Origin of the sequence: Streptomyces sp. NPDC048383, assembly GCF_040651775.1 — a bacterium.
Lineage (GTDB): Bacteria > Actinomycetota > Actinomycetes > Streptomycetales > Streptomycetaceae > Streptomyces.
The window spans coordinates 114,907-214,469 of record NZ_JBEZKS010000003.1; the positions used below are offsets into that span (position 1 = coordinate 114,907).

Genomic DNA, 99,563 nt, shown 5'->3' on the forward strand with positions numbered 1-99,563 from the left:
ATGCGCCTCGGCGATGCCAGCTCGCCGCAAGGCTCCGGCGCCAACCATGTAGGCATCGTCCTCGCGTGTAACGGCACCTGCACCGATCTCTTCAACAACCGACTTGAGCTTGGCCGTGGCTGCGATATTGAGCTGCTCAACCAGCTCCAGACCGCCGGCGGCCAGGATCCAGGGCTGCTTGTCGAAAAGACCTACCCGACCGAGATCATCGACTGACACCCATTTGCTAGAACTTCCTGGCGCGTCGACCTGCTCGACGATTGCCCGCCACACCAACCCCTCCTCCGCCTTCTCCGGCGCCGAAGGCTCTCCCTGTACGCTCCGCACCGTCCGGATCGTCGCCTGCCGCTTCGATCCGCTCCTCGGCCGTCCCACGAGGATCACCGTCGGTGTCCCGTGCCCCGGAATATATGCCCCCGACGTGTCGATGACCTCGGTGAGTTCGACCTTGTGGGCGAAGTACTCCTCGATGAGCTTGGTTCCGAACTCTCGCTTCATGAAGGAGTTCGCCGTGATCTGGCCGACCATGCCGTAGCCGTTCCCATCGGCTGCGCCCCGCTTGGCCAGTTCGAAAAACCTCTGGGCGAAGGGGACAGACAGCGCATAGGTCCCTGCGCAGGCGTCGTAGAGCTCCCGGTACAGCTGGTTGAGCTTCTTGTCCTTAACCGTGATGTATGGCGGGTTGCCCACCACCACGTGGTACCGCCCTTCCTCCAGGATCCCGGGGTACTCGTGCACGTCCTCGGTCGCATACGAGAAGTCGGCGAGCGGGTCTCCGGCCGTGCCGGCGTCGTCCTCGAGCCCGAGCCCCAACTGCAGCTCCAGCTGTCGGTCCTTGATAAGGGAGTCACCGACCGCGAGGTGGATCGGCCACTCGTACTGCCTCGCCTCTTCGAACGTCAGCATGCCGCTAGCAGCCATCGCCGCGACCAGGAGCCGGAAGCGAGCGACCGCGACCGCGAACGGGTTGAGGTCCACCCCGTGCACCGAGTCGAGGGCTGCCCGCACCCGCTCGTGCGAGCCAACCTCGGGCCGCTGCTCAGCCCACATACGCACAAGCCGCCAGAACGCGCCGAGGACGAAGTGTCCGGACCCGCACGTCGGGTCGATCATCTTCAGTTCTCCGAAGCCGAACTCCCGCACTGCCGGGGTCATCGTCCGGTCGAGGATGAACTCCTCCACAAACTCCGGCGTCTGCAGCAGCGCGTACGTCTTGCGGGCCGCCTCGCTCAGGTCCTGGTACAGGTCGCCCAGGAACCGGGTGTCCCAGCCCTCGGTGCCGTCCTCGCTCAGCGGGTCGCTGAAGTCGTGCACGAGAACCGGGCCGCTGACTCCACCAACGCCGTCCCCGTCGACCTCACCCTCCCCGGCCCGCTGCTCCCGCCAGAACGCGATCAGCGCGCCCGCCCCGTCGTGCGAGAGCGGGATCTGGTAGAGCGGGTTATGGTCGCGGTCGAAGAGCAGCCGCCCGGCCTGCCCAGCGCCCAGCTCGGCGAACGCGGTCTCCAACCATCCCCGGTACGTCGGGTCGGCGTCCTTCTCCAGGTGTTCTTCGTACCGTGCCTGCGCGGTTTCCCGCCCGGCCACGTCGGGGGCGGTGATGTACGGCTCGGCGATCAGCCGGTTGTCCTCGCTGAACCGCACGAAGACCGTGCCGAGCACCCAGGCCACCGCGACCTGGGTGATCCGCTCGCCGAGCCAAGCGTTCCACGTTGCAGCCGTACGGCCCAGCTTCCGGGCCTGCTCGTACTCGCCGCGCAGCCGCGCCCCGACCTCAGGGACGGCTTTGACCTGCTGCTCAAGGTCGGTCTCTGCCGCCTTGACCTGCTTCTGCAGGTCGGCGAGGAGGCTCTTGCGGTCGATCACGAATCGGCTCCTGTGGAGAAAAGTGGAGAGGACGGAAGGAGGTCAGGTCAGAAGGGTTAAGCGGGTCAGGCGTCCTGCGCGAGGTGTTTGCGCGCGACCCAAGCGTCGGGCACGACGATCCACTCGTCGAACCCCGCCTGGTACGGCACGCTCTGCCCGGCCAGCCGCGGCGCTCGTGCCGGATCGGACTGCGCGACGAGCAGCCACAGCGGGCTGCCGCCCTGTCGCGCCTCCTCCGCGAGCCGCCCGAGCAGGTCGAGCGCGTCGTACCGGGCGAGGACCGCGGTGTCGGTGAGGAGTAGTGGGCCGTGCCCCTGCACCAGCTGGTCTCGCAGCCTCGGTTCGATGCGTCCCCATGCCTTGTCGGTGCGGATGCGTAGCTGCTGGTGGGCCCGGCTGCCCGGTTCAGCGGCGTCCGCCTTGAGGACGGTCTCCCAGGTCGGACGGGCCGCTTCGCCGACCACGCCGCGCAGTTCGTCCACGAAGAGTCCGGTCAGCGACACCGGCCGAGCCCTGTACGGCTCGCCGGCCAGCCAGCGCACGGCGTCCTCAGCGCGCCGCTGGGGCACGGTCAGGACCCGGAAGCCGTCCTGCTGTGCTGAGTGCGCGAGCCGCTGGTCGGCCTTGACGGCAGCGGCGACGGCCGCGTCCGCGTCGTACTGAGTGGGGGCGGAGCGGCGCGCCGCCGAGGCACCCCAGCTCGCGGAGGTCAGCCCAGCGGTGGCGTCTCCGGACGGGCGGTCCGGGATGAGCCGGAGCACCCTGTCGTAGCGAGTGGCCAGCTTCAGCTCGAACCCGGCCTCCTTCAGATCACGGACCAGGGCGCTGCCCGTGGGCAGCTCACGCGGCGCCAGCGGATCGGAGCCCAGGTCGGGAAAGCGGGTGGCGACCCGCTTGTGCAGGGCGTCAACCGTCAGGCCCGGCTGCCGCTCCTCCTCTACGCCCGGCTGCACGGCGACCACACCGGCCTGGGTGATCCTCAGGGCGCGCACCAGGTCCAAGTCGCGGGGGTAGATCTCCAGGCGGGGGGTGAGGGCGGCTCGGGTGGAGGCGGCGACCGCGATCTCAGCGGTGCGCCGCTCGTCCCAGCCCAGGTTGCCCGGCGGCCGTCGCACCGCGTCCAGCCGACAGCAGGTCGCTGCTCGCGATCACGGGCAGGCCGGTCAGACGGCATCTCCTCCACGAACCGGGTAGAGCCGCAGATGCAGACAATCTCAGGCCGGTGTGACGACCCGAACCGCGCTCGTCCACGCTTGCTACAGACGGCGCGGGCGAGCAGGTAGTGGCTGGTGAGGTTGATCGAGACGTCGGACTCTCCAGCTCCACCAGGTGCCAGCCGACGCTTGGATGATGCGTTCGCGGCGGCTCTGGGGGCCGATGGACAGGCGCTCGACGATCCGTGCGGAGAACGGCAACGTGGCGGTTTCGGGCATGGCGAAGCTCCTTGAATGGGTCGTTGAAGGAAGAGAGGCGCTGGCTCTCAGGCGGCGGATACCTGGACGGCGTACCAGGCCAGCAGGTGATCAACGGCGGCACTGACGGCCTGCAGGGCGCCGTCCGTGCCACGATGCAGCCATTCGTCGACGACGCTGGCCAGGGTGGGCACCGCGAGCGGCGGGAGGCCGGGCAGCTGCGCGGCGGCGGTGAGGATCTCGTCGGGGCCGCTGGCCCAGACGCCCTGCTCACGCAGAAGCAGTCGGACGGCGAGCACGAGATGCCGGTACAGCGGACGGAGGTCGCCGGCTGTGGCCCCCGCGCGGAGGCGGCGCATCGTGAGGATGACCTGGGGGAGGTCCTGTGCACCGGCCAGGACCAGGTCGTGGCGTGTGATCACAGGCAGCTCGAGTCCGGGCGCCGCGTGGAGCACCGGCTGTCCGTCCTGAATCTGGTGGAGTACGAACGCGAGTCGTGGGGTGAGACGACGAGCGGTCAGCTCGTCCGGGGTCACCAGAGTGAGGCCGACGGTGGCCAGACCATCCAGTGCCGCCTGGTAGGTCTTCAGCGCCACGGACACCTGCTCGGAGCCCTGGTGTTCGGAAATCACGAAGAGGTCGATGTCCGACCAGCCGGCGACCCACGGACCCGTGCTCGGGCTTCCCGTCAGCGCGGCGAGCCGGACCGGGGCTCCGGCCGAACGCATGGCCTTCGCGAAGGTGGCGGTGGCCTCCGCTACTGCGGTCGGCAGTCCGAGCGCGGAAACGTCTCCTACCTGTACCCGCGCCGTGACCTGGGAAGTCTCGGCGATCCTCCGCAACCGCGCCCGCAGGTCGACCACGCTGCCGGAGTTGTCGATGACATGGTCGGCCATGGCCTCGACCTTGTCCGCGCCTCGTTGGATCTTCACCGCGTCCTTCGCGGCCACGGCGTGCGGAGGCGTCCCGGACCGGGCCACACGGACATCGAACGGGGCGGACAGGTAAACCACCTGGAGGCGATCGCCGAGCAGGGCCTTCAGTTCCGCGATCGACTCGTTGTCGTGCACCGACTCGATCGTGAACAGCCGTGCCTCGACGTGCGCTTCGGCGAAGCGGTTCAGTTCCTCCAGGAGCAGCTCCGCTTGCCGGCGGGCCTAGAGCCGGTACGGGTCGGCGAGCCCATGGTGGTGCGCGGCCTGTCGGAGCAGGTATCCGATCTTGAAGCGCTGGGCGCCGGCGAGCTGACGTACGTAGTCGGCGCCCGTGCTCTTACCGGACTCACTCAGCCCGCCGAACGCGATCACCCGCTGAAGGTGTCGGCTGGGAGTGACGGTCTCGTCCGTCTGAGCATTGCCGCCATACAGCTTGAAGCGCGCGGGGGTCGGCAGCAGGCGGGTTCCCGCGGCCACGTCGGCGGCAAGGCTGTCCAGCGCGTCCGACAGAGCCGCACGCTGCTTATGCAGCAGGGGTATTCGCTGAGCCACGGCCGGGTCGAACGTCGCGGCTTCCTCGCTGTGCCAGATGCGCAGGGTGAGCACGGAGAGGCGGTCCAACGCGGAGGAGAGCGTCTCGGTGTGGCGAACGGCGCCGAGCAAAGGAGGGCCGGCCAAGGCGGCCAGCACTTCGTCCGCCCGCTCGGCCAGGTTGTTGCGTTCGGCGTTGAGCTGGTCGATCTCGCGCTTGCAGTCGGCGACCTGGGATTCGCTCAGTCCGCCGCGCACGCGGTCCTCGGCGAGCCACAGATGGGAGTTGGTCGCGTGCAAGCGAGTGAGGGTGTCGTCCAGCCGCTGCTGGTCCTTGGGCGGAAGCGCTGCCGCGGCCAGCATCAGGCCCGGTGGAAGGGCGAGAGAAGGTATGTGCGTTGTCATCTGGAGTCCTCCGCGTACGTGGAAGGGGACAGGACCGGGCCCGCGATGGACATCACCTCGGCTTGGACCTGCTCGATGGACTTGCCCTCGCAGTCGACGACCCCGGCGTACGCCCCCCGCTCCACCTGGTGGAGTAAGACCCCGTGCAGCGCCCGCTGGTACGCCGGATAGACACCGGTCCAGGGCCGGCCCTCACGCGCGCTGGTGATCTCGTAACTGCGGTCGGCGTCGAGTGATGGGAGAAGGAGGACGGACATCTCCCGGGTCGGGGTGCGGGAGGCCGCGATCCGCTCCACCGCGCCGAGTGCCTCAGCTGGGGAGGAGGCTTCCTTGACCGAGGCCGTCGCCGCGCTGACGGCGATCAGCATCGGCATCCCGCGGTCGAGGAGGCCGAAGCGGCCGGGTTCGAGCGCGGCCGACCGCTTGTCGTAGCTGTCGAGGAGCAGCCCCGTCAGCTCGGCGGTGGTGGACCGCTCGAACCACCATGCGGCGTAATCCTCGCCGGCGACTCGTTCCCAGGCGGCAGCATTGTGCTCGTGAACTGAGCCGAGCAGCTGGATGTTGGAGAAGCGAGCGGCGAGCCGTCGTAGGTGCGTGGTCTTGCCGACGTTGTCCGGGCCGTTGACGCTGATGAACATGGCGGTGGTCAGGACGCGCGGATCTGGGTGTCGAGCACGGCCTTGATCGCCTCGACATTGCCGGCCGTGAAGTCGGCCAGCTCCGGCGGCATCAGATTGAGCTGCCGGACCGCCTCGGCCGTGAACGGCACGCGGACGACCTCGTAGTCGCCCCGCTCGGGCTTGTTGAACTCGGTGCCCGTGCGTGCAGCGAGGTCCATCTGCTCCAAGCGCGCGGCGAAGATGTGCTGGACACCCAGGCCGCCATCCAGCGAGTCGGTGATCAGGTGCACGAGCTCTGCCTTGCTCAGCTTGCCCCCGAGCTCCTCGAACACCTCGCGGTGCAGCGCGTCCTCGATGCTCGCGTCCTCGGCCTCGACACCGCCGCCCACCGTCACCCAGTACGGGTCCCGGCCCGGCTTGGTGCGCTTGATCAGCACGAGGTCGTCGCCGTCCAACAGGATGGCCCTGGCATTCCGCTTGATGATCGTCATCTCCCGTGCCTCTCTGGGATTCGTTCGTGGCGATGCCGACATGTCGGCTGATTCGCCCGTGAGTTGTCGTAATCGGTGCCCCGCTACCGACTGGACGTCGGGGATCTTCAGAGTCTGAGTTACAGGTGCTGTTCGCGCCTATCGCGGCGGTGATATCACGGCCGCGTGGAGGGGAGTTGACCCTGTCGAGCTGGGCCTCGCGAGCGGTGATCCCGGGGCTATCCGTCGTCCGCGGGCGAACTGAGCGTGAACCAGGTCTCCGTGCCGTCCTCGCTGACACCCCACTCGTCCGCGAGGGCCTCGACGATCAGCATGCCCCTGCCGCACTCCTCGTCGGTTTCCGGCTTCCGAACCTGAGGTCTCGCTGGGGACCCGTCAGCAACCCTGATGCCGACAGTCGCCAGCTGGCGCTCCATGGCAAACCTGAGGCTGCTTCCGCTTCCGTGGACCAGCGCATTGGTAACGACCTCGCTGGTCAAGAGGCACGCCGAATCGATAAGGCGGAGAAGCCCGCGGTGAGCCAGCCACCTGTGAACGACGCTTCGGATCTCTCCGACGAGGCGGGCGTCGGCGCTACTGACGTCGGCCGCGGCGCGACGGGGGTCGCAATGACGCTGAAGGTCAGAGTCACCTGATCGACTTCGGGGTCCGTCTGATCGTGAAGGCGGACCGTCTCGGTGTGGAGCACGCTGAGTGCGGTCTGGCGCATGGGCATCTCCTTCGACGAGTCGGTCCTGTCGCGGTCACATCGAGGAAACCCCTTGGGGCGCTGTTCCGGTACGCCGTCAACCTGTCCTGCGTGGTCAAAGTGGTCAAAGATCGTTTCTGCATGTGGCCGTGGAGGATCGAATCGTGCCAATTGCTGATGGGGGAGGGTTCATTGGGCCTTACCGTGTTGGTGGGTCAGCGGGCACCCCCGCGGATGACCCGATCAAAGTGATCAAAGATCGTCTTGCTCGCTGGAGTGCCTCGTGACTCACAAGCGGAATGAACGGCTCGCCGCCATCCTGGAGGAAGCTGGCTGGTCGCGGGCGCAAGCGGCCAGTGCGTTCAATCGCGTTGCCCAGGAGAACAACCTCGTCGGCTACACGGCGATTGGCCGCTCCCACATCAGCATGTGGGTCGGTGGGACGGAAGCGTCGGGTGCGTCGCCCGTAATCTTGAGCCAGGCGTTGACGCGTCGATTAGGGCGAGTCATCACGCCAGACGAACTTGGCTTCGCAGCCGCTTCGCCATCGGGGCAAGGGGCGCTGGACTGGACCGTCGATCCGATACTGACCCTCACCGACCTGGGGAGAAGCGATTTGGACGTCGAGCGGCGCAAGCTGCTAACCGGCGCGGTGTACTCGATCGCTGGCCTTGCCCTGCCGGGGGAGTCGTGGTGGGAGGAGATGGCCGGGGCGGCCCCGGCGGAATCGGCGTCGGGAGCGAGAAGAGCCGGGCAATCGGACGTAGCAGCCGTGAGGGAGATGACGGCGGCCTTCTCCCGCATGGACCAGAGCCGCGGTGGCGGCCACGGACGCCAAGCGCTGGTCCAGTACCTCCACTCGGACGTACGGGGCTTCCTGCATGCGGCCTTCCCCAACGATGAGATCCGCCGCGGGATGCTTGCCGCGGCAGGTGAACTGTCGTACCTGTCCAGCTGGATGGCTTTCGACAACGGGGAACACGCCCTCGCGCAGAACTACTTCCACCTCGGCCTCAAGCTCGCAGCCCGTGCGGACGATGCCCCGCTCACCGGCCACATTCTGCGGGCGATGGCCCACCAAGCCATCGATCTGGGCTTCGTCAACGAAGGTCTTCGGCTCTCGACCGCATCGATCCAAGGCCAGCGTTACGCGAGCGCTACGCCACGGGAGCGTGCTCTGCTCGGCGTGGTCCACGCCCGGGGCCTCGCAGCCACAGGGCAGCGACAGGCCGCAGCCAAGGCACTTCTTCGCGCGGAGGATGATCTCTCCGCGGCCAGTGAGGACATCCCGGAGCCGAACAGGACGTTCTTCTTCGCGGAAGCGTCCCTCGCGCATGAAACTGCATGCACACTGCGTGACTCCGGTGACAGGCAAGGCGCGATCCACCAGTTCAAGCGGAGCGTACGGACCAGGGGTTCGGCATTCCGTCGAACGCATGCCGTGACACTGGGATACCTCGGCTCCGTGCAGGTCGCCGACGGGCACGTCGAGGAGGCGTGCGCCACATGGAGCACAGTCCTTGACGCCATGGAAGAAGGGATCTACTCGGGACGGGCCCGCCAGGCCGTAGTGGACATGCGCCGCCTGCTCTCCCCGTACCGACGCCGAGGCATTCCAGCCGTTGCCAGCCTGGACGCCCGGGCCGCCGCATACCTCGTCCAAGTACATTGACCGGGTCACGACGAGGCACGAGGGGAAGCGCATGGCACAGTCGCTGGAAATCGAACCGATCGGCATTGTCGTTGGAGGCCGGACCGAGCCCACAGACGATCACTGGGGTGGTCCCGCGATCATTCGGCTGAACCCCGACTTCCCGGCGGACGTGGTCAAGGGCCTGGAGGAATTCTCGCATCTCGTGGTGGTGTGGCACTTTCACAAGGCATCCCCGACCGACGTCGCCCTCCACGCGCGAAGCCCCCGTAACAACCCGGACTGGCCGCCCACTGGAACCTTCGTCCACCGCAACCACCGTCGACCGAACCAGCTCGCGCAGTCCTTCCCGCGACTCGTGAAGGTCGAGGGCCTGGACCTTCACGTCGTAGACCTCGACGCGATTGACGGCACACCCATCTACGATGTCGCGCCCTACTTCCGAGCGATGGGACCGCGTGGGGAGGTACGGGAGCCGAGCTGGCCGGCCGAGATGCTCGTGGACTACTGGGAATGAGGTGACGGCAGTCTGCCCCGCGCGGTACTCGAACGGGGAGTCGCAGGCTGTGCCTACGAAGCTACGGCGTGGTGATCACCAGCCCCATCTCGACGAGGGAGTGAGTCTGCTGGGCCGCTGCCTCACGGTCCCCGGACAGGGACACCTCGCCCAGCGTGACCGGGAACGATGCGTGCACAGCGGCGAGCAGGGCCGTGGTGTCCGGGCTCGAGGCGAAGACGCCGCCAGCCGCGGCGAGCGCGACTTGCCCGTCGGGGGTGGAGCCGAGAAGCTCGACGCCTCCTGGTATCCGCGTGCGGAGTTGCGTGCTGTCGGCGAGGTACGGCGACTCCGTGGCGAGCGGCAGCCTTGAGCGGAGTAGCCGGCGGAAGGTGACCTCGCTCGGCGGAAACTCGGAAACGCCGAGATGGGTGGGCACCTGGTCCCGGGAGATCCAGTTGTGACGGCGGAGGAGGGCGATCGAGAGGAGCCCGCTGTCATCGCCGAGCGGGACTGCCTGGTGGGGGTGACCCTCAGGGAAGAGCAGGCAGTCCCCGGGCTTGAGCACCGCATCGAGGACGATGCTGGAAGCCGGGCCTCCTTCAGGGGTGTCCCAGCCGCCCAGCTGGAAGCGTTTGCTGCCCCAGAGCATCAGGGCGATGACGTCCTGGCGGTCCGAGTGCCAGCCGGTGACGCTGGTAGTGCCGGCAGAGATGAACAGCTTGGTGAACACGTCGGCTCCGGACACGGCGACGATGTCGTCCATCAGCGACGCCAGGGCTGGCGACCAGCGGTCGAACTGCCGAATCCCGAGGGTGACTCCTTCGTTCAGCGCGCGCCGCATCCGGTGAATGTCCATCTGAAAGGTGTCGGAGTCCGGCTCCAGCCGGTTGCCGAATCGTTCGCCGGGGAGCTTCCCGTCGGCATCACGGAGCTCCATGTCCGAGTTGGCTCCCGTACCGGGTCCGGCTACCAGGCGCGGCTCCGCCGTGAGCCAGCGTTCGAACTCCGTACGGCCGGGCAGCCGCCCGAAGTCATTGCCAGCGCTTCCGAGAGAAGGGGCCTCGCAAGGCCGCCCGAGCCCCGTCACCACGGTTTCTCCGAGAACAGGCCGGAGGCGTGCGGCGGCACGCTTGACGGCAGCGCTGTTGGCCGTGTCGATGAGGGATGCGAGGTCATCGGGCAGGCCGCCCTCGCGGATGGCCAGTCGGTCGACTTCGTCCAGTCGATGCACGGAGTGTGATGTCATGGGCAACGCTCCAACGTCTTGAGCACGCAGGACAGGCCGGACTCGAAGTCGGCGACGAGTCCGGGCCACGGGGATACGCCGAGGCGGTGTACCGGGATCCCGGAGACGAGCCCACGGCTACTCCGATGCAGGGCGGCCGGGCTTGCTCCCCCGTCACGGAGATGCTCCGCCAGCCAGGACATCGCCTCCTCCTCGCTATCGGCCGTCGCGACGGAGCCCGAGGGGCTCAGCGGTTCCGCCGGGACGAGGATCACCACAGCAGCGGGCAGGGCGGCGCCGCGGTACGTGGTCGGTCCCGGTGGGAGTGGCACCGCAGTCCGCTGGTAGCCGGACCGTACGGCGACTGCGAGCGGTACACCGAAGACCACGCCTGTCAGCGAGTCCAACAGCACGACCTCGTCGGTGGCGATGGAGGCGAGCCCGGCGTCCCGGGCCCAGAGCGCGGCGGTCGTCTTGCCGGCTTTCTGGTTGCCGCAGACGAGGAGGCCCTGGCCTGAGGGCAGTACGAGCAGTGCAGCGTGCAGCGCGATGAATCGGTCGCTGTATGGGGGAGTAGCGAGCGGGGGCAGGGCGGGCAGGTCGCCCGTCAGAGCATGCCACCGGGGATCGCCGGGCATGCGGTAATAGACACCGGGCCGGTCACCGGCGAACGAGCGGTGCAGCATGTCAGCCCGAGCCTCGGAGCCGAGCCGTACGAGTACATCTGCCGTCCGCCGGCGGTCAGGTACTGCGACCGCGAGACGGGTCCGGAGCTGGTTCAGTACAGCGGGGTCGGCCGCGTGGTAGCGGACGATGGCACCCGCGAGGGCAAGGTCGACGAACGGCGCCTCCTCCGTATCGCTGGAAGGGGCCTGGCCGGAGGCCGTGTCCAGGGCCTGGTGCAGCGGAATCGGCCACAGCTCGTCCTGCTGCCACAGTCGGGTGCCGAGGGCGCTGCTGACCTGGTAGATGGTGCTCGTCGCATTCTCGACAACGTCCCACGTACCGTCCGGTCGTTCGAGGGCAACCCACGAGGCAGGATCAGTGATCACCTGTGTCACCTCCACCCGCTCCGCCGCTCCGGATGGTTCCCACGCCCACCAGGTACGCACCGTCGTGGGCCGTACCGAGTCCCGTCAGCGGCTCCAGCAGATGCTCGACCAGGGCAGGGCTCTGAAAGACCCCGCATGACGGATCGGTGGCCAGGCCCAGGGCGATGCGCTGTGCATCGCGTCCGCACTGGATGAGCGCGGTCTGCCATGACACGGCACCCGGCTCCGCCGGGCGAGGCACGAGCCACGCGACCGCCGATATGCCGGCGGTCCAGGTCTGGCCGATGGCGGCGCGTTGAATCGCCTCGGGGGTTGGTGCCGGCCCGACCCGGATCCAGCCCTCGACGTCGAGCTTGTATGTGCCTGCGCCCAGGACGTGGTTCGGGTGCAGCAGGCTCAGCCGGACTTCGCTCCGTACGGTCGTCAGGATCTCGAGCAGAATGTCCACTGCTCCCCTGGACAGCGGACGCTCGGAGAAGGAGCGGTGGGTGCGACGCGCGGCAAGGGCAGCAGGCAGCTGGGACCATGGCAGCGGCGGCTTCGCGTCGGCCGTGGTGGTCGTCCGGTGCTTCTTCAGGCGCGCTTCGCCAGCTGCCTCGGCATGAACCAGCAACGACGGGAACCAGCTGGACTCGATCCAGGGTCGTACCTGCTCCCACAGCGCCAGGGCTTCCTCGGCAGGGAGAAGTGCCCGAGCAGAGATCAGCTTCTCCACCTCTGCCAGGGATACACCGCTGCTCTCGCAGATCTCGGCTGGCCTGGAAGGCCGGTCACCCCGCGTACTGGGTTTGGCATAGGCGAGGGCGGTGACGGCTTTGGGCGTGAGCGCCGTCAGGTCCTGCATTTCGGAGTGGACCCGGGCGTAGAGGCCGTCCACCCGGGGGACGAGGGACAGAAGCGGGTTGGTGCGGTACTCGGCGCTCGATACCGAGGGTCCGGACCGCGGAGCCGGTATGAACTCGCCTTCGACGAAGGCGGGTTCTGGAGTGGCGAGGAGCAGCCCAAGAACGGGGTCGGGGCCGGTGAACGCCGGCATCGGAAGCCAGGAGGTGGACCAGCCGGTGGAGTGAAGCGTCAGGTCCAGCGTTTCCAGAACGTGGCCGGCGTCGATGAGCACCGGACGGAAGGCCCGCACGTCCCGGTACCGCCACATGGCCCGCTCGACGTGGCTGGACAGGACGAACGCCACACCGAACGGTGGGAGGGACGCCGTCAGCGGCAACCCGGCCTCCGCACGTACCAGCGCGTGATGGTCGCCGTCGTACCACCAGGAGCCCCGTAAGGGCGCCGGCCATCCGTCACCCACGATTACGCCGAGATCCGTGGGGTGCCGGGCGCCGCCGGAGGGGCTTGTCTTGAGGACGATGGGGCCGTGTCGGCCCTGGCGTCGGCCGGTGATCCGGCCAGCCGAGGCCAGCCATGCGGCCAGAAGGTCAGCGCTCGGAAGACCTGCAGGACCGTCCGGGAGCGGCGCCTCGGGCAACACGGTGCTCGAACCGGGGCGTTGTGTCGTGACCGGTGGCGGTGCTCCGTGCACCGCGTAGCCGTCCATGAGTGCCTGGTCGGCTTCGTGGCTCGTCTCGACGCTGTAGTCCAGGAAGGGGTAGTCGAGGTTGAGGCGGCGGTAGTGGGCCAGGAAGTCGGGAGGCTCCGGACTCTCCCAAGAGCCGGATATGCCAAGGGCTGTCGCGGCCGCTTCGCATTCTTCATTCGCCTCGCGTCCCGCGCCTTGGGCGATCCAGGACAGCAGCGCGCACTCCCGATCCTTGCCGGAGAGGACGTACGCCTGGCGGGTTGCGGCGTCGATGGCGACCCATCGAGCGTCGGCTTGTATCTGAGGAGCCATGGCCCGTGCGGGAAATACTCGAACCCTGTCCATTGTCGAAGTCCCTCGTGAGGTGCCGGATCAAGGACGGAGGGGGCCCGCGGCAGCCGTGGCTGCCGCGGGCCCGTTGCCTCAGGAGCTGTTCTGTACGAGGGCGCGGCGGAACAGGGGAACCGCGGCGTAGATGCCGGCACTCGCGTCGGGCATCGAGAACCAGACCGCGTCCGTGGGCGGCTGGTCGCCGGCCGCGAAGCGCTCCAGGTCGGAGCGGGTCAGCAGCCACCGGCGGTCACCGTCGGGGTCGGAGATCAGGATGGAGGGGTCGGCCGAGCCGCTCCCCGAGACGACGGGGACCTGTTCGCACAGTGTCTTGGACGGCAGTACGAACACGACGTCGGCGCTTTCGCCGAGCTGCGCAGGTCCGACCGTGAACTCGCCCAGCAGTTCCGGGTCGAGTATGTACGTGGCGTTCTTTCCGGGGTCTTGCACCGCGATTTTCACAGGCACCTTCCCACAGGTCGACCGCAGGGACTGGTGGATCCAGACACGCTGCGGGGTGGTGCGTGACATGTCAGCCGTGGGCTGGAGTTTCGGTTGCACACGCAGGCCCCAGGGGCCCATCCGCGCGCCGCCCAGCCGTTGGGGCGCACAAATGTGGTGACTGACTGTCACAGAGCGGAGACTCTAGTATGAACACCTGTGTCTTGTGCAGTGCATTGGGCGCCCTTACCCGACATGGCCGAATCCCTCCACTGTGGATCGATCCGATGGGTCAACTCTCTTGGCCTACATAGCAAAACGGCGTTGCCGCCCCTCACACGAGTGTGTGAGAGGCGGCAACGCCGTCATTCGTTTGATGCGAGCTACATGGTGATCTCGTAGGTGAGGAGTTCACTCTCAGCCACTTCGAGTTCCACGTCGCCGATGTTTCCCGCGGACTGCACGTCCCCGCTCACCTGGCGAAGTGTCGCAACCAGCGGAGCCGGCCCGCGTGCCGTGACTCGGGCGACCTCAGCCCGCATGGAGACCTGAGCTGCGCTCTTGGCCTTCCGGATGGCGGCGATGGCGTCTGCGGCGACGTCCAGGAGCTGGGGGTCCCCCTTCAGGGACAGTTCCCGCAGCTCCGTTCCACTGGGCCACTGCGCCCGGTGCACCGAACCCTGCTGCCACCAGCTCCACGCCTCCTCGGTGGCGAACGGAACGAAGGGAGCGAGGAGCCGCAACAACACGGAGAGGGCAGTCGACAGCGTGGCCTGAGCAGATGCGGCAGCCTCCTCACCTCCGCCGCCGTAGGCACGCGTCTTCACCAGCTCGACGTAGTCGTCGCAGAACGCCCAGAAGCACCGCTCGATGGTCTCCAGTGCGCGGGCGTAGTCGTATCCCTCCAGCTGGGCCGTCGCCTCGTCCACGACGTCCGCGAGTCGCGCGAGGAGCGCCTGGTCGAGCGGGTTGGTCACGGCGGACCGCCGCTCGGCCGCACCCAGACCGAGCACGAACTTCGACACATTGAGGATCTTGATGGCGAGACGTCGGCCGATCTTCATCTGGCCGATTTCGAAGGCGGTGTCCGTTCCCGGCCGGGCTGATACGGCCCAGTACCGCACCGCGTCCGACCCGTGCTGGTCCAGAAGGTCCAGCGGGGTGACGACGTTGCCCTTCGACTTGGACATCTTCTTGCGGTCGGGGTCGAGGATCCAGCCACTGATTGCGGCATGGGCCCAGGGGAGCGCGTCGTGCTCCAGCTCGGCGCGGGCGACGGTGGAGAACAGCCAGGTACGGATGATCTCGTGGGCCTGCGGACGCAGGTCCATCGGGAAGACGCGCTGGAAGAGGTCGTCGTCGTGGCCCCAGCCGCCGGCGATCTGCGGTGTCAGCGAGGACGTCGCCCAGGTGTCCATCACGTCCGGGTCGCCGGTGAAGCCGCCCGGGACGTCCCGCTGGTCCGGGGTGAAGCCGGGCGGGGTGTCGCTGCTGGGGTCTACGGGCAGCGACTCCCGCGAGGGAACGATCAGTTCGTCGGTGGGGATGCCGTCGGCGTCCAGCTGGTACCACACCGGTACCGGTACGCCGAAGTAGCGCTGACGGCTGATCAGCCAGTCCCCGGCAAGTCCCTCCACCCAGGACTGGTACCGGTTGCGCATGTGGTCGGGGTGCCAGTTCAGCTCATGGCCGCGCTCCAGCAGCTTCTGCCGGAGCTCCACGTCTCGTCCGCCGTTGCGCAGGTACCACTGGCGGCTGGTGACGATCTCGAGCGGCTTGTCGCCCTTCTCGTAGAACTTGACCATGTGGTTGAAGGGCCGCGGATCACCGACCAGGCTGCCCTCCGCGCGCACCATCTCCACCAGGCGCTCCCGGGCGGTGTGCGGGGTCGCGCCGGCGAGCTGCGCGTACGCAGCCTTCGCGGCCTCGGACTCCAGCGCAGCCGGCGCTTCGCGCACGAAGCGGCCGTCGCGTCCGATCACCGAGCGGGTGGGAAGGTCGAGCTCGCGCCACCACACCACGTCGGTGGTGTCGCCGAACGTACAGATCATGGCAGCCCCGGTGCCCTTCTCGGGGTCGGCCAGGCGGTGAGCCACCACCGGCACGTCTACACCGAAGACCGGGGTGCGCACGGTGGTACCGAAGAGCTTCTGGTAGCGCTCGTCGTCCGGGTGCGCCACGACGGCCACGCATGCGGGCAGCAGCTCGGGCCGCGTGGTGGCGATCTCCAGCGCCGCCCCCGCATCCGACCGGAACAGCAGGTGGTGGTAGGCGCTGGGCCGCTCGCGGTCCTCCAGCTCGGCCTGGGCTACAGCGGTCTGGAACGTCACGTCCCACAGCGTCGGGGCCTCGGCCTGGTACGCCTCGCCCCGGGCGAGGTTGGCCAGGAAGGCTCGCTGCGAGATGGCGCGGGCCCGGCTGTCGATGGTCTGGTAGGTGTGGTTCCAGTCGACGGACAGCCCCAGCCGGCGCCACAGGCTCTCGAAGACCTTCTCGTCCTCCACCGTGAGCCGCTCGCACAGCTCGATGAAGTTGCGGCGGGACACGGGGATCTGCTGCTTGCCCGGGGACGAGGGGGGAGTGAAGTCCGGATCGTACGGCAGCGAGGGGTCACACCGGACGCCGAAGTAGTTCTGCACCCTACGTTCGGTAGGCAGGCCGTTGTCGTCCCAGCCCATCGGGTAGAAGACGGCCTTGCCGCGCATCCGGTGGAAGCGGGCGAGTGCATCCGTCTGGGTGTATGAGAACACGTGTCCGACATGGAGCGAGCCGCTCACGGTGGGCGGCGGCGTGTCGATCGAGTACACCCGCTCCCGTGGCGCGGTGCGGTCGAATACGTATACGCCCTGCTCGTCCCAGGTCGGAGCCCATTTGGCCTCAAGGCCGTCGAGTGTGGGCTTGTCGGGTACGCCCTGGCGAGGAGATGCGGTCGTCATGACGGTAGATGGTATCGGCCTTGGTGGTGTGGTAATTCCCCTACTGCGCAGTCGAGTTCAGGCCATGTGTGACTATCTGATGAGCGCGGGGTGGAATCCGTGCCCAGACCGTCAGGACGGGTCTGCGGCCTCCCCGGCCGCCAATCCGAACAGCGGCAGGCATGGGACCAGCCCCGTGATCTCGGTCCCTTTCGCGAGCGCTGGCCGCCATAGACCCCGGGGGAGGCGAAGCCGCTGCAAGATCACGACCTCTCCGCGCACCACCCGCCGTTCGATTCCGTCCGGTACATATCCCAGCTTGCGGGATACGGCCAAGGACTGCGCGTTGTCGGCGAACGCCCCTGTCGTTGCCTCCTCGGCGCCCAGCCCGGTAAATGCCAGGTGCAGCACGGCAGCCCGCATCTCTGTGCCTATGCCCTGACTCTGATACGACAGCCCGAGCCAAGAAGCTGTGTTGACCTCTCGCACCAGCGCGAAGCGCTTGGCAGCCAGGGCCTGCATGCCCACAGGCCGGCCACCGAGGAAGACGGCCAGATTGATGGACCAGTCCTCCGGCGTCCAGTTTCCGAGCCGCAGCCAGTGATGCTGGACCACGGAGCGAGCCCGTTCGGTCTCGGGCAGGTCGGTCCAGCCGCTGCTGAACGGCATCTGGGAGGGGTCGTGAACGCCGTCGCGTGCGAGATCGGCCAGTGCTGCCAGCTCATCCGATTGGGGCAGGCGCAGCTCCAGGCGGGGCGTCGTCAGCCGCAGACCGAGCAGTGGCCAGTAGTCGATCAGCACGATCTAGTTTGGTCACGGGAGCATGCGCCCGGCCACTCCGGTTAGACCCAATGGGGTGGAGCCTCTGCGCTCTTCTGCCCCTCGCGGTCCAGGCGGACCTGCAGTGGCGCCAGCGCCGGATATCCGGGTGACGGGCTGCTTCGCCCGGCCCTACTTTCGCCGGGTATGACGACCATTGACCCACGGATCGCGGGCTTCTACACGGAGTACGACGAGGCGTCCCGGCTGCATTCCACAGCCACGGGCCGTCTGGAGTACGAGCGGACCCAGGAGCTGTTACGTCGCTACCTGCCTCCAGCACCAGCTCGGGTGCTGGACGTGGGCGGTGGCCCGGGTACGCATGCCGGTTGGCTCACTGAAGAGGGATACGAGGTGCTCCTCCTGGACCCCGTGCCAAAACACGTGGAGCAGGCACGTGAGCGCGCGCCTCGGTGTGTTGCTCAGCTGGGGGATGCCCGCGACCTGGACGTGCAGGCCGGCACCTTCGACGCGGTGCTGCTGCTGGGCCCGCTGTACCACCTGGCGGAGCGCGAGGACCGGCTGACGGCACTGCGGGAGGCCCGGCGGGTTGCGGTTCGGGGTGGTGTCGTCGCAGTTGCGGGGATCTCCCGGTACTCCCTGATGCAGGACTACACCGTCAGTGCGGGCCTGTCCCCGGAGCTGCTGGCTGGCGAGGTCTCGCAGGTGGTTGGTACGGGTTCCTACGGCGGCAGCAGGGGGTTCACGGTTGTGCACTTCCACACCGCTGCCGAGCTGATGCAGGAGGCCGCTGAAGCGGGGCTGGGCGCTCCGCACGTGCATGGGATCGAGGGCCCGGGATGGGCGTACGTCGTCGCGGCCAGCCGATGTGCGGGCCAGGAAGAGGCAGGCGCGCTCGTCGCGGATGCGATTGCGACGGCCCGCCTCGCCGACGAGCACGGCGTGTTCCACGATGCCTCGGCGCACATCCTTGTCGTTGGCTCCGTCTGAGCAGGGGCAGGGGCGGTAGTACTGGCCGGATCTTGGGATCCGCGGCTGGAGAGGCCGGCGCTGCCGTAGCCGCACAGCTGGGCTCCGAAGGCTTAGGTGGCCGCACGCCAGGCGTTGACGAGTGAGTGCACAGAGCGGAAGCGGTGCTCCGGGGCGGCGGCTGTTGCCTTCTTGATGGCGGCCAGCTGGCTGGGGGTGCCGCGCCACTGCTTCTCCTCGTCGCCGGCGTCGAGGAGAAGGCGGAGGGCTCGGCCCAGGTTGAACACTGTTGTCCGGGTGTCGATGACCGAACCCCGCACGAACTCCTCCGGGGCCATGTAGCGCGAAGAGCCGGGCAGTCGGTCTGTCTGCAGCGTGAACGGGCCGGGCCGGTACTCGTCCAGGTCGCAGAGCGTCATCCGGTGATCATTGAAGTTGTAGAGCATACAGCCGTCGTAGAGGTCGACGGCGACGAGGCCGGCCTGCTCCACGGCAAGGTGGGCACCCAGGAGCAAGTCAAGGGCGGCGTGAACCTGGGGAAGAGGGAGCTGCCGGAACCGGGCCATGGGGCTGCCAGGCGCGGCCCTCCCCCCGTGGCGGGACCGAGTCGGGTGATAGAGGACCTCGCCGGCCATCCACGGGTACACGAGCGCCAAGCCGTCGTCAGTCCTGAAGGAGTGCGATAGGGGCACGATGGCCGGGTGGGTGACGGCCTCGTGCACTGAGATCGCCCGGCGCAGAGACGAGACACCGCCGGGTGTCGCGGCTCCCTTCACGAACCAGCGTTGCCCCGCGGCCATCAGCCCGTATGAGATGCAGCCGGAGTCCTGGTCGGCGAACGTGCGAAAGATGCTGCCCGTTCGTACGAGGTAGGGCTCGAGTGCTGGAACGTGGGTGACGTTGAAGATCGGGTGTGCCGTCATGTCCTGGATGCTGCCACTGTCGAATTGGTCTCCGCTGGCTGACGCGAGAAGGCGCAGCGTAATGGGCAATAGTTCGATTAAGGAACATATGTTCGTGACGGTCGGTGCATTGTCAGTCACGTCGTGTATATCCAGCGGTTATGAGTATCGCTCAGGAAGCCGCCGCGCTGCCCGCTGGCCGTGCGCACCCTCAGTCCGTCGGGGCGACGTCGCCGACCGGCTGTCCACACGCGGATGAGGTAGAGGAGTCAAGGGATGCCAATCCCGGCAGGGAAAGGGATCCGCAGAGCACAACCGACGACTACATGACGGTGGAACTGCTGTGTGCCGCCTTGGCGAGAGTCCGGCTCGACCGGCAGCAGGCCAACAGCGGCCAATGGCGCGCCGCTGAAGTATCGGGGCCGTTGCCGCGTGCCTGGCGTGACGCGCGGGGTCGGTTGTGGTGGAAGGCCCAGGCGCTGGGTTCGGAGTGGCCGGGCGACGATCTCGAGCTGTTCGACTGGTGCCGTCGCCCTCTGGGGTCCTGGCCCCTTCGGCTCTCCCTAGCTGACGGTGACCTTGAGGCAGTCCTGCTGGAAGGGGATGAGCTGTCGGAGTTCGCCGAGCAGGCAGCCGATCTGGTCCGGCATGCAGACGTCGAGGCGGAACTCGTTCAGAACCAGACCTTCGCGGCGCTGATGTCGTGCGCGCGGATGAATGGTGCTGACGAGGAGGCGGTCCAGCGAATCTACTGCCGGCTTCGGCGCTTGCTGATCGACCGTCCTGTGCTCAGCGACCGCGACGTCCAAGCGCTGGCCCGCGAGCTCCCGAACTCGGACGCCGACAGCGACTCGTTCCTCGCGAAGTTCGTGCGCACCGCGTACGTACTCCATCCGGTCCAGAGCCCGGGGAAGGTCAGACTGCGGCGTTGCCGCGAGTGTCGCAACCCGGTCGACGACGGCGCGTCCGACTGCGGGACCCCGGGATGCGAGGGAGGGCCCGAGCAGTACGAGGTGGCCTGTCTGGGCGGGTACTGGACCCAGCACAGGGCGACCCGCCAGTTCTTCCACGACCCAGGACTGCTGGAAGGGCGGCTGCTGGACCGGCTCGCCGAACTGCCGGCGGACCGAGTGCGGACCGAGCCGTGGCCGTGCCTGGATGCCTGGGACGGGGCCTTGACCTTCGAACCGGTGAACCCTGGTGGACAAAGGGAATGCTGGGCGATCGATGCGAAGGACTGCGCGAGCCCCACCCTCCTCGCCCGCGGGTTTCGCAGCGACCCCCGTGTGCCGGCGCGGCGCCGCATCATCGTCGTGCCCATGCACCGCCTCCAGACTCCCGGCTACATCGCGGATCTGGAACGCGAGCTGCAGGGCCGGGTCACCGGAGTCGAGGTCCTCGACGAGAAGACGTTCTTGCGGCAAGCCGCCGTCCGTGCGAGCAAGGTTGGAGCCACACGATGAGGGACACCCGCTCCTGGAGCACCGCGCTGGCTAAGGAACTGGACGACGAGTGCGTCCGGCCGATGCTCGGCCCGCTCAAGCCATGGGAACTGTGCGCCCTCGAACTGGGCCTGTCGTTCCTGGCCGACCACATGCAAGGCCGAGGCATCGGCGCTCTGTGGCCAGTGCTCGCCGGCTACATGCGACTGGACCCGGCACTCGATCCGCAGATCCGTACCCTGCGCGAGCTGATGGGCCCGGTCGCGAAGACCGGGACGATGCGGGAAAAGCTCAACCACTACGTGAAGCTCCCCGCCCAGGTGCGCGGGTTCGAGCCCGGCGACATGGCGGGCACAAGCCTGAACTGTCGACCGTATTCACCCGCCGGCCCTCCCCATACGCCGCGGCACGCCACGACGTCTACCGGCAGAGGCTTCAGGAAGTCGCCCCTTACAAGACGGGCAGCGGCTACCGGCCGGCGCCGTCTGGCTCGACGTGCTCCTTCGTCCGAGACGACGGCAGCTGGGAAAAGATCCGTATCCCCGACACCTTCATCCCAGCGCCGGCCCCGCCCGCACTGCTGGCGACGACCTCCCGAGCACGGGAGCCAATTCCTCTTACCCTGGAGGATTACCAGCGTGCTGCCGTCGAGATGGATAACCTCCTGGAGGCCCATCCGGAGATCGAGAACCGGGACTTCGTCAACCGGCTGGAACAGATCGAGGCCCTGCTCGCCGATCATGTCGCAGGGCGCCTCCTGGAGCGGCCACGGCAGATGGTCATCGACGGTCTGTGGCACGTGGCGGGCCTGATGAACAGCGGAAAGTCCACTCTGCTGGACATGATCGCCTACATCGTCGCCCGCCGCGGCGGCAAGGTTGGCTTCGTACTTGCCTCCGGTGGCGACATGTACGCCAAGGTGAGTTTTCTGCGGGCACTTGGCGTCGATGCTGTCCCCATTTTCGGACGGACCCGGGAGGGAGTGCACAAGGACCGCTACTGGCGCTCGCTCCTCCACGACGGCGATACCACCTTCCCCACCGGCCTCGACGCTGCTGCGGCGTTCGCAGACGACCAGTGCTATCTGGAGGAGCTGCGCCTGACCAGCAGGACCGACCGGGCACCGCTCCCGAGGGAGGAGCGGCCATGCAGAGGCAAACTCTTTGTGGAAGGTCAGAGCGGGCGCAGGGACTGCCCGATCCTCCCGCGGTGCCCCGCCCATACGGCACCGCGCAAAGTCGCCGAAGCCCAGGTGTGGGTGACCACCGCGGCCGGCTTGGCATCCACGATGATGCCGCAGTCTCAGGTCGACGTCCGCGTCGCCGAAGCGGCCCAGCATCACCTGGCTGTACTGCTGGTGGACGAAGCCGACACCGTTCAGCAGCAGTTCGATGACCAGTTCCTGCTGCACGAGATCCTCTCCCAGCCTGGCAGGGGCTGGAGCCACCGCGTGGGGGACCGGATCGGGCAACGCTTGGAGCAGTCGTGGTTCCTTGACCTCCTGGACCCCGAGGTAAAGGCCGGCGACAAGCACTTCCGCCGCCACGACCAGGCGATGACGGAGCTGTATCAGCTGATGATCGACCCCGGCGCGGATCAGCTGCGCGCCGTCATTGCCGAGGGACCATTCACCGGGTACAGCCTCCTTCGGCGCCTGGCCCGGAGCCTTCACGGCCTCCGTGAGCGCAACGACTTCGCCCGCAAGGCGGAACTGGAGGAAGCTGCTGACCGGTACTTCGAAGAGCACCTCGAGCCGCTGGTCACCACCCCCTTCCAGGCGCCCGCGGAGAACTGGGCCGAGCTGATCGAGGCAATGACCGCGACCCACGACACCCTGCTGTCCGCACAGGAGGCCGCCGAGGCGTGGATCGAGGCCCACCAACCGGTACTCGACGGCATCACGGCCCGGGGCACACCGTCAGAGCTGGCACAGCTGCTGCAGGCCGGCTTGTGGGCTGCACGCATTACGAATTCGTTCTTCGAGGTCGCCCAGCGCCTCCCGGCCATCAGCACGTCGCGGACCGGCGATGGTGAGGACTTCTGGAGCCGGCAGCCGCCCCGTGACCTGATGCCCTTCGTCCCCGAGCAGGCCGCAGGGAACCTGATGGCTCTCCAGTGGCAGCCCAACCCCGGTGGCGACAGCGGGTCTTTCAGCATTCTGTGGCTGCGCGGCGTAGGTCGCTGGCTGCTGTATCACCTCCATGACCTCCTGGAGACTGAAGGAATTCAGGGGCCCAATGTCGTCCTCGCCTCCGCCACCAGCTGGATGCCCGCCTCCCCCCGCTTCCACCTCGACGTCACCCCGAACCTGGTCCTGCGTGAACCGAAGAAGGCGAGGACAGCGTTGCTGGAGAGCAAGATGTTCTTCCGCCCCCCGCGCTACCGCGACGGCCGTCCGGTCTTCACCTCGGGCACCGGCGGCAACCCCACCCTGCACGCCCATGCCCTGTGCGCGTCCGCTGAATGGATCTGCAACCCCGCCCCCGGAGCGCGGGAGTCGCTACTGCAGCAGGCCCGCCAGCGACTGGCCACCGACCGCCAGCAGGTCCTGTTCACCGTGCAGAGCGCCCGGGACGCCCATACCGTCGCCGACTACATCAACCAGAAGACCCCCTACACGGCCCTCCACGTCATCCGCGACGACGACCCGCCCACCCGCAACAGCATCCCCCGGCGGCGCCTTGCCACCTTCGCGACCTCCGGGGCCGACGTCCTTGTTGCAGCCGAAGGCTCCGTCCAACGCGGCCACAACATCCTCAACGCCCGCCGCGTTGCGGCCCTCGGTGCAGTGTTCTACCTGGCCCGGATCCACCCGCCCGCCGACGACGCCACCTTCCCGCTCTCCCTCCTCAGCCGCGAGGCGATGCGTCGGCTTCGCCACCCCGTCGACCTCACCCTCGACCAGGCTGATCCGGTCGACCTCGCGCGCAAACTCCGCCACAGCGAGCGCCGCCGATGGCAGCGACGAGTAGGCGAGCCCGTCCTGTTCACCCGCCTCACAGACCCGATCGAACACGCCGCGTTCGTCGGCAACTTCCTTGTGCCCCTCTACCAGACCCTCGGACGTGGCATCCGGGGCAACGAGCCAGTCCTGGTCTACCTCTGCGACGCGGCCTTCGCCCCCCGCACCGCGAACCTCGACGAATCCGCCTCAGACACCCCTCGGACGAGTGTGATCGTCGCCGCGCAACAGCTCCTGCACGGCTGGCTCACCGATCCCGGCCCCACGGCCACGGCCACTGAACGGCTCGACCACGCTCTCGCGCAGGCCTGTTGGGGCCTGGCCTCCCATCTCCTCGACAACATCGACTGGGGTCACCGCTGATGCCCGCCTACCGCAGCACCCAAGCCACCGTCCTCACTTTCACGCCGGAAGCCACCTGGCCCGTCACTGGCTACCGCACGACCTGCCCGCTGGGAATGCTCGCCCTCCTGGAGAAGGCGTGGGATACGCGGCCCGGCCGTCGTCCCCGTGGCGCACCGGACTACCTGCCCACCAGCTCACTGAGGGACCTGCTCACCCTCATCGACCCCGACATCACCTCTGTACAGAGGAACCCGCGCGATCCGGCATGGCTCCGAGCCCGGACCGCGATCGACCTGGACCTCCTGCTGATTGCCCTGTCGGCATGGGCCTCCGCCCGGGTAGCGCCCCACATGCCCGAGACCGACTGGTACAGCGAACTCGAAGGCGCCGGCCAGCTGGAATGGATCCCCGAGGACCTCGATCTCACCCGCCACGACCTTCATCTCAACGCCACCGCCAACCCCCCGAACCACGTCTTCAACCTCCTGCCCAGCCTCGTCGCCGAGCACCTCACCACCACCGGGCTCCAACTCCTAGGCCACCACCGTGACCTGCGCCTCGGCCCCACCCGACCCGATGGCCGCCGCACCCTGCACCTCGGCACCCCCGAGACCCTCACCGACGAAGACGGCGCGGCCGGCGCCAGCGTGGATGTCCTGACCTTCCACCTCGAGACCGTGCCCGGCGTCCCTGAAGTCCACCTCCATGTCGACCTGAGCATGACCCGCTTTGCGACACACCCGGTCGAGTACATCCCCCGCCGCGGATTCAGCGACCCCACCGCCAGCGTCCTTCTCTCCGCCAAGGAAGGATTCGTCCACCGCCGAGAGAGGCCCATGCTCCTACAGAGCGCGGCCACCGTCCGCCGGCGCGGAGAAGGAAGCACCTGGACTTGGGAACCGGGCGTTGCCGAGATCCTCGCCCGCCTCACCAACCACCAGCCACCAAGCCTCGAACAACTACGCACCGCCCCCGGCGACGCGGCGGCCCAGCCCTTCGCAGCCCACCTCGTCCACAGCACCGGCATGACCTACCGCTACCCCGACAAGGACGGCACCCCGCCCCCGCGCTCGACCCACGACCACCCTGTCGGCCACGGCTATCAGCCCCGCGACCACATGGAGGTCCTCGCCCAGGTCGCCCAACAGCTGGAGGAGAAAGGGCTGGCTCCGCTTGTACCGGCTCCCAAGGCGCGGACCCGCGCCAAGACGCTCCTGCCACTGGAACTACCCGACACCCCCACCTACGGGATCGAGGTCTGGGCGTCATCCGACCGGACCTGGCAAGGCCTGCAGGTGGCGGCCTCCGCCAAACTCGGCCTGACCTCCAGCTGCTCCACAGCGACCTCCGCCGACTTCACTGGGCCGATCAACGTCACGCTCCATCGCTGCGACCCGCAAGACCTCACCGCCGGCCTGCCCCGCTCCACGAACGCAGACAAAGCCGCTCGACGAGCCGAATACGAAAGGAGTGAGACCGAGCGCGCGGCGAGGATTGCCGAAGCATTCCCCCGCCTTGGCCAACCCATGGCCTGCATCGTGGAGATGGAAGGGGCTGCCTACTTCTCACGCACACGCCAAGGCGATCCCAAGAAGCTCTTCAAGAAGACCCTCCCGTCTCTCCGCCGCAACGTTCAGTGCCTTCGCCCCATCGCCCCTGCCAACCCCAATCCCAGCAAAGCCGCCCTAGCCAAACGCTTCCCCGGAACCGACTTCACCACGACCGACATCGAGCGCGCCGCCGCCGCCCTCAACGACGCTCTTCGCCAGGCCGGTCACCTACCCAAGGTCGCCGTACCCCAGGGGATCGAGGGCTCCTTCGAACTGATCACGGTCTGGCTCGCCCCCGCAGGCGACCGGATGGTCGTGCCCATCCTCATCCGGCAGCACACACACGAAGAGCCCAGCGCGCAGCTCATGCCTACACCGGGCAGTCCGACCGAGTGCCCCATGCCGTTGACCGCACTGCCCGAGGCCCTGACCGCCGGCCGCGGACGCGTGGTCACCCGTACCTCGCGCGCGGCCCTCGCCGAGTTCATCACCGGGGCTTTGGCACTCGACTCGACGGCCGACCGGCTCCTGCTCGTGCGCCGTGCGCGGATGAGCGACAAGGAGATCTGGCCATGGCTCCAGGACAGCCGGATCACCTTCGACCAACTGGTGCTGCCGGGCATCGACATGACCGACCCCGCCGTGGCTCCTGTGATCCGAAAGCCCGGCGATCAGCCTGGCCTACGCATCATCCGGCTCCGAGAGCGCAGTGACCGTGACGCGGTCCCTCGGGCCTTCGGAGTCGCCGAGGAGATGATCAGGGCCAGCGAGGAAACAGAGGAGTTGATTCCCGTCACGAGGTACGGGCGGTTCTCTGGTCTCGTTCAAATCGGCGAACGCGCGTTCTGGGGCATCAACCCGCGCTCGGACCAGAACCAGACCGCGCTCAGCCTCACCAAGTTCGACCCTGCCGACCCGTCCAAGCGCACCAAGACTTGCTCCAACCCGACCTCCCTGGAGATCGTGCCCGCCTTCCTCCAAGAGGGAGACAACCCCGCTGACTGGGCCATGTACACCCATGCCCAGCGACGTCTCCACGCCCACACGACGATCGCGACCACCTGGCCTGCCATCGTCCATCTCGCCGAGTTGATGGAGGAGTACATCCGCTAATCGGTGAGGCGCGTTCGGTGGCTCCGGACAGCTGGCTGTTCCGCAACCGAGCGTGCAATACATCGATGTTCGCGGGCTCGCGACCATGCCGTGCCCCGCGAGCTCTCCTCGCGCCTTGCGAAGTGGCCCTACGACCTCCGGCACGCCGCGATCTCGTTCTGGCTCCACTCTGGCCTGGACCCGGCCGAGTGCGCGCGGCGGGCCGGGTAGAGCATGACGTTCTCTTCCGCCACTACGCCAGGCTCAAGCTTGGGGACCAGTCCTGGGGACCAGTGTAAAGGGCACCTATTTTGGATAGGGCCTGAGGGCACTGGCGTGGTATCAGTGCCTGGACCGGTTGGGGACCAGTGCCCATGCCCATGGGTGGCAACGACCTGACGGCCTGGAAGACGTGACCTCACCGAGTGGATCAGGAGAAGACCGACGAACCGCCGGGACGACGAGCTGGTAGCCATCCGCCTGCATCCGCGGTCACTGGCGACATGAGCCGTGGCCGGGGTACCGCCAGATGGAGCGCGGTCCTTCCCTGACGGAGGGGCCCCGCCCCTTCGTGTCCACTCTGGGCCCGAACCGGTGGTGTGGCTGGGAGGGCTGGCAACTGATCCCTTCGACGCCTGGGGGAGTGGCCGCGCCGTCACGGATGCCGGCACAGCGCCCTCGTGGACTCGGCGACTGGAAGGGGTGGAGTGTGCTTCGTCTGGCAGCGAGTGTCACTGCTCGGCCCTAAGCTCGCAAGGCAGGAGAAGGGGGAGTTCGTGCGCGACCGCATGCTGACATCTGACGTACCACTCGGGCCGTTCGAGGGCACAAAGATCACCGTCCACTCGGCGACGGGCAAGAACGCCAGACTGCACGTCCGCCGGGAATGCGGCCAGCTCCGCACGGCCAACGTGACGACGACCGAGGTTCCGTTGAACGCGGACGTGGTGGACAGGTTCTGCTCCGGTTGTGCGGACTGGGGCCCGAGGGTCCGGCCGTCATCCGGACTGGGCATCTTCATGAACGCGCTCGGCGGAGCGGGACTGCTCCACCAGCTGCAGGCCTATGCGGAGCCGGACGAGGACGTGTATTGGACCCAGGACGAGGTGCGAGCTGCAGCCGAGCTCTTGCACTCGGAACGGGGTGCTGCGGACGAGGGCGATGGCGATGAGGAGGACGACGGGCGGTGGGAAGCGCGTAGGGAGGCCGAAGAGCTGCAGGAGCGGGTCTTGTCTCGCTGGCGTCATGCCACGGGGAGCCTTCACCGAGCGCAGGCAGCCATCGCCCACTTTCCTTGGCTGACGGACTGGGCGAGGCCGAAAAAGTCGGCGAAGGAGAGCTACCTCGAGGTTCTGAGGGCGCAGGCGGCCCTCTTCGTGGAGCCGGCTGGTCTCGTCGTAGCGGCTGCGGCGGCGACTCTAGAGAAGCCTTCGCTGCCGACCGACGACCCTGCCTTTGCGGTGCTCGGTAACAGCAGCCGGATCTCCACAGGCCTGAACGCACTATGGCGCAGCTGGCAGTACTCGGCGGAGCGGGGCTGGGAAGGACCGGAATCACGGTCGATCAGCCGCTATGACCTCGTGCACGGCATCCGGCCCAACAAGAAGGGGCGCGCGGAAGCTCTGGAAGGAGCCGCCCGCCTGATCCAGTCCTGGGAGGACGAAGCCCGCGCCGCCGCTGCGGCGACGGATTCGACACCGACGGTGTGGGTCACGGCGCGCTTGCCGGAGGCCACGGAGGAGCCTTCGCGAGGAAGTGCGCCCGACGTCCTGGACGGCCTCGATCGGTGGACCCTTGGCGTGGTGGTGACGTGGACAGTGACCGCCGACTGGGGTCGGCGCACCCTGACGCTGAGAGTTCCGGCCCTCGTCGCCGACAGACTCCTGGGCCCCTCGGGCAGCCTCGCATGCGAGCCGAGCGGTTCCGAAGCTGTGGCTACTGAAGCGGGCCAAGGGCAGCCGGCCTCTGTCCGGCCCGGGGTTTTCGACGACACCGCTGTCTTCGACCGCCAGCCCGTTACCCCCGCTCACCTCCGTGCGCTGCGGAACTTCTCGTATACCGCCGACCAGCTCTACATCGTCTTCTCGACGAGCGGGGGAGCGGAGGTTCTGCCTCTCGAGGTCATTGAGAGGCGACTCGCCCAGGGCTGGCTTGGAGTCATCGTCGCCGGCGCGTCGGACCTCCCCGAGAGCGTGATCAGTCCGTGGACCAAGGAGGTCGTTCCCGCGCCACAGGCTGACGACGACCCGTCCTCGGGCCACGACTATGTACGGCAGGATGACCACTTTGGTGCTGCCCTGGGCCTTGCAGCCGGGGCTCAGGAAGTCGCCCGGCGGACGTATCGGGAGCATGACAAGGAACACAATCTGCGTCTGCTCGCCATGGCACGTGGTGTTTCCGACTTGCGGAGCCTCGACACCGGCCGCTCCGGCATGCTGCCCCTTGCGGTGTGGGAGGGCCTGCTGGCGCCTGCTCCCTTGGACCTCTCGCCGTTCCGGCCGCCCAGCGCCGACCGCTGGCGCAGCGGTAGCGACCTTCCACTGGGTGTCCTGGGTCAGGCGCAGATCTACGCCACGAACTCGGATCCCAAGTTCGAAGGCAAGGGGCACTCACCCCTGTGCCGGCATACACGGGATCGAGGCCTCGCGACGAGTGACGACCTCCTGGCCCTGGCCGACCTGCTGGCCCGTGACGACTGGGACTGGTGCAGCAAGTGTGGCGGCTACGCCGTACGCCGGCTGACCGACACCCAGCTGTCCTACTACCGCGCTGCTCACCGGCTGCACGACATTGCCGGGCAGCTCGACGACGAGCGTACGCACCGTGTACCTGTCGATCCGGATGCCCTGCTCAAGCGGCTGGACGAGCTTGCGGACTGGGAGCCCGGCGGGCACGAGGCCTGCGACTGGGACGGCTCCTGGCGTTGGTATGAGGTCATTCGCGACCTGCGACGTCGAGCCGAACGGAAGCGGGGCCTCGCCGCTTCCTGAGTCGCTTTCCCCCGGGTGGCCGTCTGTGACGGCGGGCGGGCCCGAGGGTCAGGTGGTGCCCCTTGGGGACCAGTTGGGGACCAGCGCCCACGTCGATGGGCGCACAGCATGTACGGATGTGCACGCTGTGCGCCCTGAGATTGTGCCGTATGTCATGACTGGGGGTCAAGGGGTCGCAGGTTCAAATCCTGTCGTCCCGACCATGCTTTAGGCAGGTCGGAGGCCGTTCTCTCATCCGTGAGAGGGCGGCCTTTCGTGCGTCCGGGGCCATGGTGGTCGCAATGTGGTCGCATGTCCAGTCTGCGGCCGGTCGGCCGTGGCGCTGAAGACCGGCGGCACGGGGGAGCGGAGCTGGCGGACGACGTCACCGAGCCGGTGGATGTGGTCGCGTGGTGGTCGCAGCCACGATGCACGCCCCGGTTCGCGGGGGACTTTCTCGGCACTGGTGAGGGTGCGGTCGATTGTGTCGACGGCTTCGCGGGCGGCCTGCCGGGTGAGGTGGCTGTAGATGTTCGCCGTGGTCGACAGGGTGGAGTGCCGCAGTGTCTTGGAGACCACGGTCAGCGGCACGCCAGCGGTGATGGTGATGGTGGCGGCCAGGTGCCGCAGGTCGTGAACCGTGATCCGAGGAACGCCTGCTTCTTCGGAGTTGATGGAGCCGGTCGAGGACGTGGTGTGGTCCAAGCGGTCGGCCGTCGGGTCGGCAGAAGACGAGTCCGGTAAACGGGTCGCCAGGATCACCCCTGGTACGGGGCGTCGTTCGAGCGTGATGCCGGAGGGCGGTGGCGACGCGGGGTGAGATGGCTACCCAGCCGCGGCTCGACCGGGTCTTCGGTGTGGTGATGACGAGGCGGTTGTTGTCGATCGCGGAGAGCGTGCAACGCACGTAGAAGACGCCCTGATCGAGGTGGACATCCTCCCAGTGGAGGCCGAGGGCTTCGCCCTTGCGCAGGCCGGTGCCGATGAGGAACTCGAACAGGTCTGCCATCTCTGGGTCGGCCTGGTGGCAGTAGCCGAGGAAGCGGGCGGCCTCCTCCGCCGTCCAGATCTGCCGCTCCGGCGACGGAGGGCGGCGCAGGACCGGGGGACTGGCCGAGTTGTGGGGCAGGCGGTGTTGCCGGACGGCGTCGCCGAGGGCGCTGGAGAGGGTGGCCAGGCACCGGTAGAGGGTGGTCTCGCCGCGGCCGGCGGCGAGCTCGCTGGTGATGAACGCGGCGATGTGCCGGTGTCCGAGCTCGTCGAGCTTCAGGGGGCCGAAGGCGGGGACGAGATCGTTGCGGACGTAGTCCCGGTATCGCGCCATGGTGGTCGGCTTGAGCACGAGCGTCTTGGCGGCCAGCCAGGTATTCAGGTAGGCGGCGACGGTCTGGTTCGGGTCCGCGTTGAATCCGCCGGCCTCGCCTTCCAGGAATCTGCGGAGTGCGGCCTTGGCCGCGTCGTGGCTGTCGAAGCCGCCCCTGCGTACGGTCGTCCGTTGGTGGCGTGGGTCCGGGACGTCGACGGCGAAGGTCCACGCCCCGTGGTCGCTGTCGGTGAGCAGGTGCGGGCAGCGCGCTCCGAGCTGGTGACGGTGGGTGTCGCGGCAGCCACACCTTCGGTAGATGCGGCCGCGGTCGGCGGTGGTACGCATGGGGATCGCCTCCGGGAGGCGGAGGGAAGTGGGTACCTCCAGCCTGCGACCACAGGCGACCACCACGCCCTCCCGAGCACCGTGACCAGCCCGTTTGGCCACCCGAGGCAGGAGCGGTTCCGGTCGTACTGCGTCCCCACAGAGCAGGGGCACCAGAGCCTGACCTGCACACTCCATTCCGGCACGGGCTGACTGCGAGCTTAGTGTTGATCGCGCCTCGAAGACCATCGACGATCTTCTTGGCACGCCGAGGCTGCGCGACGGCTGGCGGCCCTGCTGACTGACTCAGGGCGCGTGGAGGTCTTCCGCTCCCTGCCACTGCGGCAGCGCGGTCATGAACCCGTACTCCTCGGCGATCTTCGCGAGCTCCGCTGTCCATGGCTGGTCCGTCAGGACCTCGTTGAAGGCGAGCATGGCCGCGTGGAAGATCCAAAGGCAGTACGGCTCGCAGGCCACGACCTCATCGTGCATCGGTGCTTGGCTCACGTGGAACGCTTCGCCGTCGTCCTTGAAGAACATCTGGGCACCCGTGAGCGTTGGGTGCGTGAAGCGTGACTCCACTTGGTAGAACGTCCGCTCCCTGGCAAGACCGTAGCCCTGCATGAGGTGCTCGATCTTGGCAAGGCGCTCGTTGGGATCCGGCGCGACGGATTCCTTGACGGCCTTCACCGTCTCCGCCAAGACCGCGTACCCCTCCTTGTACCGATCCTTCGTGCCATCCACGCGAAGCGCGTTGGCGAGCTGGATCTGGTCGTTCCCCAGCTTCCGGTTGTAGATGTCACCTATGCGGTCGCCCTGGTCGACACACCAGCGCAGCGTGATGGCGTGTTCAAGCGCACTACGCCGGTTCGGCGAAGCAGCGCCGCACGCGCCGGCTTGGTGGAGGGTAAGGACCGCGCGGATCTGGTGCGCCACCGTGAAGAAGAGGCCCCAGCCGATCACGCTGGCACGGTTGCTCGGATCGATGTGGGTGTACAGGTCATTCGTGATCAAGTTTTCCAGACGGATCAGGCCGTCTCGGGGGCCCGGTTCAGTCACCGGACCATGCTCCCGAACCCGCCTCATCGGCGCTACGAGATTTGAGGGAGTAGGCGCGATGGACGGCGCTTCGCCCAGGGTTGGCCCTGAGGCTTTACCCGGACCACATCGGGCTCTTGCAGGCCTCTCCACCGATGCCCGATCCGCTGGCGAGCGTACGGCCTCCCCGCTCCCAGCACGATGCAGGCCACCGGCCAAAGCCTCAGCCGCAAGATGATTTGGGGGAACCGGCCGTTGCGAGGCTTACCGTGGGGATCAACTTTGCCCGAAGAGCAGATCATCCGCTTCCTCCGCGCTACGGTTGCAGGTCGGTGACCGTGGGTGGTGGTGCGCTCAGGAGGGGGCTGGATGCACGACAGCGACCGCAAGAAGACGATCAATCCGAGTGCGTACCTGGCTCTCGTCGAAGGCCTGACACTGATCTTCTGGAACAAGAAGACCTTTGCTGGGTACCTCCGAGGAATGCTGAAGGGCCACAGCGAATTGCTGGCGCGGCTCGACTTTGAGGCATCCAAGCGCGAGGTGTCCGGACAATTGGTTGATCTTCTGCGGGCCAACGAGGCACGCTATCTGGAAGCGACTGTTGCCCTCATGCTCGACATCGCCGACATGGAGACCTTCCCGAACCTCGCAAGCCAGACCGACGGCGACGCCATGGTGGCCAAGGCCAAGGCGGCCGTCGCGGAGCTGCGCCGTTGGACGGCCAAGCACCAAGAGGTGATCCGGGAGCACGAAGCGCACGCTCGTGCCATCGCTCAGCGCGCCAAGGAAGCCCGGGACGGACGAGCGTTCGCCCAGTCCCATGAGGAGTTGAAGCAACGCTTTCTCCAGATGCACGCGGCCGGAGACCCACACAAGCGAGGGACCGCGTTCGAGGGCTTCCTCAACGATCTGTTTGCCCTGTACGACCTGGAGCCGCGGGCGGCGTACAGCCTGGCCCACGAGCAGATCGACGGCGCCTTCGCATTCAACACCGACCACTACGTGCTCGAAGCCAAGTGGTGGAAGGACGCTATCGGCCGGCGGGAGCTCGACGTGTTCAAGGCCAACATTGAGCGCAAGGGCAAGAACACGCTCGGTCTCTACGTCAGCATGAGCGGGTACAGCTCGGACGCCCTGGCCGTATACAGCTACAGCACGCCCTTCATCACGATGGACGGCCTCGACTTCATGGCGGTCCTTGATCAGCGCATTCGGTTGGACGACCTGCTCGACCGCAAGAAGCGCCACGCCAGCCAGACGGGCCACTGCTACCTGCCAGTGGCCGAGGTGTTGGCTGGCTCGGAGTGATCGGGAGACACGCCTGGTAGTGGGTTCCCCGCGGATGATTCACACGAGCTATCCGGAGTAGTTATGGCCCCGACGGTAGTGCGTCCCCGCGGAGCGGAGCGCCAGGGTCCATCCCGCATGCCATATTCCGGTACGGGCTGTGGGCGACTCTAAGTTTGCGAACCAGCAGGGACGATTACTTGCCCCTAATTCGCACTCCCGGGCACGCATCGAGCAGACCAACATTTCATACGGCCGCACTCTTGGAGATTTCCAGTGCGCTCCGAGCTGGTGACGGTGGGTGTCACGGCAGCCACACCTTCGGTAGATGCGGCCGCGGTCGGCGGTGGTACGCATGGGGATCGCCTCCGGAAGGCGGAGGGAAGTGGGTACCTCCAGCCTGCGACCACAGGCGACCACCACGCCCTCCCGAGCACCGTGACCAGCCGGTTTCCCTTGATAGCGCGCCAAGGGCCGGCGCGTCACTTCTGAACGGCCTGGAGCGCGCTTGTTGCTCGTTGGTGGTAGCCACCCGGTGCCCCGCCAGCCCCGCCAGACGGTCAGGGGAACAACCAGAGCCTGTCGACCCAGGCGATCTGGATGAAGCGCCCCTTCTCCGCCAGCCAGGGGTAGGGGGTGCGGAACCGCGTTAGGTTCTCCATCGATACCACCGGTGCGTTGAGTTGCCCCGCGACGTTAAGTACCGCGTGTGAGGACGTCGAGGAAACGGCGATTACGTTCCCTTGGGCGATGGCCTGGTCCAGTAGGTCCCGTTCATGGTGCTCGACCGCCTCGGACACATCCGTGCCGATGACCGTGACAATGCGCCGGTCCGGGAAGCGCTGCCCGATCGCTGCGAGTGCGGAGGTGAGCAGCCTATAGCTTGGCGGTCGCCGTGATGCCGGGGTGCGCCCTGCCGTCATGACTCCTCTGCCGTCGACGACGAGAGCCGCAGCAGTCGGCCTGGGTTCTTCCACCTGCGGTTCGGCGTCCGCCCGGGAACTACCGGTCTTCCTCGCGTTGCTGTCGGGAGCCGGCTTGGTGATCCGTCGGAGCAGTCGTTCCAACTCACGGTCGAGGCCCTGCTCGATGGGCGTTCCGTCGGGTCCGAAGCAGTCGAGTTCCTCGTTGAGGATCTCGCGGCCCCCATGCCGCAGAACGGCTCGGACCTTGAGGATTCCATCGCGGTCGTACCGGTAGTCGACGTCGAAGAGATTGGCTGAGGGATCGGCCGCGGGCTGGGGTACGGGCAGCTCGAGCCGGGCGAGCGGGAACGTGCGCTCGTCATCGGCGGCACGGGCGCTGTCGCCCTCGACGATTTCAAGGACGACTCTTGATGCACCGCGAACGGCGGGCATTGCACTGCGGCTGCCGCGTGCGGGCAGGGTGGAGTAGCGCGGGATCAACGTGGCGAACCCGCGACGGCCGCCAGCCTGGAAGGCGAGCCCCAGATCATGGCTGGCGGCCACCGAGATGGTGGTCCCCGGGACCAGGCCGTCGATCTCGGCTGCTGTGATCGCGGCTCCGCGGGCGACTGCCGTCATGGGGTTGCATAGACGCGCGTCGACGACATCCCGGACCAGTGCCGCCTCGACCTCGCGCCGGACCATCGGGATCTGCGAAGTTCCACCGATCATCAGCACGGCGTCGAGCGCGCCGGGGGAGAGCCCGACGTCGTTGAGGCACTCCTCCAGCGGCACCAGAGCTCGCCGTACAAGAGGTTCGACGGCCTGCTCGAACTCCTCGCGGTGGATGACCACGGCTCGGCCGCCGCCGGGCGGCTCGAACAGGACCTCCGTGGTCCCTGGCTGGGACAGTGCGATCTTAGTGAGCTCTACATGACGGCGCCAGCGAAGGGCTTCGGCGCGCGTGAGGTGCTCAGGCCTCGTACCGAGCTTGGGCAGCACGAGCCTCACCAGCGCCTCGTCGAATTCGAGTCCGCCGAGGGCCGTGATCCCTCGTGAGGCGATCTCGTCGAAAATGCCGTCGTAGTGCTCGAGAACCGTGATGTCGATGGTGCCGCCGCCCCAGTCGAAGACGAGGAAGCATCCTTCGCCGGGGTAGTCGTGGGCGTAGCTGATGGCCGCCGCGGTGGGCTCGTTGATGAGAGCCTTCACCTTGATGCCAGCCAGGCGGGCCGCGGCCCGGGTTCGGTAGCGGGCCGCGCCGGTCGCATTGGCGGGGACAGTGACGACGGCCTCGTCCATCTCCCGAAGATTACGGCGGACCCCGGCCCGCATCTGGTCGAACAGGGAAGCCGCTACCGTCGTACTCCGATAGGGCTCGTCGCCCAGCCAGACGTTGTGTTCTTCCGGCACTGACAGGCGCGTGCTCTCGTCTTCTTCGGAGGAGGCCCTGGGCCTGGAAGCGAGCATGCGCTTGACCGCGTCCTGTGGTGTAGCCGTACTGCACTTCGCGGCCCATCCGAAGCACAGCGTTCGCTGCACGTCGCGAATGGAGACCACTGAGGGGAACAGCTCGTCGAAGCCAGGGCGGTTCCACTCGGCGGGCAGGCCCCCGCTGTCCACCCGGATCACCTCAGTGCCGTGCCCCGTCCAGCGTGCGACGACCGAGTTGCTGGTGCCGAAGTCGATCCCGAACGTCATCCTCTGCCCTTCGACTCGCCAGTGTCATCTGCCGGCAGCCGCCGCACTGCGCCACGCTGAACGACGCGGCCGGTCACCGTCTCGACGTACGCCGGCGACAGAACCTCGTAGCTGACCGCGTGGTTGTGCTCCTCCGAGTCCACGACGTCGAACGGCGTCAGGTTGGTTGGCGTCGTCAGACGAGTGAGTCCCGCCCGCTTCATCTCGGCGTCGACGCGCAGGCGCACAGCTTCGATGTCGTCTGTGCCCCATGCGGTGCGATCGATGAGCGCGAGTTGCGCGAGCTGCTGGTCGCGGACGCGAGTGGCGTCGAGCACAGCGGTCCTCAGGGTGTCGTCCACTGCTGCCTGGACCGCTTGACGCACCAGTGTGCCCACCTTGTCGGCGGTGGACATGGCCACGCGGATGGCGTCGTCGAGCTCTTCGGTGAGCTTGCGGGACAGCTCCTGTGATGCTTTCAGTCCGGCCTTGGAGGCTGCCTTGTCCACCTGAGAGGCCAACTTCACGGTCAACTTCTCGAAGAGCGCGCCGGGGTCGGCGAGCGCGTCGCCCACCACGGGAGTGCGTCCGTCGTGTTCCTCCGCAACGTCAAGGTCCCGATTCCTGACGGTCTGCTGCGTGGCCGTGTCCGTCCTGGCGTCGGATCCGGCTTGTCGGCTCGACGACCGGGGCTGTTGACCCTGCGCCTTCGGCTGGTCCCGGGCGACACCGGGCCTGGAACGGGAGCGCACCCCCTGGAACTCGGGGATGGAGTTGAGGGGTTGCCTCTTGTTTCTGCTGCCCATCAGTGGTCTTCCCTCATGATTCTGCTGCGGCTGACGATGTCCCGAGCCGCTTCGGACGCGGTCCAGTTCCGTTCTTCGGACGTACTTGGGTCCGTGCGGCGTTCCAAGGGGCGTATCCGCGGTTGGAGAACAGGTGAGTGGACGCGCGGGATCCGCAGGAACTGTTCGTCCAGGGGAAGCTCGTACAGAATCTCAGCCTCCCTGCCCATTCGCCCGGCCATCTCGCGTCGCTGGACTCGGTCCTTGGCGTTGTTGATGTACTCCAACTGCTCGGCGGGGACTTGACCGCGCAGATTTCGCCAGCCGTGGCGCCACTCGGACGAACCGTGCTCGACGGAGAGGGCCAGATACGGGTTGAGGACGTCGTGAGGTCTCGACTTCTGACGCAGAGCCTGCAGCAGATCGCTGAGTAGGATCATGCGTCGGCGAGCCTGAGGGTCCACGCCTCCGCGACGCCGAGTACCGCGCATGAGTACCTCTTCCAGGAGCCCGACAGCCCGGTCCAGTCTGTCCCGGTCTCCCGGACGAGCAGTCAGGAAGTAGACATACGCCAACACCGCGCGTGCTTCCCGGTCCGCTTTGCCGGCTCCTGCTCCCTCTTTCTCGTTGCGTAGAGCGATCGCCTGCTCCACCACGCTGCGCAGGATGTCCGGTGCAATGTCGGGTTCAGCTGCCATGGCCCAATGAGCCTCGTCGAGTAGCCGGTACAGGCGCCGCGTGCCGGCCCAGTAGTGGAACTTGGACGAGCCGGACACCAGGCGATCATGCGGGAGACAGTCCTCCAGCAGGAAGAACAGTCCCGGTTCATGTCCCAGCTCTGGTCCCACGGCAGCTCCGCGGCGTACGGCCTGAAGCGAGCGGACCAGCCGGGACAGATCCGGTGGGAAATGCGTGTCGCCGAGTGGCCCTACCTGGTCGAGCGCATTGACGTCACCGGTGAGCAGCGCCGCACGCAGACTCCACTCGTCGTGCCGCCCATCGACCGGAAGGACCTCGGCCCCCTCCATCACGGCGAGCCGTCGCAGCTCACTCGTCCATGCGAGGGCCTTGACGTCGGAGGCGCCGAGTGCGCCCGGCGACACGCGGGCCGTTACATAGCGGGAGCGGTCGTCTCGGTCCGGCCAGCTGGCCAAGTCGGCCCGTGCATCGAGCTTCCCGGAGTCGATGAGGTCGTCTACAACGGCCAGTGGGAGCGTATGCACGACGCGGCGCCACGCACCTTTGGAGAGGACGGCACGGGTACCCGCCTCGTGAGCCTCGAGGAGCAGCTGCCATGAGTCCAGCTCGGAGGGATCCACCGGGGGAGCGGGAAGGCGGCCGGTGAGAATTGCTTCGGCCCGCAGTGATTCGTCGTCGGTGAAGACAGGCATCCCTGCCGTTGTGAGATTGGCAAGATGGGCGAGGGCGCCGAGGGGCGGGAATGCGGCGGAGATGGTTTCCCGTACGGCGTTGGCGACGTACTCCATCGGATCGCTCAAGCTGCCGGCTCGCATGAGTACGTCGTGGAACATGTCCGCGACCCCGGCCTCTCCGCCAACACGATCCAGGATGGTGACGAGGCGCGCGGGCAGCACCAGCGGTGCAGGCGGGGCATCCGGTGTAGCACCTGCCACGCCGAGATCGCCGGGATTGACTGCTCTGCGACGAGCCCGAAGAGCAGGTATCTCGCCTCTTTCCCGGGCGAGCCGTCGCTGTCGGCGCTTCTCCCGCTCAATCTGACGAAGCTCCTCGGTACTGGCCTCGTCAACAGACTCCAACGACATTTGATGTGTCTCCCCGGCGAATACGACCTGTAACCAGCCCCACGTCACAGGTGTTTCGATTCGGATCGTATGCCAGGTTGGAGGGCCCGGCATAGCCATTCCAAAAGGTGGTCACCGAAGGGTTTTGGGGCCGGCTGCCCATGTCGGTGGGAGGCCGATTGCGTACAGCCTCTGGGGGCTACGGCAACATCGGGAGCTGCCATCTCGATCCGTGTACCCCGCCCGCAGGCAAGCTGACTGCGGGCGGGGTGAGGTCTGCTCACTCCTCAGCGGGCCACTCGTACAGTATGGAATCCACATCCGTGTCCCGGATGCCCTTGAGTCTGACGTCCGTCGGGGGCTCGACTTCGAGGCGGTTCACGGGGTCGGTCACGAGGCGGAGGGTGGGGGTGCCGGTGCCCTCCTCCAGATGCGAGGCGATGACCAGGGTGTAGTTTTCCCCTTCGGATAGTGCCCGCACGAATTCGGCACGGGTAAGGGTCAGTTCTGGCGGGACGGCGCCGCCGTGGGCCTTGATCTCGTAGTACCGCCCGGCCGAGTCAAAGGCATCCGCCCCAAGTCCCGAAACGCCGCGCTGGTCCTCGAGTTCGATGCCCTGCTCCCGCAGGATCTGGCGTAGGGCTCGGATCACGAGCCGCTCCTTGTCCGGGTCCCGGTAGCCGAGCGGTGCGGACTGCTCCCGCGGCGAGGCGCCGCCGGGCCGGGGTTGGGGGAGTGAGGACGGCCGCCGTTTGCTTCCGCCGGGTCGTGCGGAGCTCGATCGGGACGACGTACCCGGATGCAGTGACGGAGTACCCGTCTGGGTGACTTTACGGGGCCGCTTGTCGAATTCGGTCGCACCCACGAGGCGGCGCACGGGGGCCACCTGTTCCGGCTGCGGAGGTGGCGGCGGTGCGCTCGGCAGGGGTGCGGGCGGAGCGTCGGGAGCGGGGCGCGGCGCCGGTACGCCGTTCGCGGGTCGTAGCGGCGCGGGGCGTGATGCGGGGGCGGGTGGCACCGGGCGTGAGGGCGGTTTCTCCTGCTCCCGTCGGCGCAGCTGCTCGTCCAGCCGCTCACGGTCTTCTTGGTCCTGCTGCCCGGTCGAGCGGAGGGCGTCCTCGCGGACGGTCTCCACCAGGCCCTCCTCCCATACATCCCGCCATCGGTGCCCAATGCGGGTCCGCTCCGTAGCGAAATGGGAAGCGATCGCCGCCCCCGCACCGCCCTTGGCGCTCAGTGCCTCGACAGACCGGATGAAGATGGTGGCTTTTTCGCGGTCGATCTGCGCGTCGATGGGGAGCTCGATCGGCTCGTGCCCGCCTCTCGGTTCGAGCCGGATCCGCAGCCCGGGATGAAGCCGTACCTCCAGGCCGGCTAGCCAAGTCCAGCCGGTGAAGTTCTCGGCCACCTCGGGCTCGTCGCGGACAAGGAGGTCCTGGAGGGCGACGACGGCTCGGCGGAAGTCCTCAGTGAGAGTGCCGTCCGGGGGCAGGTGCTGTCCGCCGACGACTTGCGCGCCGACGACGTCCAGCGGGGTGACCCGTAGCAGGCCGAGCAGCGAGGCGAACTGCTGGACGTCCCCTCCAGGCTTCCAAAGAGGCAGCCGTTCCGCGAGTGCGCGTTCGAGGCCGGAGTGGTCCACAGCGAAGACCGGCCTGGTCTTGGTCCACCCGGCCGTGGTCCACAGCGGCAGGGGGCGCAACTTGTTCCGTAGCCCGAGTTGGACCTGTCCGTCATCGGAGGCGACGCGGTCCCGTAGGCGGCGTAGGGCATTGAGCATCACCTGCTGCTGCCGAACATCAGGTGCGCTGCCGACCTGCGCGATCTCCTTCAGCACGTCGGCGAGGTCCTCAGTGCCCGGCTCACTGATGCCTAGCACCCGCCACAGCGGGTCAAGATCCGACCCGGTGAGCGCGAAGGGGCGGAACCCGCGCAAGACGGCGGTACCCCGGAAGCATGCGCCCGACATCATCCAGCCTTGGTCGGTCAGTACGAGTTCTTCCCCCATGAACCCGTAGCGGATCTGCTTCTCGACCTCCGCGCGCGGGGTGTCGACCGGGCGTTCCGTCAGGCGTCTTGCCAGACCCCGGTACACGAGCAGGGCCTCGGCCCTGAGGCCGTCGCCGACCTCGGCGTTCCCCTGAGTACGTTCACGGAGCTCGCGAAGCCGCTCCGTGAGTCGGGGGACGTCCGGATCGCCGGAGACGCCGAGGGCCGTGAGGACGTCGACTCGGGTCGCCAGGGCTTGATGGATGGCGGAGTGGAGATAGCCTGGGTCGTCGTGCCCGTAGAGGGCTTCGGCGTCCGGGGTGCGCAGTTGGAGTTCGGACGGTGTACGCAGGCCACCGTCGGCGTCCTCCAGCCAGGCCGTGTCCCGCAGCCGCCACACCCACATGGCCGACGTCTCGCCCTTCACGACCCACTTGCGGTCTGCCCATGCCATCGAAACCCGCGCCTGGTCGGGACTGGTGACCGGACCGGCAAGCGTACGCAGCAGCGCGGCCGTGCGTCGGCGTCGCTCCTCCACGTTTCGCTCGGCCACGATATTCGCCACGACGGCGACGAGATCGGCGCTGATCAGGTCATCCAAGGTGAAGTTGGCGCCCCTCTCGCTCATCGCGCGCCAGCGATCCGGGCTCCTCCACATACAGTCACGTGCCAGGCCGAGGCGCGAGTCCGCCGAGTACCGCTTGAAGTAGGAGTGGTGGTACTGACTGCGTGGTACCGGTGTGAGCCGGGGTGTGTCCGCCACGCCGAGCAGTCTGAGGAAGGCCGTCCTGCTCAGGCCGTTGCTCTGCGCGGCGGAGAGCAAAGATCGCGCATAGGAGCGGTGCACCCAGACGAGCCCGGGTGTCTTGCGGGCCGCCACTGCGAACCGATCTCCGTCGGCACTCTCGAGCGCCGAGGAGAGGTAGGCGGCGCGGGCCTGCACTCTGGCGGGACTTTCGTTGCCCTGGTCATCGAACATGAAGCCGTTCAGCCGGATGGCCCGCCCGATGTCCGGCCCGAGTTCGTCCCGTAGCTTCTTCGGTACCTCACCAAGTGCCCGCTGCAGAGACGTAAGGCGAGCGATCTCCTCAGTCTCTCCGGCATCAGGCAGGCATCCGCCTGACTCACCGAGCCGAGCGACAAGCCTCAGCACGGCAGCCGTGTCGTCCCGCCGGACCAGCCATCCCTGCCTCCGCAGCCAGTCGACCACCCTCTTCGACCACTGGTCCTCCTCCCAGTAAGCAGAGTGCAGATCGAGCACGACACCCAGGTGGTCCAGCACTCCCGTGGTCTCGCCGCTTCCCTCCGCGAACGCGCGCTGGTCGGCTGATGGGCGCAGCGGACGTCCGTCGGTCGTGACCACGCACGGCTTGCGCGCCAACGCGTAGGCATGGCCGGCTTCCAGGGCGACCGCGGCGAGCCGGATGATCCGTGTGACATCACGGTCTGCCTCGTCGAAGAGGCCGAGCGCATCTGTGACACGGAGCTCTGGGCGCAGGTCCGCCGCCCCCGCTGAGCGCCAGTCCGCGAGCACCCGACGCCACCGGCCGGCCTGGTCGCGGGAGGTAGCGGGAAAGGCGTACGGGGCGCCGGACAGCCGGGTGATGTCCGCATCGTCAAGCACGCCCGACAAGGCGGCCTCTTCAACGGCGAACTCGGACAGGGGTGCCGCGGGCCCGCCGTCCGCGATCGGCAAGGTGAGCTCCGAGGCGAGCGACTGCCGGGCGCGTGAATGGAGCGCTGCCCGCATCGTGTCCTGCAGCCGGTCTGGTGAGGTGGCCCCGGCTGTGGAGGGTAGGGGGATGAGGTGCCAGGCAGCCGGGTCCACCTGTCCGAGTACGTCGCGGACAGCGGCCTCCCATAGGTCGGCGACCAGGGGGATGAGCTGCTGGTTCAGGCGACTGTCGGCGAAGCCCTCGCGGCTGGCGACCGGGTCGAACTGCGCGTGGACTCGGGCAGCCGCGTTCAGTGGTGCGACGGGTAGGCCTGCGTGGACGCTGCCGTGCCCCTGGGGTTGCACAGGGAGCGCTACGGCGACTGGCATCGTAGTCCCAACGGCCTTGTGGTGGCGCTCCCAGTCGGGGCGCGGCGGGACCTGTGCTTCGTACACCCGCCAGACCGCGCCGTCACTCGCAGTGGCGTGTCGCACCAGCACGTCAGTGTCCGCGCCGCCGACCGGGACCCGGTCTCGTGCCGCTTCTTCCCAGGACAGGGCCAGTACAGTGGTGCGCTCGCCATCCGAGACTTCGAGTTGTTTGAGGTGCCACAGGAAGAGCAACGAGGCGTCGCTCCAGCTCTCGAACCATTCGAAGAGATCGGAGGCGGGCAGCGCGTCCGACTCCAGAGGGATACGGAAGACCGTCCATTGGGGTCCAGAGATCTCTTCTGGTAGCTCCGGCGGAGCGACTGGTTCCAGGGCGAGATCGGCGAACCGTACGTGGAAGGGATGGCAGTGGACTTCCCACGTCGTTGCGAGTGCCCTGAGCGTTGACAGCCCGATGCCGAAACGCCCCGTGCTCTGAGCGTCGGCGGTCTTGCCACTGAGCCAGGGCATACCGAGGAGTAGGACATCGGCCATCCGCACGCTGACGCCGTCGTGGGCGATCAGCAGCGCGTCTGGACGCCAGAGGAAACGCAGCTGGCTGGCCCTCGCATCGTTGGCGTTCTGTACGAACTCGGAGAGCACCTGGAGCGGGTCTGACGATAGGGTCTCAGCGCCCCGCTGAGCGCCTTCGGCCATCCTGCGGAAGACCCCCGGTCCTTCGCGCAGCCCCTGGTCGAGGAGACGTACTGCCTGTGCTGCCTCCTCGGTACCGGACACCTCCAGCTCTGGATCCACGCGCGGATCGTCCAAAAGCCTGCGCACCGCCGACGTGAGCGCCTCATGGTCCACGCTCGTCTCCCCCCTGTGTGCCGTATGACAGGCGACAATCCTCAGGCGTGGCGTGGCCTCTCCGATCAACAACCTTCGTGATTCCGCCAACCTCCGGCCGCCTCCCCGAGGTGTCCCCGCCCGGGCCGTTGCCCGCGTTGGGGCGAGCGCATTCGGTGACCAGCGTGTAAGCCCCTCTCCACCATGGGCTTGAACGCGGCGGAAACTCTTCGGCTACCCCTGCTGATTGTCAGACCCAACTGCTAGAGCGTGTCTCTTCTAGCGGGTGGTCAGTTGATCTGTGTCGGCGATCCCCGGCAAGGAGCGGCATAGCGACTACTGCACGCAGGCCCGACCCGGGTGCCCGCGCCTGCGGTGGTCTACCGCCATCGAGTGACGGGACGGCTCCACCACGATGACCAGCCCGGTCCGTGCCACCCGTCGCATCACGGTTTCAGGTCGCCCGTGGGAGTGAGAAGCGTCATAGTTGTGAGGAGTGGGGTCCGGCTCGGCTGAGGGAGTGGGCTGAAAGCCCAGGGCGTGCGCGGCCTGCCCGATCCGTCCGAACCTCCCGAGTGGCGCCTTGGGGTGACGACTGGTTGGGGACCAGTTGGGGACCAGTGCCGCTGCACGCAGGTGCACGGCGCGCGCATTCGCACACGTTTCCCGCCCTCAAATAGCGCCATATGTCCTGATTGTGGGCCTGGCGCAGCCATCTGGGGGTCAAGGGGTCGCAGGTTCAAATCCTGTCGTCCCGACAGTGCATGAAGCACGTCGGAGGTCGTTCTCTCACCACGAGAGGACGGCCTTTCGTGCGTTACGGCCCCTTCGGCGGGCCGTCCGGGCGGTTGATCCTTTTTGTTCTTCGTACCCGTGATCGGTGGAGCGCGGCCGCTCCGTTAACATGTTCGAGCCAACGGTAGGCGACAGACATGCTGACATCGGACAAAGCGGCTGGAAATTGATATCTAAGGTGTCGCGACCTCTCGCGCGAACAGAAGGCGGCATCGACTCCGCCGCGTGGCGTCGGCCGCAGGTCCTGCTCTGGGCGGGCGTCGCCGCGGTGGGCCTCGGGTTCCTCGTCGCGCTGGAGATCGCCGCCCGCGGGTACGGCAAACCCGGGCCGATCACCGTCCAGTGGCGCGAGTTGATCTTCGCCCCGCAGTCGGGGACGGTGCTGTACGCCAGCATGACACTGATGCTGGTGGTGCTGACCTGGCGGCAACGGTGCATCGCCGTCGGTGCCGCGATCGGCATCGACCTCGTGTTCTGGCTCGTGCGGTGGATCATCGGCGCCCCCATGATGTTCGGCAGCGGCGCGCTGTGGGTGACGCTCGCCTGCGGCGTCATCGCCCTCACCCGCCGCACCGGCCGCGAACGCCTCCTGCTCCTCCAGGGCGTCGGACTGGCCCTGCTGCTCGTGACCGGCCGCAAGACCGGCTACACCTGGCTGCTGATCACCTCCAAGACCCGGCCGATGGTGCTCGACCAGTACGTGGCGACCGCCGACCACGCGCTGGGCAACCCCTCGTGGGTGGTGGGACGGATCGTCGAGGCGACCGGAGAGATCGGCGCCAACGTCCTCGAATGGGTCTACATCCAGCTCGCGGTGGGCGCGGTCCTTGTCGCGCTGTACCAACTGCGCAACGTCGCGACCGAGCGCCGTTTCCCCGGCCACCACCTGGTGCGTACGTTCCTGGTCATCGGCCTGCTCGGACCCGGCATCTACATGATCTTCCCGGTCGTCGGCCCGATCTACGCCTACGGCGCCGAGGGCGGGCAGTGGGCGTTGGCCGAGCTGTGGCCCCACAGCGTTCCGCAGCTCGGTCTGCCGGTCCCGATGCCGTTCGACGAGTTCACCCCGCGCAACTGCATGCCCAGTCTGCACACCGCGTGGGCCACCGCGATCTTCGTCCATTCCCGCAAGGGTCCGCGCGCCCTGCGCTACCTGGGCACCTTCTGGCTGATCGCCACCCTCGGCGCGACGCTCGGCTTCGGCTACCACTACGGCGCCGACATCATCTCCGGCATCGTGTTCACGCTCACGATCGAGGCGGCGCTGCGCGCCCAGGCGCGCGGCTGGGACCGGTCGGCGAGCCTGGTGGTCGTCCACGGAACCGTGGTGTTCGTCGCGATGCTGACCTCGTACCGCTACCTGCCGGTCGAGATGGCCGGGACCCCCTGGCTGTTCGGTCCGCTGCTGGTCCTGGCGACCGCCTCGGTGGTCCTCGCCTACGTACGGACCACCCGCCGGTGGGACCGGGAGGCGGCCGCGGCGCCGGCTCCCGTACGCCTGCCCGAGCAGCGGCGCGAGCAGCGGCCCGAACTCGTCGGCTGACTCAGGGCGCGGGGGGATCGCCGCCGGCGGCCGGCGCGTCGGCCGCCGTGGGTCTTCTCCGGGTTCGGCAAGGCGGGACTGGGCGGGGCCGGTACGGTCACCGACTCCCTGACCAGCCGCGCCGCTCGGGCCGCGGTCCCCGAGCGGACCCGGAAGACCGCCATCGGCGGCCTGCCGCCCATCGGGCAGGACAGTGAGAAGGTCAAGGCCCTCATCAAGGAGGCCGGCGCCTCGGGCAAGACCCTCACCCCTGGCCACCAGTTCCGTTGGCCAGGACGTCTCCCCGCTCGCCACCGCCGTGCAGGCGGCGGGAACGCAGATCGGTCCGGACATCCAGCTTCGCGACGTCCGCACGGCTCGCCCGGTGCGGGGGCCGAAAAGGTCGGCGGGTACGGTTCCGCATGAACGCGGCGCGTCGGCCCCCGGCCGGACAGGCCGGCTGAACCGTTCGCGGCACCCGCGGCACCGGTAGGAAAGCATCACCGTGAACACCATCAGGACCCTGTGCTTCGTCATCGCGGCGCTCTCGTCCTACGTCGCGCTCGCCTACCGGCTCGGGCAGGGGCGGCGCAGTTGGCGCGACGCGTCCTACCGGGCGCTGATCACGACCCTGTTCTTCCAGTGCCTCACCTTCACCATGGGCGCCGTCGCCATGCGCGGCGAGAGCTTCCTGGGCGTGGACAACCTCGCGATCCTGGTCATGCACCTGGCGGCGGTCGCCTTCTGCGTCAGCGCGCAGGTCATCTTCCTGCGCTGGGCGGCCGAAGGCGCGGAGGCGGCCCGCAAGACCCGGTTCTGGGTGGCCACCGGGCTCCTCCTCGACGTGCTCCTGACGGTCCTCTTCTTCCTGGCCGACGGACCCGCCCGGTGCGGGACGGAGTTCGACGGCAGCGGGGACCCGCTGCTGCTCACGTACCTGCTGGCCTTCATCGCCTCGCAGGCGGTGCCCTGCGTCACGATCGTCCGGCGGTGCGGCCCCTACGCGCGGATGACCGACAACGCGCCGCTGCGGCAGGGCCTGTGGATGATGTTCCTCGGCGCGGTCGTCCTGCTCGTGTACGGGCTGGTGCGGATGGCCAACGTCCTCGGCATCGCGGCCGGCATGGAGATCGGGCCGTGGCGGGAGGCCCTCGCCTCCGTCCTCGACGCGTTCGGCATCGTCGCCATCTCGCTCAGCCTGACCACGTCCCTCTGGACGCCGGCGGCCGGCAGGTTCCTCGACTGGACCCGCACCTACCGCGCGTACCGCGCTCTGGCCCCGCTCTGGCGGGACCTGTACGAGTCCTTCCCCGACATCGCCCTGGAGCCGCCGGGCACCTCGGTCCGCGACCTCGACTACCGGCTCCACCGTCGGGTGGTGGAGATACGGGACGGGTGGCGCGACCTGCGCCCGTACATCGAACGCACCACGGTCACCACCGCAGGGAGCACCCCGACGGGCTCGAAGGCCGGCGAGGAGGCGGGTACGGAGTCCCGGCAGGCGTTCACCGAAGCGGCGCGTATCCGGCAGGCGCTGCACGCCAAGCGGACCGGCGGCATCCCGCACGACCACAAGGGCGCGGGCGATTTCGAGGACCGCGACACGGACAACTTCCGGGCGGAAGTCGCCTGGCTCACGAAAGTCGCGGCCGCCTACAGTAGGCTCCGCAAGGCGAGTTGAGAACTCCCGCCCGGTTTGCATCCCCCGTCAAACCGGGCGGGTATCTCCCGCCCCCGTTTCCCCCGTTCCCCGATGTCCGTCGGGTCGGACGGGTGGCTCCCGTCCCGACCTCCCGGCCGCGCGCCCCCGAAGGCGGGTCGACCCTCGTCGCGACCGGCAACCGACCGGATGACCCCCGTGCGTCCAGTGAGCCAACAGCCATCGGCGGGTTCTCACGGTGGCCGAATCCCGACCGAATGTCAACTGACCGCTAAATCCGAGGCCCATCGCGATAGCCAATGGCTATCCCGGAACGGGGCGCGAACGGCCTGCGAACCGTCACCGCACTCAGGGACGGCTACCGGCAACCGCGGGGCTCCCAGCCGTCACGGAGCGGTCCGAGCCCGAGTGGGGTGACGGCGCGCGGCGCGTCCTCCTGTCGGGGGTGTGTCGTTCACCTGCGGTGGGGCGGTACCGTCGCGGGCGTGGCGGAACCGCCCGGTGGCGCGTGGACCGGCGGGCCGGGGGCCGCAGGTGGCCGGAAAGCGCGCATATCCCGCGGTGACGCGGGCATGCGCAGCACGAGCAGGACGAAAAAAGGTGATGCCGGATGGTGCTGGGAACGGACAACGGACGCTTCACCGTCGCGGTACGGGCGGTGGACGGTGCGGTCGTCCTCACACTCGCCGGGGAGCTGGACCACGACACGGCGGCGCCCCTGAAGGACGCGCTCGAAACGGCGGCGGCGAGCGGCGGGAGGCTGCTCGTCGACATGGCGGGACTGGAATTCTGCGACTCCACCGGACTGAACGCGTTGCTGCACAGCCGCATCACGGTGCAGGAGGCGGGCGGCACGCTGGAACTCGCCGGCCTCGGCGGACCGGTCGCCCGCATGTTCCGCATCACCGGCGCGGACGGGGTGTTCCCGGTCCACGCGGACGTGACGCGGGCGCTGGAACAGCCTTCGACATGACGGCGCGGCCGGGCGAGCTCCGGCCCGCGCGGGCGGGTACGCAACGGCAGTAGGGATCGGAGGGTCATGGAGCAGCAGCCGGCGCCGAGGGACCGGAACTGGCTCCTGGTCCTCGACGGTCTCCCCGACCCGGTCTCCCGCAGCCGTGACTTCGCCCACCGGGCGCTGACCGCGTGGCACTGGCTGCCGACCGAGCGGCCGGCCGTGCGCGACGCCGTCGAGGACGTACTGCTCCTGGTGTCGGAGGTGGTGGCCAACGCCTGTCTGCACGGCGGAGGCCCCGGCGCCCTCGTACTGGACTGCACGGACGAGCGCCTGCGGATAGAGGTGACGGACGCGAATCCGCATCCGCCGGTGGCCGCGCCCGCCGCCTCGGCGGATCCGGGCCGGCCCGGCGGGCACGGGTTGCTCATCGTGGACCGACTGACCCGCTCCTGGGGTTCCCGCCCGGGCGCGTCCGGCAAGTGTGTCTGGCTGGAGGTGCCCTGCCCCCCGGAGGGCCTCGGCGCCCCGGCCCCAGGCTCCTGACCGGGCACGGTTTCTCGTACGCCGGTGGAGTGCGGGTGGAATGGAGCGGGCGCGTGGGAGCCGGCGGGCCGGTGCGCGTCCGGCCGGATCCGGGCGAACCAGGCGACCGCCGCGACCGCGTCGAACCGGGTGTCCGCCGCTCGCGTCCGGGACCGCCCGGACGTCCGTCATCAGCGGGTGCGTGAGGCGACCGCCGCGCGATCGCCCCGTGGCCCGCGGCGGGTCCGGCGCGGTGTCGGCCCCGAACCGCTCCGACGGGCGCCGGCCGGAATTCCCGATCGGGCCGAGCGAACTGGCCTCCGGGGGACACCGGGGACAAAAGAACGATCTTGCGCACCGGTACAGAAGCTACATACTGACCGGTGTGAATGCCGACAAAGACACTGTTCTGACCGAGGTCCGTGGCTGTACGGGGGTGGTCACCCTCAACCGCCCCGCCGCCCTCAACGCCCTCACCCACTCCATGGTGCTGGCCGTCACCGAGGCCCTCGCGGCGTGGGAGCACGATCCCCTCGTCCGGCAGGTCCTGGTCCGCGGTGCCGGCGAACGGGGCCTGTGCGCGGGCGGTGACATCCGGGCCATCCACGCCGACGCGTCCACCGGCGGCAAGGCCTCGTTGGACTTCTGGCGCGACGAGTACCGGCTGAACGCGCGCATCGCCCGCTATCCGAAGCCGTACGTGGCCTACATGGACGGCATCGTCATGGGCGGCGGTGTCGGGATCTCCGCCCACGGCAGCGTCCGGATCGTCACCGAACGCTCGCGCGTCGCGATGCCCGAGACCGGCATCGGCTTCGTGCCCGACGTCGGCGGCACCTACCTCCTGTCGAGGGCTCCGGGAGAACTCGGCACCCACCTCGCGCTCACCGGCACCGCCGTGGGCGCCGCGGACGCCCTGCTGTGCGGGCTCGCCGACCACTACGTGCCCTCCGCCCACCTGGACGAACTCACCCACGGCCTCACCGGCGCCCCCGCGCGGGAGATCCTGGGCCCGTACGAGGGGGGCACCGTGCCCGGGGGCGAACTCGCCGCCGAGCGGGAGTGGATCGACCGCTGCTACGCCGCCGACACCGTCGAGGAGATCCACTCCCGGCTGCTCGGCAGCGGCCTCGCCGCGGCCCGCGAGGCCTCCGAGGTGCTGCGGACCAAGTCGCCCACCGCCCTCAAGGTGACGCTGGCCGCGCTGCGGCGCGCCCGTGAACTCGGTTCCCTGGAAGCGGTGTTGGAGCAGGAGTACCGGGTCTCCGGCGCCGCGCTGGCCACTCCGGACCTGGTGGAGGGCATCCGCGCCCAAGTCATCGACAAGGACCGGATGCCGCGCTGGTCGCCGCCCGCCCTGGCGCAGGTCCGACCGGCGCAGGTGGAGCGGTTCTTCGACCCGGCCGAGGGCGCGGGCGGGCCGGTCTTCCCGTAGGGGTGTCGGCGTGTCGGCGTCAGCCGCGCGCGATCCGGGTCGCCAGGCCGTCCAGGACCCGCTGGAGTCCGTAGTCGAAGGTCTCCTCGCGCACGCGCGCCGGGTCCTCGTGCCGGATCGCGGTGTGGCCCCGCGTCAGCGGGTGTTCGGCGAGCGCGCTCCGGTCCGCCGGCACCAGGGAGTGCAGCCACTCCGCTTCGTCGCGTCCGCTGCGGGCGAGCAGGGAGAGGTAGGAGGCCTCGCTGGTCGTGGCGCCGCTGACGTACGAGATGACCGCCTTGATCGCGAGGTCCGCCTCACCGGGCGGGAATCCGGCGCCCAGGGTCAGCTCCAGCATCCGCTCCGACATGCGCATCAGGTTCGGGCCGAGGTGGGCCAGGCCCACCTGTCCGAGGACCGAGGCCACCCACGGGTGGCGCAGGATCATGGCGCGCAGGCTGTGGCCGCTGTGGGACAGGGCGGTGCGCCAGCCCTCCGGGCCGCCGGCCTCCGGCAGTTCCAGTTCGCCGTACACCTCGTCCACGACGAGTTCGATCAGCTCGTCCTTGTTGGCGACGTGCCGGTAGAGCGAGGTGGCCGCCGTCCCCATCTCCGTCCCGAGCCTGCGCATGCTCAGCGCCTCGATGCCCTGGGCGTCGAGCAGGCGCACGGCCGCCGAGACGATCTGCTCCTGGCTGAGCGCCGGCTGTTCCTTCCGTCGGCGGGGCCTGGTCCAGACGGACGGTACGGCGGGGGCGGGGCTCTGCTGGTCGGGTGAGGACATGCCCCCACCCTAACGGCATGCGCACGGTGTACGCAGGTGGTGCGCGGGCGGGCGCGCGGCCCGCCCGCGCGTCCCTCAGCCCCCGACGTACTCCCGTAGGTGACGGGCCGTCAAAGTGTCCGCCTCCGCCACCAGTTGGGCCGGAGTTCCCTCGAAGACCACCCGGCCCCCGTCGTGGCCCCCACCCGGACCGATGTCGATCAGCCAGTCGGCGTGGGTCATCACCGCCTGGTGGTGCTCGATCACGATGACCGAGTTCCCGTCGTCGACCAGCCGGTCGAGCAGGGCGAGCAGCTTGTCCACGTCGGCGAGGTGCAGGCCGGTCGTCGGCTCGTCCAGGATGTACGTCGAGGACTTCTCCGCCATGCTGATGGCCAGCTTGAGCCGTTGCCGCTCACCGCCCGAGAGCGTGCTCAGCGGCTGACCGAGCCGTACGTAGCCCAGCCCCACGTCCGCCAGTCGGCCCAGGACGGTCCGCGCCTGTCCGGTGGTGAAGAACGCGTGGGCCTCCGCCACCGGCATGTCGAGGACCTCGCTGATGTTCTTCCCGTTCAGCCGGTACGTGAGCACCTCGGGCGTGAACCGCCGCCCCTCGCACTGCTCGCAGACCGAGGCCACCGCGCCCATCATCGCCAGGTCGGTGTACACCAGCCCCAGGCCGTTGCACTTCGGGCAGGCGCCTTCCGAATTGGCGCTGAACAGCGCGGCCTTGACCCCGTTGGCCTTGGCGAAGGCGGCCCGGATCGGGTTGAGGAGACCGGTGTACGTGGCCGGGTTGGAGCGCCGCGAACCGCGGATCGGTGACTGGTCGGCCACCACCACCCCCTCCCGCCCCGCGAGGTAGCCGTGGATCAGCGAACTCTTCCCGGAGCCCGCCACCCCCGTCACCACGGCCAGCACCCCGAGGGGCACCTCCACGTCGACGTCCTTGAGGTTGTGCAGGTTCGCGTCCTTGATCGACAGGTGCCCGCGCGGCGTACGGACCGTATCGCGCAGCCGCGCCCGGTGGCCCAGGTGCCGGCCGGTGAGCGTGTCGGAGGTGCGCAGCCCCGCCACGTCGCCCGCGTAGCAGAGCCGTCCGCCCCCGGTGCCCGCGCCCGGACCGAGGTCGACGACGTGGTCGGCGATCGCGATGACCTCCGGCTTGTGCTCCACGACCAGCACCGTGTTGCCCTTGTCGCGCAGCCGTACCAGCAGGTCGTTCATCCGTCGGATGTCGTGCGGGTGCAAGCCGGTGCTCGGCTCGTCGAAGACGTACGTGATGTCCGTCAACGAGGACCCGAGGTGGCGCACCATCTTCACCCGCTGCGCCTCGCCGCCCGACAGCGTGCCGGACGGCCGGTCCAGGCTCAGGTAGCCCAGGCCGATCTCGATGAGGGAGTGCAGCAGCTCGCGCAGGCCCGTCAGCATCGGCGCCACGCCGGGGTCGTCGATCCTGGAGATGACCGCGGCGAGGTCGCTGATCTGCATCGCCGAGCACTCCGCGATGTTCAGCCCGTCGATGCGCGAGGACAGTGCGGCCGCCGCCAGCCGGGTGCCGCCGCAGTCCGGGCAGTCGGCGAAGACCACGGCCCGGTCCACGAACGCCCGGATGTGGGACTGCATCGACTCGCGGTCCTTGCCGAGGACGGTCCGGTCGATCTTCGTGATCAACCCCTCGTAGGTGAAGTTGTTCGACCCGACCTTCACCTTCACCGCGGGCTTGTGCAGGAAGTCGGCCCACTCCTGCTCGGTGAAGTCCTTGAGCTTGGTGTCGGGGGAGTAGAACCCGGAGTTGGCCATGATCTGCCAGTACCAGGAGTCGACGGCGAACCCGGGGGCCGTGATCGCGCCCTCGTTCAGGGAGAGTTCGCGATCGACGAGCTGGTCGACGTCGACATCGGAGACCTGGCCCATCCCCTCGCAGCGCGGGCACATGCCGTCCGGAGTGTTGAAGCTGAAGGCGGAAGAGGTCCCGACGTGCGGCACGCCCAGCCGGGAGAAGATGATCCGCAGCATCGTGGAGGCGTCGGTGGCGGTGCCCACCGTCGAGCGCGATCCGGTTCCCATCCGCTCCTGGTCCACGACGATGGCGGCGCTCAGGTTGTGCAGCGCGTCCACGTCGGGGCGGCTCGGGCTCGCCATGAAGGACTGGATGAAGGCGGTGTGCGTCTCGTTGATCATGCGCTGCGACTCGGCGGCGATGGTGCCGAACACGAGCGAGGACTTGCCCGAGCCGGACACGCCGGTGAAGACGGTCAGTCTGCGCTTGGGGATGTCCAAGGAGATGTCCGCGAGGTTGTTCTCACGGGCTCCGCGGACCTGGATGTCCTGGTGGCCGTCTGCGGGGCGGGCCGGATTCACGCGTGTTCCCCCTGGGTGTCGGTGTCGTCTCCGAGTTACTCTATACGCCGTACTCTGTACGATGTATCTAATTGACGAGCGGGGCGGAAGGGTCGGAGATGGCGAAGGAACGCAGCGGCGCGGGCGACCCCGTCCGCACGCTGGAACTCCTGTGGCGCGAGCCCGGACAGGGGCCCGCCGGCGGGCGCCGGGGTCCGCGCCAGGGGCTCACCGTGGACGCCGTCGTCGCGGCCGCCCTCGCCCTCGCCGACGAAGCGGGGGCTGCCGCGCTGACCATGCGCGCCCTCGCCCAACGCCTCGGCGTCACCCCGATGAGCGTGTACACGTACGTACCCGGCAAGGCCGAACTGCTCGACCTGATGCTGGACCAGGCCTACCGGCACATGCACCGCCGGGAACCGGCCGGGCAGGAGCCATGGCGGCAGAGGGTCACCCGGATCGCCCACGACAACCGGGACCTGCTCGTACGCCACCCGTGGATCGCGGACCTGGCCGGCACCCGCCCGCCGCTGGGCCCCGGGGTGATCGGCAAGTACGAGCACGAGCTCGCCGCCTTCGACGGCATCGGCCTCACGGACACCGAGATGGACGCCGCGCTCACCCACCTCCTGGGCTTCGTCCAGGCCAACGCCCTGGCCGCCGCCGATGTCGCCGAGCACCAGCGGCACCGCGGCGACGACGAGTGGTGGGCGCTGGTCGGGCCCCTGCTGGAGCGGGCCATGGACCCGGAGCGCTACCCGCTCGCCGGCCGGGTCGGGGCGGCCGTCGGCGCCTTCGACCCGGAGGTCGTATGGGACTTCGGCCTGCGCTGCCTCCTCGACGGACTCGCCCGCCGGATCGGCACGGACACCCCGTGAACCGCGCCACCGGCACCGGCGGCCGGCGCGGGGTCTCCCGAGGCCCGGTCAGCGGTATCCGGTCGCGTCCGCCGGTCGGCCCGGGTCCTGCACCTCGACCATGTACCGCCAGGCGTCCGGCCGGCTGCCGTCCAGGTCCGTGAAGCCGTACACCCCGGCGAGCCCGCCGCTGGACAGCGAACGTCCGTTCCAACGGGACACCTCGGGGTCGGCGGCCAGCGCCGCGACCGCCCGGCCGACGTAGGAGGGGGTCTCGGAGATCGCGAAGTGCGGCACCCTCTCCAGCGCGTCGCGCCAGTTCGCCTCGCTCACACCGAAGGCCTCCAACATCATCTCCGAACGCAACCAACCCGGGGTCAGCGCCACCGCGGTCGCACCCCGGGGCCCCAGCTCGTGCCCGAGCGCGAACGCCATCCGCAGCACCGCCGACTTGGCGATGTCGTAGAAGAACGACACCCGATAGCGGTCCGTGTTGTAGTCGACGGTGCCGTCGGTCATCTCCACGACCAGCCCGCCCGGAGCGCGCAGCAGCAGCGGCACCGCGTAGTGGCTGGTGATGGCATGGGTGTCCACCGCGAGCCGTAGCAGCCGCAACCCGTTGTCCAGATCGTGCTCCCAGACGGTGCTGTCCCACTCGAAGAGCCGCTCACCGCCCCAGATGTCGTTCACCAACACGTCGAGGCGTCCCTGCTCGGCGTCGATGCGTGCGACGAGCGCCTCCACCTGCGCGGGCACCAGATGGTCGGCGACCACCGCGACACCCCGCCCACCGGCCGCCGTGACCAGCGCGGCCGTCTCCTCGATCGTCTCCGGCCGGTCGTACTCGGACCGGCCGGCCGCGCTGCTGCGCCCCGACACGTACACGGTGGCGCCGCACGCACCCAGTTGGACGGCGATGCCCCGGCCCGCACCCCGCGTCGCGCCCGCCACCAGGGCGACCTTGCCTTGCAGGTTCCGCTCGGATTCGGACATGGCCCGACCCTACGTCGCGCCCGTGGCGGCAGGTCTTGTACAACACGCCCCCCAGGCCCCACTGTTGACCGGACTGCTTCCACCAGGTCAGGAGAGCCGGCGTGTCGTTACCCCAGTCGTCCGTACCGCCCGTGCAGCCCGAGCCGACCGCCGTCGAAGCCCCGTACGTCATCGATCCGGCCGGAGGATGCCCGCACGCCCTCAACACCCGGCTGCGCGGCCTGGGCGCCGTCGCCGAGGTCGTCCTGCCGGGCGGGGTGCCCGGCGCGATCGTCCTCGGGCACGAGGCCCTCAAGGAGTTCCTCGCCCACCCGGACACGGCCAAGGACTCCCGGCACTTTCCCGGACTGCGCGACGGCACCGTCCCCGCCGACTGGCCGCTGCGGGTCTTCGCCGACGCCCAGGGCATGCACACCGCCGACGGCGCCGACCACCGCCGCCTGCGCGCCCTCGTCGGCAACGCCTTCACCGCCCGCCAGGTGGAACGCCTGCGCCCCCGCGTCGAGGAACTGACCGACACCCTGCTCGACGATCTCGGCCGGGCCGCCGACGCCTCGCCCGACGGCGTCACCGACCTGCTCACCCACTTCGCGCTGCCGCTCCCGATGGGCGTCATCTGCGAGCTGCTCGGAGTGGACCCGGAGCACCGGGACCCGCTGCACCGGCTGTCCCACACGGTGATCGTCTCGACCGTCAGCACCCCGGCGCAGAAGACGGCCGCCGTACGCGAACTCGTCGAGCTGATGGGCACCATCGCCGCCACCCGACGCCGGGACCCGGGAGAGGACCTCACCAGCGCCCTGATCGCCGCGCGCGACGCGGACGGCGACCGGCTCAGCGAGGCCGAACTCATCGGCACCCTGCGCCTGGTGCTCGTCGCCGGACACGAGACCACGCTCAACCTGATCAGCAACGCCGTCCGCGCCCTGTGCACGCATCGCGACCAGCTCGCCGTCGTCCTGGCCGGACAGGACGGCAAGGCCGGTTGGTCGGACGTCGTGGACGAGACCCTGCGCTGGGATTCCCCGGTCAGCTGGTTCCCGTTCCGCTACCCGGCCCGCGACCTGAGCATCGACGGCACGGTGATCCCGCGGGGCACCCCCGTCCTCGCCGGGTACACGGCCGCGGGACGGGACGCGTCCTTCCACGGCCCGGACGCCGACCGCTTCGACGTGACCCGCCCCGGCGCCGGCCGCCACCTCGCCTTCGGGCACGGCGCCCACTACTGCGTGGGAGCCCCGCTCGCCCGACTGGAGGCCGGCATCGCCCTGGAACGGCTCTTCGCCCGCTTCCCCGACCTCAACCTCGCCGTTCCGGAGGCCGACCTCCCGCGCCAACGCAGTTTCATCGGCAACGGCGTAGAGGCCCTCCCGGTCCGCCTCTCCCGGGCGTAGGCCGTCTCAAGGCCCTCGCGACGGAGCGCCGGTACGGCCATCGGGTAGACCCGTGGGCGCGGGCCCACGGGGTCTACGCCGCCGGGAAGGCCAGCACCACCAAGGGGTCCGACGTCGGCGCGGGCGAGCCGCCCGCCGGCTCCACCGTGACGCCGATCCCGGTCGCTCCGCCCACCGGGCCCACCAGCGGCGCCGGGGCGTCGGGACGGGCCGGGTCCATCAGCCCCGCCGGGCGCATGCCCTTGCCGGGGTCGGCGTACCACAACTGGTACACCCGCCCCGGCGGCGGGGCCGTCATCCCGGAGGGCACGAACACGGCCCGGTTCCGGTCCCGGGAGACCACCACCGTGCCCGTCCCGCCGTCCGCGATCCGGCCGCTCGTCAGCCGGGCGTCGGGGGCCGACAGCACCTGGGTCAGCGACGTCGCCCGGGCCTCGGCCCGCCGCGCGTCCTGGCGGGCGCCCTCGGCCTCCTGGAACTGCCCGATCGCGACCCCGCCGAGTCCGACGGCCGCCGCCACGCACGCCGCGAGGGCGTACCGCGCCCACGGCCGACCGGCCCGGGCCGCGTGCCGGGCCGCCGCCGGCCTCGAAGCCGGGGTCTCGTCGGCGCCGGCCGGCGCCTCCCGGATCCGGCGCAGCACCTCGTCCCGCAGCCCGGGCGGCGGCTCCACCGCCACGGCCGCGCCGAGCAGCGCCGCCGTCGCCGCGAATTCCCGTACCTCCCGGGCGCAGTCCGGGCAGGTCGCCAGGTGCGCCTCGAACGCGGCGCGCTCGGCCGGTGGCAGGGCGTCCAGGACGTAGGCGCCCGTCGCCTCGTGCACGCTTTCCGTACTCATCAGCCGCTCACCCCGAGACAGTCACGCAGCCGCAGCAGGCCGTCCCGCAGACGGGTCTTGACGGTGCCCAGCGGCACGGACAGCGCCTCGGACACCTCGCGGCAGGTCAGGCCCCGGTAGTAGGCCAGTGTCACTGACTGGCGTTGGATCCCGGTCAGCGAGCCCAGGCAGCGGCGCACCCGCGCCGCCTCGTCGCGCTCCAGCGCCGCCTCGCTGACCTCGTCGAACTCGGGCAGCGCCGAGTCCAGCCGGGCGGCCCGTCGTTCCCGGTCGGTCGACGCCTGGGCCGACCGCACCCGGTCCACCGCCCGGCGGTGGGCCATCGTCAGCACCCAGGTCCGTACGCTGCCCCGGTCGCTCCGGTAGCGGCCGGCGGTGCGCCACACCTCGACGAACACCTCCTGGGTCACCTCCTCGGCCTGGGCCCGGTCGCGCAGGACCGCGAGCGTCACGCCCAGCACCCGCCCGCACACCGCTTCGTACACCGAGCCGAAGGCCGTCTCGTCGCCCTCGGCGACCCGGCCGAGCAGCACGGCGAGGCCTTCGTCGGCCCGTGTCGCGTCATTCACGGACCGATCCTCCGGGATCCGCACCCATTGCCTCGCATCCACAGGTCTCGACGGCGATTCGGAGCCGGTGGGCCGCCGGATTGGCCCCGGCGGGGTCGTCCGCCAGGCCCGACGGCCGCCGCTTGCGCAATTCCACCACGCCGTCGGCGTGCCGGTCCCACAGATCGCCCATCCGGGCCGGCGGCCGGCTCGCCCCGGACTGCTCCGGGCCGGTCCCGGACACCTCTGGCACGTCGGTCACGTCGGTGCGCTCCTGTCGGCCGGTCGGCCTCGCGGCCCGTTGACGTCGCAAAGGGGCGGGCACCGGATCGCTCCGCTACCCGCCCCTCACATGGCCGGGCCAGTGAACCCAGTGCCCCGCCGCACGGCCGGCCGTTCGCTCACGGCTCCCCCCGCACGGGGAGCGTGATTCCCCCGGCAGGGTGATCACGCCCCGACTGGCGGGCCGGAGGACGGCGGGTCGTGTACGGGCCGGAGCGCGGCCGGTGGGACCCGATGGCCGGCCCCCGACCGTCAGACGGGCAGCGACCAGGCCTGATCGGGCCGGTGGTCGCCGCAGTCGGCCAGCCGCAGCCGCTCGGCCGGTGCGTCGGGGGTCGTCGCGGTCGGCGGCGCGGTCAGGCACAGCCCGCTCGCTCCGTGGACCAGCGCCCCGTCGCGCCGGTGGTTCCAGCGCTGCTCCGGCTGCGGCCCGTTCCCGCAGCCGGCCAGCTCGACGAGGCCGTCCCCGTCGGCCGCCAGGCACTCCCCGGCCAGCAGCAGCCGACCCTGCTCCCCGAGGGTCCAGCGCTGGTCGGCGCCGGCGGTGCAACCGGCCAGGACGAGCGCGCCGACACCGGTGGTGTTGGCCCCGTCGACGCACTTGGAACCGGTACCGACGACCTGGCCGGTCGGCACGGCGTCGCCGCAGCCGCGCGGGGTGAGCCGCCAGACGACGGTGTCGTGCGCGGCGAGCCGGCCGGTCAGCGAGGTCGAGACCTCGGTGCTCTTCCCGTCCCACAGGTTCTTCGCGTCCACCGTGCAGGCGTGCAGACCGACGTCGGCCAGCGGTACGGAGATGTCCCGGTCGGCGGCGGAGCGGTTGAGCACCGCCACCGCGCGGTCGCCGTTCGCCAGCGGCCGGGCCAGCACCTCGAAGGTGGCGTTGGAGGAGACCACCGCGCCCTGCCGGCCGAGCCGGTCCTGGTCCAGGGCGATCAGATCGGTGTTGCCGAGCGCGGCCAGCCCGGCCGGGGTGAGCTCCGCGACCTCGGAGGACAGGATGAAGGGGGCCGCCATCATGGCCCACAGCCCGACCTGGCTGCGGCTCTCCGCCTCGGTCAGCCCGGGGGCGCCCGCGATCAGGAAGTCGGGGTCGTTCCAGTTGCCGGGGCCCGCGTACCGGCCGAGCCAGCGGTTGTAGCCGTAGTTGCCGAGGACCGAACTCCACCGCGAGGTGTCGGGAGCGGCCGGGTTGTAGACCTTGATGTCGCGGCCCTCACGCCACAACTGCCCAGTCCCGCCCACCCAGTCGAGCACCTTGTGCCAGTCGGAGCCGCCCCATTCGCCCTGCTGGAAGTAGGCGGGCGCGGAGGCCGAGAGCACCATGGGCCGGCCGCTGTCGCGCAGCGCCTTCGCGACGGCGTGGTACGCGTCCCGGTAGGCCTCCTCCTTGGTCCTGCCCGGCGGCACCCACAGGTTGCAGCCGTCCATCTTCACGTAGTCCACGTTCCACGACGCGAACAGCCGGGCGTCGCGCGCGTAGTTGTCCTCGCCGCCGCCGTTCGGGGCGCCGCTTCCCGGGTACTTCTCGCACGTCAGGTAGCCGGCGTCCTCGTAGATCCCGAACTTGAGCCCCTTGGCGTGCAGGTACTCGCCCAACCAGAGCATGCCGTGCGGGAACTTCTCCGTGTCGACGACCAGATCGCCGTCCGCGTCACGGCTCTTGAGCATCCAGCAGTCGTCGATGGTGACGGTGTCGTACCCCTTGGCGGCGAGTCCGGTCGATACGAGCGCGTCGGCGTTCGCGACGACGGTGGCCTCGTCGATGTCGCACATGTGGTGCGCCCAGTTGTTCCATCCCATGGGCGGGGTGAGCGCCAGCGGGGTGTCCGAGGTCGCGGTGGGGTCCGCCGGGGCGGGAGCGGCCGGCGAGGCGGAGGCCGGGGCGGGGCACAGGCACAGGGCGAGCAGGGCGGCCGCTGTCAGGCAGGGGAGCGACGCACGCAGGCGAGGCGGCACGGGGTCTCCTTGACGTGGGGGAGGTACCGACGGGCAGTCGTGCGCCCAGTGCAGCGATGTGACTACCCGCTGTCAACACAAGTGACGGGATATGGCGTGATGACCAGCAATATGGCCGTAGTGAGCATCACGCGAACGTGGTGATACGCCGTATGTGTCGGTGGCTGATACGGTGTATCTCATGCCGAGAAGATCAGCCTCCCTCGACCGCGCGACCCCCGACGCCATCGCCGTGGCCGCCCTGCGGATCCTCGACGAGGAAGGCCCCGGGCAGCTGAGCTTCCGCGCCCTCGCCGGCCGGCTCGACGTCTCCCACGCCACCGTCCAGCGCCGCTGCGTCGACCTCGCCGGCCTGCTGGACCTCTGCACCGAGCACCTGGCCGCCCAACTCCCCGACGTCCCCGCCGGCACCGGCTGGGCCGAGGCCACCGAGCTGCGCTTCGGCGCCCTGTACCGGCTGCTGACCGCGCACCCCGGGCTGCTGGTCCTGCGCGGTGGACGCCCCTGGCTCGGCCGGCACCTGCTGGCCCGGCTCGTCGAGCCCGCTCTTGCCGACAACGTCGCCGCCGGGATGAGTCCCGCCGAGGCGATGACCGTCTACCGCCGCATGTACCTGCTCACGCTGGGCAGCGCCGCCTTCGTGGACCACCGCGATCCGGCCGCCGCCGTCGCGGCCTCCCGGGCCGCGCTGGCCGCGCTGGATCCGGCCGAGTTCCCCGTGCTGGCGGGCGCGACGGCCGACGTACTGCCCCCGCTGACCGACCACGAGGTCTACTACGGCGCCCTGCGCCAACTCATCGCGGCGGCCGCGCCGACCGCATCGGCTCGCTGAGAGCCGACCGCATCGGCCGCTGGGGCCCGACCGCATCGGCTCGCCGGGGGCGGTCGGCCCCCGCTCCCCGAATCCCGTCACCAGAAAGGCAGTCAGCCATGGAAACGCAGCTCGACCACGCCGCCGTCCGCGCCGCCGCGGAGCGACTGGCAGGCATCGTCCGGCCCGTAGCCGTCGTGCCCGCCGCCGAAGGCGTCCGGTACGCGCTGGAATACCTCCAGCACACCGGTTCCTTCAAGGCCCGCGGCGCCCACAACTTCTTCGCCGCGCACCGCGCCGCCGGGACCCTGCCCGCCGCCGGCGTGACGATGGCCTCCGGCGGCAACGCCGGCATCGCCTGCGCCTGGGCGGCCCGCGCCCACGGCGTGCCCGCGACCGTGTTCCTGCCGGCCAACGCCCGACCCGTCAAGGTGGCGCGGCTGCGCGGTTACGGCGCCGACGTGCGCCTCGTGGGCGACCGGTACTCCGAAGCGCTCGCCGCCAGCCAGGAGTTCGCGGCCGCTCACGGGGCGCTGGCCGGCCACGCCTACGACCATCCCCTGATCGCCGCCGGCGCCGGAACCCTGCTGGAGGAGATCCGCGACGCCCTGCCCGGATTGGACGCGGTCGTCGTCGCGGTCGGCGGTGGCGGACTCTTCGCGGGCATCGCCACGGCCGCGCGCGAGCACGGCGTCCACGTCACCGCCGCCGAACCCGAGAACTGCCGGGCCCTGAACGCCGCCCTGGAGGCGGGCCGCCCCGTCGACGTCCCCGTCGAGTCTGTGGCCGCCGACTCCCTCGGCGCCACCCGGGTTTCCGCCGACGCGCTGGCCGCCGCGCAACGCGGCGACGTCGACTCGGTGCTCGTCACCGACGCGCAGATCATCGCGGCCCGACGCGAACTGTGGGAGGAGCACCGGATCGTGGTCGAGGCCGGCGCCGCCACCGCCCTCGCCGCGCTGCGCTCCGCACGCCGGTTGCCGGGCAAGCGGGTCGCCGTCGTCCTGTGCGGGGCCAACACCGACCCCGCCGACCTGACGGCTCCCGTACCCGGGGACGCGTAAGCGGCCCCCACGGGCCGTCAGTCCTGGTGACGGACCACGACGACACTGCAGGCCGCGTACTGGACCACCTGCTGGCTCACCGACCCCAGCAGCGCGCCCTTGATCCCGCCGTACCCGCGCGTGCCCACCACCGTCAGTTCCGCCTCCCGCGAGGCCTCCACCAGGACCTGGGCCGGCGCGCCCCGCTCGACCCGGCGGAACACCGGTACGCCGGGCGAGGTGCCGACGGCCTCGGCGACGGTGTCCGACAGCTTCTGCCGCGCCGCGTCCTCGGCGTGCACCAGGTCGGCCTGCTCGGCGGTGCCCACGGCGAACGGATTGGTGTTCCAGTCCCAGCTCATGACGGCGTGTACGCGGCCGCCGGTGGCCTTGGCCTGGGCGACGCCCCAGCGCAACGCTTCCTTCGAATGGTTCGAACCGTCCACACCGACGACGATCAGGGGCTCGACGGGCTCACTCACAGGGGTTCCTCTCGTTTCGTCCGGATCGTCCTTCTCCTCCTGTATACACGCCCCCGGGGGCGCGACCGCGAACGGCGGCGACGAACGACGATCGTTGCGGCAGCCCGAGACTTTCGGGGACGGCACGCCGAAGGCGCCCACTGCGAAGGTCGTCACGTCACGGTGAAGGGCACCGGGCACGGCGGACTCGGAGGAACGGGCGTGGCTCAGCGCAAGGGTTGTCTGATCGGTTGCGGCGTGGCGTTGGTGGTGGGCGTCGGCCTCGTCGTCGCGGTCCTCTTCGGCGCGGGGAAGCTCCTCGACGTCGCCGACAAGACCCTGCTCGACCCGAAGGTCTACGAGGCCGTGCGGATCGGCGATCCCGAGACCGAGGTCCGCGCCAAGCTCCCGTCGGGCGACAGTTTCGTCAAGGACGCCCTCAAGGACGGCGGCCCGGCCGAACCCGTCGGCGGCACCTGTGCCTGGTACCTCTCCAGCACCGACAACAGCAGCTCCGACGTACTGCGCCTGTGCTTCAAGGACGGCAAACTCGCCGACAAGGCCGCCTACCGCATGAAGTAGCCACGTCGCGTCGGCCCCGGGCGGCGGCTGTGCGGGCGCAACCGATAAACCGCGCGAGTGCGACTGCTTCCGGACCGGCGACAAGAGGTCAAACCGCGCCCGCAATTCGCCTCGGAAATCGCATCGTGCCGCGCCGGAAAGGATCAGGACTAAAGCGCATCAGTCCAGGTGGGCGCCGTCCGGTACGGGGACCCGGGGTGACGCGTCGGTTATCCGGCGGCACAAGGGAAGCGCGTCCCGTCGGCCAATGGGATTTCGGGCACGTTGACGGGCCCGGGGATTGCGGACAGCGTGGGCACCGCCCTCCGGCCGCAGGGTCGGAACTTCCCCCGAAGGCGGCGGAGATGACTCGTTCCCAGGCGGTGCGCACGACCCTCACCACCCTGCTCGCGGGCGGCCTCCTGTCGCTGTCCGCGTGCGGGCTGGGCGGCGGCGGGGGAGCGGCGGACGGCAAGGACGCGGAACGGACGGGGACCGTGTCCGGTGGGATCACGTTCCGCACCCTCCAGCTCAAGCCGAAGTTCACCGGCTACGTCCAGGGCGTCATCGACTCCTTCGAGCAGCGGTACCCCGACGTCACGGTGAAGTGGGAGGACGTACCCGGAGACGGCTACAACGAGAAGCTCGTCGCCGACGCCGGCGCGGGCGCCCTCCCCGACGTGGTGAACCTCTCCACCGACTCCTTTCAATTGCTCGGTGAACGAGGGCTGTTGGCCGACGTCTCGGCGTGGGACGCCGAGGTCGCCAAGGAGTACGTTCCCGGCGCCTGGGAGCAGTTCGAACTTCCCGGCCGGGGCGACGGCGTGTACGCCTACCCCTGGTACGTGACCCCCGAGATCCTCACCTTCAACGCGGACCTCTTCGAGAAGGCCGGTCTCGACCCCGCCCGACCACCCACCAGCGTCGAGGAGTTCTTCGACCAGGCCGAGCGGATCGCCGCCCGCTCCGGCGGTCGGTACGCCGCCTTCATGGCCGACCCCAAGAGCCGGCTGCCCGGGGACTGGCAGAAGATGGGCGTCCCGATCCTCAACGAGCGCCGGGACCGCTTCACCTTCGACACGGACAAGGCCGTCGAGTGGGTCGACCGGATGAAGGACCTGTACGCCAAGGGCGCCATGCCGAAGGAGTCCCTGCTCAAGTCGGACGACATCAACCAGCTCTACGGCGCCGGAAAGCTGGTCTTCGGCCCCGGCTCCCCGGGCTTCGTCAAGGACATCCGGCAGAACGCTCCGCAGGTCTACGAGCGCACCCGGGTCGCCGGCGCCGTCACCGGCCGGCTCGGCCACATCGGCATCTACGCCCAAGCCCTCGGCATCCGAAAGGACACCGAACACCCGGACGCGGCGGCCGAGTTCGCCAAGTGGGTGACCAACGGCCCCAACCAGGTGGAGTTCTCCCGGAAGGCCACCATCTACCCGTCCAACGCCCGGGGCCTGGACGACCCGTACTTCTCCGACCGCGGCGACGGCAAGGACGCCGAGACGGTGGCCCGCGCGATCGGCGCCGAACAGCTGAAGAGTGCCGGGCTCGACGCCAACACCCCGGTCCAGTGGACCAGTCAGGTCGGTGACGCGGTGGTGCGCGAGATGCAGAAGGCCATCCTGGGGGAGCAGGATCCGAGGACGGCGGTGCGCAGGGCCCAGGAGGCGGCCAACGCGCTCCTGTCGGCCGCGGCCCGCCCGTGACGGCGAAGGGGTCCGCTGCGGGAGGTGACGCCGGTCTGCCCCACCGAACGTGGTGGGCGCCCTACCTCTTCCTCGCTCCCGGGCTGGTCATGGTGGCCCTGTTCAGCGTCTGGCCGTTCGTCAACACCGTGATCCTGTCCTTCACCGACGCCCGGATCCTGCGCGGCGGGGACTTCGTCGGCCTCGACAACTACACCCGCGCCCTCGGCGACCCCGACTTCTGGCTGGCCACCGGCAACAGCGTCCTCTACCTCGCCGTCGTCGTCCCCTGCCTGGTGCTGCTGCCGCTCGCCCTCGCGGTCCTCGTACGCGCGCGGATCCCCGGGATCGGGCTGTTCCGTTCCGCGTTCTACACGCCCGTGATCGCCTCCGCCGTCGTCGTCGGCCTGATCTGGCAGTGGGTGCTGCGCAGCGACGGGCTCGTCAACACGGTGTTCCGCCGGCTCGGTGTCGTCTCGGAGCCGGTTCCGTTCCTGACGGACAGCACCATGCTGCTGCTCTCCGCGATGATCGTGACGGTGTGGAAGGGCCTCGGCTACTACATGGTGTTCTACCTGGCGGCCCTCGGGAACGTCCCCGCCTCCCTGTACGAGGCCGCCGCCCTCGACGGCGCCGGCTCCGTACGCCGCTTCTTCAGCATCACCGTCCCCCAGGTCAAACCGATGATGCTGCTGGTCGGCACCCTCTCCGCGATCTCGGCGCTGCGCGTGTTCACCGAGATCTACATCCTCGGCGGCGAGAGCGGCGGCCCCGGCGGCGGCGCCCGTACCCTGCCGTTCCTGATCCGGCAGGTGGGCCTCGGCTACTCCGGCGAGACCGGCTACGCCTCGGCCATCTCCCTCCTGCTGTTCCTGCTGACCCTGGCCTTCAGTCTGCTGGGCCACCGGCTGTCCCGGAGGGACGACGCGTGAACGCCCCCGCCGACCGCGCCCCGGCGACCACCCCGACCACCGCGCCGGCCCGGCGCCCGCCACCGGACCCGCGCGTCCGCGCCGACCTGCGCCGCCGCCTCCTCGGCCGCACCGCCCGGTACGCGACGCTGATGCTGATGCTCGTGGTCATGGTCGGCCCGATCGTCTGGCAGTTCCTGACCTCGATCCGCGGCCGCACCGAGAACGTGTACGACGGCCTGCTGCCCTCCCGGCCCACCCTGGACAACTACGCCTTGGTCGCCGAGTCGTTCCCCCTGCTCCAGTACGTCGGCAACACGCTGATGGTGGCGGCCTTGTCCGTCACCTCCAACCTGCTGTTCGCGGCCATGGGCGGCTACGCCCTGTCCCGGGCCGGTTGGAAGGGCCGCCGGAGCGTCTTCACCGTCCTGGTGGCGACCCTGATGTTCCCCTTCGAGTCCGTGATGATCTCGATGTTCCTGACGGTGCGGGGGATGGGTCTCATCGACACCCTCATCGGGGTCTGGCTGCCGGGAGCCGTCTCCGTCCTCAACATCATGATCATGCGGGCGGCCTTCCTGGCCGTGCCCCGGGAGATCGAGGAGGCGGCGGTCCTGGACGGGGCGGGCGAATGGACCCGTTTCACCCGCGTCTTCCTGCCCTCCGCCAAGGGCGCCCTCGCCGTCGTCTGCATCACCAGCTTCATGGGCGCCTGGGACGACTTCCTGTGGCCGTTGCTCGTCCTCACCGACAGCGAGAACCACACCCTCCAGCTCGGCCTGAAGACCCTCGCCGGCGCCACGACCACCAGCGACCAGCGGACCATCGCCGCCGGGGCGATGACCGCGCTGATCCCGATGATGCTCCTCTTCTTCGCCCTCCAGCGTTACTTCTTCAAGGGCGTGGCCGAAGGGGCCGTCAAGACCTGACGCGGGCCGCCGACCGCTGCCCGCCGACCGCTGCCCGCTGCCCGCTGCCCACCATCCCTGTTCCGGTCCCGCAGCCCCGCCCGCCCGACCCCTCCTCCTGGAGCCGCCGTCATGCACGACGACCGCAGCATCGCCGAACACCGCCTGCGCCGCGTCCTCGCGGAGCGGATCAAACCCGCCGTCCGCTCCCGCTCGCTGCCGCTCACCGTCGAGCGCTGGGAGGCGCCCGGCGAACCGGTGCCCGTCGCCGAGGGCCTGGCCGCCCCGTACGGGCCCTGCGCGACGGGTGACGCGTGGGGCCCGGCCTGGGGCACCACCTGGTTCAAGGTCACCGGCTCGGTACCCGCCGACTGGGCGGGCCGCACCGTCGAGGCCGTGCTCGACCTCGGCTTCGAGCGGATGATGCCCGGCTTCCAGTGCGAGGGCCTGGTCCACCGCGCCGACGGCAGCGAGGTCAAGGGGCTGAACCCGTACAACGACTGGGTCCGGGTCGCCGACCGGGCGGCGGGCGGCGAGCGCGTCGAGTGGTACGTCGAGGCCGCGTCCAACCCGGTCCTGGTCAGCCACTCGCCCACCTACGAGGGCGACCGGCCGACGAGCGGGGACCAGCCCCTCTACCGCCTCGCCCGGATGGACCTCACCGTCTTCGAGACCGAGGTCTGGGAACTCGTACAGGACCTCGAAGTCCTCCAGGAGCTGATGACGCAGCTCGACGGGGCCGACGCCCGCCGGTACGCGATCCTGCGGGCCGTCGACTCCGCGCTGGACGAGGTGGACCTCGCCGACGTCCCCGCCACGGCCGCCGCCGCCCGCGCTCGCCTCGCGCCGGTCCTCGCCGCACCGGCCACCGCCTCGGCGCACCGGATCAGCGCCGTCGGGCACGCGCACATCGACTCGGCCTGGCTGTGGCCGCTGCGCGAGACCGTCCGCAAGGTGTCCCGGACCACCTCCAACGTGCTCGCGCTGATGGACGAGCACCCGGAGTTCGTCTTCGCCATGTCCCAGGCCCAACAACTGGACTGGATCAAGACCTACCGTCCCGAACTCTTCGAACGGATCAAGAAGAAGGTCGCGGACGGCCGGTTCGTGCCGGTGGGCGGCATGTGGGTCGAGTCCGACACCAACATGGTCGGCGGCGAAGCGATGGCCCGCCAGTTCCTCTACGGCAAGAAGTTCTTCCTCGACGAGTTCGGGATCGAGACGAGGAACGTGTGGCTGCCCGACTCCTTCGGCTACACCGCCGCCATGCCGCAGCTCGTGAAGCTGTCCGGCTCGCACTGGTTCCTGACCCAGAAGATCTCCTGGTCCCAGGTCAACAAGTTCCCCCACCACACCTTCTGGTGGGAGGGCATCGACGGCACCCGCGTCTTCACGCACTTCCCGCCCGTCGACACCTACAACAGCGACCTGGGCGGCGCCCAACTCGCCCACGCCGCACGCAACTACCGGGAGAAGGGGCGGGGTTCGCGCTCGCTGGTGCCCTTCGGCTGGGGTGACGGCGGCGGCGGACCCACCCGCGAACACCTGGCCCGCGCCCGGCGCCAGCGCGACCTCGAAGGCTCCCCGCGCGTCGAGGTCGAACGGCCCGACGCCTTCTTCGAGAAGGCGCACGCCGAGTACCCGGACGCGCCCGTCTGGGCGGGAGAGCTCTACCTGGAACTGCACCGGGGCACCTACACCTCCCAGGCCCGCACCAAGCAGGGCAACCGGCGCAGCGAATCCCTGCTCCGGGAGGCCGAGTCGTGGGCCGCGACGGCCGCCGTGCGCGTTCCCGGCTTCGCCTACCCGTACGAGGACCTGGAGCGGCTCTGGAAGACCGTACTGCTCCACCAGTTCCACGACATCCTGCCGGGCTCCTCCATCGCCTGGGTGCACCGCGAGGCCCGGGCGACGTACGCGGCCGTGCGCGAGCAACTCCTCGCGATCACCGGGGCGGCGCAGGCGGCCCTGGCGGGCGAGGGGACCGAGGAACTCGTCTTCAACTGCGCCCCGCACGCCCGGCGCGGCATCCCCGCGGGCGGCGCGGGCCGTCCCGAGGCGGCGACGCAGCCCGTCACCATCGAGGAACGGCACGGCGGCGGGCACGTCCTGGCCAACGGCCGACTGCTGGTGGAGGTCGACGGGCGCGGGCTGCTCGTCTCCGCCTACGACCTGGAAGGGGGACGCGAGGCGCTCGCCCCGGGGAGCGCGGCGAACCTGCTCCAGATCCATCCCGACTTCCCGAACATGTGGGACGCGTGGGACATCGACGCGTTCTACCGCAACAGGGTCACCGACCTCGTCGCGCTGGACTCGATGGAGGTGACCGAGGCCGGGCCGGACGCGGCGAGCGTCACCGTCACCCGTTCCTTCGGCTCGTCCACGGCCGTGCAGACGATCACGCTGCGGGCGGGCGCCCGGACCGTCGACCTCGGGGTGGACGTGCGGTGGCACGAGAGCGAGAAGTTCCTCAAGGCCGCCTTCCCCCTCGACGTAGCGGCGGAACGGTCCGCCGCCGAGACCCAGTTCGGCCACGTTCACCGCGCCACCCACACCAACACCTCATGGGACGCGGCCAAGTTCGAGATCTGCGCCCACCGCTGGATCCAGGTGGAGGAGCCCGGCTGGGGCGTGGCCCTGCTCAACGACTCCACCTACGGGCACGACGTCACCCGGGACGTACGCCCCGACGGCGGCCGGACCACCACGGTCCGACTGTCCCTCCTGCGCGCGCCCCGCTACCCCGACCCGGAGACCGACCAGGGGCGACACACCCTGCGGTTCTCCCTCGCACCCGGCGCCACGACCGGGGACGCGGTCCGGGAGGGCCACGCCCTGAACCTGCCCGAACGGGTCGTGACGGGGGCCGGCCCGGTCGAGCCGCTGCTGGCGGTGGACGAGGACGCGGTCGTCGTCGAGGCGGTCAAACTCGCCGAGGACCGCAGCGGCGACGTCGTCGTCCGGCTGTACGAGTCCCGCGGCGGCCGGGCCACGGCGCACCTCACGCCCGGCTTCGCGATCACCGCCGCCGTCGAGAGCGACCTCCTGGAGCGGCCCCTGGCGGGCTCCGCCGTCGCCGCTCCGGCCGCGGACGGCCGGATCGCCCTGACGCTGCGCCCGTTCCAGATCGTCACCGTACGGCTGCGCCGCACCTGACGTTCACCGTCACCGTGCCCGGTTCCGTCACGTCGGCGAGGGTGTCCGGGCCGTGAACTGCGCCACAGGGAGGGGCGGACCGGGCCGGTGGGAGGCGGGGAGGGTGTCCGAACCGCCCCCATCTGGTTATGCACCTAGTTGCAAAACCGCCCGAGCCTCGCTAGAACATGTTCATCACCCCCGCGCGAGGAGGCGCCCCCCATGAGTTCCCAGAGCCGCTACCCGCACCTGATGAGCCCCCTGGACCTCGGCTTCACCACCTTGCCGAACCGGGTGATCATGGGCTCGATGCACACCGGCCTGGAGGAGCACGAGGGCGGCTTCGAGCGCCTCGCCGCCTTCTACGCCGAGCGCGCCCGCGGCGGCGTCGGCCTCATCGTCACCGGCGGCATCGCGCCCAACGACGCCGGACGTCCCTTCGAGGGCGGCTCCCGCCTCACCACCGAGGAGGAGGCCGCCGAGCACCGGGTGATCACCGACGCGGTGCACGCGGAGGGCGGGAAGATCGCGATGCAGATCCTCCACTTCGGCCGCTACGCCTACCACAAGGACCTCGTCGCCCCCAGCGCGCTCCAGGCCCCGATCAGCCCGTTCGTACCGAACGAGCTCTCCGACATCGAGGTCGAGCGCACCGTCGAGGACTTCGTACGGGCGGCCCGCCTCGCCAAGCTCGCCGGCTACGACGGCGTCGAGATCATGGGCTCCGAGGGCTACCTGATCAACGAGTTCATCGCGGCCGCGACGAACAAGCGCACCGACCGCTGGGGCGGCGCGTACGAGAACCGCACGCGCTTCCCGCTGGAGATCGTCCGCCGCACCCGACAGGCCGTCGGCGAGGAGTTCATCCTCGTCTACCGCCTGTCCATGCTCGACCTGATCCCCGGCGGCTCCACCCTGGAGGAGGTCGTCCGCCTCGCCAAGGAGGTCGAGGCGGCGGGCGCCACCATCATCAACACCGGCATCGGCTGGCATGAGGCCCGCATCCCCACCATCGCCACCTCCGTGCCCCGCGGCGCCTACACCTGGGTCACCAAGCGGCTGATGGGCGCGGTGAGCGTGCCGCTCGTCACCAGCAACCGGATCAACACCCCTGAGGTCGCCGAGGAGTTGCTCGCCGACGGCCGCGCCGACCTGGTCTCCCTCGCGCGTCCCTTCCTCGCGGACGCCGACTTCGTCGCGAAGGCCGCGGCCGGTCGGTCCGAGACCATCAACACCTGCATCGGCTGCAACCAGGCCTGCCTCGACCACACCTTCAGCGGCAGGATCACCAGCTGCCTCGTCAACCCCCGCGCCTGCCACGAGACCGAACTCGTCCTCGCGCCCACCCGACTGAAGAAGCGCGTCGCCGTCGTCGGCGCCGGCCCCGCCGGTCTGGCCTGCGCCGTCTCCGCCGCCGGCCGCGGCCACGACGTCACCCTGTACGAGGCCTCCGGCCGGATCGGCGGCCAGCTCGACATCGCCCGCCGCATCCCGGGCAAGGAGGAGTTCGAGGAGACCATCCGCTACTTCGGCACCCAACTCGTGGACAGCGGCGTCGACGTCCGGCTGAACACCGTGGCCGACGTGGCGACCCTGCGGGAGTACGAGGAGGTCGTCGTCGCCACCGGCGTCAGCCCGCGCACCCCCGCCATCGAGGGCGTGGACCGGGACAACGTCGTCAGCTACCTCGACGTGCTGCGCGACGGGGCCCCCGTCGGCGAGCGCGTCGCCGTCGTCGGCGCGGGCGGCATCGGCTTCGACGTCGCCGAGTTCCTCACCGACAGCGGCGAGGGCGCGGCCCAGGACCCCGAGGTCTGGTTCCGCCACTGGGGCGTCGACACCGCCTACACCGGCCCCGGCGGCCTGACCGCCCCCGAGCGGCCCGCCCCGCCGCGCCGGGTGCACCTGCTCCAGCGCAAGACCACCAAGGTCGGCAGCGGCCTCGGCACCACCACCGGCTGGATCCACCGCGCGGAGCTCAAGCACCGCGGGGTGGTCTCGGTCGCCGGGGCGACGTACGAGCGCATCGACGACGAGGGCCTGCACATCACCGTCGACGGCGAGGCGCGGCTGATCCCCGCCGACACCGTCGTGCTGTGCACCGGCCAGGAGCCCCGCCGCGACCTGTACGAGGAGCTCCGCGCCGCCGGCGTCGAGGCGCACCTCATCGGCGGAGCCGACGTGGCGGCCGAACTCGACGCCAAGCGGGCCATCCGGCAGGGCACCGAGCTGGCCGCCGGGCTCTGACCGAAAGCCCCTTCGCGGCGGCGGTGTTGTGGCGGCCCGGCCCGGGCCGTCACAATCCTCGGGTGACGCTGACACCGGCAGAAGCCGACAGGATCCTGGCAGACAACTTCGCGCCCTGGGTGCTGGCCCTGGGCCTCACCGTGGAGGAGACGGGAACCCGGCACGCCGTGCTGCGGCTGCCCTGGTCCGCGGACCTGGCCCGCGACGGCGGCGGGCTGAGCGGCCAGGCCCTGATGGCCGCCGCCGACACCGCGACCGTCATCGCGATCTCCGCCGCCCGCGGCGGGTACGGGCCGATGACCACGGTCCAGCAGTCCACCAGCTTCCAGCGGCCCGTGACCGGTACGGACGTGCTGATCGCGGTGAGCGTCACCAAGCTCGGCAAGCGGATGGCCTTCGCCGACGTCACCATGACCGCGGACGGCGCCGACGAACCCGCCGCCAAGGCCTCCGCGGTCTACGCCCTTCTCGGCTGACCCGGCCGCCGGGGGCGCCTCGCGCGCGGGAGTCCCCGGCCCGTCAGTGGTCCGCGGTGACGGCCCGGACGCCCGTGAGGCGTTCCGCCGCCTCCCAGAGTCGGGCGTTGGCCGCGCGGTCCAGGGCCCGGCGGGTGACGCGGGCCGCGGTGACCGGGCCGACCAGCTCGAACGGGCCGCTCGGGCCGTAGTAGCCGCCCGCGACCGCGTCCGGGCTGGTGGCCGCGTACAGCAGGGGCTCGGTGCCCGGGCCCACCTCCTGCTTCGGGAGGAAGTCGACGGAGCTCACGAGCCGGTGCAGCCGCGACGGCTTTCCCCGGCCCAGGCTCGCTCCCGCGGTCTGCAGGTTCGTCCTCGTGTAGCCGGGGTGGGCGGCGGTGCTCCGCAGCGGCCACCTCTGGACGGCGGCGAGTTCGTCCAGGTGCTGGGCCATCATCAGGTCGGCCAGCTTGGACTGGGCGTACGACAGCATCGGGTGGTAGCGGCGGCGCTCGTACTGGAGGTCGGCGAGGTCCACCCTGCCGAAGTTGGCGGTGCCGCTGCTCATGGTGGTCACCCGCGGGGCCGGGGCGGCCAGCAGCGCGGGCAGCAGCCGTACGGTCAGGGCCAGCGGGCCGAGGAAGTTGCTGCCGAACTGCAACTCGAAGCCGTCGGACGTGGTCATCCGGGTCGGCGGGGCCATCACGCCCGCGTTGTTCACCAGCAGGTCGAGCGGGTCGCCCTCGGCCAGGATGCCGTCGGCGAAGGCGGCCACCGAGGCGAGGTCGGCCAGGTCGATCCGGCGCACCTCCAGCCGCGCGCGCGGATGGCGGGCCAGGATCTCGGCGCGCGCCCGCTCGCCCTTGGCCGGTGTGCGGACGGCCAGCACGACGCGGGCGCCCGCCTCGGCGAGTCGGCGCGCGGCCTCCTTGCCGGTGCCGCTGTTGGCGCCGGTGACGACGACGGTCTTGCCGGACTGGTCGGGGACGGCGTACATGACGGCTCCTTGGGGCGGCGGCAACAGACCGACGGTCCATTGCTTTCGAAGCTAGCAGACCGCTGGTCTGATAACAACAGACCGCAGGTCTGTACGCTGGGCGCGTGTCCATTCCCAGTAAGTTCCAGCGGGCCCGGAGCGAGGAGCAGCGCGCGGCCCGCCGCCGGGCGATCCTCGACGCGGCGGCCGACATGCTCACCGAGATGCCCGTCGCCCAGGTCACCTTGAACGAGCTCAGTCGCCGGGTGGGCCTCGCCAAGTCGAACGTGCTGCGCTACTTCGAATCCCGCGAGGACGTCCTGCTGGAACTCCTGGCCACCGCCTCGGGCGAACTCGTCGACCATCTGGAGCAGACCCTCCCCGGCGCCCTGGACGCCGTCCCGCCCACCGAGCGTCCCGACCGGCTCGCCGACCGCCTCGCCCGAGCCCTGGCCGAACGGCCCGTCCTGTGCGACCTGATCAGCGCCCAGTCAGCCGTGTTGGAACGCAACGTCTCCCCGCAGGTCGCCGCCCAGTACAAGCGCGCCGCGATCGCCCACGCGAGCGCCCTGGCGGCCCTGGTCGCCGCCCGACTGCCCGCCCTGGGGGAGTCGGACGCCTTCCGGTTCGTCGCCGGGTCCCTCATCGTCACCGGCGCGGTCTGGACCCACGCCCACCCCTCCGCCGCCATGATCGCGGCCTACGAGGCGGACCCGGCGCTGGCCGTGCTGCGCCTCGACTTCGCCGACACCCTGCGCGAGACGTTGGAGGTCCTGTTGTCGGGGCTGCTGGCGCGCGCGGGCGGGCCCGGTCTGGGATCGTGACCGCGTAGGAGAGTGATCACGCACGATCGTGATCGCGCGGAGAACGCGGAGAACGCGGCGGACGCACGGCGAAGGAGTCTCACATGGGTGGACGGTTCGAGGCGACGGTCGAGATCGACCGGCCGGTCGAGGCGGTGTTCGCCTACCTGGCCGACGGCCGCAACGACCCCGAGTTCAGCCCGCGCGTCCAGCGGATCACCAAGGTCCCGGAGGGCCCAACGGCCGTCGGCACGGTCTTCCGAAGCACCGTCAAGGACGCCGGGATGAAGACGGGCCGGGAGTTCCGCATCACCGCGATCGAGCCGCCGGGCCTGATCCGCTGGAGCGAGCAGAGCAAGAACCTCGTGACGGCCGAGGGCGGTTACGACCTCGAAGCCCTGCCCGGCGGCCGCAGCCGGGTCCGCGTCTTCAACACCCTCGAAGGGCACGGCGTCGGCAAGCTCCTCGTCGGCCTCGCGCTGAGCGCCGCCCGCAAGGACGCCCCGGCCTTCGGTGCCCGGATCAAAGCGGCGGTCGAGGCGTCGTCCCGTCCGGTCCGAGGCGTCGATCCGTAGGGCCCGAGCCGATCATCCGTACGGTCCGGGTCGTCGTCCCGTACGGTCCGGGCCGTCGATCCGTACGGTTCCGGCGGCGTCGGTTCGGTACGGCAGGTCAGGTAGGACGCCTACACCGCTCCGATCAGGCCCTCCGTCAGCGCACGCCCCCAGCGCGATCCGCGCGGGGGTCCGCGGCGGTCGCCCTGACCGCCGTCGGACCGGTACGGGGCCCCGCCGGCGCGGGGCCCCGTACCGGCTTCGCCGGGTCAGCAGATGCGCGGCAGCTGCTCCCCGATGGGCAGGTCGACCACCCGCGTCCCGCCGAGGCCGGTCCGCGCCACGACGAGCCCGGGATGCGCCTCGACGGCCTCCCCGATCACCGCGGCGTGCCGGCCCAACGGGTGGGCGCGCATGGCGTCGAGCACCGCGTCGGCGTGCTCGCGGGGCACGAAGGCGACCAACTTGCCCTCGTTGGCCACGTACAGCGGATCGAGGCCGAGGATCGCGCACGCGTTGGCGACGGCCGGGGGCACCGGGACCTTCGACTCGTGCAGGACGACGCCGGTGCCGGAGGCGGCCGCGATCTCGTTCAGGGAGGCCGCGAGGCCACCCCGTGTCGGGTCGCGCAGGACGTGCAGGTCCGGGGTGACCGCGAGCATGCTCCGCACGAGGCCGCCGAGAGCGGCGCAGTCGCTCAGGACGTCCACCCCGAACTCGAGGCCCTCGCGCACGCTCATGATCGCGACCCCGTGCAGCCCGATCTCACCGCTGACGATCACCACGTCGCCGGGGACGACGCGCTGCGGACGCAGGTCCACGCCCGTCGGCACGAGCCCGATGCCGGAGGTGTTGACGTAGATGCCGTCGCCGTGCCCGGCCTCCACCACCTTCGTGTCACCGGTGGCGACCTCCACGCCCGCCGAGCGCGCGGCCGCGCCCATGGCCTCGGCCACCCGGGCGACCGTCGCGATCTCCACGCCCTCCTCCAGGATGAACCCGCAGGACAGGTAGGCCGCGGTGGCCCCGCTCATGGCCAGGTCGTTCACCGTGCCGTTGACGGCGAGGTCGCCGATGCTCCCGCCCGGGAAGAACAACGGGCGCACCACGTAGGAGTCGGTGGAGAACGCGAGCCGGACCCCGCCGAGTCGGACGGACGCGGAGTCCCCGAGCTGCGCCAGCACCTCGCCGCCGAAGGCCGGTGCGAAGAGGTGCTCGACGAGCTCGGCGGATAGCGCACCGCCGCCGCCGTGGCCCATCACCACCCGGGGGCGGTCGCGCAGCGGCGCCGGGCAGGTCCAACCCGTGATGTCGAGCGCGGTGTCGGGCCCCATGTTGACGGGTACGGGGTCCGGTCGTGCGGTGTCGGGTCGTACGGTCTCAGGCAACGGGGCTCGCCTCCAACGGGGCGGTCGGGGCGGCCGGCGGCGTCGGGAGGTCCAGCCGCCGGTACAGGTAGTACGCCGCGCAGGCGCCCTCGCTCGACACCATCGTGGCGCCCAGCGGATTGCGCGGGGTGCACAGCGTGCCGAACGCCTCGCACTCGTGCGGCTTCAGCAGCCCTTGGAGCACCTCGCCGCTGCGGCACTCCGCCGGCTCCAGGGTGGTGATGCCGGTCACCGAGAAACGGTGCTCGGCGTCGTACTCCCGGTACCGCGGCGACAGCCGCCAGCCGCTGTCCGGGATGACCCCGATGCCGCGCCAGGCCCGGTCGGTGACCTCGAAGACGTCCTGGAGCATCGCGAGCGCCGCCGGGTTGCCCTCGGGGCGCACGGCGCGCGCGTAGGCGTTGTCCACGGTGTGCTCGCCGCGCTCCAACTGTCGTACGGCGCGCCGTACGCCCTCCAGGATGTCCAGCGGCTCGAAGCCCGTCACCACGATCGGCACCCGGTGGCGCTCGGCCAACTCCGGGTACTCGCCCGTGCCCATCACGCTGCACACGTGCCCGGCGGCCAGGAAGCCCTGGACCCGGCAGCTGGGCGAGCGCATGATCGCCTCGATCGCCGGAGGGACCCGGACGTGCGACACCAGCAGGCTGAAGTTGCGGATGCCGAGCTTCTTCGCCTGGTGGACCGTCATCGCGTTCGGCGGCGCCGTGGTCTCGAAGCCGATGCCGAAGAACACCACCTCGCGCTCCGGGTTCTCCTGCGCGACCTTGAGCGCGTCGAGCGGGGAGTACACCACCCGTACGTCGCCGCCCTCGCTGCGCACCTGGAAGAGGTCACGGCCCGTCCCGGGGACGCGGAGCATGTCCCCGAAGGAGCAGAAGATGACGCCGGGACGGGAGGCGATCTCCAGTGCCTTGTCGATGACCTCCAGTGGGGTCACACACACCGGACAACCCGGGCCGTGAATCAACTCAACCTGCTCGGGGAGAAGTTGATCGATGCCGTGGCGGATGATGGTGTGGGTCTGGCCGCCGCACACCTCCATCAGCGCCCAGGGTCGGGTCACGGTGGCGTGGATGTCGTCGAGCAGTTTGCGGGCGAGTTCCGGGTCCTGGAACTCCTCGATGTACTTCACTGCGGGATCTCCTCCTGCCGGGTCGCGGTGGGCGCCGCGTCCGTGGCCGGCTCGTCGTCGGTGAAGGGCCACGAGGCGCCACCCGCCTCCGCGGCCATCTCCCAGGGGTCGCCGAACTCCTCCTGGAGCATGCCGAGTTGCTCGAACAACTCCAGGGTCTGCCGGGCCGATTCCTCATCCAGGCGCTGGAGCGCGAACCCCACGTGGACGATGGCGTACTCGCCGACCCGGAGGTCCGGCAGGTACTCCAGGCACACCTCCTTGCGCACCCCGCCGAAGTCGACGGTGGCCATGCGGGTGCCGTCCTTCTCCGCGATCTCAAGCACTCTGCCGGGTACCGCGAGGCACATGGGCTTCTCCTTGCTGTGGGTGGTCCGTGGCGCGGGCGGCCCCTGCGGCCCCCGCCACCACGAGCTGGCCGAGGGCCAGGCCGCCGTCGTTCGGCGGGACGCGGTGGTGCCGCAGGACGGTGAAGCCGCGTCCGCGCAGGTCGTGCGCGCAGGCCGCGGAGAGCAGGGTGTTGGCGAAGACCCCGCCGGTCAGGGCGACCGTGTCCAGGCCGTGCCGGTCGCGGGCGAGCCCGCACAGCGTGCCGACGAGGGCGGCGACCCCGGCGTGGAAGCGGGCGGCGATCACGGGCCCGGCCGTGCCCGCCCGTACGTCGGCCACCACCGCGGCCAGTACGGGCGCCGGGTCGGCGACCACGGGCCCCGCGCCGGCCGCCGCGGGCGGGCACAGCCCGAAGGCGTAGCCGCGGCCGTACCCCGTACCCGCCTCCAGGGCGGCGCCTTCCAGCTCGATCGCGGCCTGCGCCTCGTAGCCGGCGAGGTGGCGGACGCCGGCCAGGGAGGAGACGGCGTCGAAGAGCCGGCCCATGCTGGAGGTCGGCACGCAGTTCAGCCCCCGTTCCAACTGGCGTTCCAGCACGCGGAGTTCGTCGGGCGGGCAAGCGGCCGTGCAGGGCAGGTCCGGGGCCCGGTCCAGCCCGGCGGCCCACAGGTGGGCCAACGCCATCCGGTACGGCCGCCGCACGGCGGCGTCTGCGCCCGGCAGCGGGACGTACCCCAGGTGCGCGAACCGGGTGAACCCGGCGTAGTCGGCGAGCAGTACCTCCCCGCCCCAGACCGCACCGTCGTCCCCGTACCCGGTCCCGTCGAAGGCGACGCCGATCACCCGCCGACCGCCGTCGAGGCCGTGCTCGGCCATCGCCGAGGCGACGTGGGCGTGATGGTGCTGGACGAGCACCAGGGGCCGCCCGTCCGCGTGCTCCCGCGCCCACCGGCCCGACCGGTATCCCGGGTGCCGGTCGGCGGCGAACAGGACGGGACGTACTCCGGTGACCGACTCCAACTGCCGCCGCGCGCCCGCGAACGCGTACTGGGTGGCCAGGTCGTCCATGTCGCCGATGTGCGCCGACAGCCAGGCCCGGCGGCCCTCGCCCAGACAGAACGCGTTCTTCAGGTCCCCGCCCACGGCGAGGCTCGCCGGCACCTCGACCGGCAGCGTCACGGGCAGCGGTGCCCAGCCGCGCGAGCGCCGGACGGTCAACTGCTCGCCCTCGCACACGCGCACCACGGAGTCGTCGCAGGGCACGTGGATGGGCCGGTCGTGCGTGAGCCAGGCGTCGGCGAGAGCGGCGAGCCGCTCCAGCGCCTCCGCGTCGTCCGTGACGATGGGCTCGCCCGAGAGGTTGCCGCTGGTCATCACCAGCAGCCGGAGGCCCGCCGGGTCACCGGGCAGGCCGAGCAGCAGGTGGTGCAGGGGCGTGTACGGGAGCATCACGCCGAGGTCGGGGCTGCCCGGCGCGACACCCTCCGCCACGCCCGTGGCTCCCGGGCGGCGGCGCAACAGGACGATGGGCCGCACCGCGCCGGTGAGCAGGCTCCGCTCCTCGGGGCCGACGTGGGCGAGCCGTTCGACGTCGGCGAGCTCCCGGGCCATCAGGGCGAACGGCTTGCCGCCGCGGTCCTTGCGGCGGCGCAGCTCGGCGACGGCGCCCGCGTGGCCCGCGTCGCAGGCCAGGTGGTATCCGCCGAGCCCCTTCACCGCGAGGACCGCCCCCTCGGCCAGCAGCCGGCGTGCCCCGGCGACGGGATCGACGTCGGTCACCTCCTGGACCGGCCGACCGGACAGCAGCCGCAGGCGGGGCCCGCAGGCCGGGCAGGCCACCGGCTGGGCGTGGAAGCGCCGGTCGGCCGGGTCGGCGTACTCACGGGCGCAGTCGGCGCACATCGGGAAGCCGGCCATGGTGGTGTGGGCCCGGTCGTACGGCAACCCGGTGACGATGGTGAAGCGGGGCCCGCAGTGCGTGCACGTGATGAAGGGATGGCGGTGACGCCGGTCGGTGGGGTCCGCGAGCTCGGCGAGGCAGTCGGCGCAGGTGGCGACGTCGGGGGAGACCAGCGTGCGGGCCGGCCCCCCGGTGTGCGAGGCCACGATGCTGAACCCGGAGCCGCCCGCGAGCGGCACGGCGCAGTGGTCGACGGCGTCCACCACGGCCAGCGGGGGCGCGTCCGCCGCGAGCCGCTCGCAGAACCGCAGCACCGCCTCCGCCGCGCCCTCGACCTCCGCGACGACGCCCTCGGGCGTGTTGGTGACGTGCCCGGCGAGGCCGAGCCCGGTGGCGCGGGTGTACACGTACGGGCGGAAGCCGACGCCCTGGACCACGCCCCGGACGGTGATCCGGCGGCGCTGCACGGCCTCCATCAGCGGGTCCGCGCCACGGAGTCGTGGGCGTGCGGGTGGACGTGCCCGTCGGGGCCGTGGTGGTGGTCGGCGCCCCCACCGTGAACGTGGTCCCCGTCGTGGTCGTGCACGTGCCCGTCGTCATGCGGGTGCGGGTGCGGGTGCGCGTGTCCCGTCCGGGCCATGACCGGCGTGTGCGCGGCCGTTCCCGTACCGACGGCCAGGGCCCGCTCCAACAGGAGGCCCGCGCCCGTGCCCGCGCGGGCGGAGGTGAGCACCACCTCCACCCCCGGGTTGACCTGCTCGACGTTGCGGCGGAAGGTGGCCTCGTCGAAGTCGACGGCCTCGGCGATGTCCGTCTTGGTGACGACCACCAGCTGGGCGAGCCCGAACGCCGTCGGGTACTTCAGCGGCTTGTCCTCGCCCTCGGTCACCGAGGCGAGCACCACCCGGAGGTTCTCCCCGAGGTCGTACGAGGCCGGACAGACCAGGTTGCCGACGTTCTCCACGAACAGCAGCCGGGTTCCTTCGGGCAGCCACCCGTCCAGGTGACGGCCCATCATCCCGGCCTCCAGGTGACACAACCCGTCGGTGAGCACCTGCTTGACCGGTACGCCGGAACGCGCCAGCCGCACCGCGTCGTTCTCGGTGGCCAGGTCGGCGGTCAACGCGGCCACGGCCACGCCCCGCTCCCGGGCCAGCAGCAGCTCCTGTTCCAGCAGGGCGGTCTTCCCGCTGCCCGGACTGGACAGCAGGTTGACGACGGTCGTTCCGCGGGCGGTGAGTTCGGCGCGCAGCACCTGGGCCGCCAGATCGTTCTTGGCGAGCACCGCCTGTTGCAGGTCCACCACTCGGCACATGGGTCAGGCCTCCTCGGAGATCGGTTCACGGGTACGGCCCGGGCCGCCGTCCGGGTCGTCCTCCCAGGTCACGCTGAGGATCCGCAGTTCACGGCCCGACACCAGCTCCACGCCGCCGGCCCGGCCGCAGTCCGGGCAGCACAGCCGCGGCGGCATGCCGACGGCCCATTCGTCCGGGCAGTCCGCGCAGCGGGCACGGCCCGCCTCGGAGACGGTGACCAGCTCGGCGCCTTCGAGGACGGTGCCGGCGCAGGCGAGTTCGAAGCAGAAGGCGAGGGCGTCCGGCACCACGCCGGCCAGCTCCCCGACCTGGAGCCGGACCAGGGTGACGGCGTGCGCCCCGCCCGCCTCGGCGGCCTCTTCCACCTGGCCCACGACGGCCATGGCGATCGACATCTCGTGCATCGGGACTCCGTCCTGCCGGGGCTCATTACAGCGGCCGGACCCGGGCGCCGCGGTCGGGCACGCCGACGCCCCGCACGCCCCGTACGCCGTTCGGGTGCGCCGGGGCGGCCGGCCGGAGGACGGCGGGTGTCACATCCTGCGCAGCCGCAGGTAGCGCCGGATGTCGGGCAGCACCTGGGTGAGCACGGCGACGAGCGCGGCGGCGGCAGCTCCGCCGACGAAGGCCTTCTTCATGGGGTCCTCCTCAGTTCGCGCGCGGTGTGCGCGGTGGTCCGTGCGTCCGGGGCCGCCCCGGGACGCGGGGCGTCCCGCACGAGCTCCAGGACCGTCCGTACGGCCTCGGGTACGGCGGCGGCCACCGGGGCGCTGAGCCCGATGCCCTCCTCGACCGAGGCGGGTTCGCAGCCGACGACCAGGGTGCGCCGCGGCGGAGCGGACCCGGTGCCCGCGCACAGGGTTCCCAGCAGGGCCAGTACCGCGTCGGGCGACATGTGGTGACCGTCGAGCACGGCGCCGCCGGCGGGCGGGTCGGCGCCCGCTTCCCCGGCGCCCGCTTCCCCGGCGTCGATCAGGTACACGGTGCCGGGGGCCCCGCCGCGGGCGGCGGCGTCGATCAGGACGAGCGTGTCGTAACCGTCCAGCAGTTGGTAGGCCAGGTGGACCCCGCGCACCCCGAAGTCCACCACCTCGACGTGGTCGGGCAACGGGTGCGCCGACAGCGCGCGCACCACCTCGACGCCGAAGCCGTCGTCGCCGAGGAACAGGTTGCCGATGCCCGCGACCAGCACGCCGCCGCTCACGCGCCCTCCAGGGGAGTGACCTCGTCGGGTTGGAAGTACAGGAACCGGCCCTGCTCGCGCCGGATGTCGGCGCCCGGATCGCCCTCCACCGTGACGGCCAGGTGCACCCCGCCGTCCACGTCGTGCAGGACCGCTTCGACGAGGGCGGGCCGGTCCCGCAGGAACAGGTCCTGGGCGTCGGTGGGCCGCAACCCGGGGCGCAGCAGCACCCGACTGCCGACGCCCACCGTGACGCCGTCGATCGTGATCCGCTCCGGAACCGGGTCGAGGGCGTCCGGCCGGGCCGGGTCCCACCACGGCGTGTCCGGGCTGAACAGCGCTTCCTCCGGCGGGAGTTCGCGGATCTCCGGCGGTCCTTCGCCAGTGACCTCCCGGAGGGCGCGGACGGCGCCGTGCAGTCGCTCCAGGACCTCCGGCGGCATGGACTCCGCGAGGTCGATCACCGCGGCCGCCCGCGGATCGGTACCACGGGCCTCGCGCTTCTCCTGGTCGGTGAGGGCCGCCGTGCGCAGGGTGAGGATCTCGTCGATCTCCAGGGCGTCGTACATGGCCCCGGCGCTCTCCGGCGCGATGGCCGGGTGGTCCTCCAGGATGATCGGGGAGGACAGCGCCACGTCGGCGTGGCCTCCGGCGCCCGCGAGGACGGGCCAGGTGTGCTCGTTGACGCAGTCGGCGACGGCGCCCTTGGCCCATTCCGGCGGGTCGGTCATCGACAGGAAGGACCCGGCGTCGAGCCCCAGCATGAGGTGCGCGGCGAGGAGCGAGCGGGGCAGGGCGGCTTCGCGGGCGTCCCGTTCGCCGTTCGGGGCCCACGGGCTCGTGTTCTCCACGACCGCGGTGAGCCGCGACACCCGGTAGGGGCCGTCGAGTTCCGCGGTGCGGATCCGTACGAGGCCACTGACCCGCTCGGTGCGCCGCACCAGCCGGCCCACCGTCCGCCCGTCGGCGTCCAGGACCTCCTCGGTGTCCTCGCGGGCCGGCCGCGAGAAGGGCAACACGAGCCCCTCGCCGCTGAGTTCGGCGACGGGGATCGCGTGGACGACGCGTTCCTCCGTCCCCTCGTCCCACGGCACCAGCACCCGGTCCGCCAGGTGCAGTTCGTCGGTCGTGGTGAACGAGTCGTCCTCCCGCACCCGTTGGACGGTCCGTCGCCGCGCGTGCAGGAACCGCAGCTCCAGGCGAAGGGTTGCCGCGCCGCGCGGCTCCATCAGCAGCTCGGTCCGCTGGAAGCAGTGTTCCTCGTGCGCCGGGGCCCAGGTCGGGGGCACGAGCACGCCGAACTGCCAGCGCATCCGGTTCTTCGCGGCCGACGCCCGGTACGGGTAGAGGACGTAGCCCTCGAACAGGACGGCGTCGGCCACCTGCCGGGCGGTGGCGAAGTGGTCCTCCCGGGCGGGGGCGCCGGTGGTCGCGGTCGTCGCGAGCGGGGTCGTCGCGGTCACGGGGCGGTCCTCTCCGAGGTGCGCGGCAGGACGGCACCGGCCCAGGCGGGCCGGTCGGGCGCGCGCCCGACCGGCGGGGGAGCGTCGGCTGCCGCGTCGAGCAGCGCCCGTACGGTCGCCTCCCAGGAGGACAGCGCGTGGCGCGAACGGTAGGCGAGCAGCTCGTCCATGACGTCGCGCGGAAGCCGCAGCCAGCCGCAGCCCGGGAAGTGCTGTTCGACCATCTCGCGCCACACCGAGACCGGCATCCGGTACGAGGCCTCCCGGTCCCAGGGCACCGGCTCGACCCGGAAGCCGCCGTCGCCCGTGAAGGCGGTGCCGGAGAACAGCATCAGCAGCGGGGCCTCGCCGTCCTGAAGGGCGTTGAAGTAACGGGTCGCCGCGATGTCCATGTCATAGGTGCAGGGCACCACCAGGTCGATCTCGGTCTCCCCGGTGAAGCTCGGCACCATCACCGGCACCTGCGCGAACTGCACGGGCTGGAGGGTGTTGCCCCACCGGGAACGGGCGCCGAAAAGGTCCGCCAGCCCGTCGGCCTCGCCGCTCGCGTACCCGCGCCGGGCCGGCTCGATCCGCAGCTGACAGCGCAGCGCCAGGGCGTGCACCCGCACCCCTGGACCGGCCGTGATGCCGAGCCGGAACACCAGCGTGGGCCCGGCGGCGTAGCCGTCGGCCCGCACGCCCCGGCAGGTGAAGGTGAAGTCCGTCGTCGCCGTCATGATCCCGACGCCCCTTCCCCGGCGGCCCCGGCCGGGACCTTCGCCCGCCGTACCACCTGCGCGAAGAAGGCGTCCAGCGCGGCCCGGGCCTCGGCCCCGCCGTCGAAGCCCTGCCACAGCAACCGCATCCGCCCCACCAGCTCGTAGCAGATGTCGATCGGCACCAGATGGCACTCGGTGCGCCCCTCGACGCGGCGCAACAGCAGTGCCTCCACGTCCGGTTCGAGCAGCGCGGCCAGCCGGCTGGAGCCGAGTACGCTCTGCCAGGTCTGCGGGTCGAGTTCGCTCTCGGTGGCCCCGGCCGGGCTCGGGTACAGGGCGACCAGCCGGTCGAGGGCGGCGTTGCGGAAGAAGAACGCGACGCCGACCGGGATCTGCAACAGTTCCCAGGCGTTGTCGTCCAGCCGGTGCCCGGGGTCGGTCAGGTAGCGGTCCGGGACGGCCCGGAACCGCCCGGTCACGGCGCCCGGCCGGTCGAACAGCAGGGCGCAGCCGGTGCAGGCGCAGACCAGCGCCCGCCGCTCGGTCTCCACCAGGTGGCGGTGAGCGTCCTCGGGCACCACCACCCCGCACAGTTCGCAGGTCTCGGGGCGGGGCGTACGGGGCCCCGCGAACCGGCGCAGGCCGCGCGGGGCGACCTGCGCCGGGCCGGCCGCGGCGGGCCCGCTCACGGGACCCGCGCCGGTGCCGGCGGGCGGGCGGAGATCTGCAGCAGCGCCGGCTGCGGCGCGACCGCCTCCGACTCCACCCCGGTCACCTCGGGCGCGAAGCAGGCGAGGGTGTCCTCGACCGTCCGCCGGGCCGCGTCGGCGGTCCCGGAGGAACAGCCGCAGCCGGAGGCGGCGGCCGCGGGGCGCAGCCGCAGCACCCCGGTGCCCTCGTCGAAGTCGATCAGCTCCACCGGGTCGCCCGCGTGGTCCAGGGCGCGCGCGATGCGGGTGCGCACGTCCTCCGGGTGCAGGTCGTGCAGGGTCAGCAGGCTCGCCACCAGCTCGTCGTCGAGCAGTTCGGCGGGCAGCCCGCCCGGCGCTCCTCCCGGCCGGGCGCCGGCCGCGGCGCCGAGCCGTTCCACGATCCGGGCGAGCCCGGCCCCGTAGAAGTCCATGAGGACGCGCACCAGTTCCTCGGCCGCCGCGCACGCCTGACGGTCCCCGGACCCGGCGAGCCGGTCGAGCACCTCGTCCACCCGCAGGCCCGCCTGCCGGGCGTCGGTCGGGGCGCTCATCCGCCCAGTCCGCTCAGGCCGGTGGGTACGTGCATCGTCTTCACGGTCTTGCCGCCGCCCACGTACATGTGGACCCCGCACGGCAGACAGGGGTCGAAGCTGCGCACGGCCCGCATGATGTCGATGCCCTTGAAGTTCTCCGGGGTGTTCTCCTCGAAGATCGGGGTGTTCTGCACCGCGTCCTCGTAGGGGCCCGGTGTGCCGAAGGTGTCGCGGGTGCTCGCGTTCCACGGGGTCGGCGGGTACGGGTGGTAGTTCGCGATCTTGCCGTCACGGATCACCATGTGGTGCGAGAGGACGCCGCGCACGGCCTCGGTGAAGCCGACGCCCAGACCCTCGTCCGGCACCTCGAACTTCTCCCAGGTCTGGGTGCGCCCGGCGCGGACCTCGGCCAGCCCCTTCTCCGCGCAGTGCAGGGCGATCGCGGCGGCGTACGCCTGGAAGTACGTGCGGGCGCGGTTGCGCTCCAGCGCGTTGCTCCACTTCGGGATCTTCCACTCGAAGCGGGTCTCCGGCTTGGTCATCGTCCGGGGCAGGGTGATGACGACGCTGTTCCCGGTGGCCTGCACGTAGTCGGTGTGCACGAGCCCGGACAGGGCCGTGGACCACAGGCGGGCGAGGGGGCCGCCGCCGGTGTCCAGGGCGAGGTGGTCCTTGCCGTCGAACCAGCGGGGCGACATCACCCAGCTGTACTTGTCGTCGAAGTTCCGCTTCTGCGGCGCCGGGATGGTGTGCTGGTTCCACGGGTGGCGCGGGTCGACCGGGTTGCCGAGCGGGTCGTGCGTGACGAACTGCTCCCGGCCCTCCCAGTCGTCGTAGTACGAGCTGCCCAGCAGGATGCGGATGCCGAGGTTGATCTCGGTGAGGTCGTTGGTGACCAGCTTGCCGTCCACCACCACGCCCGGGGTGACGAACATCTTCCGTCCCCAGTCGGTCATGTTGGCGTACGTGAAGTCGCAGTGCTCGGGGTCGTTGAGCGCGCCCCAACAGCCCAGCAGCACCCGGCGCCGGCCGACCTCCTCGTAGCCCGGCAGGGCCTCGTAGAAGAAGTCGAACAGGTCGTCGTGCAGCGGCACGACGCGCTTCATGAACTCGCAGTACCGCATGAGGCGGCTCATGTAGTCCGTGAACAGCTGGACCGAGGCGATCGTGCCGACACCGCCCGGGTAGAGCGTGGAGGGGTGCACGTGGCGCCCCTCCATCAGGCAGAACATCTCCCGCGTGTAGCGGCTCACTTGGAGCGCCTCGCGGTAGAACTCGCCCTCGATGGGGTTGAGCGAGCGCATGATGTCGGCGATGGTCCGGAAGCCGTGCTCCCCGGCGTGCGGAGCGGGCGTGCGCTCGGCCAGTTCCAGCACGCCGGGGTTGGTCTCGCGGACCATCTTCTCGCAGTAGTCGACCCCGACCAGGTTCTCCTGGAAGATGTTGTGGTCGAACATGTACTCCGCCGACTCGCCCAGGTTGATGATCCACTCGGCGAGGTGGGGCGGCTTCACCCCGTAGGCCATGTTCTGCGCGTACACCGAGCAGGTCGCGTGGTTGTCCCCGCAGATCCCGCAGATGCGGCTGGTGATGAAGTGCGCGTCACGGGGGTCCTTGCCGCGCATGAAGACGCTGTACCCGCGGAAGACCGAGGAGGTGCTGTAGCACTCGGCGACCTTCTTCTGCTTGAAGTCGATCTTCGTGTGGATGCCGAGACTGCCCACGATCCGGGTGATCGGATCCCAAGCCATCTCCACCAGACCGCTGCCGTCCGCGGCTGCCTTCGTCTTCGGTGTCGCCATCGTCTGTGCCGTGACCCTTCTTCGGTGCGGAGTTCCTGAACGGGAGGGGGAGGCGCCGGGCCGTCACCAGGGCGGGCGGTAGCCCGTGGTCAACTTCTCGCCGGTGTGGCGCCACTTCGGTTCCTGGTCCACGGTGTGCGCCGTGATCGCCCGCAGCCTGCGCACGACCGCCCCGTACGCGCCGCTCGCCTTGCTGGAGACCTTCGCGCCGGGAGGCTCGTCCATGAACGGCATGAACTTGTCGGGGAAGCCGGGCATCGTGCAGGCGATGCAGATGCCGCCGACGTTCGGACAGCCGCCGATCCCGTTCATCCAGCCGCGCTTGGGCACGTTGCACTTCACGACCGGACCCCAACAGCCGAGCTTGACCAGGCACTTGGGCGAGTCGTAGGTGTGCGCGAACTGGCCCTGCTCGTAGTAGCCGGCCCGGTCGCAGCCCTCGTGGACGGTCGCCCCGAACAGCCAGGTGGGGCGCAGCTTGTCGTCCAGCGGGATCATCGGGGCGGAGCCGGCCGCCTGGTACAGCAGGTACGTGAGCGTCTCCGAGAAGTTGTCCGGCTGGATCGGGCACCCCGGTACGCACACGATCGGGATGCCGGCCTTCGACTTCCAGTCCCAGCCCAGGTAGTCGGGCACGCCCATGGCGCCGGTCGGATTGCCCTCCATCGCGTGGATGCCGCCGTACGTGGCGCAGGTGCCGATGGCGACGACCGCCAGGGCCTTGGGCGCCAACCGGTCGAGCCACTCGCTGGTGGTGATGGGCTGGCCGGTCTCCGGGTTGTCACCGAACCCGCACCAGTACCCCTCGGGTTTGATGCTCTCGTTCGGGATCGAACCCTCCACGACGAGCACGAACGGATCGATCTCGCCGCGCTCGGCCTTGAAGAACCACTCGATGAACGTGTCGGCGCCGCCGACGGGACCGCACTCGAAGTCGATCAGGGGCCAGTGCACGGCGATCTTGGGCAGACCGGGCAGCACCCCCATCACGATCTCCTCGATGCTCGGCTGCATCGCCGCCGTCAGCGACACGGAGTCGCCGTCGCAGCTCAGCCCCGCGTTGATCCAGAGGATGTGGATCGGGGGGTCCTCGACCGGGTCCTGCGTTGCTGCATCCACGGGGATGCCTCCTTGGTGCTCCTTGGGGAGAAGATCGGGAAGGGGGAGCGGAGGGTCCGGCCTCTCCGGATCCCACCTTTCTTGCTAACAGCCCGCGGGGCCGGGTGCTCCGTCATGTACGGCCAGTCCAGTGACACGGGCGGTGCGGTCACCGATGACACGGGCGGCGGTGCGGTCTCGGGCGCCCGGTCCGTCGGCAGGAGTCGTCACGTGCCGGTCCGGTACGGGCCGCGCGAGGTGCTCGGGCGTGCCCGCCGGGGCCTCCTTGCGCACGAACGCCCGCCGCAGCGCGTGGTACGGCGCCTGCGGGTCGAAGAAGGTCCGGCGCATCACCGCCAGCTCCGCCTCCCGATAGGCCGCCAGCGGTCGGGCCGCCTCGTCCCGCTCGCGCCGTTCCTTCTTCGCCGCGATCCGGGACCGGGTGGCGGGCAGCGCGGCGAGCTGCGCCGCCAGCCGCGCCGCCTCGTCCGCGAACCCCGTCGGAGAGCAGAGGAGCGTACGGTCGACCAGCCCGAGCCGGAGGGCCGCGTCCGCGCTCAGCGGGAGCGCCCCGCAGGTGAGCCGCTCCGCGACGGCCGCGCCGACGCGCCGCGGCAGGGTGTACGTCCAGTACTCCGAGCCGTGCAGTCCCATCAGGCGGTAGTGCGGGTTCAGCACCACCCCCGACCTGCACCACACCTCGTCGGCGGCGAGCGCCAGCAGCGCCCCGCCGGCGGCCGCGTTGCCGCCGACCGCGGCGACGACCAGCCGGTCCGTGGTGGTCAGGACGGCCTCCACCAGGTCGTCCATGGCGTTGATGTTGGCCCAGGACTCCTCGGCCGGGTCCGGCGCAGCCTCGATCACGCCGAGGTGGATGCCGTTGGAGAAGAAGTCCCGGCCGCCGCCCAGGACCAGCACCGAGGTGGGACGGCCGCAGGCCGTCCGGTACGCCTCCAGCAGCCGCCGGCACCGGTCCGTGCTCATGGCCCCGCCGGGGAACGAGAAGGACAGGAAACCCGTCTGCCCCTCCTCCCGGTAACCGATGTCCGACCACGTGCGCCGCCCCGGGTTGACGTGCAGCGGCGCCGGGCGTTCGCGCAGCGCGGGCAACCGGTCGCCGAGCGCGACGGTGGCCGGCAGCTTGACCGGCGCCGGGGCGCCCGGGGTGCGGACGGCCCGCAGCTCCGGGATCCACACCGCCCCGTCCGTGGTGGCCCGGCACACCGCCCCCGCCCGGGTCGCGAGCAGCTCCCCGGCCCGGCCGCGCAGCCGGTCCTCCGGGTGGCCGCCGTGCAGGTACCACTCGGCGCCGAGGAGCTCGTCCCGGACGCCCGGCCGGGAATCGGCGGCACGCAGCACGCGCAGCACGCGCTCGGTGGAGTCCACCTCCCAGTCGAGGCGACGGCACTCCTGCCGCAGGTAGGGGCGCGTCCGGACGGTCGCCGGATCCTGTGGCCGCGGCGTGTGGTCACCGGAGGCGAAGCGGTCGACCGCGAGGAGGACGGCCCGCAGGGCGGCGTCGGCGATCTCACCCCGGTACAGGTCGCTCTTGCCGACCGGCGGTACGGCGCACTCCACCGAGGCCCACACGTCACCGGCGTCCATCTCCGCCCCGGCTTCCAGGACGGTGACGCCCCAGCGCGGCACCCGCTCCTGCACGGCCCGGTCCAGGGACGAGGGGCCCCGGTCACCGACCGGCCCCGGATGCACGATCAGACAGGTGTGGGACGCCCACACCTCCTCGGGCAGCGCCGTCCGGAGCATCGGCGCGATCACCAGGTCCGGCGCGTGGCGACGTACCGCGTCCGTCAGGTTCACGCCGGGCAGGGCCAGTTCGACCGCCACTCGGTGGCCGTGGTCCCGCAACTCGGCGTGGACCCGCTGCGTCAGGCTGTTGAAGGCACTCGCGACGAGCAGGACGTACACGTGATCTCCCAGCGACGGCCCGATGCCGGGACGGCATGACGCCCGGCCTGATTCACGGTTCGTGACCGGAACATGACCGGCCGCCTGAGATGGTCGGGTACGGGATCGGCGCGCCGCCCGCAGCCGTGCGGGAGGAGTCACTCGAAAGCGCGTCCACAGAGGGCCGCTCGGCCCTGGGACGCGACGGGGCGGCGGGGAGGGCGGGGCGCGTGCTCCGCCCGCCGCGCTACTCCCGCTCCTCCACGCGGATGGCCCGCCGAAGGTCCTCGTGCGCCCGGCCGCCCTTGCCCTCCTGCTGCTCCAACAGGGCCGCGGCGATGGCGTCGAGCTTCTGCTGGATCGCGTGCTCGGCCCGGCGCTCGGAGTTCTTCAACAGGGACAGCAACAGCAAGGACACCGCCGCCATCGCGTCCCCCACGAGGTGCTGCCAGATCACCGGCAGGTGGAGGGCGTGGACGACGAGGAACGCCAGCACGAGCCCGACGCAGAGGACGGAGAAGCCGGCGGAGCTGGTGAAGTTGGAGGCCAGCTCGGCCAGCTTCTCGAAGCGACCGAGCCTGCCTCTGCCGCTTTTTTCGGAAGGGTGCTCGAAAGTCATGACGGGCGCCTGCCCCGACGCGGGTGGGCCAATCCTGCCCGTTGCCGGGGGCCGCCGGCGTGGTCCCCCCGGCCGGCCGGGGTCGCGCCGTACGGTGGGCCGGTGGCGCGACGTACGGCAGACGAGGTGGACCCGAGCACGGCCGCGGCCCACCTCAAGGAACGGCTCTACGCGACGATCACGATGATCTCCGTCGTCATCGGGCTCGCGGGCAGCGGCCACGTGGACGCCCTCGGCGCCGCCCTGACGGTGGTCACGGCCTCGGCCGGCCTGTGGTTGGCCTCGCTCGTCGCCGACCAGCAGGCCCACCGGGTGACGCACGGAGTCCTCGCCCGGGGCCGTGACCTGCGCACCATGCTGTTCGTCAGCAGCCCGCTCCTGCTGTCCGCGGTCGGCCCGCTGATCCTCATCGGCCTCGCCGCACTCGACGTGATGCACGTCGAGACGGCCCTCCTCACGGCGGCCGCGGTCAACGTCGCCACCCTGTTCGCCTGGGGCTGCTACGGCGGCATCCGCATGGGCGGCGGAACCGCCTTCGCCCTCCTCGCCGGCGGCATCGACGCGGCGATCGGCACGGCGGTCGCGGCGGTCAAGGTCGCCGCCGGCCACTGACCCCGGGGCGTGCCCGGCGCTCAGGTACGCGGATTCCCGCGCGCCGGCAGGCCGTTCAGGAGGTCGTGCTCGGCCCGGGTGAGCGGAGGGCGGAGGAGTTGAGGGCGTGAGGGTCCCATGAGCGCGGTCAACAGCACGCTGGGCCGGACGAGGGACGTGGGCCGCGCCTGGAGGGCCAGTACGTCGGTCAGGGCCGTGGCCGCCAGGAACGATCCGGTCGCGGTGCGGGACAGCCGGCTGACGTAGCGGTGCAGGAGACGGTCCCCCAGGTGCGGCTGCTTGCCCCTGGTGGGGGAGAAGTGGATGTCCTGACCGACGGCGAGGGCCCAGGCGATGTCGACGGGAGCGGCGATGGCGCGCTGCGCACGCCGGGCCAGGCCGGGAGCCGGGCGGGCCGCGAGGGCGTCGCGCAGGGCGACGGCGCCCAACGCGGCCACCGACATGCCTTGGGCGTAGACGGGGTTGAAGGTCGCGACGCAGTCCCCGAGAGCCACCAGGCCCTCGGGCCACGAGCGCAGCCTTTCGTAGGAGTGGCGCCGGTTCGCCGTGCTGTGCGAGACGCTGACGTCGGTGAGGGGCTCGGCGTGCTTCAGCAGGTCCGCCAGTACCGGGTCGCGCAGCGTCCGGGCGAAGGGTTCGAAGTCCTCCGGGTCCCGGGTGGGTCGGCCCCCCGCGGCGCCCATCAGGCCGGCGTGCCAACGATCGCCCTCGATCGGGAGGATGCCGCCGGCCTTGGCGGGACCCGGCGCACGCGGGTCGGCCTGCACGCCCACCACGGGCCAGCCACGCGTGGGGACCGGTGCCCGGTAGATCCGGCTCGCATAGGTGAGGCCGGCGTCCACGCGGTCCTCGACGAGTCCCCGGACGCCCAGTTTCCCGAGCCATTCGGGCAGGCGCGAGGACCGGCCGGACGCGTCGATGACCAGGTCGGCGCGCAGCTCGGTCTCCGCGCCGTCGGCCGCGCGCACCCTGACCCCCGTGACGGTGCGGCCCTCGCGGAGCAGCTCCACCACCCGGGTCCGCGTTCGAACGCCGACCCGGGGGTCCGAGAGGACCTGCCGGCGGATGACGAAGTCGATCAGGTCCCGGCTCGCGGTGATCACGACATGGGTGGCGCGCTCCCAGCGCCGGTACCACCCCTCCGGAGAGTTGATGACCATGTCGGTGGTCACCGGTACGCGGTGGGCGCCCGCGGCCGTCAACAGGTCGATGGTGCCCGGCACCAGGGAGTCGATGGCCTCGGCCCCGCCGCCCTGGAGCCAGTGGATGTGCGCCGCCTGGGGAACGCCGGTACGCGGTCCGGGCCCGTCGGGCAGCTCGTGCGCCTCGATGACCTCGACGGAATCGACGTGCTCCTTGACGGCGGCCGCGGCGAGCATGCCGGCGATGCTGCCCCCGATGACGAGTACGCGCCGGGGAGGCCGGCTCGTGCCCTCACCCATGACGGGCTTCACCGAGCCGGCGCATCGCCTTCTGCCGCGTCCTCATGGGTCTCCTTCGCGTTCGTCGATGTCCCGCAGCGCGTTCTCGGACGACCGCGTCGAGGCGCGTGAGCGTCTCGGGCGGCAGCGCCTCGGGCGCGAGCGGGGCGGGGTCCATCCGGGGATCTCCCGGCGCGGCGGACGGAAGCGGTGGTGCGCAGGGGAGCCTAGTGCGCCACCACCGCCGTTCCACGATCATTTATGGCCAATCGGCGATCTTCGACGCGCCCTTGCGCGGGGGTGTCGAGCCGGGCGACGGCGCGATCGGCCGGGACGGGAGGCGGGCCATGCCGTAGGCTGCGGGCGGGCCCTTGACCTGCGAGAAGCAGGCAGGGAGCAGACATCTCGGGAGTTTCTTCATGCTTCGTACCATGTTCAAGTCCAAGATCCACCGGGCCACGGTGACCCAGGCCGACCTGCACTACGTCGGGTCCGTCACCATCGATGCCGATCTGCTCGACGCGGCCGACCTGCTGCCCGGGGAACTCGTGCACATCGTGGACATCACCAACGGGGCGCGCCTGGAGACGTACGTCATCCAGGGCGAGCGCGGCTCCGGCGTCATCGGGATCAACGGCGCCGCCGCCCATCTCGTGCACCCCGGGGACCTCGTCATCCTCATCAGTTACGCGCAGGTCGAGGACGCCGAGGCGCGGGCGCTCGTGCCGCGCGTCGTCCACGTCGACGCCGACAACAGGATCGTCGAGCTGGGCGCGGATCCGTCCGCCCCGGTACCGGGAACCGAGCAGCGGCGCGGCCCGCACGCAGTGGCCGGCTGAGGGAGCAGGGGACGATGGCGATCGAACTGCGGGACGAGCGCGCGGCGGGACGGCTGCTGGCCGTCGAGGGCGGCGAGACGGTCGGGCACATCGCCTACTTCGTCCTCGCCGACGCGCCCCACGCGCTGGTGGCGGTGCACACCGTGGTCGAGGCGGGCCACGAGGGCAAGGGCATCGCCGGGCAGTTGGTGCGGCACTTCTACGGGACGGCCGCCGCCGAGGGCGTGCCGGTCGTACCGCTCTGCCCCTACGCCGCGAGCTGGGCGGCCAAGCACCCCGACGAGGCGCCCGAGGCGCCGGCCGAGGTCGTCGCGGCCGCCAAGGCGCAGCTGAAGGCCGACCCCCAGCTGTGGTGAGGCGGCTGACGCTGCTGCACACCTCACCGGTTCACGTACCGGTCTTCGACGCCCTGCGCGACCAGGACCATCCGGGCGCCGCCCTGCGGCACCTGGTGGCCCCGGAACTCCTGGACCGGGCCCGGGCGCTCGGGCCGGGGGCGGTGGTCGCGGACCTCGTGGCGCGGCTCGACGGCGCCGAGGATCCGGTGCTGGTGACCTGTTCCACGATCGGAGCGGTCGCGGAGTCCCTCGCCCCCGCCCTCGGCGTTCCGGTGCTGCGCGTGGACCGTCCGATGGCCGCCGAGGCCGTCCGGATCGGCCCGCGGATCGCCGTACTGGCCACCGTGGAATCGACGCTCGCCCCGACGGTGGAACTGCTGACCGAGGTCGCGGCCGGCCGGCCGGTGTCCGTCCGTACGCACCTCGTCGACGGGGCCTGGGCGCTGTTCGAGGCCGGGGACGACGCCGGCTCCCGCGCCGCCGTCGCGGCGGCCGCGGACGCCGTCAGCGACGCGGACGTCATCGTCCTGGCCCAGGTCTCCATGGCCGGGGCCGTGCCCCTCGTACGGACCCGGCTGCCCGTGCTCACCAGCCCCCGCCGGGGCCTCGCCGCCGGCCTGGGCGCGTAGGCGTCGGGGGCTCGGGCGGGGCTCGGGTGGGGCCCGAGTGGAATACCCCGTTCGGGTGAACGCGGACGGCGGATCCGGTCGGGCCCCGCGGACCGTGGCCGTTCGTCCGGGTTCGGGGGCGTGCCCCGCCGGATCGGGGGCAGGCGGGACCCATGGTGCGCAACGCAGAGCAGACCCAGCCCCCGGTGCCCGGCCCCGACCCGGTACCCGTGCCGGCCCCGCCGGTTCCGGGCCCCCCGCCCGTACCGCGCCCGGCGCCGCCCGTTCCCGGGCCGGTCCCCGAGCCCGATCCGGTGCCCCCGCCGCCCGGCCCCGCGCCGATCCCGCAGCCCGGCCCCCTGAGCTAGGCGACCGGGGCGCCCGACCCCCGCCGCGACGGACGCGGCGGGGCGGTGGTCCGGCGCGGGGAGGACGGACGAAGCCGGACGGAGCCGGAGGTAGCGGTCAACTTCCCTTTGAGGGCGGCCGGTTGTGGCCCTTGTCAGGAATGTGGCACGCCGTTAGGTTGTGCGGTTCCTGATGTCTTCGAGGGGGCTCCCCATGGGTGTACGGGGCCGGCACCGCCGGTACCAGCCGAGCAGCATCAACCGGGCTTCGCTCGCCGTCACCGCCGGTGGCGCCGGGATCGCCCTACCGTTGATCGGCGCCGGGGTCGCGAACGCCGCCTCCGTGGACACGTGGAACAAGGTCGCCCACTGCGAGTCGACCAACAACTGGAAGATCAACACCGGCAACGGCTACTACGGCGGACTCCAGTTCAGTCAGAGCACCTGGCGCGAGTTCGGCGGCACGGTCTTCGCGCCGCGTGCCGACCTCGCCACCCGGGAGCAACAGATCGCGGTGGCCGAGAAGGTCCTCAAGGGCCAGGGGCCCAAGGCCTGGCCCGCCTGCGGCCCGCAGGCGGGGCTCAGCCGCAGCGGCCCCGCCCCCGTCCTAGGCTCGACGGCCACGCCGCAGAAGCCGACCGGGCAGAAGCCCGTCGCGCAGACGCCCGCGCCGCCGAAGGCGCAGCAGTCGCAGGCACCCGAGTCCCAGGCGCACAAGGACCGGATCCAGGCGACCAAGGCCACCACCGGCCCGCCGGTGGCGCTGCCCCGTCCGACCGGGACCTCCGTCCTGCCGAACCCGTACGTCGTCGCGCCCGGCGACTCGCTGTCGGCCATCGCCACCGACCAGCGCGTCGAGGGCGGCTGGCAGGCCCTGTACGAGACCAACCGGGCCACCGTCGGCGGCAACCCCAACCTGATCTTCCCCGGGCAGCGGCTGACGCTGCGGATCACCGCCGCACCGCCCGTCCAGAACCCGGAGAAGCCGCCGCGCACGGCGGAGCCCGTCAAGCCCGTGGAGCCGGCCGCGCCCGCGCCGGAGCAGAGCAAGCCGGCGGAGAAGCCGACGCCGAAGCCGACCCCGGAGCAGAGCAAGCCCGCCGAGAAGCCGAAGCCCGCAGAGAAGCCGAAGCCGGCCGAGCAGGCCAAGCCCGCCGAGAAGCCCAAGCCGAAGCCGGAGCCCGCCTCCAAGCCGGCCGCGAAGCCCGTCCAGCAGCCCGCCGCCGGTGGGTTCTCCGCACCGGTCGACGCCGGCCTGGGCACCGCCTACCGCGTCTCCGGCTCGTCCTGGTCCAGCGGCTACCACACGGGCGTCGACTTCCCGGTGCCGACCGGTACCACCGTCAAGTCAGTGGGCCCCGGCACGGTCCTGTCGGCGGGCTGGGCCGGCGCCTACGGCTACCAGGTCGTCATCAAGCACTCCGACGGCCGGTACTCCCAGTACGCCCACCTCTCCGCGCTCGGCGTGAAGGCCGGCCAGCAGGTCTCCGGCGGCCAGCGCATCGGCCGTTCCGGTTCCACGGGCAACAGCAGCGGCCCCCACCTGCACTTCGAGATGCGTACGGCTCCCGGGTACGGCTCCGACATCGACCCGTTGAAGTACCTGCGCGGGCACGGAGTCCGCATCTGACCCCCGCACGTGCGGCGGCACGGCCGTGAGCAGGACCAGGCCGGCCGCCGCCAGCACGCCGCTCGCCGCCGCGGCCGCCGCGCCGGCGGCGCCGTGCCGGAACCCCTCGTCGAACAGGGAGATCCCGACCGCCGCCGCCGCCACCGGATTGACGACCGTCACGGTGGCCAACGGCGCGGTCAGCCCGGCGCCCCGGTAGGCCGCCTGGGACAGCAGCACTCCGCACGCCGCCAGCAGGGCGATCGCCACCAGGTCCGGCCACGGCGCGGCCGGGTCGGCCGGCGTGAAGCTCTCCGCGACCGCCTTCGTGAACACCGATCCCATGCCGAAGGCCGTGCCGGCCGCCGCGGCCAGCAGCACGCTGCGCAGCACCGGCCGGACCACCCGGTGTGCGGCCAGGAACAGCGCCGCCACCACGCCCCCCGTCACCACCAGCAGGAGCAGCCGCTCCCCGCCCGCGAAGGCCTGCCGGCCCGCGCCGTCCCCGCCCGTCAGGGCCAGCAACCCGGCCAGGCCCGCCGTCGCCATGACCGCGCCCCGCCACGCCGCCGCACCCGCCCGGCGGCGTACGAACACGGCCGCCAGCGGCAGCGCGAAGACGATCGTCAGCGCGCCGAGGGGCTGGACCAGGCTCAGCGGCCCGTACGCCAGCGCCACCACGTGCAGCAGCGCGCCGAGGCCGTTCAGCCCGACCGCCACCCACCACCCGGTCCGGCGCAGGGGCGCGTAAACATGACCCGGCGAGGTCGCCGCGACACGTTCCTGGACGATCGCGCCGCCCGCGTACGCGACGGCCGACACCAGGCAGAGCAGAACCGACAAGGCCAAGGCACTCATGAGAGCCACCATGCCCCAGCTCGACGGGCCGTTCATCCGCCCGGAGGAGTCATGATCGCCGTCCGTGTCATCCTCCGGTCATACACCAGGAGGAGTACGCCGAGTCATCGCCCATACGCGAGCGGTACGGGGTATCGGGTATCGGCCCGCCCATCGCCGCGCCGGCGCCGGGTGCGGAGCGTCGTCAAACCATCCATACCGTGACGATCCGCTCGCGGTGCGTGAGGTGTGCGGTCACGGGTTTGGTGCCCGGCGTGTCGGCTCCGTACAGTGGCGGTTTTGAGGACTTCCGCAGCACGCGGACGCGGACGAACGAGGAACGGCAGCGGCCATGACGGTGACCGAAGACAACCACGCATACGGGCCGGGCATCGACCCCGAGCGGCTTGCCCTCTGCCTCGGCGTGATCGACGAGCTGGACAAGCTGGAGGTCGACCACCCGGACGCCATCACCGTACGCCGTGCCACCGCCGGCCTCTACCGGACGGTCAAGCAGCGCCGTCGCCAGGAGCGCCGCGCCGCCAAGACCGCCAACGACAAGGCCGTCACGGAGTCGACCGCGACCGGTTCCGCCGAACGGATCGACGACGAGACCCAGGGCAACGCCCTGACGACCGCGACCAAGGGGCCGATCGCCGGAATACTCCAGCGACCCCGGTCCTGCTACATCTGCAAGACCCGCTACGTCGAGGTCGACGCCTTCTACCACCAGCTCTGCCAGGACTGCGCCGCCTTCAATCACGCGCGCCGCGACGCCCGCACCGACCTGACCGGCCGGCGCGCCCTGCTCACCGGCGGTCGCGCCAAGATCGGCATGTACATCGCGCTGCGGCTGCTGCGCGACGGCGCGCACACCACCATCACCACGCGCTTCCCCAACGACGCGGTCCGCCGCTTCAAGGCGATGCCCGACAGCTCCGAATGGCTGCACCGCCTGAAGATCGTCGGGATCGACCTGCGCGACCCGGCCCAGGTCGTCGCACTCGCCGACTCCGTCGCCGCCGAGGGCCCGCTGGACATCCTGATCAACAACGCGGCCCAGACCGTACGGCGTTCCCCCGGCGCCTACAGCGAGCTGGTCGCGGCGGAGAACGCCCCGCTGCCGGCGGGCGAGCTGCCCTCCTCCGAGGTCATCGGCACCTTCGGCAGTGGCACCGTCGACCGGGTGGCCGCCCTGACGTCCGGTTCCGGCGAGAAGCTCACCGCCCAGGACGTCACCGAGCTCGCGCTGGTCTCCGGCTCGGCCTCCCTGGAGCGGATCGCGGCGGGCACCGCCATCGACGCGGGCGGCCTCGTCCCCGACCTGCACGATACGAACAGCTGGATCCAGACGGTGTCCGAGGTGGACCCCGTCGAGCTCCTCGAAGTGCAGCTCTGCAACTCCACCGCGCCGTTCATCCTGATCAGCAGGCTCCGCCCGGCGATGGCCGCGGCCGGGGCGCAACGACGCTACGTCGTCAACGTGTCCGCCATGGAAGGGGTGTTCAGTCGCGGCTACAAGGGCGCCGGCCATCCGCACACCAACATGGCGAAGGCCGCGCTGAACATGTTGACGCGCACCAGCGCGCAGGAGATGTTCCAGAAGGACCGGATCCTGATGACCGCCGTCGACACGGGCTGGATCACGGACGAGCGCCCGCACCCGGACAAGATCCGCCTGGCGGAGGAGGGCTTCCACGCCCCGCTGGACCTGGTCGACGGCGCCGCCCGCGTCTACGACCCGATCGTCCGCGGCGAGCTCGGCGAGGACCTGTTCGGCGTATTCCTCAAGGACTACGCCCCCGCCAACTGGTAGACCGGCCGACCGAGGGGGCCCACCGCCGGGGGGGGGCCCGCGGGGTGCCCGGCGTGCGTGGTTTGCTGGGTGATGGTTAGAGGGTGGGTGTGGGTAATAGTGTGTGGTTTATTGT

The 99,563-nt window shown here is 70.5% G+C and carries 77 protein-coding genes and 2 pseudogenes (1 of these 79 running past the window's edge); 32 read left to right on the forward strand and 47 right to left on the reverse strand.

Annotation, left to right across the window (positions count from 1 at the left end; genetic code table 11):
- The 8 genes from pglX to AB0D46_RS04455 form a co-directional block, all read right to left on the reverse strand.
- Positions 1 to 1,866, reverse strand: partial view of a BREX-2 system adenine-specific DNA-methyltransferase PglX gene (gene pglX / locus AB0D46_RS04420; protein WP_362875762.1) — the start only. The gene continues 1,878 nt to the left of window position 1, outside the view; 1,866 of the gene's 3,744 nt are visible here — the first part of the coding sequence; the start codon lies at positions 1,864 to 1,866; its stop codon lies beyond the left edge, outside the window.
- Between the two features lie 65 nt (positions 1,867 to 1,931).
- The gene (locus AB0D46_RS04425; protein WP_362875763.1) at positions 1,932 to 2,981 is read right to left on the reverse strand and encodes a hypothetical protein; all 1,050 of its coding nucleotides are present in this window, start codon (positions 2,979 to 2,981) and stop codon (positions 1,932 to 1,934) included.
- Between the two features lie 365 nt (positions 2,982 to 3,346).
- Complete coding sequence (locus tag AB0D46_RS04430) at positions 3,347 to 4,348, reverse strand: hypothetical protein (RefSeq protein WP_362875764.1); 1,002 nt, start codon at positions 4,346 to 4,348, stop codon at positions 3,347 to 3,349.
- 87 nt (positions 4,349 to 4,435) lie between these two features.
- The gene (locus AB0D46_RS04435; RefSeq protein WP_362875765.1) at positions 4,436 to 5,149 is read right to left on the reverse strand and encodes a DUF4254 domain-containing protein; all 714 of its coding nucleotides are present in this window, start codon (positions 5,147 to 5,149) and stop codon (positions 4,436 to 4,438) included.
- Positions 5,146 to 5,787, reverse strand: coding sequence for a hypothetical protein (locus tag AB0D46_RS04440; RefSeq protein WP_362875766.1), 642 nt, complete (start codon positions 5,785 to 5,787; stop codon positions 5,146 to 5,148). The genes AB0D46_RS04435 and AB0D46_RS04440 overlap by 4 nt, the downstream gene beginning before the upstream one ends.
- Positions 5,788 to 5,795: 8 nt before the next feature.
- Positions 5,796 to 6,260, reverse strand: a complete 465-nt coding sequence (locus AB0D46_RS04445) for an NUDIX hydrolase (protein ID WP_362875767.1) — start codon at positions 6,258 to 6,260, stop codon at positions 5,796 to 5,798.
- 218 nt (positions 6,261 to 6,478) lie between these two features.
- Positions 6,479 to 6,808, reverse strand: a complete 330-nt coding sequence (locus AB0D46_RS04450) for an ATP-binding protein (RefSeq protein WP_362875844.1) — start codon at positions 6,806 to 6,808, stop codon at positions 6,479 to 6,481.
- On the reverse strand, positions 6,736 to 6,969 hold the full coding sequence (locus tag AB0D46_RS04455) for a hypothetical protein (protein ID WP_362875768.1): 234 nt from the start codon (positions 6,967 to 6,969) through the stop codon (positions 6,736 to 6,738). The genes AB0D46_RS04450 and AB0D46_RS04455 overlap by 73 nt, the downstream gene beginning before the upstream one ends.
- Positions 6,970 to 7,231: 262 nt before the next feature.
- Between AB0D46_RS04455 and AB0D46_RS04460 the strand changes: the two genes are divergently transcribed.
- Together AB0D46_RS04460 and AB0D46_RS04465 are read left to right on the forward strand one after the other, a co-directional pair.
- On the forward strand, positions 7,232 to 8,620 hold the full coding sequence (locus AB0D46_RS04460; RefSeq protein WP_362875769.1) for a Tat pathway signal protein: 1,389 nt from the start codon (positions 7,232 to 7,234) through the stop codon (positions 8,618 to 8,620).
- Positions 8,621 to 8,651: 31 nt separating this feature from the next.
- Positions 8,652 to 9,116: an SAM-dependent methyltransferase gene (locus AB0D46_RS04465; RefSeq protein ID WP_362875770.1), complete on the forward strand. Its 465-nt coding sequence runs from the start codon at positions 8,652 to 8,654 to the stop codon at positions 9,114 to 9,116.
- 61 nt (positions 9,117 to 9,177) lie between these two features.
- Here the strand turns inward: AB0D46_RS04465 and AB0D46_RS04470 are convergent, their stop codons facing one another.
- The 6 genes from AB0D46_RS04470 to AB0D46_RS04495 all read right to left on the reverse strand — a co-directional run bounded on the left by AB0D46_RS04470 (position 9,178) and on the right by AB0D46_RS04495 (position 17,396).
- Complete coding sequence (locus AB0D46_RS04470) at positions 9,178 to 10,329, reverse strand: cupin domain-containing protein (protein ID WP_362875771.1); 1,152 nt, start codon at positions 10,327 to 10,329, stop codon at positions 9,178 to 9,180.
- 11 nt (positions 10,330 to 10,340) lie between these two features.
- Entirely contained in the window at positions 10,341 to 11,375 is a 1,035-nt protein-coding gene (locus AB0D46_RS04475; protein ID WP_362875772.1) for a hypothetical protein, read from the reverse strand.
- Positions 11,365 to 13,221, reverse strand: a complete 1,857-nt coding sequence (locus AB0D46_RS04480; RefSeq protein ID WP_362875773.1) for a hypothetical protein — start codon at positions 13,219 to 13,221, stop codon at positions 11,365 to 11,367. The genes AB0D46_RS04475 and AB0D46_RS04480 overlap by 11 nt, the downstream gene beginning before the upstream one ends.
- A gap of 111 nt (positions 13,222 to 13,332) precedes the next feature.
- Entirely contained in the window at positions 13,333 to 13,689 is a 357-nt protein-coding gene (locus AB0D46_RS04485) for a hypothetical protein (protein WP_362875774.1), read from the reverse strand.
- A 374-nt stretch (positions 13,690 to 14,063) separates the two neighbouring features.
- On the reverse strand, positions 14,064 to 16,616 hold the full coding sequence (gene valS, locus AB0D46_RS04490; RefSeq protein ID WP_362875775.1) for a valine--tRNA ligase: 2,553 nt from the start codon (positions 16,614 to 16,616) through the stop codon (positions 14,064 to 14,066).
- Positions 16,617 to 16,727: 111 nt separating this feature from the next.
- Entirely contained in the window at positions 16,728 to 17,396 is a 669-nt protein-coding gene (locus tag AB0D46_RS04495) for a GNAT family protein (protein WP_362875776.1), read from the reverse strand.
- Positions 17,397 to 17,561: 165 nt separating this feature from the next.
- Between AB0D46_RS04495 and AB0D46_RS04500 the strand changes: the two genes are divergently transcribed.
- The gene (locus AB0D46_RS04500; RefSeq protein WP_362875777.1) at positions 17,562 to 18,365 is read left to right on the forward strand and encodes a class I SAM-dependent methyltransferase; all 804 of its coding nucleotides are present in this window, start codon (positions 17,562 to 17,564) and stop codon (positions 18,363 to 18,365) included.
- Positions 18,366 to 18,457: 92 nt separating this feature from the next.
- Here AB0D46_RS04500 and AB0D46_RS04505 read toward each other — a convergent pair whose 3' ends face one another.
- Positions 18,458 to 19,267 carry a serine/threonine-protein kinase gene (locus AB0D46_RS04505; protein ID WP_362875778.1) on the reverse strand — a complete coding sequence of 270 codons (810 nt, stop codon included), beginning with the start codon at positions 19,265 to 19,267 and terminating at the stop codon, positions 18,458 to 18,460.
- A gap of 140 nt (positions 19,268 to 19,407) precedes the next feature.
- Between AB0D46_RS04505 and AB0D46_RS04510 the strand changes: the two genes are divergently transcribed.
- The 4 genes from AB0D46_RS04510 to AB0D46_RS04525 all read left to right on the forward strand — a co-directional run bounded on the left by AB0D46_RS04510 (position 19,408) and on the right by AB0D46_RS04525 (position 29,627).
- Entirely contained in the window at positions 19,408 to 20,709 is a 1,302-nt protein-coding gene (locus tag AB0D46_RS04510; protein ID WP_362875779.1) for a hypothetical protein, read from the forward strand.
- A gap of 157 nt (positions 20,710 to 20,866) precedes the next feature.
- Positions 20,867 to 24,013, forward strand: coding sequence for a hypothetical protein (locus AB0D46_RS04515; protein WP_362875780.1), 3,147 nt, complete (start codon positions 20,867 to 20,869; stop codon positions 24,011 to 24,013).
- Positions 24,013 to 26,658, forward strand: coding sequence for a DUF3962 domain-containing protein (locus AB0D46_RS04520; protein ID WP_362875781.1), 2,646 nt, complete (start codon positions 24,013 to 24,015; stop codon positions 26,656 to 26,658). The genes AB0D46_RS04515 and AB0D46_RS04520 overlap by 1 nt, the downstream gene beginning before the upstream one ends.
- Before the next feature lie 755 nt (positions 26,659 to 27,413).
- The gene (locus AB0D46_RS04525) at positions 27,414 to 29,627 is read left to right on the forward strand and encodes a hypothetical protein (protein WP_362875782.1); all 2,214 of its coding nucleotides are present in this window, start codon (positions 27,414 to 27,416) and stop codon (positions 29,625 to 29,627) included.
- Between the two features lie 231 nt (positions 29,628 to 29,858).
- Here the strand turns inward: AB0D46_RS04525 and AB0D46_RS04530 are convergent.
- Positions 29,859 to 31,485, reverse strand: a pseudogene (locus AB0D46_RS04530) (site-specific integrase).
- A 57-nt stretch (positions 31,486 to 31,542) separates the two neighbouring features.
- Positions 31,543 to 32,295, reverse strand: coding sequence for a DUF5677 domain-containing protein (locus tag AB0D46_RS04535; protein ID WP_362875783.1), 753 nt, complete (start codon positions 32,293 to 32,295; stop codon positions 31,543 to 31,545).
- Between the two features lie 348 nt (positions 32,296 to 32,643).
- Between AB0D46_RS04535 and AB0D46_RS04540 the strand changes: the two genes are divergently transcribed.
- Complete coding sequence (locus AB0D46_RS04540; RefSeq protein ID WP_362875784.1) at positions 32,644 to 33,585, forward strand: restriction endonuclease; 942 nt, start codon at positions 32,644 to 32,646, stop codon at positions 33,583 to 33,585.
- Positions 33,586 to 34,124: 539 nt separating this feature from the next.
- Here AB0D46_RS04540 and AB0D46_RS04545 read toward each other — a convergent pair.
- The 4 genes from AB0D46_RS04545 to AB0D46_RS04560 form a co-directional block, all read right to left on the reverse strand.
- Entirely contained in the window at positions 34,125 to 36,170 is a 2,046-nt protein-coding gene (locus AB0D46_RS04545; protein WP_362875785.1) for an Hsp70 family protein, read from the reverse strand.
- The gene (locus AB0D46_RS04550) at positions 36,167 to 36,724 is read right to left on the reverse strand and encodes a hypothetical protein (protein WP_362355601.1); all 558 of its coding nucleotides are present in this window, start codon (positions 36,722 to 36,724) and stop codon (positions 36,167 to 36,169) included. Before AB0D46_RS04550 ends, AB0D46_RS04545 begins: the two co-directional genes overlap by 4 nt.
- 230 nt (positions 36,725 to 36,954) lie before the next feature.
- Positions 36,955 to 38,718, reverse strand: a complete 1,764-nt coding sequence (locus tag AB0D46_RS04555; protein ID WP_362875786.1) for a hypothetical protein — start codon at positions 38,716 to 38,718, stop codon at positions 36,955 to 36,957.
- Between the two features lie 259 nt (positions 38,719 to 38,977).
- Complete coding sequence (locus tag AB0D46_RS04560) at positions 38,978 to 43,579, reverse strand: hypothetical protein (protein WP_362875787.1); 4,602 nt, start codon at positions 43,577 to 43,579, stop codon at positions 38,978 to 38,980.
- 940 nt (positions 43,580 to 44,519) lie between these two features.
- Between AB0D46_RS04560 and AB0D46_RS04565 the strand changes: the two genes are divergently transcribed.
- The 5 genes from AB0D46_RS04565 to AB0D46_RS04585 all read left to right on the forward strand — a co-directional run bounded on the left by AB0D46_RS04565 (position 44,520) and on the right by AB0D46_RS04585 (position 50,450).
- Complete coding sequence (locus tag AB0D46_RS04565; RefSeq protein ID WP_362875788.1) at positions 44,520 to 45,896, forward strand: phosphatase PAP2 family protein; 1,377 nt, start codon at positions 44,520 to 44,522, stop codon at positions 45,894 to 45,896.
- Between the two features lie 484 nt (positions 45,897 to 46,380).
- On the forward strand, positions 46,381 to 47,556 hold the full coding sequence (locus tag AB0D46_RS04570; RefSeq protein ID WP_362875789.1) for an MAB_1171c family putative transporter: 1,176 nt from the start codon (positions 46,381 to 46,383) through the stop codon (positions 47,554 to 47,556).
- A 589-nt stretch (positions 47,557 to 48,145) separates the two neighbouring features.
- Entirely contained in the window at positions 48,146 to 48,508 is a 363-nt protein-coding gene (locus tag AB0D46_RS04575) for an STAS domain-containing protein (protein ID WP_362875790.1), read from the forward strand.
- Positions 48,509 to 48,574: 66 nt separating this feature from the next.
- Entirely contained in the window at positions 48,575 to 49,036 is a 462-nt protein-coding gene (locus AB0D46_RS04580; RefSeq protein ID WP_362875791.1) for an ATP-binding protein, read from the forward strand.
- A gap of 364 nt (positions 49,037 to 49,400) precedes the next feature.
- Entirely contained in the window at positions 49,401 to 50,450 is a 1,050-nt protein-coding gene (locus tag AB0D46_RS04585; protein ID WP_362875792.1) for an enoyl-CoA hydratase/isomerase family protein, read from the forward strand.
- 19 nt (positions 50,451 to 50,469) lie between these two features.
- Here the strand turns inward: AB0D46_RS04585 and AB0D46_RS04590 are convergent, their stop codons facing one another.
- Both AB0D46_RS04590 and AB0D46_RS04595 read right to left on the reverse strand, forming a co-directional pair.
- Positions 50,470 to 51,213 (reverse strand): TetR/AcrR family transcriptional regulator, encoded by a 744-nt coding sequence (locus AB0D46_RS04590; protein ID WP_362875793.1) that lies wholly within the window; start codon positions 51,211 to 51,213, stop codon positions 50,470 to 50,472.
- A gap of 75 nt (positions 51,214 to 51,288) precedes the next feature.
- Positions 51,289 to 53,556 carry an excinuclease ABC subunit UvrA gene (locus AB0D46_RS04595; protein WP_362875794.1) on the reverse strand — a complete coding sequence of 756 codons (2,268 nt, stop codon included), beginning with the start codon at positions 53,554 to 53,556 and terminating at the stop codon, positions 51,289 to 51,291.
- 98 nt (positions 53,557 to 53,654) lie between these two features.
- Here AB0D46_RS04595 and AB0D46_RS04600 point away from each other — a divergent pair, with 98 nt between their 5' ends.
- A complete protein-coding gene (locus tag AB0D46_RS04600) occupies positions 53,655 to 54,413 on the forward strand; it encodes a TetR/AcrR family transcriptional regulator C-terminal domain-containing protein (RefSeq protein WP_362875795.1) in 759 nt (252 codons plus the stop codon).
- 48 nt (positions 54,414 to 54,461) lie between these two features.
- Here the strand turns inward: AB0D46_RS04600 and AB0D46_RS04605 are convergent, their stop codons facing one another.
- Positions 54,462 to 55,385 carry an SDR family oxidoreductase gene (locus tag AB0D46_RS04605; RefSeq protein ID WP_362875796.1) on the reverse strand — a complete coding sequence of 308 codons (924 nt, stop codon included), beginning with the start codon at positions 55,383 to 55,385 and terminating at the stop codon, positions 54,462 to 54,464.
- A gap of 101 nt (positions 55,386 to 55,486) precedes the next feature.
- Between AB0D46_RS04605 and AB0D46_RS04610 the strand changes: the two genes are divergently transcribed.
- Complete coding sequence (locus AB0D46_RS04610) at positions 55,487 to 56,779, forward strand: cytochrome P450 (RefSeq protein ID WP_362875797.1); 1,293 nt, start codon at positions 55,487 to 55,489, stop codon at positions 56,777 to 56,779.
- 73 nt (positions 56,780 to 56,852) lie between these two features.
- On the opposite strand, the gene AB0D46_RS04615 is transcribed toward AB0D46_RS04610, so the two are convergent.
- From AB0D46_RS04615 to AB0D46_RS04630, 4 genes are all read right to left on the reverse strand, one after another.
- Positions 56,853 to 57,617, reverse strand: a complete 765-nt coding sequence (locus tag AB0D46_RS04615) for an anti-sigma factor (protein WP_362875798.1) — start codon at positions 57,615 to 57,617, stop codon at positions 56,853 to 56,855.
- Positions 57,617 to 58,186 carry an ECF RNA polymerase sigma factor SigK gene (gene sigK, locus AB0D46_RS04620; RefSeq protein ID WP_362875799.1) on the reverse strand — a complete coding sequence of 190 codons (570 nt, stop codon included), beginning with the start codon at positions 58,184 to 58,186 and terminating at the stop codon, positions 57,617 to 57,619. The genes AB0D46_RS04615 and sigK overlap by 1 nt, the downstream gene beginning before the upstream one ends.
- Positions 58,179 to 58,427 carry a hypothetical protein gene (locus tag AB0D46_RS04625; protein WP_362875800.1) on the reverse strand — a complete coding sequence of 83 codons (249 nt, stop codon included), beginning with the start codon at positions 58,425 to 58,427 and terminating at the stop codon, positions 58,179 to 58,181. Before AB0D46_RS04625 ends, sigK begins: the two co-directional genes overlap by 8 nt.
- Positions 58,428 to 58,699: 272 nt before the next feature.
- Positions 58,700 to 60,406: a ricin-type beta-trefoil lectin domain protein gene (locus AB0D46_RS04630; protein WP_362875801.1), complete on the reverse strand. Its 1,707-nt coding sequence runs from the start codon at positions 60,404 to 60,406 to the stop codon at positions 58,700 to 58,702.
- Between the two features lie 181 nt (positions 60,407 to 60,587).
- On the opposite strand from AB0D46_RS04630, the gene AB0D46_RS04635 reads away from it, so the two are divergent.
- Complete coding sequence (locus AB0D46_RS04635; protein WP_362875802.1) at positions 60,588 to 61,238, forward strand: TetR/AcrR family transcriptional regulator; 651 nt, start codon at positions 60,588 to 60,590, stop codon at positions 61,236 to 61,238.
- 98 nt (positions 61,239 to 61,336) lie between these two features.
- Positions 61,337 to 62,281 carry a serine/threonine dehydratase gene (locus AB0D46_RS04640; protein WP_362875803.1) on the forward strand — a complete coding sequence of 315 codons (945 nt, stop codon included), beginning with the start codon at positions 61,337 to 61,339 and terminating at the stop codon, positions 62,279 to 62,281.
- A 17-nt stretch (positions 62,282 to 62,298) separates the two neighbouring features.
- On the opposite strand, the gene AB0D46_RS04645 is transcribed toward AB0D46_RS04640, so the two are convergent.
- Complete coding sequence (locus AB0D46_RS04645) at positions 62,299 to 62,742, reverse strand: universal stress protein (RefSeq protein WP_362875804.1); 444 nt, start codon at positions 62,740 to 62,742, stop codon at positions 62,299 to 62,301.
- Between the two features lie 201 nt (positions 62,743 to 62,943).
- Between AB0D46_RS04645 and AB0D46_RS04650 the strand changes: the two genes are divergently transcribed.
- From AB0D46_RS04650 to AB0D46_RS04680, 7 genes are all read left to right on the forward strand, one after another.
- On the forward strand, positions 62,944 to 63,303 hold the full coding sequence (locus AB0D46_RS04650; RefSeq protein ID WP_362875805.1) for a hypothetical protein: 360 nt from the start codon (positions 62,944 to 62,946) through the stop codon (positions 63,301 to 63,303).
- Between the two features lie 344 nt (positions 63,304 to 63,647).
- Positions 63,648 to 64,988 carry a sugar ABC transporter substrate-binding protein gene (locus AB0D46_RS04655; protein WP_362875806.1) on the forward strand — a complete coding sequence of 447 codons (1,341 nt, stop codon included), beginning with the start codon at positions 63,648 to 63,650 and terminating at the stop codon, positions 64,986 to 64,988.
- Between the two features lie 89 nt (positions 64,989 to 65,077).
- Entirely contained in the window at positions 65,078 to 65,899 is an 822-nt protein-coding gene (locus AB0D46_RS04660; protein WP_362875845.1) for a sugar ABC transporter permease, read from the forward strand.
- Positions 65,896 to 66,807, forward strand: coding sequence for a carbohydrate ABC transporter permease (locus AB0D46_RS04665; protein ID WP_362875807.1), 912 nt, complete (start codon positions 65,896 to 65,898; stop codon positions 66,805 to 66,807). The genes AB0D46_RS04660 and AB0D46_RS04665 overlap by 4 nt, the downstream gene beginning before the upstream one ends.
- A 111-nt stretch (positions 66,808 to 66,918) precedes the next feature.
- A complete protein-coding gene (locus AB0D46_RS04670) occupies positions 66,919 to 69,942 on the forward strand; it encodes a glycoside hydrolase family 38 C-terminal domain-containing protein (protein ID WP_362875808.1) in 3,024 nt (1,007 codons plus the stop codon).
- A 201-nt stretch (positions 69,943 to 70,143) separates the two neighbouring features.
- Positions 70,144 to 72,168 carry an NADPH-dependent 2,4-dienoyl-CoA reductase gene (locus AB0D46_RS04675; protein WP_362875809.1) on the forward strand — a complete coding sequence of 675 codons (2,025 nt, stop codon included), beginning with the start codon at positions 70,144 to 70,146 and terminating at the stop codon, positions 72,166 to 72,168.
- Positions 72,169 to 72,230: 62 nt separating this feature from the next.
- Positions 72,231 to 72,644, forward strand: a complete 414-nt coding sequence (locus AB0D46_RS04680; RefSeq protein WP_362875810.1) for a PaaI family thioesterase — start codon at positions 72,231 to 72,233, stop codon at positions 72,642 to 72,644.
- A gap of 43 nt (positions 72,645 to 72,687) precedes the next feature.
- On the opposite strand, the gene AB0D46_RS04685 is transcribed toward AB0D46_RS04680, so the two are convergent.
- Positions 72,688 to 73,620, reverse strand: a complete 933-nt coding sequence (locus AB0D46_RS04685; RefSeq protein WP_362875811.1) for an SDR family oxidoreductase — start codon at positions 73,618 to 73,620, stop codon at positions 72,688 to 72,690.
- A gap of 110 nt (positions 73,621 to 73,730) precedes the next feature.
- Between AB0D46_RS04685 and AB0D46_RS04690 the strand changes: the two genes are divergently transcribed.
- Positions 73,731 to 74,423 (forward strand): TetR family transcriptional regulator, encoded by a 693-nt coding sequence (locus AB0D46_RS04690; protein ID WP_362875846.1) that lies wholly within the window; start codon positions 73,731 to 73,733, stop codon positions 74,421 to 74,423.
- An 83-nt stretch (positions 74,424 to 74,506) separates the two neighbouring features.
- Entirely contained in the window at positions 74,507 to 74,977 is a 471-nt protein-coding gene (locus tag AB0D46_RS04695; protein ID WP_362875812.1) for an SRPBCC family protein, read from the forward strand.
- 248 nt (positions 74,978 to 75,225) lie between these two features.
- On the opposite strand, the gene hypE is transcribed toward AB0D46_RS04695, so the two are convergent.
- From hypE to AB0D46_RS04770, 15 genes are all read right to left on the reverse strand, one after another.
- Complete coding sequence (gene hypE, locus AB0D46_RS04700) at positions 75,226 to 76,290, reverse strand: hydrogenase expression/formation protein HypE (RefSeq protein ID WP_362875847.1); 1,065 nt, start codon at positions 76,288 to 76,290, stop codon at positions 75,226 to 75,228.
- Positions 76,291 to 76,336: 46 nt separating this feature from the next.
- On the reverse strand, positions 76,337 to 77,479 hold the full coding sequence (hypD, locus tag AB0D46_RS04705; RefSeq protein WP_362875813.1) for a hydrogenase formation protein HypD: 1,143 nt from the start codon (positions 77,477 to 77,479) through the stop codon (positions 76,337 to 76,339).
- On the reverse strand, positions 77,476 to 77,829 hold the full coding sequence (locus AB0D46_RS04710; RefSeq protein WP_362875814.1) for a HypC/HybG/HupF family hydrogenase formation chaperone: 354 nt from the start codon (positions 77,827 to 77,829) through the stop codon (positions 77,476 to 77,478). Before AB0D46_RS04710 ends, hypD begins: the two co-directional genes overlap by 4 nt.
- Entirely contained in the window at positions 77,798 to 80,185 is a 2,388-nt protein-coding gene (hypF, locus tag AB0D46_RS04715; protein ID WP_362875815.1) for a carbamoyltransferase HypF, read from the reverse strand. The genes AB0D46_RS04710 and hypF overlap by 32 nt, the downstream gene beginning before the upstream one ends.
- The gene (gene hypB, locus AB0D46_RS04720; RefSeq protein WP_362875816.1) at positions 80,185 to 81,024 is read right to left on the reverse strand and encodes a hydrogenase nickel incorporation protein HypB; all 840 of its coding nucleotides are present in this window, start codon (positions 81,022 to 81,024) and stop codon (positions 80,185 to 80,187) included. The genes hypF and hypB overlap by 1 nt, the downstream gene beginning before the upstream one ends.
- Before the next feature lie 3 nt (positions 81,025 to 81,027).
- Positions 81,028 to 81,429 carry a hydrogenase maturation nickel metallochaperone HypA gene (locus tag AB0D46_RS04725; protein ID WP_362875817.1) on the reverse strand — a complete coding sequence of 134 codons (402 nt, stop codon included), beginning with the start codon at positions 81,427 to 81,429 and terminating at the stop codon, positions 81,028 to 81,030.
- A gap of 230 nt (positions 81,430 to 81,659) precedes the next feature.
- Entirely contained in the window at positions 81,660 to 82,229 is a 570-nt protein-coding gene (locus AB0D46_RS04730) for a hydrogenase maturation protease (protein WP_362875818.1), read from the reverse strand.
- Entirely contained in the window at positions 82,226 to 83,671 is a 1,446-nt protein-coding gene (locus AB0D46_RS04735; RefSeq protein ID WP_362875819.1) for a hypothetical protein, read from the reverse strand. Before AB0D46_RS04735 ends, AB0D46_RS04730 begins: the two co-directional genes overlap by 4 nt.
- Complete coding sequence (locus AB0D46_RS04740; RefSeq protein WP_362875820.1) at positions 83,668 to 84,390, reverse strand: DUF6084 family protein; 723 nt, start codon at positions 84,388 to 84,390, stop codon at positions 83,668 to 83,670. The genes AB0D46_RS04735 and AB0D46_RS04740 overlap by 4 nt, the downstream gene beginning before the upstream one ends.
- Positions 84,387 to 85,061 carry a DUF5947 family protein gene (locus AB0D46_RS04745; protein ID WP_362875821.1) on the reverse strand — a complete coding sequence of 225 codons (675 nt, stop codon included), beginning with the start codon at positions 85,059 to 85,061 and terminating at the stop codon, positions 84,387 to 84,389. The genes AB0D46_RS04740 and AB0D46_RS04745 overlap by 4 nt, the downstream gene beginning before the upstream one ends.
- Complete coding sequence (locus AB0D46_RS04750) at positions 85,058 to 85,615, reverse strand: hypothetical protein (RefSeq protein ID WP_362875822.1); 558 nt, start codon at positions 85,613 to 85,615, stop codon at positions 85,058 to 85,060. The genes AB0D46_RS04745 and AB0D46_RS04750 overlap by 4 nt, the downstream gene beginning before the upstream one ends.
- Entirely contained in the window at positions 85,612 to 87,399 is a 1,788-nt protein-coding gene (locus AB0D46_RS04755; RefSeq protein ID WP_362875823.1) for a nickel-dependent hydrogenase large subunit, read from the reverse strand. Before AB0D46_RS04755 ends, AB0D46_RS04750 begins: the two co-directional genes overlap by 4 nt.
- A 63-nt stretch (positions 87,400 to 87,462) precedes the next feature.
- Complete coding sequence (locus AB0D46_RS04760; protein ID WP_362875824.1) at positions 87,463 to 88,518, reverse strand: hydrogenase expression protein HypE; 1,056 nt, start codon at positions 88,516 to 88,518, stop codon at positions 87,463 to 87,465.
- A gap of 84 nt (positions 88,519 to 88,602) precedes the next feature.
- Positions 88,603 to 90,423, reverse strand: a complete 1,821-nt coding sequence (locus AB0D46_RS04765; RefSeq protein ID WP_362875825.1) for a hydrogenase maturation protein — start codon at positions 90,421 to 90,423, stop codon at positions 88,603 to 88,605.
- A 226-nt stretch (positions 90,424 to 90,649) separates the two neighbouring features.
- Positions 90,650 to 91,021, reverse strand: coding sequence for a hypothetical protein (locus AB0D46_RS04770; protein WP_362875826.1), 372 nt, complete (start codon positions 91,019 to 91,021; stop codon positions 90,650 to 90,652).
- Between the two features lie 102 nt (positions 91,022 to 91,123).
- On the opposite strand from AB0D46_RS04770, the gene AB0D46_RS04775 reads away from it, so the two are divergent.
- A complete protein-coding gene (locus AB0D46_RS04775; protein WP_362875827.1) occupies positions 91,124 to 91,633 on the forward strand; it encodes a hypothetical protein in 510 nt (169 codons plus the stop codon).
- 20 nt (positions 91,634 to 91,653) lie between these two features.
- Here the strand turns inward: AB0D46_RS04775 and AB0D46_RS04780 are convergent, their stop codons facing one another.
- Positions 91,654 to 93,075 carry an FAD-dependent oxidoreductase gene (locus AB0D46_RS04780; protein ID WP_362875828.1) on the reverse strand — a complete coding sequence of 474 codons (1,422 nt, stop codon included), beginning with the start codon at positions 93,073 to 93,075 and terminating at the stop codon, positions 91,654 to 91,656.
- A gap of 398 nt (positions 93,076 to 93,473) precedes the next feature.
- Here AB0D46_RS04780 and panD point away from each other — a divergent pair, with 398 nt between their 5' ends.
- The 4 genes from panD to AB0D46_RS04800 all read left to right on the forward strand — a co-directional run bounded on the left by panD (position 93,474) and on the right by AB0D46_RS04800 (position 96,816).
- Positions 93,474 to 93,893, forward strand: a complete 420-nt coding sequence (panD, locus tag AB0D46_RS04785) for an aspartate 1-decarboxylase (RefSeq protein ID WP_362875829.1) — start codon at positions 93,474 to 93,476, stop codon at positions 93,891 to 93,893.
- A 14-nt stretch (positions 93,894 to 93,907) separates the two neighbouring features.
- A complete protein-coding gene (locus AB0D46_RS04790) occupies positions 93,908 to 94,249 on the forward strand; it encodes a GNAT family N-acetyltransferase (RefSeq protein ID WP_362875830.1) in 342 nt (113 codons plus the stop codon).
- On the forward strand, positions 94,246 to 94,860 hold the full coding sequence (locus AB0D46_RS04795) for an aspartate/glutamate racemase family protein (protein ID WP_362875831.1): 615 nt from the start codon (positions 94,246 to 94,248) through the stop codon (positions 94,858 to 94,860). Before AB0D46_RS04790 ends, AB0D46_RS04795 begins: the two co-directional genes overlap by 4 nt.
- 540 nt (positions 94,861 to 95,400) lie before the next feature.
- Positions 95,401 to 96,816: a transglycosylase family protein gene (locus tag AB0D46_RS04800; RefSeq protein WP_362875832.1), complete on the forward strand. Its 1,416-nt coding sequence runs from the start codon at positions 95,401 to 95,403 to the stop codon at positions 96,814 to 96,816.
- 24 nt (positions 96,817 to 96,840) lie between these two features.
- Here the strand turns inward: AB0D46_RS04800 and AB0D46_RS04805 are convergent.
- Positions 96,841 to 97,653: pseudogene (locus AB0D46_RS04805) on the reverse strand (DMT family transporter); the annotation flags it as partial.
- Positions 97,654 to 97,984: 331 nt separating this feature from the next.
- Between AB0D46_RS04805 and AB0D46_RS04810 the strand changes: the two are divergent.
- Entirely contained in the window at positions 97,985 to 99,448 is a 1,464-nt protein-coding gene (locus tag AB0D46_RS04810; RefSeq protein WP_362875833.1) for an SDR family NAD(P)-dependent oxidoreductase, read from the forward strand.
- The last annotated feature ends 115 nt before the right edge of the window (positions 99,449 to 99,563 follow it).

What these genes read in the sequence shown, in the direction of transcription:
- AB0D46_RS04435 (WP_362875765.1), bottom strand. Translation starts at nt 5,149, where the DNA reads ATGACAACGCACATACCTTCTCTCGCCCTTCCACCGGGCCTGATGCTG.
- AB0D46_RS04440 (WP_362875766.1), bottom strand. Translation starts at nt 5,787, where the DNA reads ATGTTCATCAGCGTCAACGGCCCGGACAACGTCGGCAAGACCACGCAC.
- AB0D46_RS04445 (WP_362875767.1), bottom strand. Translation starts at nt 6,260, where the DNA reads ATGACGATCATCAAGCGGAATGCCAGGGCCATCCTGTTGGACGGCGAC.
- AB0D46_RS04455 (WP_362875768.1), bottom strand. Translation starts at nt 6,969, where the DNA reads ATGCGCCAGACCGCACTCAGCGTGCTCCACACCGAGACGGTCCGCCTT.
- AB0D46_RS04465 (WP_362875770.1), top strand. Translation starts at nt 8,652, where the DNA reads ATGGCACAGTCGCTGGAAATCGAACCGATCGGCATTGTCGTTGGAGGC.
- AB0D46_RS04480 (WP_362875773.1), bottom strand. Translation starts at nt 13,221, where the DNA reads ATGGCTCCTCAGATACAAGCCGACGCTCGATGGGTCGCCATCGACGCC.
- valS (WP_362875775.1), bottom strand. Translation starts at nt 16,616, where the DNA reads ATGACGACCGCATCTCCTCGCCAGGGCGTACCCGACAAGCCCACACTC.
- AB0D46_RS04500 (WP_362875777.1), top strand. Translation starts at nt 17,562, where the DNA reads ATGACGACCATTGACCCACGGATCGCGGGCTTCTACACGGAGTACGAC.
- AB0D46_RS04505 (WP_362875778.1), bottom strand. Translation starts at nt 19,267, where the DNA reads ATGACGGCACACCCGATCTTCAACGTCACCCACGTTCCAGCACTCGAG.
- AB0D46_RS04510 (WP_362875779.1), top strand. Translation starts at nt 19,408, where the DNA reads ATGAGTATCGCTCAGGAAGCCGCCGCGCTGCCCGCTGGCCGTGCGCAC.
- AB0D46_RS04520 (WP_362875781.1), top strand. Translation starts at nt 24,013, where the DNA reads ATGCCCGCCTACCGCAGCACCCAAGCCACCGTCCTCACTTTCACGCCG.
- AB0D46_RS04540 (WP_362875784.1), top strand. Translation starts at nt 32,644, where the DNA reads ATGCACGACAGCGACCGCAAGAAGACGATCAATCCGAGTGCGTACCTG.
- AB0D46_RS04545 (WP_362875785.1), bottom strand. Translation starts at nt 36,170, where the DNA reads ATGACGTTCGGGATCGACTTCGGCACCAGCAACTCGGTCGTCGCACGC.
- AB0D46_RS04555 (WP_362875786.1), bottom strand. Translation starts at nt 38,718, where the DNA reads ATGTCGTTGGAGTCTGTTGACGAGGCCAGTACCGAGGAGCTTCGTCAG.
- AB0D46_RS04575 (WP_362875790.1), top strand. Translation starts at nt 48,146, where the DNA reads ATGGTGCTGGGAACGGACAACGGACGCTTCACCGTCGCGGTACGGGCG.
- AB0D46_RS04580 (WP_362875791.1), top strand. Translation starts at nt 48,575, where the DNA reads ATGGAGCAGCAGCCGGCGCCGAGGGACCGGAACTGGCTCCTGGTCCTC.
- AB0D46_RS04590 (WP_362875793.1), bottom strand. Translation starts at nt 51,213, where the DNA reads ATGTCCTCACCCGACCAGCAGAGCCCCGCCCCCGCCGTACCGTCCGTC.
- AB0D46_RS04600 (WP_362875795.1), top strand. Translation starts at nt 53,655, where the DNA reads ATGGCGAAGGAACGCAGCGGCGCGGGCGACCCCGTCCGCACGCTGGAA.
- AB0D46_RS04605 (WP_362875796.1), bottom strand. Translation starts at nt 55,385, where the DNA reads ATGTCCGAATCCGAGCGGAACCTGCAAGGCAAGGTCGCCCTGGTGGCG.
- AB0D46_RS04615 (WP_362875798.1), bottom strand. Translation starts at nt 57,617, where the DNA reads ATGAGTACGGAAAGCGTGCACGAGGCGACGGGCGCCTACGTCCTGGAC.
- AB0D46_RS04635 (WP_362875802.1), top strand. Translation starts at nt 60,588, where the DNA reads ATGCCGAGAAGATCAGCCTCCCTCGACCGCGCGACCCCCGACGCCATC.
- AB0D46_RS04640 (WP_362875803.1), top strand. Translation starts at nt 61,337, where the DNA reads ATGGAAACGCAGCTCGACCACGCCGCCGTCCGCGCCGCCGCGGAGCGA.
- AB0D46_RS04655 (WP_362875806.1), top strand. Translation starts at nt 63,648, where the DNA reads ATGACTCGTTCCCAGGCGGTGCGCACGACCCTCACCACCCTGCTCGCG.
- AB0D46_RS04660 (WP_362875845.1), top strand. Translation starts at nt 65,078, where the DNA reads ATGGTGGCCCTGTTCAGCGTCTGGCCGTTCGTCAACACCGTGATCCTG.
- AB0D46_RS04670 (WP_362875808.1), top strand. Translation starts at nt 66,919, where the DNA reads ATGCACGACGACCGCAGCATCGCCGAACACCGCCTGCGCCGCGTCCTC.
- AB0D46_RS04675 (WP_362875809.1), top strand. Translation starts at nt 70,144, where the DNA reads ATGAGTTCCCAGAGCCGCTACCCGCACCTGATGAGCCCCCTGGACCTC.
- AB0D46_RS04685 (WP_362875811.1), bottom strand. Translation starts at nt 73,620, where the DNA reads ATGTACGCCGTCCCCGACCAGTCCGGCAAGACCGTCGTCGTCACCGGC.
- AB0D46_RS04695 (WP_362875812.1), top strand. Translation starts at nt 74,507, where the DNA reads ATGGGTGGACGGTTCGAGGCGACGGTCGAGATCGACCGGCCGGTCGAG.
- hypE (WP_362875847.1), bottom strand. Translation starts at nt 76,290, where the DNA reads ATGGGGCCCGACACCGCGCTCGACATCACGGGTTGGACCTGCCCGGCG.
- AB0D46_RS04710 (WP_362875814.1), bottom strand. Translation starts at nt 77,829, where the DNA reads ATGTGCCTCGCGGTACCCGGCAGAGTGCTTGAGATCGCGGAGAAGGAC.
- hypF (WP_362875815.1), bottom strand. Translation starts at nt 80,185, where the DNA reads ATGGAGGCCGTGCAGCGCCGCCGGATCACCGTCCGGGGCGTGGTCCAG.
- hypB (WP_362875816.1), bottom strand. Translation starts at nt 81,024, where the DNA reads ATGTGCCGAGTGGTGGACCTGCAACAGGCGGTGCTCGCCAAGAACGAT.
- AB0D46_RS04725 (WP_362875817.1), bottom strand. Translation starts at nt 81,429, where the DNA reads ATGCACGAGATGTCGATCGCCATGGCCGTCGTGGGCCAGGTGGAAGAG.
- AB0D46_RS04740 (WP_362875820.1), bottom strand. Translation starts at nt 84,390, where the DNA reads ATGACGGCGACGACGGACTTCACCTTCACCTGCCGGGGCGTGCGGGCC.
- AB0D46_RS04750 (WP_362875822.1), bottom strand. Translation starts at nt 85,615, where the DNA reads ATGAGCGCCCCGACCGACGCCCGGCAGGCGGGCCTGCGGGTGGACGAG.
- AB0D46_RS04755 (WP_362875823.1), bottom strand. Translation starts at nt 87,399, where the DNA reads ATGGCGACACCGAAGACGAAGGCAGCCGCGGACGGCAGCGGTCTGGTG.
- AB0D46_RS04770 (WP_362875826.1), bottom strand. Translation starts at nt 91,021, where the DNA reads ATGACTTTCGAGCACCCTTCCGAAAAAAGCGGCAGAGGCAGGCTCGGT.
- AB0D46_RS04780 (WP_362875828.1), bottom strand. Translation starts at nt 93,075, where the DNA reads ATGGGTGAGGGCACGAGCCGGCCTCCCCGGCGCGTACTCGTCATCGGG.
- panD (WP_362875829.1), top strand. Translation starts at nt 93,474, where the DNA reads ATGCTTCGTACCATGTTCAAGTCCAAGATCCACCGGGCCACGGTGACC.
- AB0D46_RS04790 (WP_362875830.1), top strand. Translation starts at nt 93,908, where the DNA reads ATGGCGATCGAACTGCGGGACGAGCGCGCGGCGGGACGGCTGCTGGCC.
- AB0D46_RS04800 (WP_362875832.1), top strand. Translation starts at nt 95,401, where the DNA reads ATGGGTGTACGGGGCCGGCACCGCCGGTACCAGCCGAGCAGCATCAAC.
- AB0D46_RS04810 (WP_362875833.1), top strand. Translation starts at nt 97,985, where the DNA reads ATGACGGTGACCGAAGACAACCACGCATACGGGCCGGGCATCGACCCC.